The organism is Sphingobium subterraneum, from assembly GCF_014199435.1.
In the GTDB taxonomy this organism is placed as follows: Bacteria; Pseudomonadota; Alphaproteobacteria; order Sphingomonadales; family Sphingomonadaceae; genus Sphingobium; species Sphingobium subterraneum.
Genome location: NZ_JACIJP010000001.1, coordinates 55,085 through 169,450, shown reverse-complemented (window position 1 = coordinate 169,450; position 114,366 = coordinate 55,085). Strand labels below are relative to the sequence as shown.

The 114,366-nt window shown below is 62.1% G+C and carries 110 protein-coding genes, 1 tRNA gene and 1 pseudogene (2 of these 112 only partly in view); 49 read left to right on the top strand and 63 right to left on the bottom strand.

The window, feature by feature from the left end:
• Window positions 1-150, bottom strand: the 5' portion of a protein-coding gene (gene eno, locus FHS92_RS00860) for a phosphopyruvate hydratase (protein ID WP_184076634.1). Its footprint begins 1,125 nt before the window's first position; 150 of the gene's 1,275 nt are visible here — the first part of the coding sequence; it begins with the start codon at window positions 148-150; the stop codon falls past the left edge of the window.
• Window positions 151-398: 248 nt separating this feature from the next.
• Between eno and FHS92_RS00855 the strand changes: the two genes are divergently transcribed.
• The 5 genes from FHS92_RS00855 to FHS92_RS00835 all read left to right on the top strand — a co-directional run bounded on the left by FHS92_RS00855 (window position 399) and on the right by FHS92_RS00835 (window position 2,699).
• Window positions 399-935, top strand: a complete 537-nt coding sequence (locus FHS92_RS00855; RefSeq protein ID WP_184076632.1) for a hypothetical protein — start codon at window positions 399-401, stop codon at window positions 933-935.
• Window positions 936-962: 27 nt separating this feature from the next.
• Window positions 963-1,400, top strand: coding sequence for a phage holin family protein (locus FHS92_RS00850; RefSeq protein WP_184076630.1), 438 nt, complete (start codon window positions 963-965; stop codon window positions 1,398-1,400).
• Window positions 1,397-1,744, top strand: a complete 348-nt coding sequence (locus FHS92_RS00845) for a hypothetical protein (protein ID WP_184076628.1) — start codon at window positions 1,397-1,399, stop codon at window positions 1,742-1,744. Before FHS92_RS00850 ends, FHS92_RS00845 begins: the two co-directional genes overlap by 4 nt.
• A complete protein-coding gene (locus tag FHS92_RS00840) occupies window positions 1,731-2,342 on the top strand; it encodes a hypothetical protein (RefSeq protein WP_184076626.1) in 612 nt (203 codons plus the stop codon). Before FHS92_RS00845 ends, FHS92_RS00840 begins: the two co-directional genes overlap by 14 nt.
• A 141-nt stretch (window positions 2,343-2,483) precedes the next feature.
• A complete protein-coding gene (locus tag FHS92_RS00835) occupies window positions 2,484-2,699 on the top strand; it encodes a DUF4170 domain-containing protein (protein WP_184076624.1) in 216 nt (71 codons plus the stop codon).
• Between the two features lie 31 nt (window positions 2,700-2,730).
• Here FHS92_RS00835 and FHS92_RS00830 read toward each other — a convergent pair whose 3' ends face one another.
• From FHS92_RS00830 to carA, 4 genes are all read right to left on the bottom strand, one after another.
• The gene (locus FHS92_RS00830; RefSeq protein ID WP_184076622.1) at window positions 2,731-3,435 is read right to left on the bottom strand and encodes a rhomboid family intramembrane serine protease; all 705 of its coding nucleotides are present in this window, start codon (window positions 3,433-3,435) and stop codon (window positions 2,731-2,733) included.
• Window positions 3,436-3,472: 37 nt separating this feature from the next.
• Entirely contained in the window at window positions 3,473-3,949 is a 477-nt protein-coding gene (gene greA / locus FHS92_RS00825) for a transcription elongation factor GreA (protein ID WP_184076620.1), read from the bottom strand.
• Window positions 3,950-4,048: 99 nt separating this feature from the next.
• On the bottom strand, window positions 4,049-7,375 hold the full coding sequence (gene carB, locus FHS92_RS00820; RefSeq protein ID WP_184076618.1) for a carbamoyl-phosphate synthase large subunit: 3,327 nt from the start codon (window positions 7,373-7,375) through the stop codon (window positions 4,049-4,051).
• 217 nt (window positions 7,376-7,592) lie between these two features.
• The gene (carA, locus tag FHS92_RS00815) at window positions 7,593-8,750 is read right to left on the bottom strand and encodes a glutamine-hydrolyzing carbamoyl-phosphate synthase small subunit (protein ID WP_184076616.1); all 1,158 of its coding nucleotides are present in this window, start codon (window positions 8,748-8,750) and stop codon (window positions 7,593-7,595) included.
• A 160-nt stretch (window positions 8,751-8,910) separates the two neighbouring features.
• Between carA and FHS92_RS00810 the strand changes: the two genes are divergently transcribed.
• From FHS92_RS00810 to FHS92_RS00770, 9 genes are all read left to right on the top strand, one after another.
• The gene (locus FHS92_RS00810) at window positions 8,911-9,363 is read left to right on the top strand and encodes a GatB/YqeY domain-containing protein (RefSeq protein WP_184076613.1); all 453 of its coding nucleotides are present in this window, start codon (window positions 8,911-8,913) and stop codon (window positions 9,361-9,363) included.
• A gap of 45 nt (window positions 9,364-9,408) precedes the next feature.
• Window positions 9,409-9,807, top strand: a complete 399-nt coding sequence (locus tag FHS92_RS00805) for an endonuclease domain-containing protein (RefSeq protein ID WP_184076611.1) — start codon at window positions 9,409-9,411, stop codon at window positions 9,805-9,807.
• Between the two features lie 3 nt (window positions 9,808-9,810).
• Window positions 9,811-11,679 (top strand): DNA primase, encoded by a 1,869-nt coding sequence (gene dnaG / locus FHS92_RS00800; RefSeq protein WP_184076609.1) that lies wholly within the window; start codon window positions 9,811-9,813, stop codon window positions 11,677-11,679.
• Window positions 11,680-11,712: 33 nt separating this feature from the next.
• Window positions 11,713-13,758, top strand: a complete 2,046-nt coding sequence (rpoD, locus tag FHS92_RS00795; RefSeq protein WP_184076607.1) for an RNA polymerase sigma factor RpoD — start codon at window positions 11,713-11,715, stop codon at window positions 13,756-13,758.
• Window positions 13,759-14,025: 267 nt separating this feature from the next.
• The gene (locus FHS92_RS00790; RefSeq protein WP_184076605.1) at window positions 14,026-14,703 is read left to right on the top strand and encodes a DUF6975 family protein; all 678 of its coding nucleotides are present in this window, start codon (window positions 14,026-14,028) and stop codon (window positions 14,701-14,703) included.
• Window positions 14,704-14,774: 71 nt separating this feature from the next.
• Complete coding sequence (locus tag FHS92_RS00785; RefSeq protein ID WP_184076603.1) at window positions 14,775-15,617, top strand: AAA family ATPase; 843 nt, start codon at window positions 14,775-14,777, stop codon at window positions 15,615-15,617.
• Window positions 15,618-15,637: 20 nt separating this feature from the next.
• Complete coding sequence (locus FHS92_RS00780) at window positions 15,638-16,063, top strand: GFA family protein (protein ID WP_184076601.1); 426 nt, start codon at window positions 15,638-15,640, stop codon at window positions 16,061-16,063.
• A complete protein-coding gene (locus FHS92_RS00775) occupies window positions 16,063-17,238 on the top strand; it encodes a vWA domain-containing protein (protein WP_184076599.1) in 1,176 nt (391 codons plus the stop codon). The genes FHS92_RS00780 and FHS92_RS00775 overlap by 1 nt, the downstream gene beginning before the upstream one ends.
• Complete coding sequence (locus FHS92_RS00770) at window positions 17,235-17,927, top strand: immunity protein Imm33 domain-containing protein (RefSeq protein ID WP_184076597.1); 693 nt, start codon at window positions 17,235-17,237, stop codon at window positions 17,925-17,927. Before FHS92_RS00775 ends, FHS92_RS00770 begins: the two co-directional genes overlap by 4 nt.
• Here FHS92_RS00770 and FHS92_RS00765 read toward each other — a convergent pair.
• A complete protein-coding gene (locus FHS92_RS00765; RefSeq protein ID WP_184076595.1) occupies window positions 17,924-19,126 on the bottom strand; it encodes an exo-beta-N-acetylmuramidase NamZ family protein in 1,203 nt (400 codons plus the stop codon). The genes FHS92_RS00770 and FHS92_RS00765 overlap by 4 nt on opposite strands.
• Complete coding sequence (locus FHS92_RS00760) at window positions 19,123-19,638, bottom strand: DOMON-like domain-containing protein (RefSeq protein WP_184076593.1); 516 nt, start codon at window positions 19,636-19,638, stop codon at window positions 19,123-19,125. Before FHS92_RS00760 ends, FHS92_RS00765 begins: the two co-directional genes overlap by 4 nt.
• A gap of 29 nt (window positions 19,639-19,667) precedes the next feature.
• On the opposite strand from FHS92_RS00760, the gene tyrS reads away from it, so the two are divergent.
• Window positions 19,668-20,879, top strand: coding sequence for a tyrosine--tRNA ligase (gene tyrS / locus FHS92_RS00755; protein WP_184076591.1), 1,212 nt, complete (start codon window positions 19,668-19,670; stop codon window positions 20,877-20,879).
• Window positions 20,880-20,928: 49 nt separating this feature from the next.
• Here tyrS and recG read toward each other — a convergent pair whose 3' ends face one another.
• The gene (gene recG / locus FHS92_RS00750; RefSeq protein ID WP_184076589.1) at window positions 20,929-22,989 is read right to left on the bottom strand and encodes an ATP-dependent DNA helicase RecG; all 2,061 of its coding nucleotides are present in this window, start codon (window positions 22,987-22,989) and stop codon (window positions 20,929-20,931) included.
• 82 nt (window positions 22,990-23,071) lie between these two features.
• Here recG and FHS92_RS00745 point away from each other — a divergent pair, with 82 nt between their 5' ends.
• Both FHS92_RS00745 and mfd read left to right on the top strand, forming a co-directional pair.
• Entirely contained in the window at window positions 23,072-23,338 is a 267-nt protein-coding gene (locus tag FHS92_RS00745) for an FAD assembly factor SdhE (protein WP_184076587.1), read from the top strand.
• 21 nt (window positions 23,339-23,359) lie between these two features.
• Window positions 23,360-26,863 carry a transcription-repair coupling factor gene (gene mfd, locus FHS92_RS00740; RefSeq protein WP_184076585.1) on the top strand — a complete coding sequence of 1,168 codons (3,504 nt, stop codon included), beginning with the start codon at window positions 23,360-23,362 and terminating at the stop codon, window positions 26,861-26,863.
• A 102-nt stretch (window positions 26,864-26,965) separates the two neighbouring features.
• Here mfd and FHS92_RS00735 read toward each other — a convergent pair whose 3' ends face one another.
• Together FHS92_RS00735 and FHS92_RS00730 are read right to left on the bottom strand one after the other, a co-directional pair.
• Window positions 26,966-28,141: a glycosyltransferase family 4 protein gene (locus FHS92_RS00735; protein WP_184076583.1), complete on the bottom strand. Its 1,176-nt coding sequence runs from the start codon at window positions 28,139-28,141 to the stop codon at window positions 26,966-26,968.
• A 255-nt stretch (window positions 28,142-28,396) separates the two neighbouring features.
• Window positions 28,397-30,106, bottom strand: coding sequence for a putative bifunctional diguanylate cyclase/phosphodiesterase (locus FHS92_RS00730; protein ID WP_184076581.1), 1,710 nt, complete (start codon window positions 30,104-30,106; stop codon window positions 28,397-28,399).
• A gap of 135 nt (window positions 30,107-30,241) precedes the next feature.
• On the opposite strand from FHS92_RS00730, the gene moaA reads away from it, so the two are divergent.
• The 3 genes from moaA to FHS92_RS00715 all read left to right on the top strand — a co-directional run bounded on the left by moaA (window position 30,242) and on the right by FHS92_RS00715 (window position 32,179).
• Complete coding sequence (gene moaA / locus FHS92_RS00725; protein WP_184076579.1) at window positions 30,242-31,258, top strand: GTP 3',8-cyclase MoaA; 1,017 nt, start codon at window positions 30,242-30,244, stop codon at window positions 31,256-31,258.
• The gene (locus FHS92_RS00720; RefSeq protein WP_184076577.1) at window positions 31,255-32,031 is read left to right on the top strand and encodes an NAD kinase; all 777 of its coding nucleotides are present in this window, start codon (window positions 31,255-31,257) and stop codon (window positions 32,029-32,031) included. Before moaA ends, FHS92_RS00720 begins: the two co-directional genes overlap by 4 nt.
• Window positions 32,032-32,104: 73 nt before the next feature.
• Window positions 32,105-32,179, top strand: a tRNA-Asn gene (locus tag FHS92_RS00715).
• A 271-nt stretch (window positions 32,180-32,450) separates the two neighbouring features.
• Here the strand turns inward: FHS92_RS00715 and FHS92_RS00710 are convergent.
• The 8 genes from FHS92_RS00710 to FHS92_RS00675 form a co-directional block, all read right to left on the bottom strand.
• Window positions 32,451-32,909 (bottom strand): winged helix DNA-binding protein, encoded by a 459-nt coding sequence (locus FHS92_RS00710; protein ID WP_184076575.1) that lies wholly within the window; start codon window positions 32,907-32,909, stop codon window positions 32,451-32,453.
• Window positions 32,910-32,941: 32 nt separating this feature from the next.
• The gene (locus tag FHS92_RS00705; RefSeq protein WP_184076573.1) at window positions 32,942-33,346 is read right to left on the bottom strand and encodes a hypothetical protein; all 405 of its coding nucleotides are present in this window, start codon (window positions 33,344-33,346) and stop codon (window positions 32,942-32,944) included.
• Window positions 33,347-33,388: 42 nt separating this feature from the next.
• Window positions 33,389-33,664 carry a hypothetical protein gene (locus FHS92_RS00700; protein WP_184076571.1) on the bottom strand — a complete coding sequence of 92 codons (276 nt, stop codon included), beginning with the start codon at window positions 33,662-33,664 and terminating at the stop codon, window positions 33,389-33,391.
• 56 nt (window positions 33,665-33,720) lie between these two features.
• Window positions 33,721-34,185 (bottom strand): LuxR C-terminal-related transcriptional regulator, encoded by a 465-nt coding sequence (locus tag FHS92_RS00695; RefSeq protein WP_184076569.1) that lies wholly within the window; start codon window positions 34,183-34,185, stop codon window positions 33,721-33,723.
• A gap of 306 nt (window positions 34,186-34,491) precedes the next feature.
• Window positions 34,492-35,385: an acyl-CoA thioesterase gene (locus FHS92_RS00690; RefSeq protein ID WP_184076567.1), complete on the bottom strand. Its 894-nt coding sequence runs from the start codon at window positions 35,383-35,385 to the stop codon at window positions 34,492-34,494.
• Entirely contained in the window at window positions 35,382-36,614 is a 1,233-nt protein-coding gene (locus FHS92_RS00685; protein ID WP_184076565.1) for a serine hydrolase domain-containing protein, read from the bottom strand. The genes FHS92_RS00690 and FHS92_RS00685 overlap by 4 nt, the downstream gene beginning before the upstream one ends.
• Window positions 36,615-37,144: 530 nt before the next feature.
• A complete protein-coding gene (locus tag FHS92_RS00680; protein WP_184076563.1) occupies window positions 37,145-37,447 on the bottom strand; it encodes a hypothetical protein in 303 nt (100 codons plus the stop codon).
• 161 nt (window positions 37,448-37,608) lie between these two features.
• On the bottom strand, window positions 37,609-38,013 hold the full coding sequence (locus FHS92_RS00675; RefSeq protein WP_184076561.1) for an EVE domain-containing protein: 405 nt from the start codon (window positions 38,011-38,013) through the stop codon (window positions 37,609-37,611).
• A 108-nt stretch (window positions 38,014-38,121) separates the two neighbouring features.
• Between FHS92_RS00675 and FHS92_RS00670 the strand changes: the two genes are divergently transcribed.
• Window positions 38,122-39,069, top strand: a complete 948-nt coding sequence (locus tag FHS92_RS00670; protein WP_184076559.1) for an isopenicillin N synthase family dioxygenase — start codon at window positions 38,122-38,124, stop codon at window positions 39,067-39,069.
• Window positions 39,070-39,163: 94 nt separating this feature from the next.
• Here FHS92_RS00670 and alaS read toward each other — a convergent pair whose 3' ends face one another.
• The 8 genes from alaS to dapA form a co-directional block, all read right to left on the bottom strand.
• Window positions 39,164-41,812, bottom strand: a complete 2,649-nt coding sequence (gene alaS, locus FHS92_RS00665; RefSeq protein WP_184076557.1) for an alanine--tRNA ligase — start codon at window positions 41,810-41,812, stop codon at window positions 39,164-39,166.
• A 147-nt stretch (window positions 41,813-41,959) separates the two neighbouring features.
• A complete protein-coding gene (locus FHS92_RS00660) occupies window positions 41,960-42,322 on the bottom strand; it encodes a VOC family protein (protein ID WP_184076555.1) in 363 nt (120 codons plus the stop codon).
• 29 nt (window positions 42,323-42,351) lie between these two features.
• Window positions 42,352-43,446 (bottom strand): recombinase RecA, encoded by a 1,095-nt coding sequence (gene recA / locus FHS92_RS00655; protein ID WP_184076553.1) that lies wholly within the window; start codon window positions 43,444-43,446, stop codon window positions 42,352-42,354.
• Between the two features lie 122 nt (window positions 43,447-43,568).
• Window positions 43,569-43,928 carry a response regulator gene (locus FHS92_RS00650; RefSeq protein WP_184076551.1) on the bottom strand — a complete coding sequence of 120 codons (360 nt, stop codon included), beginning with the start codon at window positions 43,926-43,928 and terminating at the stop codon, window positions 43,569-43,571.
• Window positions 43,929-44,073: 145 nt separating this feature from the next.
• Window positions 44,074-46,383, bottom strand: a complete 2,310-nt coding sequence (locus FHS92_RS00645; RefSeq protein ID WP_246351788.1) for a response regulator — start codon at window positions 46,381-46,383, stop codon at window positions 44,074-44,076.
• Window positions 46,384-46,523: 140 nt separating this feature from the next.
• The gene (locus FHS92_RS00640; RefSeq protein ID WP_184078655.1) at window positions 46,524-47,114 is read right to left on the bottom strand and encodes a DUF2062 domain-containing protein; all 591 of its coding nucleotides are present in this window, start codon (window positions 47,112-47,114) and stop codon (window positions 46,524-46,526) included.
• Window positions 47,111-47,593 (bottom strand): SsrA-binding protein SmpB, encoded by a 483-nt coding sequence (gene smpB, locus FHS92_RS00635; RefSeq protein ID WP_184076547.1) that lies wholly within the window; start codon window positions 47,591-47,593, stop codon window positions 47,111-47,113. The genes FHS92_RS00640 and smpB overlap by 4 nt, the downstream gene beginning before the upstream one ends.
• Window positions 47,594-47,655: 62 nt before the next feature.
• The gene (dapA, locus tag FHS92_RS00630; protein WP_184076545.1) at window positions 47,656-48,534 is read right to left on the bottom strand and encodes a 4-hydroxy-tetrahydrodipicolinate synthase; all 879 of its coding nucleotides are present in this window, start codon (window positions 48,532-48,534) and stop codon (window positions 47,656-47,658) included.
• Between the two features lie 99 nt (window positions 48,535-48,633).
• Here dapA and FHS92_RS00625 point away from each other — a divergent pair, with 99 nt between their 5' ends.
• Window positions 48,634-50,688, top strand: a complete 2,055-nt coding sequence (locus FHS92_RS00625) for a lytic transglycosylase domain-containing protein (protein WP_184076543.1) — start codon at window positions 48,634-48,636, stop codon at window positions 50,686-50,688.
• Window positions 50,689-50,699: 11 nt separating this feature from the next.
• Entirely contained in the window at window positions 50,700-51,203 is a 504-nt protein-coding gene (gene greB / locus FHS92_RS00620; RefSeq protein ID WP_184076541.1) for a transcription elongation factor GreB, read from the top strand.
• Window positions 51,204-51,227: 24 nt separating this feature from the next.
• Here the strand turns inward: greB and FHS92_RS18195 are convergent, their stop codons facing one another.
• Window positions 51,228-52,007, bottom strand: coding sequence for a PEPxxWA-CTERM sorting domain-containing protein (locus tag FHS92_RS18195; protein WP_343056611.1), 780 nt, complete (start codon window positions 52,005-52,007; stop codon window positions 51,228-51,230).
• Between the two features lie 532 nt (window positions 52,008-52,539).
• Between FHS92_RS18195 and rplJ the strand changes: the two genes are divergently transcribed.
• On the top strand, window positions 52,540-53,055 hold the full coding sequence (gene rplJ / locus FHS92_RS00610; protein WP_184076539.1) for a 50S ribosomal protein L10: 516 nt from the start codon (window positions 52,540-52,542) through the stop codon (window positions 53,053-53,055).
• Window positions 53,056-53,124: 69 nt separating this feature from the next.
• Window positions 53,125-53,505 carry a 50S ribosomal protein L7/L12 gene (rplL, locus tag FHS92_RS00605; protein WP_184076537.1) on the top strand — a complete coding sequence of 127 codons (381 nt, stop codon included), beginning with the start codon at window positions 53,125-53,127 and terminating at the stop codon, window positions 53,503-53,505.
• 221 nt (window positions 53,506-53,726) lie between these two features.
• Here rplL and FHS92_RS00600 read toward each other — a convergent pair whose 3' ends face one another.
• Together FHS92_RS00600 and FHS92_RS00595 are read right to left on the bottom strand one after the other, a co-directional pair.
• The gene (locus FHS92_RS00600; RefSeq protein ID WP_184076535.1) at window positions 53,727-54,554 is read right to left on the bottom strand and encodes a class I mannose-6-phosphate isomerase; all 828 of its coding nucleotides are present in this window, start codon (window positions 54,552-54,554) and stop codon (window positions 53,727-53,729) included.
• Window positions 54,555-54,566: 12 nt separating this feature from the next.
• On the bottom strand, window positions 54,567-57,299 hold the full coding sequence (locus tag FHS92_RS00595) for a M1 family metallopeptidase (protein WP_425506210.1): 2,733 nt from the start codon (window positions 57,297-57,299) through the stop codon (window positions 54,567-54,569).
• A gap of 223 nt (window positions 57,300-57,522) precedes the next feature.
• On the opposite strand from FHS92_RS00595, the gene FHS92_RS00590 reads away from it, so the two are divergent.
• Window positions 57,523-57,780: a hypothetical protein gene (locus tag FHS92_RS00590; RefSeq protein ID WP_184076533.1), complete on the top strand. Its 258-nt coding sequence runs from the start codon at window positions 57,523-57,525 to the stop codon at window positions 57,778-57,780.
• A 31-nt stretch (window positions 57,781-57,811) separates the two neighbouring features.
• Here FHS92_RS00590 and FHS92_RS00585 read toward each other — a convergent pair.
• Both FHS92_RS00585 and FHS92_RS00580 read right to left on the bottom strand, forming a co-directional pair.
• Window positions 57,812-58,399 (bottom strand): annotated as a pseudogene (locus FHS92_RS00585) (L,D-transpeptidase family protein); the annotation flags it as partial.
• Window positions 58,400-58,411: 12 nt separating this feature from the next.
• Window positions 58,412-59,011, bottom strand: coding sequence for a L,D-transpeptidase scaffold domain-containing protein (locus FHS92_RS00580; protein ID WP_184076531.1), 600 nt, complete (start codon window positions 59,009-59,011; stop codon window positions 58,412-58,414).
• A 234-nt stretch (window positions 59,012-59,245) separates the two neighbouring features.
• Here FHS92_RS00580 and FHS92_RS00575 point away from each other — a divergent pair, with 234 nt between their 5' ends.
• Together FHS92_RS00575 and FHS92_RS00570 are read left to right on the top strand one after the other, a co-directional pair.
• A complete protein-coding gene (locus tag FHS92_RS00575; RefSeq protein ID WP_184078649.1) occupies window positions 59,246-60,004 on the top strand; it encodes an SDR family oxidoreductase in 759 nt (252 codons plus the stop codon).
• Window positions 60,001-61,146: a glycoside hydrolase family 130 protein gene (locus tag FHS92_RS00570; RefSeq protein ID WP_184076529.1), complete on the top strand. Its 1,146-nt coding sequence runs from the start codon at window positions 60,001-60,003 to the stop codon at window positions 61,144-61,146. Before FHS92_RS00575 ends, FHS92_RS00570 begins: the two co-directional genes overlap by 4 nt.
• A gap of 49 nt (window positions 61,147-61,195) precedes the next feature.
• Here FHS92_RS00570 and FHS92_RS00565 read toward each other — a convergent pair whose 3' ends face one another.
• From FHS92_RS00565 to zwf, 5 genes are all read right to left on the bottom strand, one after another.
• Entirely contained in the window at window positions 61,196-61,765 is a 570-nt protein-coding gene (locus tag FHS92_RS00565; protein ID WP_221230841.1) for a CC0125/CC1285 family lipoprotein, read from the bottom strand.
• Between the two features lie 130 nt (window positions 61,766-61,895).
• Window positions 61,896-62,510: a bifunctional 4-hydroxy-2-oxoglutarate aldolase/2-dehydro-3-deoxy-phosphogluconate aldolase gene (eda, locus tag FHS92_RS00560; RefSeq protein WP_184076527.1), complete on the bottom strand. Its 615-nt coding sequence runs from the start codon at window positions 62,508-62,510 to the stop codon at window positions 61,896-61,898.
• Window positions 62,507-63,478, bottom strand: a complete 972-nt coding sequence (locus tag FHS92_RS00555) for a glucokinase (protein WP_184076525.1) — start codon at window positions 63,476-63,478, stop codon at window positions 62,507-62,509. Before FHS92_RS00555 ends, eda begins: the two co-directional genes overlap by 4 nt.
• A complete protein-coding gene (gene edd, locus FHS92_RS00550; RefSeq protein ID WP_184076523.1) occupies window positions 63,478-65,310 on the bottom strand; it encodes a phosphogluconate dehydratase in 1,833 nt (610 codons plus the stop codon). The genes FHS92_RS00555 and edd overlap by 1 nt, the downstream gene beginning before the upstream one ends.
• The gene (zwf, locus tag FHS92_RS00545) at window positions 65,303-66,769 is read right to left on the bottom strand and encodes a glucose-6-phosphate dehydrogenase (protein WP_184076521.1); all 1,467 of its coding nucleotides are present in this window, start codon (window positions 66,767-66,769) and stop codon (window positions 65,303-65,305) included. The genes edd and zwf overlap by 8 nt, the downstream gene beginning before the upstream one ends.
• Before the next feature lie 259 nt (window positions 66,770-67,028).
• Here zwf and exbB point away from each other — a divergent pair, with 259 nt between their 5' ends.
• The 9 genes from exbB to FHS92_RS00500 all read left to right on the top strand — a co-directional run bounded on the left by exbB (window position 67,029) and on the right by FHS92_RS00500 (window position 75,208).
• Window positions 67,029-67,769, top strand: a complete 741-nt coding sequence (gene exbB, locus FHS92_RS00540) for a tonB-system energizer ExbB (RefSeq protein ID WP_221230840.1) — start codon at window positions 67,029-67,031, stop codon at window positions 67,767-67,769.
• A 3-nt stretch (window positions 67,770-67,772) separates the two neighbouring features.
• Entirely contained in the window at window positions 67,773-68,195 is a 423-nt protein-coding gene (exbD, locus tag FHS92_RS00535; RefSeq protein WP_184076517.1) for a TonB system transport protein ExbD, read from the top strand.
• Window positions 68,195-68,935 (top strand): energy transducer TonB, encoded by a 741-nt coding sequence (locus FHS92_RS00530; RefSeq protein WP_184076515.1) that lies wholly within the window; start codon window positions 68,195-68,197, stop codon window positions 68,933-68,935. Before exbD ends, FHS92_RS00530 begins: the two co-directional genes overlap by 1 nt.
• 17 nt (window positions 68,936-68,952) lie before the next feature.
• On the top strand, window positions 68,953-71,364 hold the full coding sequence (locus tag FHS92_RS00525) for a TonB-dependent receptor (protein ID WP_184076513.1): 2,412 nt from the start codon (window positions 68,953-68,955) through the stop codon (window positions 71,362-71,364).
• A 19-nt stretch (window positions 71,365-71,383) separates the two neighbouring features.
• Window positions 71,384-72,499: an alpha-hydroxy acid oxidase gene (locus FHS92_RS00520; RefSeq protein WP_184076511.1), complete on the top strand. Its 1,116-nt coding sequence runs from the start codon at window positions 71,384-71,386 to the stop codon at window positions 72,497-72,499.
• Entirely contained in the window at window positions 72,493-73,176 is a 684-nt protein-coding gene (locus tag FHS92_RS00515) for a Fe2+-dependent dioxygenase (protein ID WP_184076509.1), read from the top strand. Before FHS92_RS00520 ends, FHS92_RS00515 begins: the two co-directional genes overlap by 7 nt.
• 10 nt (window positions 73,177-73,186) lie before the next feature.
• Window positions 73,187-73,786 (top strand): ferric reductase-like transmembrane domain-containing protein, encoded by a 600-nt coding sequence (locus tag FHS92_RS00510; RefSeq protein ID WP_184076507.1) that lies wholly within the window; start codon window positions 73,187-73,189, stop codon window positions 73,784-73,786.
• A complete protein-coding gene (locus FHS92_RS00505) occupies window positions 73,783-74,109 on the top strand; it encodes a PepSY domain-containing protein (RefSeq protein WP_184076505.1) in 327 nt (108 codons plus the stop codon). The genes FHS92_RS00510 and FHS92_RS00505 overlap by 4 nt, the downstream gene beginning before the upstream one ends.
• Window positions 74,110-74,299: 190 nt before the next feature.
• Window positions 74,300-75,208 carry an iron-containing redox enzyme family protein gene (locus FHS92_RS00500; protein WP_184076503.1) on the top strand — a complete coding sequence of 303 codons (909 nt, stop codon included), beginning with the start codon at window positions 74,300-74,302 and terminating at the stop codon, window positions 75,206-75,208.
• Between the two features lie 38 nt (window positions 75,209-75,246).
• Here the strand turns inward: FHS92_RS00500 and FHS92_RS00495 are convergent, their stop codons facing one another.
• The 14 genes from FHS92_RS00495 to FHS92_RS00430 form a co-directional block, all read right to left on the bottom strand.
• Window positions 75,247-75,963 carry a dienelactone hydrolase family protein gene (locus tag FHS92_RS00495; RefSeq protein WP_184076501.1) on the bottom strand — a complete coding sequence of 239 codons (717 nt, stop codon included), beginning with the start codon at window positions 75,961-75,963 and terminating at the stop codon, window positions 75,247-75,249.
• A gap of 275 nt (window positions 75,964-76,238) precedes the next feature.
• Window positions 76,239-76,973 carry an SDR family oxidoreductase gene (locus tag FHS92_RS00490; RefSeq protein WP_184076499.1) on the bottom strand — a complete coding sequence of 245 codons (735 nt, stop codon included), beginning with the start codon at window positions 76,971-76,973 and terminating at the stop codon, window positions 76,239-76,241.
• Between the two features lie 40 nt (window positions 76,974-77,013).
• Window positions 77,014-78,462: an amidohydrolase family protein gene (locus FHS92_RS00485; RefSeq protein WP_184076497.1), complete on the bottom strand. Its 1,449-nt coding sequence runs from the start codon at window positions 78,460-78,462 to the stop codon at window positions 77,014-77,016.
• Between the two features lie 102 nt (window positions 78,463-78,564).
• Window positions 78,565-79,569 (bottom strand): NADP-dependent oxidoreductase, encoded by a 1,005-nt coding sequence (locus FHS92_RS00480; RefSeq protein ID WP_184076495.1) that lies wholly within the window; start codon window positions 79,567-79,569, stop codon window positions 78,565-78,567.
• Between the two features lie 67 nt (window positions 79,570-79,636).
• Complete coding sequence (gene kce, locus FHS92_RS00475; RefSeq protein WP_343056610.1) at window positions 79,637-80,596, bottom strand: 3,5-dioxohexanoate:acetyl-CoA acetone transferase; 960 nt, start codon at window positions 80,594-80,596, stop codon at window positions 79,637-79,639.
• Window positions 80,597-80,712: 116 nt separating this feature from the next.
• Entirely contained in the window at window positions 80,713-81,612 is a 900-nt protein-coding gene (locus FHS92_RS00470; protein WP_184076493.1) for a fumarylacetoacetate hydrolase family protein, read from the bottom strand.
• A 140-nt stretch (window positions 81,613-81,752) separates the two neighbouring features.
• Window positions 81,753-84,011, bottom strand: a complete 2,259-nt coding sequence (locus tag FHS92_RS00465) for a TonB-dependent receptor (RefSeq protein WP_184076491.1) — start codon at window positions 84,009-84,011, stop codon at window positions 81,753-81,755.
• Between the two features lie 241 nt (window positions 84,012-84,252).
• Complete coding sequence (locus FHS92_RS00460) at window positions 84,253-84,807, bottom strand: VOC family protein (RefSeq protein WP_184076489.1); 555 nt, start codon at window positions 84,805-84,807, stop codon at window positions 84,253-84,255.
• A 40-nt stretch (window positions 84,808-84,847) separates the two neighbouring features.
• On the bottom strand, window positions 84,848-85,855 hold the full coding sequence (locus FHS92_RS00455; protein WP_184076487.1) for an NADPH:quinone oxidoreductase family protein: 1,008 nt from the start codon (window positions 85,853-85,855) through the stop codon (window positions 84,848-84,850).
• Complete coding sequence (locus FHS92_RS00450; RefSeq protein ID WP_184076485.1) at window positions 85,855-86,040, bottom strand: hypothetical protein; 186 nt, start codon at window positions 86,038-86,040, stop codon at window positions 85,855-85,857. Before FHS92_RS00450 ends, FHS92_RS00455 begins: the two co-directional genes overlap by 1 nt.
• A 180-nt stretch (window positions 86,041-86,220) precedes the next feature.
• Window positions 86,221-87,498: a cytochrome P450 gene (locus tag FHS92_RS00445; protein WP_184076483.1), complete on the bottom strand. Its 1,278-nt coding sequence runs from the start codon at window positions 87,496-87,498 to the stop codon at window positions 86,221-86,223.
• A 36-nt stretch (window positions 87,499-87,534) separates the two neighbouring features.
• Window positions 87,535-88,539 (bottom strand): MBL fold metallo-hydrolase, encoded by a 1,005-nt coding sequence (locus FHS92_RS00440; protein WP_184076481.1) that lies wholly within the window; start codon window positions 88,537-88,539, stop codon window positions 87,535-87,537.
• Window positions 88,540-88,640: 101 nt separating this feature from the next.
• Window positions 88,641-89,300, bottom strand: coding sequence for a TetR/AcrR family transcriptional regulator (locus FHS92_RS00435; RefSeq protein ID WP_184076479.1), 660 nt, complete (start codon window positions 89,298-89,300; stop codon window positions 88,641-88,643).
• Between the two features lie 187 nt (window positions 89,301-89,487).
• Window positions 89,488-90,690: an acyltransferase family protein gene (locus FHS92_RS00430; RefSeq protein WP_184076477.1), complete on the bottom strand. Its 1,203-nt coding sequence runs from the start codon at window positions 90,688-90,690 to the stop codon at window positions 89,488-89,490.
• Between the two features lie 146 nt (window positions 90,691-90,836).
• Between FHS92_RS00430 and FHS92_RS00425 the strand changes: the two genes are divergently transcribed.
• Window positions 90,837-91,460, top strand: a complete 624-nt coding sequence (locus tag FHS92_RS00425; protein WP_184076475.1) for a flavodoxin family protein — start codon at window positions 90,837-90,839, stop codon at window positions 91,458-91,460.
• Here FHS92_RS00425 and egtB read toward each other — a convergent pair.
• Window positions 91,457-92,650, bottom strand: coding sequence for an ergothioneine biosynthesis protein EgtB (gene egtB, locus FHS92_RS00420; protein WP_343056608.1), 1,194 nt, complete (start codon window positions 92,648-92,650; stop codon window positions 91,457-91,459). The genes FHS92_RS00425 and egtB overlap by 4 nt on opposite strands.
• Window positions 92,651-92,652: 2 nt before the next feature.
• Window positions 92,653-93,612 carry an L-histidine N(alpha)-methyltransferase gene (egtD, locus tag FHS92_RS00415; protein WP_246351708.1) on the bottom strand — a complete coding sequence of 320 codons (960 nt, stop codon included), beginning with the start codon at window positions 93,610-93,612 and terminating at the stop codon, window positions 92,653-92,655.
• 122 nt (window positions 93,613-93,734) lie between these two features.
• Between egtD and FHS92_RS00410 the strand changes: the two genes are divergently transcribed.
• Window positions 93,735-93,974: a CBU_0592 family membrane protein gene (locus FHS92_RS00410; protein WP_184076471.1), complete on the top strand. Its 240-nt coding sequence runs from the start codon at window positions 93,735-93,737 to the stop codon at window positions 93,972-93,974.
• 6 nt (window positions 93,975-93,980) lie between these two features.
• Here FHS92_RS00410 and dnaJ read toward each other — a convergent pair whose 3' ends face one another.
• Together dnaJ and dnaK are read right to left on the bottom strand one after the other, a co-directional pair.
• Window positions 93,981-95,120 carry a molecular chaperone DnaJ gene (dnaJ, locus tag FHS92_RS00405; protein ID WP_184076469.1) on the bottom strand — a complete coding sequence of 380 codons (1,140 nt, stop codon included), beginning with the start codon at window positions 95,118-95,120 and terminating at the stop codon, window positions 93,981-93,983.
• A gap of 79 nt (window positions 95,121-95,199) precedes the next feature.
• Entirely contained in the window at window positions 95,200-97,104 is a 1,905-nt protein-coding gene (gene dnaK / locus FHS92_RS00400) for a molecular chaperone DnaK (protein ID WP_184076467.1), read from the bottom strand.
• A 174-nt stretch (window positions 97,105-97,278) separates the two neighbouring features.
• On the opposite strand from dnaK, the gene FHS92_RS00395 reads away from it, so the two are divergent.
• Together FHS92_RS00395 and FHS92_RS00390 are read left to right on the top strand one after the other, a co-directional pair.
• A complete protein-coding gene (locus tag FHS92_RS00395) occupies window positions 97,279-97,749 on the top strand; it encodes a copper chaperone PCu(A)C (RefSeq protein WP_184076465.1) in 471 nt (156 codons plus the stop codon).
• 1 nt (window position 97,750) lies between these two features.
• Window positions 97,751-98,215: a vgr related protein gene (locus tag FHS92_RS00390; protein WP_184078640.1), complete on the top strand. Its 465-nt coding sequence runs from the start codon at window positions 97,751-97,753 to the stop codon at window positions 98,213-98,215.
• A gap of 28 nt (window positions 98,216-98,243) precedes the next feature.
• Here the strand turns inward: FHS92_RS00390 and grpE are convergent, their stop codons facing one another.
• The 3 genes from grpE to FHS92_RS00375 form a co-directional block, all read right to left on the bottom strand.
• Window positions 98,244-98,810, bottom strand: a complete 567-nt coding sequence (gene grpE, locus FHS92_RS00385; RefSeq protein ID WP_184076463.1) for a nucleotide exchange factor GrpE — start codon at window positions 98,808-98,810, stop codon at window positions 98,244-98,246.
• Window positions 98,807-99,862 (bottom strand): heat-inducible transcriptional repressor HrcA, encoded by a 1,056-nt coding sequence (gene hrcA / locus FHS92_RS00380; RefSeq protein WP_184078638.1) that lies wholly within the window; start codon window positions 99,860-99,862, stop codon window positions 98,807-98,809. Before hrcA ends, grpE begins: the two co-directional genes overlap by 4 nt.
• 111 nt (window positions 99,863-99,973) lie before the next feature.
• The gene (locus tag FHS92_RS00375; protein ID WP_184076460.1) at window positions 99,974-101,053 is read right to left on the bottom strand and encodes an LPXTG cell wall anchor domain-containing protein; all 1,080 of its coding nucleotides are present in this window, start codon (window positions 101,051-101,053) and stop codon (window positions 99,974-99,976) included.
• 238 nt (window positions 101,054-101,291) lie between these two features.
• On the opposite strand from FHS92_RS00375, the gene rph reads away from it, so the two are divergent.
• Genes rph through FHS92_RS00355 form a run of 4 tightly spaced genes read left to right on the top strand, consistent with a single transcriptional unit; the run spans window position 101,292 to window position 104,698 of the window.
• Entirely contained in the window at window positions 101,292-102,008 is a 717-nt protein-coding gene (gene rph, locus FHS92_RS00370; RefSeq protein WP_184076458.1) for a ribonuclease PH, read from the top strand.
• Window positions 102,005-102,646 (top strand): RdgB/HAM1 family non-canonical purine NTP pyrophosphatase, encoded by a 642-nt coding sequence (rdgB, locus tag FHS92_RS00365; protein ID WP_184076456.1) that lies wholly within the window; start codon window positions 102,005-102,007, stop codon window positions 102,644-102,646. The genes rph and rdgB overlap by 4 nt, the downstream gene beginning before the upstream one ends.
• A 2-nt stretch (window positions 102,647-102,648) precedes the next feature.
• On the top strand, window positions 102,649-103,791 hold the full coding sequence (gene hemW / locus FHS92_RS00360; RefSeq protein ID WP_184076454.1) for a radical SAM family heme chaperone HemW: 1,143 nt from the start codon (window positions 102,649-102,651) through the stop codon (window positions 103,789-103,791).
• Between the two features lie 7 nt (window positions 103,792-103,798).
• Window positions 103,799-104,698 (top strand): tyrosine recombinase XerC, encoded by a 900-nt coding sequence (locus tag FHS92_RS00355; RefSeq protein WP_184076452.1) that lies wholly within the window; start codon window positions 103,799-103,801, stop codon window positions 104,696-104,698.
• Here FHS92_RS00355 and FHS92_RS00350 read toward each other — a convergent pair whose 3' ends face one another.
• From FHS92_RS00350 to rsmI, 5 genes are all read right to left on the bottom strand, one after another.
• Window positions 104,699-105,310, bottom strand: coding sequence for a DedA family protein (locus FHS92_RS00350; protein ID WP_184076450.1), 612 nt, complete (start codon window positions 105,308-105,310; stop codon window positions 104,699-104,701).
• Window positions 105,311-105,477: 167 nt separating this feature from the next.
• Window positions 105,478-106,245 carry a hypothetical protein gene (locus tag FHS92_RS00345; RefSeq protein WP_184076448.1) on the bottom strand — a complete coding sequence of 256 codons (768 nt, stop codon included), beginning with the start codon at window positions 106,243-106,245 and terminating at the stop codon, window positions 105,478-105,480.
• A gap of 64 nt (window positions 106,246-106,309) precedes the next feature.
• Window positions 106,310-107,257 carry a glutathione synthase gene (gshB, locus tag FHS92_RS00340; protein ID WP_184076446.1) on the bottom strand — a complete coding sequence of 316 codons (948 nt, stop codon included), beginning with the start codon at window positions 107,255-107,257 and terminating at the stop codon, window positions 106,310-106,312.
• 37 nt (window positions 107,258-107,294) lie between these two features.
• Window positions 107,295-107,657 (bottom strand): YraN family protein, encoded by a 363-nt coding sequence (locus tag FHS92_RS00335; protein ID WP_184076445.1) that lies wholly within the window; start codon window positions 107,655-107,657, stop codon window positions 107,295-107,297.
• A complete protein-coding gene (gene rsmI / locus FHS92_RS00330) occupies window positions 107,654-108,487 on the bottom strand; it encodes a 16S rRNA (cytidine(1402)-2'-O)-methyltransferase (RefSeq protein WP_184076443.1) in 834 nt (277 codons plus the stop codon). Before rsmI ends, FHS92_RS00335 begins: the two co-directional genes overlap by 4 nt.
• Window positions 108,488-108,498: 11 nt before the next feature.
• Here rsmI and FHS92_RS00325 point away from each other — a divergent pair, with 11 nt between their 5' ends.
• Window positions 108,499-109,698, top strand: a complete 1,200-nt coding sequence (locus FHS92_RS00325; protein ID WP_184076441.1) for a penicillin-binding protein activator — start codon at window positions 108,499-108,501, stop codon at window positions 109,696-109,698.
• A 3-nt stretch (window positions 109,699-109,701) separates the two neighbouring features.
• Here FHS92_RS00325 and FHS92_RS00320 read toward each other — a convergent pair whose 3' ends face one another.
• Entirely contained in the window at window positions 109,702-110,667 is a 966-nt protein-coding gene (locus FHS92_RS00320) for an Mrp/NBP35 family ATP-binding protein (RefSeq protein WP_184076439.1), read from the bottom strand.
• 72 nt (window positions 110,668-110,739) lie between these two features.
• Between FHS92_RS00320 and hflK the strand changes: the two genes are divergently transcribed.
• The 3 genes from hflK to FHS92_RS00305 form a co-directional block, all read left to right on the top strand.
• Window positions 110,740-111,936 (top strand): FtsH protease activity modulator HflK, encoded by a 1,197-nt coding sequence (gene hflK / locus FHS92_RS00315; protein ID WP_425506209.1) that lies wholly within the window; start codon window positions 110,740-110,742, stop codon window positions 111,934-111,936.
• Window position 111,937: 1 nt separating this feature from the next.
• Window positions 111,938-112,780 carry a protease modulator HflC gene (gene hflC, locus FHS92_RS00310; protein WP_184076437.1) on the top strand — a complete coding sequence of 281 codons (843 nt, stop codon included), beginning with the start codon at window positions 111,938-111,940 and terminating at the stop codon, window positions 112,778-112,780.
• Between the two features lie 132 nt (window positions 112,781-112,912).
• Window positions 112,913-114,366, top strand: the 5' portion of a protein-coding gene (locus tag FHS92_RS00305; protein WP_184076435.1) for a Do family serine endopeptidase. The gene runs 43 nt beyond the window's last position; 1,454 of the gene's 1,497 nt are visible here — the first part of the coding sequence; it begins with the start codon at window positions 112,913-112,915; its stop codon lies beyond the right edge, outside the window.

The window sequence follows — 114,366 nt, the reverse complement described above, 5'->3', positions numbered from 1 at the left end:
TTCGACCGCTTCATAGGCTCCTGTCGACGCGCCCGAGGGCACTGCCGCGCGGCCGAAGCTGCCGTCTTCCAGCATGACGTCCACTTCAACCGTGGGATTGCCCCGGCTATCAAGGATTTGGCGGGCGTGAATGTCGAGAATGGCGGTCATGAAAATCCCCTTGATCGGCAGGCGTTCGTGCCCGGATGAACACGGCGGCAGAGCGGCCGCGTCCGGCTTTTGCTGGGCGCCCGCTTAGCCAGCACGCGCCGTCTTGGCAATGCGTCGGTCTCGCTTGCCGACAAAAATCATGGTAAAAATCGCAGGAAAATTGCCAGCCATGATGTTAATCAAGCTCGGAACCCTTATTTGACGTTATGCATTCTAAAGACCACGCCCGTTTAACAGAGGAAGTCGCCATGGCCGAACCCGTCATCCCCACCGCCCGCAAGCCCCGCTCCGCCAAGTCCGCGCAGACGAGTGTGGACGGAACCGGCGCACCCAAGAAGAGCACCCGCGCAAAAATCTCCGCTGCAGCATCCGATGTCACCGAAAAGGTGACGGAGACCGTGAAGAGCGCGGCCGAGAAATCTGGTATCGACTGGAACAAGCAGGGCGAGCAAATCAAGTCGCAGGCTACCAAAACCGCCTACACTGTCGCCGATGTCGCCAAAGGCAAAACCGGCGCCGCGATGGAAGGCCTTGCCAAGCTTATCACGGATACCGCCGGGACTGTCGATGCCAAGCTCGGCCCGCAATATGGCGACTATGCCCGTCAGGCTGCCGAAGCGGTGGCGGGCGCCGCCAAGTCGCTCGACAGCAAGGACATCGACCAGTTGCTGGGGGAAGCGCGCGATTTCGTGCGCAAGAGCCCCGCGGTCGCAATCGGCGCTGCCGCGGTCGCAGGTTATGTGCTGATGCGCCTTGCCAAGGGTTCGGGCGACACCGACGCCTGATCTCCGGCGTACGAAAGGCTCGTTTCCATGACAGCGGACCCCCGCATCAGTGATGCCGATCCCGTGCCGGAGAGCAGCGGATGGTCGCCTGAGCGCGATATGAACGTCGATGCCCCACCGGGGCAGGACGGGTCTATTGTCGCGCTTATTCGACGCGCTGTCGCCGAGGGGAAGATCTACGCCAGCGCAGAAGCCAGCAGGCAAAAGCTGCGCGCCGCCCATTATGTGCGCATGGCGATCCGCATTGCGGTGCTCGGTATCGTGGCACTTGTACTGCTGATCGGTGCGCTGGTTGCGCTGCTTGTAGGGCTAATCGTCGCGCTGGCCCCGGTGGTGGGCGCGGGATGGGCGACGCTCCTTGTGATTGCCGGGACGTTTGTTGTCATCGCCATTCTGGGCCTCATCGCAAAGGCGCGGGTGCGGGCGCTGGTCGCCTCCATCGCGTCGGGGAAGACGGCGGCATGACGGATACCGATCCCCGCATCGCGGCTGCCGATGCCGAGGCGCACCAGCGCCGCATCGCCTTCCTTTCGACGGTTGCTCTCGCCAAGGACCGGCTCACGCCTGCGAGCCTGAAGGCCGAGGCCACCAACACCGTGCTCGACGCTGCGCTCGATGGCATCGAAGATGCCAAGCAGATCGCACGCGACAATCCGTTCAAGGTGTTAGCTTTTGTTGCCGCACTGGGAGCGATCGCCGCACGCCGCCCGCTTTGGGCGTTGACCCGCGATCTGTGGGCAAAGGGGCGTGAAACCTACCGCGAATATTCCGCCAAATTCACAGCCGAGGATGATCATGCCCAACAATGACAAAACCCTGTCCGCCCAGCCCAAGCTGGAGCGTGTACGCGAGATCGCAGGCGATACCGCCGATCAGGCAATCAAGACGGTGCGCAAGGGCGCCACGGCGGCCCGTAAGCAGACGCAGCGAGCGGCGGAAGGCCTGGATCATGCGCGTATCGAAGCAGGTAAGGCCGTTAACAACGCCAATCGCCTAATCACCGAGCATCCGCTTGCTGCGACCGCCGCGGCGGTCGCCGTTGGCGCGCTGTTCGCCTACGCGTTCCCCCGCAGTGCCCGCACTCTCCGCAATGCCGCGCCCCGGCTGCTCGACGCGGTCGCGACCCGCGCGAGGGAAGCACAAGATGCCGCCAAGTCCGCCCTTCCCATCGCCGAGGTTGCCTCGCTCGCCGAAGCGGCCGCTGACGCCGCGCGCAAGGCGCCCGCTGCGATCATCGAGGCCGTGAAAGACGGGGCAGACATCGCACGGGAAACCGCCAATGACGTCCTTGTCGGGCCAGCCGCCGAAGTGCGCGATCAGGCTTCGGAACTTGCCAGCAGGGCAAGCAAGGGCGCAGCAGGCGCCGTTACCCGCCTGCGCAAGGCCGCGAGCCGCGTCACTAAATAGCTAGCCAACCTGTCCAAGTCCGATGTGGCGGAAATTCACGTGTGCGCGGGCGTGGATTTCCGCATTTTATGATTAATTAGGCTCTAGGCGATAGGACATGCCTGATATAATTGCCACGCAGGCAATCAGCAGGAATAGTCGATGAGCAAGATGCATCTCGTGATGGGCGGTCGTGTTACCGATCCGCAGACGACCGATTTCGAAGACCTGTCGGCGATCGATATGGTTGGTATTTTCCCGGATTACGCCTCCGCAGAGAAGGCTTGGCGCGCCGCCGCGCAGCGCACCGTCGACGACGCCGAAATGAAATATGTCATCGTCCACCTGCACAAGCTGATGGAACCCGACCACCATTGACGATGAACTGCCCTGCCCCGGCACCAACACTCTAGTGGACCGAGCGCGGTCCGTTCCGGAAGCGCATCCGAAGAAGCGGCCGGGTCAGCACCATCCCCGCAAGGAACCCGCCGACATGCGCGCCCACCGCGATCTGGCTGAGGCTCGTGCTGCCGATACTCGCGCCCGCGCTGCTGCTCCCGGCGAGCGCCACCAGACACTGGATGAACACCCAGCCTGCCCCGAGCCACAGCATCCGTACGACGCTGGCGGAAAACGGACCCACCGCGCGTACCTGCTGATTGCTGTAGAGCAGGGCATAGGCGCCGATGAGCGCCGAAATCGCGCCGCTCGCGCCCACCATCGGTACAACTTCCTGCGGCCCGAGCGCCCATTGTCCCGCCGCCGCAGCATAGGCTCCAATGGCATAGAGTAGCAAAGTCAGGCGCGGGCCCAGCACCAGCTCAACCTGTCGCCCGCAGTAAATCAGTGTCAGCAGATTAAAGCCGATATGCATCCACCCACCATGCACCAGCGTTGCCGAAAGCGGCGTCAGCCAGGCCGGGATGGCGGGAAAGGGCAAGCCCGCGTGATCCATTAAGGCCGGATGGCCAACACGCGCGGGAATGAAGCCAGCAACATAAGCGGCCGCATCACTCCAGCCAAATACGTTCACGATCACGAACGCGGCAAACGTCATCACCGAGAGGAGCGTGATGACCCGGCCCTGCGCCAGCCGACCCTGCGACGAGCGCATCAGACTGTTCCGACGGTCAGCAAACCGGGCACGATCTTCAGATGAACTCGATCTTGTCGACGTGGTAAAATTTCTCACCGGACGGTACGGTCACTTCGACGTCTTCGCCGACCTTGCGGCCGATGAGCGCGCGGCCCAGCGGGCTGTTGTAGCTGATCATACCCTGCTTGGCGTCAGCTTCGGCCTGTCCGACGATCTGGTAACGCACCGGCTTATCGTCCTCGTCCAGCAACGTGACGGTCGCGCCAAACACAATCTTGTCGCCTGAGAGGGTCGTCGGATCGATCACCTGCGCGCGGGACAGCTTATCCTCGAGGTCCGAAATGGTCGCCTCGACCTGCCCCTGCCGTTCCTTCGCAGCATGATATTCCGCGTTTTCGGACAGATCGCCATGCGCGCGCGCTTCCTCGATCGCGTCGACGATCTGGGGCCGCTCCGCCTTCAGGGCGCGAAGCTGATCGGTGAGCATTTTATAGCCCGCATCCAGCATCGGCATTTTTTCGACGGTCGCCATTCGCTTGTCCCCAATCACATCATCAATAATCGTGCAAAGCCACCCGAAGGAGTGGCTGGACACGGTTCGCCATTTCTGTCCGGAAGTTCAGACGTGCGATCAGGAATAATAGGATTGCAACGCCCGTACTTCAAGTGCGCGCTGTCCCAGAGCCTCAATTGCGTCGACAACCGCAACGCTCGCCGCCGCCGTCGTGAAGCTCGGAATCTTCTGGCGCAGCGCGCTGGCGCGGATCGACTGGCTGTCTTTCAGCGACTGCCACCCCTCCGTCGTGTTGAAGATCATGTCGATCCCCCCGTCGGAAATCCGGTCTACGATGTGCGGGCGCCCCTGCGCGACCTTGTTGACCGTTTCGACGTTCAGCCCCTGCTCCACCAGATAGCGCGCGGTACCCCCCGTCGCCACGATGCGGAAGCCGAGCTGCTCGGCCTTGCGCGCGGCGGGGAGGATCACCGGCTTGTCGCTGTCCTTAACCGAGATGAAGATCGCGCCCGACCGCGGCAGCGCTGTACCCGCGCCGATCTGCGCCTTGGCGAAGGCGGTGGCGAAATCGATGTCGATCCCCATCACTTCGCCCGTCGACTTCATTTCCGGCGACAGGATCGGATCGACCCCGGGGAAGCGCGCGAAGGGGAAGACCGCTTCTTTGACTGCGACATGGTGGATCGCGTGGCGGTCGATGGTCGGCAGGTTGCGCAGCTTCTCGCCCGCCATCACCCGCGCGGCAATCTTGGCGATCGGGGCGCCAATGGCCTTCGCGACGAACGGCACGGTGCGCGATGCGCGCGGGTTGACCTCGATCAGGTATACCTCGCCCTCCTTCACCGCGAACTGGATGTTCATCAGCCCGCGCACTTCGAGGGCGCGTGCCAGCACTTCGGCCTGCCGGTCGATCTCGGCGATGATTTCTAGGCTGAGGCTATAGGGTGGCAGCGAACAGGCGCTGTCGCCCGAATGGACGCCCGCTTCCTCGATATGCTGGAGCACGCCCGCGACGACGACATCGTCGCCATCGCACAGCGCGTCGACGTCCACCTCAACCGCGTCGCGCAGATACTGGTCGATCAGCACGGGCGAATCGCCCGACACCTGCACCGCTGTTGTGATATATTCTTCCAGCTGCGCCTGTCCGTCGACGATCTCCATCGCGCGGCCGCCCAGCACATAGCTGGGGCGCATGAGCACCGGATAGCCGATGCGGTTGGCGACCGCGATCGCTTCCTCGCGCGAGCGGGCGATGCCGTTGGCGGGCTGCTTCAAACCGAGCTTGTCGATCAGCGCGGCAAACCGCTCGCGGTCCTCCGCCAGATCGATCGCGTCGGGCGATGTGCCAAGGATCGGAATGCCCGCATCCTCCAGCGCCTGCGCAAGCTTCAGCGGCGTTTGCCCCCCGAACTGCACGATCACACCGGCGAGCGTGCCGTTGCTCATCTCCGTGTGCAGGATTTCCAGCACATCCTCCGCCGTCAGCGGTTCGAAATAGAGGCGGTCGGACGTGTCATAGTCGGTGCTCACCGTTTCCGGGTTGCAGTTGATCATGATCGTCTCATAGCCCGCCTCATCCAGCGCGAAGCACGCGTGGCAGCAGCAATAGTCGAACTCGATCCCCTGCCCGATCCGGTTGGGACCGCCCCCGAGGATGACGACCTTCTTCCGGTCGGTCGGCGCGCTCTCGCACTCCGGCTCGCCGAAGCTGGGCGCTTCGTAAGTCGAGTACATATAGGGCGTCTTCGCCTCAAACTCCGCCGCGCAGGTGTCGATCCGCTTGAACACGGGACGCACGCCAAGCTTGTGGCGCAGCGCGCGCACCTCGTCCTCGGTCACGCCGCCGGTCATCGCGACCACGGCTTCGTGGATCAAACCCGACCCGCGCCGGATCGCGCTGTCCATGCCGGGCTTCAGATGCGCGGACTGCAGCGCGAGCCACGCAAGACGCTTGTCGGAAAAGCCCATGGACTTCAGGTGGCGCATCCCGTCCGCGTCTTGCGGCAGGCCGTTTTCCATGACGCCCGCTTCCGCCTCGACGATCTCCTTGATTCGCTCCAGAAACCACGGATCGAACTTGGCGATGGAATGGATGTCCGCGACCGACATGCCTTCCCGCAAGGCTTGCGCGGCAACCAGCAGGCGGTCGGGCGTCGGCTGGCCCAGAGCGGCAATGATCTCGTCCCGCGACGCGCCGACCAGATGATCGACCTGGTTGAAGCCGGACAGGCCGGTTTCGAGGCCGCGTAGCGCCTTCTGCATCGATTCGTGGATGTTGCGGCCGATCGCCATCACCTCGCCCACGGACTTCATCGCGGTGCCGAGCAGCGGCTCGGACCCCTTGAACTTCTCGAACGCGAAGCGCGGGATCTTGGTCACGACATAATCGATGGTCGGCTCGAAACTCGCCGGAGTCGCGCCGGTGATGTCGTTCTCGATCTCGTCGAGCGTATAGCCGATGGCGAGCTTCGCCGCGACCTTGGCGATCGGAAAGCCGGTCGCTTTCGACGCGAGCGCGGAGGAACGCGACACGCGCGGGTTCATTTCGATGACGATCAGGCGACCGTCCTTGGGATTCACGGCGAACTGCACGTTCGAACCGCCTGTTTCCACACCGATTTCCCGCAGACACGCGATCGACGCGTTCCGCATGATCTGATATTCCTTGTCGGTCAGCGTCAGCGCTGGCGCGACCGTGATGGAATCGCCGGTGTGCACGCCCATCGGGTCGATATTCTCGATCGAGCAGACGATGATGGCGTTGTCGTTCTTGTCGCGAACGACCTCCATCTCATATTCTTTCCAGCCGAGGAGCGATTCCTCGATCAACACCTCGGTCGTCGGGCTGGCGTCGAGGCCTGAGGTGACGATCCGCACGAACTCCTCGCGGTTGTACGCGATGCCGCCGCCGGTGCCGCCCATGGTGAAGCTCGGACGGATGATCGATGGCAGGCCGGTGCGCTCCAGCACGACCAGCGCTTCCTCTAGGCTGTGCGCGATGCCCGAGCGCGCGCTTTCCAGACCGATCTTGTCCATCGCGTCGCGGAATTTCAGGCGATCCTCGGCCTTGTCGATGGCCTCGGCATCCGCGCCGATCATCTGCACGCCGAACTTCTCCAGCGTGCCGTCATTGAACAGCGCGAGCGCGGTGTTGAGCGCCGTCTGCCCACCCATCGTGGGCAGCACCGCATCCGGGCGCTCCTTCTCGATGATCTTGGCGACGATTTCCGGCGTGATCGGCTCGATATAGGTCGCGTCGGCCATGTCCGGATCGGTCATGATGGTCGCGGGGTTCGAGTTCACGAGGATGATGCGATAGCCCTCCTCCCGCAGCGCCTTGCACGCCTGCGTCCCCGAATAATCAAACTCGCACGCCTGCCCGATGATGATCGGGCCTGCGCCGATGATGAGGATGGAGGAAATGTCAGTTCTTTTAGGCATTATTGGCAATCCGTCGGAATATTATGTTCTCGTGCGTATGCTTCGCACACATATTTGCGGTTACGTTCATCCGCACGGCTAACATTAGCGCTATCGCTTTCTGTCAATGACATGGCGTTAGTGGCGGGACCGAACGCCTCGTCGTTGCCTGTCGACGCATGGTGTGACGTTCCAGCAGCACAGCCCGCCAAAATCATGAAGGCCATGACCGCAATCCTCATCCCAATCCCCCCACAAACTTCTCGAACAGGTAGAAGCTGTCCTGCGGGCCGGGTGAGGCTTCGGGGTGGTATTGCACGCTGAACGCGTTGCGGTCGGTGATCTCGATGCCGCAGTTGCTGCCGTCGAACAGGGATATGTGCGTCGCACGGGCGTTGGCGGGCAGGCTGTCCATGTCGACCGCGAAGCCGTGGTTCATGGATGTGATCTCGACCGCGCCGTCGGACAGGCGCTTGACCGGGTGGTTGGCGCCGCGATGCCCCTGATGCATCTTGACCGTCTTGCCGCCGACCGCGAGCGCGAGGAGCTGATGCCCCAGGCAGATGCCGAAGATCGGCACATTGGCGTCGAGCAGCTTCGCGATCACCGGCACGGCATATGCGCCCGTCGCCGCCGGATCGCCGGGGCCGTTGGAAAGGAACACGCCATCGGGCTTGAGCGCCATGATCTCGTCATAGCTCGCTTGCGCGGGCAGCACGCTCACCCGCGCGCCAGCCTTCACCAGATTGCGGAAGATGTTGTGTTTCGCGCCATAATCGATCGCGACGACATGGGGTTTTCCACCTCCGTCCGCTGCGGCATATCCCTGCCCCAGCGTCCACGCCCCGCCCTGCCACTCCCGCTGCTGCCCGGTCACTGAGACGGCAAGATCCATGCCCTCCAGCCCCGGCCAGGCCTTCGCCTTGGCGAGCAGCGCGGGGATATCGAACGCGCCCGCCGGATCATGCGCAATCACGCCATTCGGTGCGCCGCTGGTGCGGATGCGGCGGGTCAGCGCGCGGGTGTCGACGCCGGAAATGCCGATGCGCCCCTGCGCCTTCATCCATTCGTCGAACGGCTGTACGTTACGGAAATTGCTCGGTTCCGTCACATTCTCGCGCACGATGCACCCCAAAGCGTGGGGCGCTTCCGCCTCCACATCGTCCGCGTTGGTGCCGACATTGCCGATATGGGGAAAGGTGAAGGTAACGATCTGCCCGGCGTAGCTCGGGTCGGTCATGATTTCCTGATAGCCGGTGATCGCGGTGTTGAAGCACACTTCGCCCACTGCATCGCCCACCGCGCCAAAGCCGTGGCCGAACACCACCGTCCCATCGGCCAATACCAATACCCCGGTTGCTCCTTTAGGCACGGTCGGGGATTTGGCGTCAGCCATGGTCAAACTATCCTTTGCTTTTGCTTTGGGTCAGGCCGCCGTTACGCAGGCTAAACGGCCGGTGAACTAGGCGCTCAACCCATCGCGGTCAATCCTGTTAAAAATCTCTTTTGCCGTTATAGCTGTTCGTTTCCGACAAAGCAGAGAGACGGGGACGAAGATGATTCGCGACGCACTGAAAGCCGCGCAGATTGAGGCGATGAAGGCCGGAAACAAGGAGCGCCTCGCCGCCGTCCGCCTGATCCTCGCGAAGCTGAAGGACCGCGACATCGAACTGCGCACCGCGTCCCAGGTGCCGGAGGATGACGCGATCGTGGTCGATGTGCTGCAAAAAATGGTCAAGCAGCGCCGCGAATCGATCAGCATGTACGAAGCGGGCGGCCGGGCGGAACTCGCCGCGAAGGAACAGGCCGAGCTCGACGTGATCGAGGGCTTCCTGCCGCAGCAGATGAGCGAGGACGACACCCGCGCCGCGATCGAGGGAATCAAGACGGAGATCGGCGCGGCCAGCCTCAAAGACATGGGCAAGGTAATGGCGGTGCTCAAGGAACGCCACGGCACCGTGATCGACATGAGCAAGGCGAGCGGATTGGTGAAAGCTGCGCTGGGGTGAACATAAAAGCCCCTCCCTTCCAAGGGAGGGGTTGGGGTGGGTCAAATGGCAAAGCGAATCGATTCAGATCTCGGCGCGCTTGCTCGCAACCTTCGCGGCAACCCCGGAGAACCCGAACGCCGCCTGTGGAATCGCCTTCGGGCTTCCCAAACCGGCCTTAAATTTCGACGGCAGGCTGTGATTGACCCCTTCATTGTTGACTTTCTCTGCCCGTTCAACGGGCTGATCGTTGAGCTGGATGGGGACGAACATGACGCCGAGCGGGACAGGAACAGGGATACCCACCTTACGGAAAATGGGTATACAGTGGTCAGGTTCGGCAATGCCGACGTGATGACCAACGTGGATGGTGTCGTGGATCATATCCTTTCGATAGCGGCTGTGATGCCGGAGCGGCGCAAGATCACCCACCCCACCCCCTCCCTTGGAAGGGAGGGGCTTTAAGAGGTGTCCCTCTCCCCGCAATTCCTGGATGAGCTGCGCGCGCGGACGCCGTTGTCGACGCTCATCGGCAAGAGCGTAAAGGTGACCAAGGCGGGGCGCGAGTATAAGGCATGCTGCCCCTTCCACAACGAGAAGACGCCCAGCTTCACAATCAACGACGAAAAGGGCTTCTACCACTGCTTTGGCTGCGGCGCGCATGGCGATGCGATCCGCTGGATGACCGAGCAGCGGGGCCTGCCGTTCATGGATGCGGTGAAGGAGCTGGCTCTGGCCGCCGGGCTGGACGTGCCCGCGCCCGATCCGCGCGCCGCGAAAAAGGCGGAGACTGCGCGTGGTCTGCACGACGCGATGGCCGCCGCGCAGAACTGGTTCGTGGAGCAGCTTGGGGGCATCGAAGGGGCGGAAGCGCGCGCCTATCTCGACAAGCGCGGCCTGTCCGAAGCGACCCGCAAGGCGTTCGGTATCGGCTTTGCACCTGATTCGCGCGGCAAGCTGCGCGGCGCGCTCAAGGAATTCGGCGATCCGATGCTGGTCGAAACCGGCATGCTGATCCAGCCGGAAGTCGATGGCGGCAAGGCACGCGATCCCTATGACCGCTTCCGGGGCCGGTTGATGATCCCGATCCGCGATGCGCGCGGGCGTGTGATCGCGTTTGGCGGGCGCATTCTGGGCGCCGGTGAGCCGAAATATCTCAACTCTCCTGACACGCCGCTCTTCGACAAGGGGCGCACCCTCTATAATATCGACAAGGCTTTGCCCGCCGCTCGGCAGGCCGGGCGCGTCATCGTGGTCGAGGGCTATATGGACGTGATCGCACTTGCGCAGGCGGGCATCCACGAATGCGTCGCCCCGCTCGGCACCGCGCTCACCGAGCACCAGATCGAGCGGCTGTGGAAGATGGTCGACGTGCCGATACTCTGTTTCGATGGCGACAGCGCCGGGATCCGCGCTGCCGACCGTGCTGCGCTCCGCGCGCTCCCGATGCTGCGTCCCGGCCACAGCCTGAGTTTCGTGACATTGCCGCAGGGGCAAGACCCGGACGACATGGTGCGCGGCAAGGGCGCAAAGGCGTTCGAGGCCTGCCTCAAGGGCGCCAAACCGCTGGTCGAACGCTTGTGGCAACATGAACGCGAGGCCGGGTCGATCGATACGCCCGAAGCCCGCGCCGGGCTGCAACAGCGCCTCAACGATCAGGTTGCGACCATTGCCGATCCCCTGGTGCGCAAGGAATATGGCAAGGCGGTGCAGGACCGCTTCTTCTTGGAGTTCGGGTGGGGCTGGCGCAAGAGCGAGCGGAATGCGGTGCGCGGCTTCATTGCGCGGTCGCTGGAGGAAGTCAGTCCGAAGCTCGCCACCATATCGCAGCGGGTGGAGCGGATGACGCACCGGGCCATCCTGCTTGGTCTGTCTCGTCTGCCCCAGATCCTCTATTCGCACCGGGAACAGATCGTCGCGCTGCATATGCCCACGGCGACCCTTACAGAGTGGAAAAACCTGCTCATTCGCGCGTCTTTTGAACGGCCTGCCCTTGAAGAAAACCTGCTCGACGCCATATTGGCAGATAGCTCGCTTGGCCCAATCGAACGTCGGAACATCCAGCACGATCTCGGCTTTTCCTTTTTCCGGCCCGGGGCGGACCCGACGATGGCGGAACAGGATCTTGTCGAAGTGATAGAGATACTCCGATTCGAACAGGAATTGACAGCGCAGCTTGCACGGCACGAAAGCGCGCTTTATGCGCAGGGCGACGAAAGCTGGATCAGTTCGGAAGACTGGGACCAACGACAGGCCCTTCTGGCGCAAAAACGCCAGAACGATGAACGGGTTATGGCGTTGAAGGCGAATATTGAAGAACAACTGCTGGCCGCTTAAGCCAGCACGGGACATGAGAGCTTAGGGCGATAGATGGCGAGCAAGGCAAATAAAGGCGCAGGTGAAGACATCGACAGCGGAGATGCTCCGCTGCTCGATCTCAACGAGGCGTCGGTCAAAAAGCTGATCGCGCGGGCGACCAAGCGCGGCTACATCACCTATGACGAACTGAATTCCGCCCTGCCGCAGGACCAGATGTCCTCCGAGCAGATCGAGGATGTTATGTCAGCCTTGAATGACATGGGTGTGAACATCGTCGAAAATGACGAAGCCGGCGAAGACGGCGAAGATACTCGCGAAGAGGAAGTCGATGCGGTCGACGCCGTCGATGATGACGGCACGGATACCGGCGAACGGCTGACGCAGGAAAAGAAGAAGGAAACGGTCGATCGCACCGACGATCCCGTGCGCATGTACCTGCGCGAAATGGGCGCGGTCGAGCTGCTGAGCCGCGAGGGCGAAATCGCCATCGCCAAGCGGATCGAGGCCGGTCGCGACACCATGATCCTGGGCCTGTGCGAAAGCCCCACGACCTTTAACGCCATCATCGAATGGTCGACCGCCCTCAACAATGGCGAGATGCAGCTGCGCGAGATCCTCGATCTGGATGCGATGCTGTCCAAGGACCCTGCCCCGGAGAGCCTGGAGGAAGGCGCCGAGGATGATGACGGCGAGATCAGCGAAAAAACCGCCGGTCCGAGCTTCAAGGAAGAGGAAGAACCGGAAGAAGCCGCCGCCGACGAGGACGAAGACGAGGAGTCGATGACGGAGCGCCGCGCGCCCCGTGTCGAGGAAGATGACGAGGAAGACAACACACTCTCCCTCGCCCAGATGGAAGAAACCCTCAAGCCGATGGCGCTGGAGAAATTCGCGACCATCACGCAGATTTTCTTCAACTTCTCCAAGGCACAGGAAGCGCGCCTTACCGCCATGGCCAATGGCGATGCGTTCAGCGAAAAAGCCGAAAACGACTATCAGCAGCTGCGCGAAGACCTGACCGCCGAGGTGGAGAGCGTGCAGTTCCACCAGCAGAAAATCGAATATCTGGTCGATCAGCTCTACAGCTACAACCGGCGCCTGACGACGCTGGGTGGTCAGATGCTGCGCCTCGCCGAACGGCACAAGGTGCCTCGCAAGGACTTCCTCGATCACTATGTGAACCACGAGCTTGATGAGGGCTGGTTGGAGCGTGTCGGTTCGATCGACAAGAAGTGGACGGCCTTCGCCACCAACGAAGCGCGCGCAGTCGACCGTATCCGCAACGAGGTCGCCGAAATCGCACAGGCCACCGGCATGTCGCTCAGCGAGTTCCGCCGCATTGTCAACATGGTGCAGAAGGGCGAGCGCGAGGCCCGCATCGCGAAGAAGGAAATGGTTGAGGCGAACCTGCGCCTTGTGATTTCCATTGCTAAAAAATATACGAACCGCGGCCTGCAATTCCTTGATCTTATTCAGGAAGGTAACATCGGCCTGATGAAGGCGGTCGACAAGTTCGAGTATCGCCGCGGCTACAAGTTCAGCACCTACGCGACCTGGTGGATCCGGCAGGCGATCACCCGCTCGATCGCCGATCAGGCCCGCACCATCCGTATTCCGGTGCATATGATTGAGACGATCAACAAGCTGGTGCGCACCTCCCGCCAGTTCCTGCACGAGCAGGGTCGCGAGCCGACGCCAGAAGAAATGGCCGAGCGTCTCTCCATGCCGCTCGAAAAGGTCCGCAAGGTGATGAAGATCGCCAAGGAGCCGATCTCGCTCGAAACGCCGATCGGCGACGAGGAGGATTCGCACCTCGGCGATTTCATCGAGGACAAGAACGCGATCATTCCTGTGGATGCGGCCATTCAGGCGAACCTCAAGGAAACCGTCACGCGCGTTCTTGCTTCCCTCACCCCGCGCGAGGAACGCGTGCTACGCATGCGCTTCGGCATCGGCATGAACACCGATCACACGCTGGAGGAAGTCGGGCAGCAGTTCAGCGTGACCCGCGAACGTATCCGTCAGATCGAGGCCAAGGCGCTCCGCAAACTGAAGCACCCCAGCCGCAGCCGCAAGATGCGCAGTTTCCTGGATCAGTAAGGCCTTCGCTCTTCACCGACGCCCGTTGGTGTCGAGCGCAGTCTAGTCGCGCATGCGCTGAGGCGCCGTGCCTTGACGCTCGACGCCAAAGATGGCCTGAGCGTTGCTCACGATTGCAGCCCCTATTCACGCCTATTCCGCTCCATTTCGGGACATATAAACCGTATAAATGCGGTGGAGCGAAGGCGCGAATAAACGTCGCGTTTACCCCGTACTGCTAGACCAGATCCGACAAAGCCCGTGTCGGCGGGCTGAAAGAGGTTCGATATGCAGCATTCGCCTACGCCCCACCGGGACGCAGACATCAGCCACATCATAGACGCGCTTATCGCGGTCGATGGTTCCGGAGCGCACGACCATGCTGTCGAACTGACGGCAGCGGCAACCAGCCCCGGCGCTCGCCCGCTTGCGAGCCTTGCGGACGCCGCACATTATCTTTGCCTGTTGCATGGACGTTTCCCCGGCGTCATCGACCACGCCGCCACGCGCACGACCGAAAATGCCGCACGCGACTGGCTGATCCAGACGACGGAAGCTTTTGCGGAGGAACGCGCCTACCTTACCCGCGTTGCGGTGGCCCTCGGGCCAATGCCGAGCACGCAGGGCCAGCACAATTGCGAAACAACCGTCGCTCAGCAACGTCACGCGCTGGAAATGCTCGCTCAGTCGGACCGGCGCGGCTGCGCCATGGGCGCCGCACTGACGCTGGCGCTCGATTGGGCCGCGGTCCGCCGCCTGCTCGACATGGCAGCAATCCGAGTGGGGCTGGAGCCTATGCGCTGCCGACTTCCGCTGCGCGACGCCACGCTCGAAATGGCCCGCGCCATCACCGCCGACGATCAGGCGTCCCGCGCGGTGCAGTTCGGCGCAAGGCAGTTGCTCGGCCAACATCGCGGCATGTGGGATCTCCTGCGCGCGCGCGCGGCCGTCCGCGCCGCTCAATAAACCGTCGACTTCCGGGCTTGCTTTTGCTCCGGTGACCGTTAACGCTGACCGTCCACAGTCAGGACGATCCTATGCGCTTTCAGGGTACTAGCGAATATATTGCCACCGATGACCTGAAGGTCGCCGTGAACGCAGCCACGCTGCTGCGCCGCCCGCTCCTCGTAAAGGGCGAACCGGGCACCGGCAAAACGGTTCTTGCACAACAGATCGCTGCCGCCTTCGACGCGCCGCTGATCGAGTGGAACATCAAATCCACGACCAAGGCGCATCAGGGCCTGTATGAATATGACGCGGTTGCCCGCCTGCGGGATGGCCAGCTCGGCGAGGAACGCGTCCACGACATCCGCAACTATATCCGCAAGGGCAAGCTGTGGGAGGCGTTCACCTCCCCTACTCTGCCCGTGCTGCTGATCGACGAGATCGACAAGGCGGATATCGAGTTTCCCAACGACCTGTTGCAGGAACTCGACCGGATGGAATTCCACGTCTACGAAACCGGCGAGACGGTGAAGGCGCAGGAGCGTCCGATCGTCGTCATCACGTCCAACAACGAGAAGGAACTGCCCGACGCGTTTCTGCGCCGCTGCTTTTTCCACTACATCAAGTTCCCCGACCGCGAGACGATGCAGTCGATTATCGACGTGCACTTCCCCGACATCCAGAAAATCCTCGTTAACCGCGCGCTCGACATCTTCTATGACCTGCGCGAAGTCCCTGGCCTCAAGAAAAAGCCGTCCACGTCCGAACTGCTCGACTGGCTCAAGCTGCTGCTCGCGGAGGACATGCCGCTCGATGTGCTGCAATCGCAGGACGCGCGCAAGGCGATCCCCCCGCTCCACGGCGCACTGCTCAAGAACGAGCAAGACGTGATGCTGTTCGAGCGGCTTGCGTTTATGTCGCGGCGGGGCGGGTAAGGTAAGAGAGGAGCGGGCCCATGCCCTATACCGGACGATGTGCCTGCGACGCGGTGACGATAAGAATAAGCGGCGCTGCGCGAGCTGTGCGGCAGTGCTGGTGCCGCCATTGCCAGCAACTCGCAGCGGGCGGTCCGACCCACAATGTCTTCTTCAAGGCTGAGGATGTGACCTTTGACGGCGAAGTCGTCTGGAACAGCCACTCGGCGGACAGCGGCAACACGCTGAACTGGGCGTTTTGCCCGAAATGCGGCACGCAACTGATGATGAACTCCTCGGCGCGCGCTTATATGCAGGGTGTGCGCCTCGGCGCGATCGACCTGCCCCACGACCTGCGTCCCACTGCCGCGATCTGGACGAGCGAGGCACCGGGATGGGCGGTGATCGACCCAGCGCTGGAAAACTTCGCCGCTCAGCCGCCCGCCATTCCGCCTTCGCAGAACTGATGTTCCTGAACTTCCTCGACGCCCTGCGCAGTGCGGGCATACCCGCCAGCGTCAAGGAGCATCTGATCCTGCTTGAGGCGCTCGATCGGGAGGCGATCGACCGTTCGCCAGAGCAGTTCTATTACCTAGCCCGTGCCATCTATGTGAAAGACGAAGGTCTTCTCGACCGCTTCGACCGCGTCTTCGCGCAGGTGTTCAAGGGCGTGCTGGAAAGCGGTGGCGACACGCCCGAGATCCCTGAGGAATGGCTGCGCGCCATTGCCGAAAAATTCCTGACGCCCGAAGAGATGGAAAAGATCAAATCGCTCGGTTCCTGGGACGAAATCATGGAGACGCTGAAGAAGCGCCTGGAGGAGCAACAGGGAAGGCATCAGGGCGGCAACAAGTGGATCGGCACCGGAGGCACCTCGCCCTTCGGCAATGGCGGCTATAATCCCGAAGGCGTGCGGATCGGCGGGGAAAGCAAGCACAAGCGGGCGATCAAGGTCTGGGAAAAGCGCGAGTTCGCCAATCTCGACAACACCAGGGAACTGGGCACCCGCAACATCAAGGTCGCGCTGCGCCGCCTGCGCCGCTTCGCGCGGACCGGCGCGGCCGACGAGCTGGATCTCGACGCCACGATCGACGGCACTGCGCGTCAAGGCTGGCTTGATGTGCATATGCGCGCCGAACGGCGCAATGCGGTCAAGTTGCTGCTGTTTCTCGACGTCGGTGGTTCCATGGACCCGTTCATCAAGCTCTGTGAGGAGCTGTTCAGCGCCGCGACGTCCGAATTCAAAAACATGGAATTCTTCTACTTCCACAACTGCCTGTATGAAGGCGTGTGGAAGGACAACCGCCGTCGCTTCAACGAGCGTATCCCGACCTGGGACATCCTCCACAAATATGGGCATGATTACAAAGTGATCTTCGTCGGCGATGCGGCGATGAGCCCCTATGAGATCACCCATCCCGGCGGGTCCGTCGAGCATATGAACGAGGAAGCGGGCGGTGTGTGGATCGAGCGGATCTGCCGCACCTATCCCGCGACAGTGTGGCTCAACCCGACCGCGAAGGACCACTGGAACTATAGCCAGTCGACGACGATCATGCGCCAGCTGATCGATGACCGCATGTACCCGCTGACGCTGGACGGGCTGGATCAGGCGATGCGGGAACTGGTGCGGAAGCGGTGAGCCTTTGGCGAAGGACAATCAGTTATACTTGGCGACGTATATTCGGGAGGTATGAAGTCCTGGATCCGCGTCCTGAAGCCGAAGTCGCCCCTTACACATATTTTCTGCCGTCGGAAAATGAACTCCTTGCGCTGGAACAGGGCGACCAAGTTAAAATCATTATTCGTTCCATTCCAGAAAGTTTGGTATGGGATGCCGAGCGAATGTGGTTCACAATCATTGCGGCGGATGGTGAAAGATTGGTTGGTGAACTGGACAACGAACCGTCCGACATTCCACAAATCCGCCCCGGCCTCGCAGTTTCTTTCAACCGAACGGATGTAATAGACATTCTTTGGAATCCGGAACGTAGGGCCTCCCCGCCTTCATCGCCGGGACGTCGGGAATATTGGGCCAGATGTTTAGTGGACGCCTGCCTTATCCAAGAACATCTTCCGGCTCATTTCTTGTATCGCGAAGAGCCAGAGTTGGCTCAAGGCGATGATAAATATCCGGACAGCGGGTGGAGAATACGCGCCGATTATCGTGGGTTAACCGACGAGGAAATTGATGCTCGGGAAATGCAATATGTTGCGCTCGGCGTCCCGCTAAATTGCGATGATAGCTGGCTGCATTTGATCGATGAACCTATAGGTTCTGCATATATTCGGGATTGGGAAACCGGCAAATTTATTGCGTATCAAGACTAATACAACAAATGTGGCCGCCGCTCCTCTACCCACGCACTCTCGTCCGGCACCGTCAGCGCATCGAGATCACCCGGCGCGGCTCCCGCATCGTCCACCCATGTGCGCAGCAGCGGTGATCCATTGATCACGTCGATAGGCAGCTTCCCCAGCTCATACTCATACGGAAAATCGCGCCACAGGTCGTAGTCGGGGTACAGTGTGCGGACCGCCTTGAACGCCAGCGCCTGCACCCGCCACGGCCGAAACGCCGCGTGATCATAGCGAGGCCCCTCGGCATGAATATGCACGCCGCTGCACAGCGTGCCGACATGCTTGTGAAACGTCGGCTCGAACCAGCAATCCCGTAACAGGCAACCCGCCAGCCAGTCGGGAGCAAGCCCGCGCATTGTCGCGATGACCGCACGCGCATCGATATCCGGCGCACCGAACAGCTCCAGCGGGCGGGTAGTCCCCCGCCCTTCGGAGAGCGTCGCGCCTTCCAGCATCACGGTGCCGGCATAAGCCCGCGCCATGTTGACGTTGGGCGCGTTGGGGCTGGGGTTGATCCAGATCCGCTCGTCGCCAGGCCAGCCATAGCCGCGCGCGTCCTCCGGACGCCACCCCTCCATCGTGACGACGCTATACTCCACATCCAGCCCATAATGCGCGATGAACCAGTGGCCGAGTTCGCCCAGCGTCATGCCGTGCCGCATCGGCATCGGCCCTGCGCCCACGAAACTTTCCCAGCCGGGTCGCAGGCTCAACCCCTCAACCGGTCGCCCGGCGGGATTGGGGCGATCAAGCACGACGACCGCCTTTTTATGATTCGCGGCGGCCTCAAGCACATAAAGCAGCGTCGTGATGAATGTGTAGATCCTGCAGCCGACATCCTGCAGGTCGATCAGGATAGTATCGAAGCTTGCCATCATCGCGTCGGTCGGTCGGCGCACTTCGCCGTAGAGGCTGAACACCGGAATGCCGTGGACGGGATCGAGGAAATCCGACGACTCGACCATATTGTCCTGCTTGTCGCCGCGCAGGCCATGCTGCGGACCGAAGGCCGCGCTCAAGGTGATGTCTGCGCACTCCGCCAACGCATCGAGACTATGGGTCAGGTCCGCCGTCACCGACGCCGGATGCGCGAGCAGCGCCACGCGTTTACCCGCCAAAGGCGCACGCAGCGCCGGTTCGCTCAAGAGCCTGTCGATCCCGAATTTCATGAATTATCCCCTGCCTCCACTTGCAGGGCAAAGCAATCGGGATGATGAAAATCCGGCTTGCCGGGCGGGTGGGCGAGCGCCCAACAGGATTTTGTGCCGTCAACTTCTTCAATCACGGCGGAGAGACCAAACCGCGCGCCATTCTCAACCGGAAAATCCAGCGTCACCCGTATCCCTTCCTCCATTGGTTCGACGCGGGGAGCAGAGAGGGGAAGGTCGTTCATCCCTTGCCGATATCCGGAAAAACGGTACGCCGCCCATTGCATGGACGGCGCGAAGTTGAACTCGCTGTAATCGCCCGTTCCGTCCTCGATGAACAGCTCGAAGCAGGTTGTCTGCCACAGCCCGTCTGTCCGCTGGGGCGCGGCTGGAGATGGCAACAAGGGACGCGCACCGGCAACCGCATAATCCAGCACCCACTGGCCTGCGGCGACACGAACCCGGGCCTCCACGCCTTCCACGCCCCGCGCAGGCGTATCCGGGTGGCAGATTAGGCGCACAACCTTGTCCAAACGCGCTTCTCCGTGCTAGGCGCGCGACCATGACCGAATACACATCCGACCTGCTGCGCCTTCTCGACAGCCGAGGCTATATCCATCAGATCACCGATGCGGAAGGGCTGGATGCGCTTGCCCGCAGCCAGGTCGTGCCCGGCTATATCGGCTTCGATGCGACCGCGCCCTCATTGCATGTCGGTTCGCTGGTGCAGATCATGATGCTGCGCCGCCTTCAGCAGGCAGGGCATAAGCCGATCGTCGTAATGGGCGGCGGCACGACCAAGGTCGGCGACCCATCCGGTAAGGACGAAAGCCGCAAGATGCTCACGCAAGAGGATATCAACGCCAATATCGCGTCGATCCGCCGCGTGTTCGAGCGCTTCCTGACCTTTGGCGAGGGGCCGTCCGACGCGATCATGGTCGACAACGCCGACTGGCTCGACACGCTCGAATATGTTCCGTTCCTGCGCGATTACGGCAAGCATTTCACGATCAACCGGATGATGACTTTCGATTCGGTCAAGCTGCGGCTGGAGCGGGAGCAGCCGCTGACATTCCTCGAATTCAACTACATGATCCTGCAGGCCTATGATTTTCTGGAATTGTCCCGCCGCGTCGGCTGCCGATTGCAGATGGGCGGATCGGACCAGTGGGGCAATATTGTCAACGGGATCGAGCTGTCCCGCCGCGTCGACGGCACGAGCGTGTTCGGCCTGACGACCCCGCTCATCACCACCGCGGACGGCGGCAAGATGGGGAAGACCGCCAAGGGCGCCGTGTGGCTCAATGAAGACGCCCTGCCCGCTTATGACTACTGGCAGTTCTGGCGAAACACTCAGGACGCCGATGTCGGGCGCTTCCTGCGTCTGTTCACCGACCTCCCGCTGGATGAGATCGCCAAGCTGGAAGCGTTGGAAGGCGCAGAGATCAACGAAGCGAAGAAGGCGCTGGCCGACGCCGCCACAGCCATGGCGCATGGCGCAGATGCCGCGAAGGCCGCTGCTGCGACAGCGACTGCGACGTTCAGCGGCGGGGCGGGTGCGGACTTACCCACGGTGGCGCTGGCCGACGCGCCGAACGTCGTCGCAGCGCTCGTTGCGCTCGGCTTTGCATCGTCGAACAAGGAAGCCCGCCGCAAGCTGGCCGAGGGCGCGGTCCGTGTGGACGGCATCGCCGTCAGCGACCCGGCTCTGGCGCTCGTAATGGGCCAAAAGCTCAGCCTCGGAGCGAAAAAACACGGGCTGGTAACCGGCTAATTCCATTCTCCGCTCAGGACGAACGGAAACGGGCCTTTTTCTTCGTCCCTTACCCGCCCCGCAATAACGCCACCGCCGCATCCCGCTCGAACAGATAGAGGCACGTCCGCGCTGCCTGCCCGCGCGGCGAGTCCAGACCGCCGTCGCGGTCGATCAAAAGCCGTGCATCGTCGCGGGCCATGTCGATCAGCGCACTGATGTCCTCGGGCTGCGCGAGGCGGAAGCGCGCATCGCCCGACTGGCGGGTGCCGAGCACCTCTCCCGCTCCGCGCAGGCGCAGGTCTTCCTCCGCCAGCCGGAACCCATCGTTGCTTTCCCGCATCAACGCGAGCCGTGAGCGCGCCGTTTCACTCAGGCCATTGGCGCGCAACAACAGGCACACCGAAGCCTTGTCCCCCCGCCCCACGCGTCCGCGCAGCTGGTGCAACTGGGCAAGGCCAAAACGGTCCGCACCCTCGATAATCATGAGCGTCGCATTGGGCACATCGACGCCGACCTCGATCACGGTGGTCGCCACCAGCACGCTCGCCCCGCCGCTGGCAAAGCGCGCCATGACGGCATCTTTCTCCGGCCCCTTCATCCGCCCATGGACGAGGGCGATCGCCTCACCGAAACGCATCTGCAGCGCCGCCGCGCGCGCTTCCGCCGCCGCCTGATCGCTCTTCTCGCTTTCCTCGACCAGCGGACACACCCAGTAAGCCTGCCCCCCGCCCGCGATATGCCGACCCAGCGCCTCGACGACCTCGTCAATCCGGTCGACAGAAAGAACGCTGGTCTTGATCGGCTGGCGGCCCGGCGGCATTTCGTCGAGCCGCGACACCTCCATGTCGCCATAATAAGTGAGGGTCAGCGTGCGCGGGATCGGCGTGGCGGTCATAACCAGCGTATGCGGGTTCAGCTCTGCCTTCGCTGCCAACATCATGCGCTGGACGACGCCGAAACGGTGCTGCTCGTCGATCACCACCAGCCCCAGCCGCCGATAATTCACCGTCTCCTGGAAGATGGCGTGCGTGCCGACCAGGATATCGATGCTGCCGTCCGCCAGCCCCATCAGCGTCGCCTCGCGCACCTTGCCCTTGTCCCGCCCGGTGAGGATCGCGATGTTGACGGGCACGCCAGATAGCATTTTCTGCAACGTCGCATAATGTTGCCGCGCGAGAATTTCCGTGGGGGCGAGCATCGCCCCCTGCATCCCCGCCTCCACAGCGCCGAGCAGCGCCATTAGCGCCACCCACGTCTTGCCGGACCCGACGTCTCCCTGCAACAGACGCAGCATCGGCGAGGATTGGGCAATGTCGCCATCGATCTCGGCCACAGCGCGCCGTTGCGCACCTGTCGGCGCAAAGGGAAGTCGCACGGCGTCGCGCAGCCGTCCATCCGGCGCAATCGGCACGGCCCGCCGCCGCCGCGACGCCGCGCGCACCAGCATCAGCGCGAGTTGCCCCGCAAAAATCTCGTCATAGGAGAGCCGTTTGCGCGCATCCTGCGCATCCGGGCTGTGGTGGGCGGAAACCAGCGCATTCCGCCAATCTTTCCACCCATGCCGCGCCAGCACGGACGGCTCGATCCATTCGGGCAGATCTGGCGCGCGCTCCAGCGCCTGCCCCACCAGATCGCGCATCCGCGCAGCGGTCAGCCCCTCCGACAGCGGATAGACCGGCTCACGCAGCAGGATGGCGCCTGCATCGCCCTCTTCCGCCACGTCCGGGTGGACGATCTGCAATTCCTGTCCGTACTGCTCCAGTTTTCCGGAAATGACCCGCGCCCCTCCCAGCGGGAGCAGCTTGCGGGGCCAGCCGCTGTTCTTGCCGAAGAAGGTCAGCGTCACGAAATTTCCCGCCGCATCGCTCGCCAGCACGCGGAACGGCGCGCGGATACTGCCTGATGCACGGTAATCGGTCGGCGTCACCGTCACGACAATCACCTGCCCGACATCGGCGGCATCGAGCGTGCTGACCCGCTTCCGCTCCACCCATCCCGTCGGCAGGTGGAACGCCAGATCGACCATCCGCGACAGCCCCAGGCGGTCGAGCGGCTTGCCCAGCGCATTCCCGACGCCTTTCAGCGCCGAAATTTCGGTAAACAGCGGATTGAGAAGTTCGGGTCGCATAGCTATTGCCGTCCCTATCTTATGGCACCGGACGGATCAAATATCCCTGTCCGGCGCTTCTGCATGGAAATGAGTAGACTTTATGGACGACAATCCCCGCCGCCGCCGCCTGCAATTCCGCGCGTGGCATCGCGGCACCAAGGAAGCGGACCTGATGATGGGCGGTTTCTTCGATCGCTATGGCGCCGGCTGGAGCGAGGACGAGATCGCGTGGTTCGAAGTCCTCCTCGAAGAACAGGATGTCGACATCATGGCGTGGGTGCTGGGCACCCAGAGCATTCCGGAGCGTTTCCAGGGACCGATGATGGACGCGTTCTGCAAGCTCGATTTCATCCCCATCGCCGAATGACGCCTGCCGGAACATAAATTAGTGACCGACCTTCCCCGCATCATCAAGGCACGCAATCCCCTTACCCTGTCGGGAGTACCGGCGGGGTTCCTGCCGTGGATGCTGGCTGACCTTGCACGCGCGGCCTTTGGCGGGGCAGGCAAAACGCGCGCCGTCTATATCGCGCCGGACGAGCTGGCGATGCTGGCCGTGGCGGATGCGGCGGATTGGTTCGCGCCGGAGATCGACATCATCCGGATACCGGGCTGGGACTGTCTGCCCTATGACCGCGCCTCTCCCTCGCTGCGCTCCGCCTCCGCGCGTCTGGCCGGGCTACACGCCATACAGGGTGCGCCCAAGACCGCGCAGCTTGTCGTCACCACCGTCAGCGCTGTCACCCAGCGGACCCTCACGCCCTTCCGGGTCCGACAACTGGTCGCGAAGCTTGCTCCGGGTGAACGCATTGCACTCGACCGCCTGATCACGCTCCTGCAGGCCAATGGCTATGTCCGCACCGACACCGTGCATGACGCGGGCGAATATGCCGTGCGCGGCGGCATCGTCGACCTGTTCCCCGGCGGCGCGGAACAGCCGTTGCGCCTCGATTTCTTTGGCGATGAGATCGAGACACTGCGTAGCTTCGACCCCGGCGACCAGCGCACGACCGGCAATGTCGAGAGCTTCACCCTGCTCCCCGCTTCGGAAGTGCTGCTCGACGAGGATAATATCAAGCGCTTCCGCGGCCGCTATCGCGAACTGTTCGGGGCGACCGCGACCGGGGATCCCCTTTATCAGGCGATCAGCGACGGCCGTCGCCTCTCCGGCATGGAGCATTGGCTGCCCCTGTTCGAGGAACGCCTCGTCCCCCTCTCCGAGCATTGGGGCGAAGATGCGGTCGTCGTGCGCGATGGCGGCGTGACCGGCGCGGCCGATGCGCGGCTCGACGCAATCACGGATTATCACGCCAACCGCGTCACCGCCAAGGGCACGGATCCCGGCTCCTACCGTCCGCTCGGACCGGACCAGCTTTATCTGACAAGGCCGGAATGGGATGGCATGATCGCCAGCCAGCCGATCCACATCACGTCCCCGTTCCATGAACCGGAAAGCGCTTCGGTCATCGACTTTGGCGTGGAAAACGCCCGGGATTTTGCGCCTGAGCGTGCGCAGAACGCCAATGTCTATGACGCGGTTGCGGTCCACATCGACAATCTGGCCAGAGCGGGCAAGAAGGTCGTCATTGCCAGCTACTCCAAAGGCGCGCGCGAGCGGCTTTCGGGGCTGCTGACAGACCACAAGGTCAAGCGCATCGCCAGCGCAGACAACTGGCAGGAAGCGCAAGGTGTCTCCGCCAAGGGGCCAGTCGCCCTTGTTGTCCTCCCGCTGGACCATGGCTTTACCGCGCCCGACATCGCGGTGCTGACCGAGCAGGACATGCTGGGCGACCGTCTCGTCCGCCGCGCCAAGCGCAAGAAGAGCGCCGACGCGTTCCTTGCCGAACTCGCGACGCTGACACCGGGCGATCTGGTCGTCCATATGGACCACGGCATCGGGCGCTATGAGGCCCTGACGTCGATCCCGGTCGGCAATGCCCCGCATGATTGCGTCGCGCTGGAATATGCCGGCGGCGACAAGCTTTACGTGCCGGTCGAAAATATCGACGTGCTGTCGCGCTACGGGTCGGAAAGCGAAGGCGTCGCGCTGGACCGGCTGGGCGGCGAAGCATGGCAGCGACGCAAGGCGAAGATGAAGGAGCGCATCCGCGAGATAGCGGGTGAATTGCTCAAGGTCGCCGCCGAACGCGCGCTGCGCCCCGCTCCTGTCGCGGAGCCCGATGCGGGCGGATATCCGGCGTTCGTCGACCGCTTCCCCTATCAGGAAACCGACGATCAGGACCGCGCCATTGCCGACGTGATCGAGGATCTGGGCGCAGGCAAGCCGATGGACCGGCTAGTGTGCGGCGATGTCGGCTTCGGCAAGACCGAGGTCGCCCTACGCGCGGCGTTCGTCGCGGCGATGGCGGGGATGCAGGTCGCGCTCATCTGCCCCACGACGCTGCTCGCCCGCCAGCACCATCGTAACTTCGTCGAACGCTTCGGCGGCTTCCCGATGAAGATCGGCCGCCTGTCCCGCCTTGTCCCGGCGGCGGAAGCCAAGGCGACCAAGGAAGGACTGGCGGACGGCACGCTCGACATTGTCGTCGGCACCCACGCGCTCCTCACCAAGGGGCTGGAGTTCAAGCGGCTGGGCCTTGTGATCGTCGACGAGGAACAGCGCTTTGGCGTCACCCACAAGGAACGGCTGAAGCAGCTCAAGACCGACGTCCACGTCCTCACCCTCACCGCAACCCCGATTCCGCGCACGCTGCAAATGGCCATGTCGGGGTTGCGCGAACTCTCGGTCATCCAGACACCGCCCGTCGACCGGCTCGCCGTGCGCACCTATGTCATGCCGTGGGACGGCGTCGTCATCCGCGAAGCGCTGCTGCGCGAGCATTATCGGGGCGGGCAGAGCTTCTTCGTCGTGCCGCGCATCGCGGACCTGCCCGAGATCGAGGAATATCTGCTGGGACAGGTGCCCGAAGTACGCGCCGTTGTCGCCCACGGCCAGATGAGTGCCACGGAAGTCGAGGAACGGATGGCATCCTTCTACGACAAGAAATATGATGTGCTGCTCTCCACAACCATCGTGGAAAGCGGCCTCGACATCCCCAGCGCCAACACCCTCATCATCCACCGTGCCGACCGCTTCGGTCTGGCCCAGTTGTATCAGCTGCGCGGGCGCGTCGGCCGGTCCAAGACGCGCGCTTACGCCTATATGACGACGCCTGCCGACCGGATCATCACGGAAACGGCGGAAAAACGCCTCAAGGTGCTGTCGGATCTCGATACGCTGGGTGCAGGGTTCCAGCTCGCCAGCCACGACCTCGACATTCGCGGCGCGGGCAATCTGGTGGGCGACGAGCAGTCCGGCCATATCCGCGAGGTCGGCTTCGAGCTCTATCAGTCCATGCTGGAGGACGCGATCCTGGAGGCGAAGGCCGGTGGCTCCACCAGCTTCACGCCGCGCGACGCGTTCTCGCCGCAGATTACCATCGACGCACCGATCATGATCCCGGAAGACTATGTACCGGACCTCGACCTGCGCATGGGCCTCTATCGCCGCCTCAACGACCTGGAAGACGCCCACGCCATCGAAGCATTCGCGGCCGAGATGATCGACCGCTTCGGTTCTCTACCCGAAGCGACGCAGAACCTGCTGACCCTCATCCAGATCAAACAAAATTGTGTGGCGGCGGGCATCTCCCGCCTCGACGTCGGTGGCAAGGGGGCGCTCGTCACCTTCCACAATGACAGTTTCGCTGACCCGATGGGCCTTATCGCCTATGTCCAGCGCCTGTCCGGCACGGCCAAGCTGCGGCCGGACAACAAACTGGTCATCACGCGCGCCTGGCCGCAACCCGCCGCGCGCCTGCATGCGGGGCTGCAACTGTCAAAGGGATTGGCGAAGGTGGCGGAGAATGGGCTGGCGGCCGTGTCGTCCTAGCGGCCGCCTCGTCGTCCGCTGACGGGGTGTAATGTCCCCTGGCGATGTTCGAACCTGTCCTGTCGGACGTGTTGCGCTCACCGTTGGCGGACAGCTTATGACCTATCCGAAACACTGCAAAAGAAACTCGGCGCGGTCCCGGTGCATGGCCTGGTGGGTGCGTCCCTGCGCGAAATCCAGAGCACGCGCCCCCATCTCAGCCAAGCTATCGCGAGCCGTCGTGATCTCGGTCAGCCGCTCGGCCAACTCGACCACGGAGCCAGGCGTAAAGAGAAGTGCGGTTTCATTCTCCCGCGTGACCTGGACAATACCGGCAGTGCGACTTGCAATACAGGGAAGGCCTTGGCTAAACCCGTCGTAGATGATCCGCGGCTGCTCTTGGGAGAGATTGGCGACAAGGAAGGCATCATACTGCCTCATTAAAGTGAATAACGGCGCGCCGTAAGGCACCTGTTCGATGAACGACATTTCTACATTTCGACCGGGATGTGCCGCAATGAAGGCGAGTATTTCGTCCTTCATCGGCCCGGCGCCGATGACATCGACGACGAGCGATGGCGTATGAGCGCCATCGCCAAGTTGCAGCTCAACAAGCGTAACCGCTTGAAGCAGCGTATCCAAGCCTTTCTCTTTAATCAGTCGAGTGGGCATGAGCACCCGGACAGGACCGGTTCGCGTTCTTTTTTGTGCGTGAAAAGCGACATCATCGAAGATATCGGCTTCGTCGACCCATACCGCTTCGTTAACCAACGTCCTGCTGCGCTCGTCTTGCAATATCTGCTGCCGATACCATTCGGAAGTAAACAGGCGTGCATCCGCGTTGCGCATACACTTACGAACAAGGAACAGAGTAATATGATGACGCAGGCGCTCTCTCAGGGATCCTCGCGCAGTCGCCGGTAACATCCAGAAGGACGACTCCATGTTGATTACCCATTGAAAGCGCAAAAATGTCCGAAGCGGCAGGATGTAATACGACAAGGGAAAGGGCCAGCCCGCAGCGTCGCTATGGACAATTTCGGTGCTTCGAACGGCCCGGTACACGGCCCAGAAATCCGGGAAAAAATTGGCAAATACTCGCGCCCATCCGCCTTTTCTGCCCAATCGATGAACCCGCGTTGCGTCCAGTCTCGACAAAAGTTGCCAATCTTCGGGCGGCACTTCACCGTTTTCCACCGGGCAACAAATATGAAAATCGCGAATATAGTCGAAATGCCGTTCGAGATCTTTCGCCCACAATCTTTCTACAAAGCATTGGCCAGATGCGTCGACAAACATCGGGATCCACGAAAATAGCGTGTACCGCATTTCAATGCATGGCGATGTCTCTCTACTGCTCCCTTTTTTCGAAGTCAGCACACATTCTTCCCCTGCCATCAACGCCCCCGCGATGTTATAATAAAAATAATCTGAACCCTAATAATGAAGTTCCATTATCTTTCAATCACAGTCCTTATCTGAAACGATGGTTGAAAATGCGTTGATAACAATGGATTTTCATTCATCACATTGGAACTTCCGTAAATATCAGGATCAACGAATGCTTGACACGAGCGCCACGAGCTCAGGACTCTCAACGCCGGCGGACCGCAGGAAGCCCTGATAGATATCGCACCCCTCGCGCGCCAAGAGCGCAAGTTCCTCTTCCCGCTCCACGCCTTCCGCCACGACGGTCAGCGCCAGCGACTTCGCCATCGCAATGATACCACGCACAATCAGCCGGTCGCGCGGCGCACCGGCAATGTCCCGCGTCAGTCCGCTGTCGATCTTCAAATAGTCCGGGTGTAGCGCCTTTAGATAAGCAAGGCTCGAATAACCTGTGCCGAAATCGTCGATCGCCACGCGCAGCCCCTCGCCCCGCAGCGACCGCAGCACGTCGCCCGCCAGCCGCAGGTTCTGGATCAATCCACTCTCGGTAATCTCGACCGTCAGGCGTTCGCGGGGAAAGCCGCTTTCCGCCACCATCGCCAACAGGCGCGGCAGGAAATCCTCCTGCGCGATATCGTTGGCCGTGACGTTGATCGAGAGCCGCAGACCATCCAATGCATCAGGCCATGCTCCCGCCTGCTGCAATGCCTCGCGCTGAATGTGACGGGACAGTGGCAGCAGATAGTCCGACCGCTCCGCCGCATCGAACAGCATCGCCGCGCCCAGCTGCCCCAACTGGCGATGGTTCCAGCGTGCCAGCGCCTCGACGCCGACGATGCGGTCGTCGCTGCTTGCATATTGCGGCTGAAACAGAATGCCGATCTCACCGCGCTCCAGCGCAAGCCGCAAATCAGCGTCCAGCCGGTCCGGATCCACCCCCCGCCCACGCCGGTCGGCTGAGCGGATGCAGATATCGCCTGCTCCGTTGCGCCGTGCGTCGGCGAGCGCGCCATTCGCCCGGCGGATCAGTCGTCCGGCGTCATCGCCAGCCAGCGCCTCCGCCACGCCGCACCGCGCCGTCAGACGGATCGTCTGTGCGCCGACGACGAACGGCCGCGCGACCGCTGCGTGGATCTGCCGCGCGAGCATCAGCGCGTGTTCCTGCCCGCTTGCATCCTCCCGAACCGGCAAGGCGACGAGATATTCCGCGCCGCCCATCCGCGCGACAAGCGCACCGTTCCAGCCAGCCGCCTGCACGATCCGGGTGATCCGCCCCGCAGCACGGGCAAGCAGGGCATCGCCCACCACCGGCCCATAGGCCGCATTGATGCTTTCGAACTGGCTGATACCGATCAGCAGGCACGTCGACACCGCGCGCGCCGCCAGTGCGTGATCAAGCCATGCCATGGCCGCCTGTCGATCGGTCAGGCCGGTGAGGAAGTCCATTCCGGACCGGTTTCCCCCGGCAACCGGTGCCACAGGCTGGGCGTCGCAGCGCAACCTCCGGGCCACTCCCTCCGCAAGATGCAGCACCGTCCCCAGCTCTTCATCGCTGAATGGCGCAACCAGCATATGCGTGACGCCCTCAGCCGCAAGGCGTACCGTCTTGTCCGCGTCTGCCGCGTCGACCAGGACGACGAGTGCGCTGTCGGTGACATCCACGGCGCGGGCCATGTCAGCGATCCAGCGAGAAGGAGTACGCACGCCGCGCAGGTCGACCAACGCCACATGGGCCTGACTGGTCATAAAGCGCTCGGCGGCACCAGCTTTCCGGCGCGCAGCGATCGCACGCCATCCGCACGCGGTCGCGCGTTCGCACAGTGCGTCACGATCCGACCGTGACAGAATAAACAGGCTGGGGGCCGCGCGATCCATTGCTCTTTCCCCTTCCTCCCGACCTGCAAAACCAGAGCCTTAGTGGCAAGATGTTACCGAGCCATTAGCCTGACGCAAAGGCTATTCGGCCAACGCGGCCTTGCACGGCGGTGCGTCCTGCCCTAGCTAGGATGCATGACGGCTCTCTCGCCCTCTCCCGCATCGTTGGTCGACGGCTTTGGCCGCCGCATAGACTATCTGCGTATCTCGGTTACGGATCGCTGCGACTTGCGCTGCCGCTATTGCATGGCGGAGAAGATGACCTTCCTGCCGCGCAAGGACGTGCTCACGCTCGAAGAAATTGCGATCATGGCCGACCGCTTCATTGCACGGGGCGTCCGTAAAATCCGGCTGACCGGCGGCGAGCCGCTGGTGCGGCGCGACTTCGGGGATCTTGCGCATCGCATCGGTCGCCATCTGTCCACCGGCGCGCTCGACGAACTGACGCTGACGACCAACGGCACTCGGCTGGCCGAACATACCGATATGCTGGTGCGTGCCGGCATTCGACGCATCAATGTCAGTCTCGATTCGCTCGATCCTGACATCTACCGCCATATCACTCGGGGGGGCGACCTTGCCGGGACGCTGGCGGCCATGGACGTTGCTCGGCGGGCGGGCCTCGCCATCAAGATCAACGCTGTCGCCCTGCGCGGCCTTAACGACCAGGGTTTTCTCGACATGCTCCGCTGGTGCGATGCGCAGGGCCATGATCTGACGCTCATTGAGACCATGCCGCTCGGCGCGATCGATGAGGACCGGTCGGACCGCTATCTTCCCTTGAGCAAAGCGGTCGAGCAGATCGAACAGGCTCACCCGCTGGCGCCATTGCCCTATCGCAGCGGCGGCCCGGCCCGTTATTTCCAGCCGCAAGGCATGGGCATCCGCCTCGGCCTCATCACGCCGCTCAGCAACAATTTCTGCGCAGGCTGCAACCGCATGCGCCTCACTTGCGAGGGCAAGATCTTCATGTGTCTGGGCCATGAGGATCACATCGACCTCAAAGCGGCGTTTCGCGAGGGCGGAGCCGACGCGATCGATGCGCTGCTCGACCGGGCGCTGATCCGCAAGCCGCTGGCGCATGAATTCGCCATCAGCGACGGCCAGACCGGCGGCCAAACCCAACGGCACATGAGCGTCACCGGCGGATGAGCGGAGACGTGCGTCGTGCGCTCGTCGCGTCCACCACCCCCGGCGCGCGCGCGGCAGAGGATCGGCTGCGCGGCGCATACGACTTCGTGCCGCTGGCCGACGCGGAAATGGTGATCGCGCTGGGCGGCGACGGCTTCATGCTGCAAACGCTGCACCACATGCTGGAAAACCGTTCGATAATGCCGATCTTCGGCATGAACCTGGGCACGGTCGGTTTTCTGATGAACGAATGGCGGCTGGAGCGGCTGGAACAGCGGATTGCTGCTGCCAAGCCGTTCAAGGTCAGCCCACTGCGCATGACCGTAACGACCATCGATGGCGAGGAACTCTCGCTTCCCGCCATCAACGAGGTGTCGCTGCTGCGCGAAACACGCCAGACCGCCAAGCTGGAAGTCGCCGTCAACGACCGCGTTGTGATTCCCGAACTGGTGTGCGATGGCGTCCTGGTGGCAACCCCGGCCGGATCGACCGCCTATAATCTGTCTGCGCAGGGTCCGATTCTGCCGCTGGGTTCCGGCCTCATTGCGTTGACGCCCATCAGCCCCTTCCGCCCCCGGCGCTGGCGCGGCGCGATCCTGCCGGAAAATACCCGCGTCACCTTCCGTGTCATCGATCCGCAAAAGCGGCCGGTCAGCGCCGTGGGTGACCAGCGCGAAGTGCGTGATGTATCGCATGTGGCCGTAAGCATCGATCGCACCACGCCGCTCACCCTGCTGTTTGACCCCGAACATACGCTCGACGACCGCATCGCCGCCGAACAATTTATTACCTGACCCGCTTGCCCCTCTTGCCATCGGGCAAAAGCCGCTGCTATAGGCGCGGCCTGCCCAGCGAGAGCCGGGCTGCTCCCTGATAGCTCAGCGGTAGAGCATTCGACTGTTAATCGAATGGCCGTAGGTTCGAATCCTACTCAGGGAGCCAACATCCTTTCCAGCACCGCTCCATAGCATCCAAGCAAAGCCGAGTTTTCTGCAGTATTTGGATGTTACCCCGTACAAGGGTGTCCAGCCGTGTCGCAAGGTAGCCGGAAAATTTGGGCCAGATTGGGGGCCATATCGGCGAGGACCCATCTGAATCAGGAAGATCGCGCCTATTGCGTTGACCGATGCCGCCTCCGTCAGCGCGTGGACCAAAGCGTGTACGATATTTTCTGACGCCGCTCTAATATCGTCCATTAGCACGCTTGTTTGCGTCAAATTCCGGATAGAAACACTTTCATCCGCACAAAGGCCTCAGGGGTCAAGTCGATGAAGACTCGACGACGATCTGCCGGATCGTCATCGCGGACCACAATCCCGCGCTCAGTAAGAAGAGAAATCCAGCGCAGTGCCGTAGTTGCAGGGACAGATGCGGCGACACACAGGCTCGAAACACTTATCCGTTCACCCCGCCCGCGAGCCGTGAAAAGATCGAGCATCATGTCCCAGGCCGGTTCGCCAAACAATTCCCTGCCGAACATCTCATCGCGACGGCGTCGAATTTGATACAGATCTCGCGCTGTTGCCGAAGGAAACGCAAACACAGCGTCGGTTATGTCGTCCCCGTGGCTTACGATGTCGGAAAGAAGGGACGGCCGCTGCCGAATTTCCTGAGCGAGATGGCCTACAGGCGAAGTCGGATCATCGCTGATCAAGTCCGGAATTTTGCTCATGGATATCTCGCTTATGTATTTCAACCGAAGCCCTAGGCAATGCCAGCACGGCGGTCCGCTGCAATGCCGATGGCCATGATGATCAGCTCAGGCAGGCTCCAAAACGACTGCATGGAAAAATAGAGATCGGGATCAAGATCTTTCACCCCGACGGTAGCAAAATGAGTAGCAATGCTGCCAATGTGCAAACCCACCATCCAAACAGGCCAGTAGAACTGCGTTTGGAGCGCCACCCGGGCGAGGCCAATCAACAACAGAACGTCGATCAGAAGCGCCCATACGTTGGTGTGGGTCCATTCCTGTGGGGAACCAGCTGGAATGCTCACCAGCCCGGCAAGAATAAACATTGCCGATACCGTCCGCCCATCCCGGCCGCCCTTGATTATCGAATATCCACAGCAGAACAGCACGAGGCCCGTGAAGAGAATATTTTTCATTCACTGATGTCTGCGGCGTAATATTCCACAGTCAACCCTTGGCTATTGTGCACCCAGACCAAGATCCTCGCGAAGGGCTTCCCAATTCCGATCCCCGACAGGATTTTCCTTGCTTCCCCGTATCCACCACCCCCTGGCAACGATATCGAGATTATTGTTTTTCTGAATGGCGAGAAGCTGGAGGTTGGCTTCCTGGAAGCCCTCCCGCACCGAAGCCCGGAGGCACGCGCTGCTTGTTGAAGCTTTGGCGGTATCGCAGAACGTTGTGACGGTGTCGCTGGCAATCACTTGGCCAGCTGTGTGCGTAATATGGATCATAGCTATCCTCTCGCGCCGTTGCACGGCACGTCCTCGCGTTCTGAAAATGGGCTGGTTTAGGCGAGCGCTTTGAGCGCCTGGCTCAAGAAAAGAACAAGGGCAATGAAGACTGTGACGCTCCAGAAGGCAATTTTGATTGCGGCAGTAATCCGCTGTCCGGTCGTCGTGTCATTGATCTTTCCTCCGAAACCTGGCGGCAATAACGTTCGCCATCCCTGCCCGCCATTTCGTGAAACAGACGGAGGACTGATCTCCGTCGGCCCATCGATTGCCCCGCTATCGGAGGGAATGACAAGGGGTTCCGATTGTGATCCCAAAAGCTGGGAGTGTTCAAACTGGAGAAAAATGCGGGCGGCGTCGCGCCGATTCTGCCCACTCAGTTTAGCGGTCGCGGATTTGAGATAGGTATCGACGGTGGCAGGAGAAAGGCGGAGTTTCTGCGCGATTTCCTTTGACGTCATGTTCTGCGCGACAAGGCGAAGACACGATTTTTCTGCTTCTTTCAGGTTATTAGGAATCACAGCATACGTCCCCCGACGTTATGCATAGCGCCTGCATATATCCGTTGTGGAGTCAGTTCTTCCGGAATCCGACACAATTCTTGCGGGTCGGGAGGACGCGGCAACGGCCTGTTCGGCTGAAGGCCTGGCGCCCCCATGGGAACGGCCATAGCGCAGACTCGAGCACCGTTTATCGCTCATGCCCGCACGGATAGCTGAAGTGTCGGTCGCGAATCTCTCCGGTACCCAAAACGGGAGGGCTTTTCTCTAGCCCTAGCTGTGGTCGGTCCACCGAGAGCCACATGTGCCGAGCCTCGGCACATCGCGTCATTCCTTGCGCTCGACGATCCGCATCATGCCCTCCTGGGCGCTCGACACGATCAGGCGGCCTTCCCGGTTGAAGATCATGCCGCGGCCCAGTCCACGCCCGCCGCCCGCCCGGGGGCTTTCCGTGGTGTAAAGCATCCACTCGTCGGCCCGCATGTCCTCATGAAACCACAGCGCGTGGTCGATGCTCGCATGTTGCATCGGAACGTCGCGATGGCGCATGCTGGCGGAGGAAAGCAGGGAGATATCGGTGACGAAGGACACGATCACCCGGTGCATCGCTTGCGAACAGTCGAGCGATGCGCGAGTCCTGAACCAGAAGCCCAACTGCTCCGTCAGGTTTCCTCCAGGCAATCGCACCGGGCGGATGTCAAACGCAGCGAGCACCCGTGCGGCAACGCGCGCCATATGCGTGGCTTCGGGGTCTCCTGCGATCTTCATGGTGTCGAGCGGCGCACCGAGTTCCGGAGGCTTTACATCCGGGATCGCATGCCAGTGCTCCGGACCCCGCTCCATTCGGTGAAACGAGGCCGCAAGATTGAAGATCGGCCGGTCCTGCTGAATCGCCACAACACGCCGGTTGGAGAAGCTGCGGCCATCAAAGTCCGCCTCCACCCGATATTCGATTTCATGATCCTCGCTGCCAGGTCGCAGAAAATAGGCATGAAGGGAATGAACCGAACGGTCCTCTGCGACTGTTTTCGCGGCAGCCATCAGCGCCTGGGCGATCACTTGCCCGCCAAAGACACGACCTATGCCACCAATCTTGCGCGCGCCGACAAAGCGCATCTTATCCACGTGACGCACGTCCAGCAGCGTCAGCAGGCTGTCCACCTTTTCGCGGTCGGTTCGGTCGTCCTGCACCGGCTGGCTATCGCCATATTCGGATGTCATGTCCGGCTCTCCACCAGTGCGCTGTAGAGCATCGTCTTCCATTCCCTTCTGATCGTAAAGGCGCTCGACGGCATGGCCTGCGTCATCAACACGGCGACGATCCGCTCGACCGGATCGACGAAGAACGCAGTTGAGAGAAGCCCGCCCCAATAATATTCTCCCGCACTGCCTGGCATCATGGCACGCGCAGGATCCATGGTCACGGCAACACCAAGGCCAAAACCGACACCGGAATTCGTGCTTTCACTGAACAGGGACGTCGATACGCTCGCCAGATCCCCGCCGCCCGGAAGATGATTTTGCGTCATCAGATCGATCGTCTTGGGCGCAAGAATACGGACATCATCCACCGCGCCGCCGTTCAGCAGCATGGCGCAAAAGCGGCCATAGTCGGCACAACTCGACACCAGTCCTCCGCCGCCGGAATAACTACTGGGTCGACTCCGCCAGCGGCTGTTCGCGCCCCGGTCATACAAGGAAAGCGTCCCGTCCGGCCCTGCTTGCCACGCGTCGGTCAGGCGTGAGAGCTTATCCGGCGGCACCACGAAAAAGCTGTCGTCCATACCGAGCGGCGTAAAGATCATATCGGCAAAAAACTGCTCCAGCGTCACTCCCGATACCCGCTCGACCACCAGCCCCAGAATGTCGGTAGCGATCGAATAATTCCAGCCTTCCCCCGGCGAAAACAGCAGCGGCAGTTCCGCAATCGCGGCAATATACTCTTCGGGCGTGCGTTTCTGGTGAAAGACATCAAGTTGTCGCTCAGCATAGAGGCGATCGACCGCTGTGCACTCCTGAAAACTATAGGTGAAGCCTGCCGTATGGCGCATCAGGTCGATCATCAGCATGGGACGGGCGGCCAGAGGTGGTCCAGAGCGTGCGGACGGATCCGGTGCCGAGACAACTTCAAGACCGGCGAATTCCGGGATCACCGTTTGAACAGGTGTATCCAGCGCCACCAGACCACGCTCGACCAGCATCATGAATGCAACGGATGTCACCGGCTTTGTCATGGAAGCAATGCGGTACAGGGCGTCGGCGCTCAGTGCGTCCCCCGCCTCGTTCGCTCTGCCCGCCACCCAATCCAGCGCCTTTTCACCGTCTGCCCAGACCGCCAGTTGCAGGTGCGGCAGGCGGCCCGATTGAAGGTAATGGGCGTCAAGGCGCCGGCACATATGTTCGAGCCGACGCCCGTCAAAGCGGGTTGAGTGGCCGATCTCGATATCCATTAGTGCTGCCTCCTGACCGCCCAAGGTGTCGCCTACTCAAAAGGCTTTATGCAAGGAGTGCTTCAGGAGCAATGATTGCAATTCCTGCAATCGTGATCGTGCGCTTTGCGTTTGTGATATGTTGCAGCGCACCATAAATGCGCCCTTGCAGGACGACACAATCCCGAAAACGAGATTGGCGCGCTGCACGCAGGGAAATGGAGCACTATCATGAAGTATGTTTCCGAGATCGGATTCACGATCATCGCAGGCCTTGTTGCCGCGGCAGCGCCGGGCATGGTCTATCTCAGCCTGTTTGCGTGAAACGGATGGTCGCGGATTAGCCGCGACCGTCTCAACCGCAAGGCATTTCGTTCCGCCCCGCCACCAGAGATGGTGCGGGGCGGAATGATTCTGGGCACAAGTGCACTCACCCGCACAGAAAAAGGCCGGTGACGATCACCGGCCTTTTATCATTTGCAACAGCTCCTGTGCGCGGTCTGGCTCAAACGTTCGGAATCAGCTGATCCCCGCACCTTCGAGCCACATTATCAGCGCATGGTCACTTGTGTTTCGGTTTTCTTCATCGCCTCAGCGGTATCTTTCACCAGGAAAGACACGGGGCGCCCTCCAACCACACCGGACACGCGATTGCCCTTGATCCGGAGCGAAAAGGGACGTTGGTCGGGGGAGATGCTTCCCTTTACAATCGTGGATTCGCCGACGGCCTTCGTGGAATAAACGTAGGTCACGCCATCATACGTGAAGCTCTTCGCAGCATCTTCAGCGTGGGCAACAGTGGAACATGCAGCAACAAAAGTCGCGGCGGCAATAAAACGAGACAGCATTCGCATAAGATTTCTCCTTGTGAATGCCTGTCAAACACCCTTGTTTGTTTTGTTTCTTGCCACCGGAATGCTGTAGCGCAGCAATTTGTGCAAACGCAAAAAATGAAGAAGCAGTTGCACGTCACGCACACGGCATGGCTGTTGCGTTGCGCGCGCTTATGAACCCGTTACTGCGACAACGCGATAATGTGACGAAACTCCGCGGCCGAAACCGGGGAAACGGACAAGCGCGACTGCCGGATCATTGCCATATCGGCAAGAGCGGGGTCGGCCTTGATCGTCTTCAACGTGACCGGATGGTTCAGTTTCCGCACCGGCGCGACATGAACCGCGATCCACTTGCCGGTCTCGTCCGTACTGTCCTGCGCAGCCTCCTCCATAATTTCCATGATGCCGACCACTTCCAGCCCGACGTTGCTGTGATAGAAAAAAGCTTGGTCACCCTTCTTCATGGCCTTCATGTGGTTCTGCGCAAGATGATTGCGGACGCCGTCCCATTCGGCATTTCCCTTGGCGACCAGATCGTCCCACGAGAAAACGTCCGGTTCCGATTTCATCAGCCAATAGTGCATACCCATACCCCAGAAAGTGATTCCCGCGCTGCCCTCTATGGCAGAGGAAGACCGAAGATTTAAGCGCAAGCCTTGGCCGGATCGCCTTTTCTCTTTACGGTGCGGACAATGGCGTCCTCGCATGTTCCTTTGCTCTCGCTCCGCGATCCGGACTCTCCCGCATTCGTGGACGCCCTCGGCGCCAGCTTTCGCCGGTTCGGTTTTGCGATGATCGGCGACCATGGCATCGATCCGGCGTTGATCGCACAGGGTTGGGCCTTATCGCGTGCCTTCTTCGCGCTGCCCGATGACGTGAAGCAGCGTTACATTGTGCAGGGAGGAGCAGGCCAGCGTGGCTATACGCCGTTCGCGACAGAAATCGCAAAGGGCGCGCAGGCCCATGACCTGAAGGAATTCTGGCATATCGGGAGAGATCTCGATCCGGCCAGCCCGCTGGCTTCGTCCATGCCGCCCAATATCTGGCCGCGCGAATGCGAAGGGTTTCGTACCTGCTTCACCTCATTGTTCGCGGCCTTTGATCGTGCCGGTGCGAACATCCTGCGCGCCATCGCTCGGCATCTGGGGTTGGCTCCGGACTGGTTCGAAGACCCTATCCGCAACGGCAACAGCATCCTACGCCTTCTCCATTATCCACCTTTGGACGGGGCTAGCAACGGCATGCGGGCGGGTGCGCACGAAGACATCAACCTCATCACCCTTCTCCTCGGCGCGGAAGAGGCGGGTTTGCAATTAAGGGAGCGCAACGGCGACTGGCTCGCTATTGATCCGCCGCTCGGAGCGCTGGTCGTCAACATCGGCGACATGCTGCAACGTCTGACCAATCATGTCCTGCCGTCCACCACCCACAGGGTCGTCAATCCCCCGGCGGAACGCTCTGGCATATCCCGCTACTCGATGCCCTTTTTTCTCCATCTGCGGCCCGATTTCGTGATCGAGCCTCTGGCACAGTGCGTCGATACGGCGCACCCGCCCCGGGATCCGGCCATACGTGCACAGGATTATCTGCACGAACGGCTGCGCGAGATCGGTCTGGTCGCACACGAGGGGGCAGCCTAAACGCTAGACCGAAGGAAGACGACCGGATCACCCGCACCCGCCATCCGCGCCGACTATCGCCGCGTCCTGCCCGCGTTTACCCCCTCCCCAGCGCCTATCCGGCGATGAGAGCCTTCACCGCGTCGAGCGCCGCCGTTGCCGCGCCGCCATTCGGCCCGCCGCCCTGCGCCATGTCGGGGCGTCCACCGCCACCTTTGCCGCCCAGTGCTTCCACCCCGGCGCGGACCAAGTCCACTGCGCTGAACCGCCCCAGCAAATCGTCGGTCACGCCAGCCGCGATCGATGCGCGTCCGTCGACAACCGCAATAACCGCTGACACACCCGAACCCAGCGTCGCCTTGTTCTGATCAACAATGCCGCGCAATTCCTTGGGATCGAGTCCATCGATCACCTGCCCGAGGAAGGCGACGGTGCCGATCGTCTCTGGTCCCGCAGCCGCGCCGCCCTTGGCTCCGCCCCCCAGAGCCAGCGCCTTCTTGGCGTCTGCCAACTCGCGCTCCAGTTTGCGCGCCTGCTCCACCAGTGCTGCGACGCGAGCGGGCACGTCGTCCGGCGCGGTCTTCAGGACGTTCGCAGCCGCCTTCAGCCGATCCTCGCGCTCGGACAGCCACAATCGCGCCGCCTCTCCCGTCAGGGCCTCGATACGCCGTATGCCGCTCGCGACCGCACTTTCGCTGACGATCTTGAACAGACCGATATCGCCGAGCGCCCGCACATGGGTGCCGCCACACAGCTCGACCGAATAGCTGCGCTCGTCACCGGCACCCATCGAAAGCACGCGGACTTCGTCGCCATATTTCTCGCCAAACAACGCCATCGCCCCGGCGGCGATCGCATCGTCGGGCGTCATCAGTCGGGTCGAAACGGCCCCGTTTTTGCGGATCTGCGCGTTCACATCCGCCTCGATCTGCGTGATCTGATCGGGTGAGAGCGCATCGGGATGCGAGAAGTCGAAGCGCAGCCGGTCGGCCGACACCATGCTGCCCTTTTGCGTTACATGCGCGCCCAACCGCGCGCGCAGCGACGCATGCAGAAGATGCGTGGCACTGTGGTTCGCGCGCACCTGATCGCGTCGATCGGCATCCACGGCCAGGTGTACCATATCGCCGACACGCACCGCACCCGACTCGATCACCATCTGGTGCGTATGCAGACGGCCGAGCGCCTTGCCCGTGTCCGTAATCTGCGCGACCAGATCCGTGTTGTCCGAAACCAAGCCGACGTCGCCGGTCTGACCACCACTCTCGCCATAAAACGGGGTCTGGTTGGTGATAAGAGTCACCGTGTCGCCAGCCTGCGCCGCGTCGATCCGCGCGCCGTCGCGTACGATCGCCACGACCTGCCCCTCACCCAGCGTCGCATCGTAACCGATAAACTCGGTCGCTCCAACGTCCTCGGCAATGTCGTACCAGATTTCCTCAGAGGCTTTTTCGCCGGACCCCTTCCACGCCGCGCGTGCCGCCGCCTTCTGTTCCGCCATCGCCGCATCGAAACCGGCGCGGTCGACGCCCAGTCCCTGAGCGCGCAGAGCATCTTCGGTCAGATCGTAGGGAAAGCCGAATGTGTCATAGAGGCGGAACGCCGTTGCTCCGGGCAGAACATCGCCCGACGTCATACCGCCGGTCGCCTCATCCAACAGCTTGAGGCCCTTGTCGAGAGTCTGGCGGAACCGCGTTTCCTCGCGCAGCAGGGTCTCCTCGATCAGCGGCTGGGCGCGGACCAGTTCGGGATAGGCGCCCCCCATTTCGCGGACCAGCACGTTCACGAGCCTGTGCATCAGCGGGTCTGCCGCGCCCAACAGATGCGCATGGCGCATAGCGCGCCGCATGATCCGGCGCAGCACATAGCCGCGGCCTTCATTGGCAGGCAGCACGCCATCGGCGATCAAAAAGCCCGACGAACGCAGATGATCCGCGATCACCCGGTGGCTCGCCTTGTGCTCGCCGTCGGTCGCGGTACGGGTGAACGCGCCCGACTCCGCAATCAGGCCGCGAAACGTGTCGGTGTCGTAATTGTCGTGCACGCCCTGCAGTACGGCGGCAATCCGCTCCAGTCCCATGCCGGTGTCGATGCTCGGCCGCGGCAAGGGAACACGGTCGCCCGGTGCGCGCTGGTCATACTGCATGAAGACCAGGTTCCAGATCTCCACGAACCGGTCGCCATCCTCATCGGGCGAGCCGGGGGGGCCACCAAAGATGTGATCGCCATGATCGTAGAAGATTTCCGAGCACGGTCCGCAGGGGCCGGTGTCGCCCATCGACCAGAAATTGTCCGACGTCGCGATGCGGATGATGCGCTCCTCCGGAAGACCCGCGATCGAACGCCAATAGCCAAACGCTTCGTCATCATCATGATAGACGGTAACGGTCAGCCGGTCGGCGGGAATACCCCATTCTTTGTGCACCAGCGTCCAGGCATGATGGATCGCCTGCTCCTTGAAATAGTCGCCGAAGCTAAAATTCCCCAGCATCTCAAAGAACGTATGGTGCCGGGCAGTGTAGCCGACATTGTCGAGATCGTTATGCTTGCCCCCGGCGCGCACGCACTTCTGCGCGGATGTCGCCGTCGTATAGGGACGGGATTCCAGCCCGGTGAACATATTCTTGAACGGCACCATCCCCGCGTTCACGAACATCAACGTCGGGTCGTTGTGCGGAACAAGCGGCGCCGAGGCGACCGGCATATGCCCCTGACTTTCGAAATACTCGAGGAAGGAGCGGCGGATATCGTTGGTCGATGTCATGATGCAAGCGACTTAGGCGACCGCAGGAACAGAGACAAGCCGCAATGCGCGTGCGACGAAACGAATGCGGGGCAGGTCCACCGTCCTGCAAGCCGAATCGCCCGATCCGTTCATTCGCGCATCGCGCTACCGAGCAACGCCCTTACCTCAGCCATGCGCGGCGTCGCCACGCTGCCACACCGCCAGTTCGTTGCCCGAAGGCTCGCGGAAATGAAAGCGGCGACCACCCGGAAAGGCGAAGATCGGCCGCGTCACGACGCCGCCTGCCTGCTCGACGGCATCACAAGCGGCTTCGATATCCTCCACCTCGATCACCGCAAGGGGCGCCGCGACCGAAGCATCCGATCCATCCAGACCGATATCGGTCGCAGGCGTCTTGGGCGTATCCGCCACGGTCGCCGCATATTCCGGACCGAAATCCGTCAAGGCCCAGCCGAAGGCACGCTCAAAAAATGCTTTGCTGGCCGCCAGATCGCGGACCGGAAGCTCGACATAATTAAGACGCGCCATGGCTGTTCCTTACCGGCAAAAACGCTCGTTTATTCCTCGCCGTCGTCGCCCTCGTCGGGACCGGCCATCATGCCCTCCGCCACCGCATCGGTACGGCCGCGGATCGCGCTTTCCAGCTTAGCGCACAGCTCCGGATTTTCCTTGAGGAACGTCTTGGCGTTTTCGCGTCCCTGGCCGATCCGCACCGAGTCATAGGAGAACCAGGCACCCGACTTTTCCACAATCCCGGCCTTGACGCCCAAATCGAGGATCTCGCCGATCTTAGAAATACCTTCGCCATACATGATGTCGAACTCGACCTGCTTGAACGGCGGGGCGACCTTGTTCTTGACGACTTTCACGCGGGTGGTGTTGCCGACGATATCGTCACGATCCTTGATCTGGCCGATCCGGCGAATATCGAGACGAACCGAGGCATAGAATTTGAGCGCGTTGCCGCCGGTCGTGGTTTCCGGATTGCCATACATCACGCCGATTTTCATGCGCACCTGGTTGATGAAGATCACGGTGCAGCGCGAGCGGGAGATCGAACCGGTGAGCTTCCGCAGAGCCTGGCTCATCAGGCGGGCCTGCAGACCGACATGGCTGTCGCCCATCTCGCCTTCGATTTCGGCGCGGGGGACAAGGGCGGCAACCGAATCGACCACCAGCACGTCCACGGCATTGGACCGCACCAGCGTATCGACAATCTCCAGCGCCTGCTCACCCGTATCAGGCTGTGACACGATGAGTTCGTCAATGTCGACGCCCAGCTTCTTGGCGTAAACCGGGTCCAGCGCATGCTCGGCGTCCACAAACGCCGCCGTGCCGCCGATCTTCTGCGCCTCCGCAATGGCATGCAGGGCCAGCGTCGTCTTGCCCGAGCTTTCCGGGCCGTAAATTTCGATGATGCGGCCGCGCGGAAGGCCACCAATGCCGAGCGCGATATCCAGCCCCAGCGAGCCGGTCGACACCGCCTCGATCTCCATCTTGTCGCGGCTGCCCAGCTTCATCGCGCTGCCCTTGCCGAACGCGCGATCAATCTGCGACAGGGCCGCTTCCAGTGCCTTCTGCCGGTCGAGTGCTGTTTTATCCATAGTCCCCGTCTTCTTGTCGGAATCGATGAGCTTAAGCGTAGCGGTCATGGCCTTGTCTCCTGCCCAGCGCAACTGCGCTTTGGATGCTTCACACCCGTACCCTTTTTGTTCTATGAGAACAAGAGGGGTACAAAATATTTGTTGGATGCGGAGAAAAGTCTGGCTGCGGCTCAATCAACCGTGGCGAGAAGCTCGGCGATGGTGTTGATCGTATAGGGCTTTTCCAGCATCGGCCCGCCCGCATATTCCGGAGGAATCTCGGTCAGACTCCCGCCGGAGCTGAGGATATAGGGGATCGAGCGTTCGACGAGAACATCGACCACCGGCCAGACCTGCTCCCCCGCAAGGTTGCAATCCAGAATGGCGAGATCGAAATCCCCCTCCTTGGCGAGGGCACATCCCTCCTCTACCGTTGCGGCAACGCCATGCAGGTGGTGCCCCAGGGATTCCACGAAATCTTCCAGCATCAATGCGATCATGGCCTCGTCTTCGACGATCATGATTGTTCTGGCTTTTGTCGGTGCGTTCATCGGAGGATAGCCAGTGCCCTAAAAGAAAACGGAAAAAGGCTGTGCCTCGCCGCAACAGCCTTCACGCTAGCCTTAGCGCCAGATGGCACAAGGGGCAATCACTCACTCCGTCGCGCGTGCAACACGCCTGAGCGGCCTACTGCCTTTATTCAGCGACCTCTGGCCCCGCCCCAGCCCGGACTGCCTCCGACAGCTGGGCGACCGAAAAGGGTTTTGGCAGAAACGAAACATTGGGAATATCAATCGACTTGCGCAGTTGCTCCTCGGCGTAGCCCGACATGAACACCACCGGAAGATCGGGATGCGTATGTCGCGCCTGCCGCACCATGGAAGGCCCATCCATATTGGGCATAACGACGTCGGACAACAGCAGGTCGATCTGCTGGCCCGAGTTCAGAACCTCCAGCCCTTGCTCCCCATCGCACGCCGTCAGGACCGTGTAGCCCTGCCGCGTCAGTGCCCGCTCGGCCACGGCGCGCACCATGTCCTCATCCTCCACCAGCAGGATGGTGCCGGTCCCCCAGCTTTCACGCCTGGGCGGGGGAGACTTGATCGCGGGTGGCTCCTGCTCTCCGGGCGCGGCGACGTAAACGGGCAGATAGAGCACGAAGCTCGCCCCGTTGCCGGGCTCCGATTCGGCGAAGATGAACCCGCCCGACTGCTTCACGATGCCGTACACGGTGGACAGGCCCAGTCCGGTACCCTTGCCGACTTCCTTGGTCGTAAAGAACGGCTCGAAAATCTTGGGCAGCAGGTCAGGCGGAATGCCCGTTCCCGTGTCGCTGATGCGCAGCGCGGTGTAGTCGGCGGGTGGCAGCACGGTGGAGCGCATCTCGCGCACCTGCGCAGTCGTGACGGCGTAGGTCTTGATCGACAACACGCCCCCCTCCGGCATGGCGTCACGGCCATTGACCGCCAGATTGACGATCACCTGCTCAAGCTGGCCGGGGTCGGCCCGCACCTGCCCCAAATTGCGGCCATGGCTCACTTCGAGTTTGACTGTTTCGCCCAGCAGGCGCTTCAACAGGTTGGAAACGTCGGCCACGATGTCGGGCAGTTGCAGCACTTGGGGTCGCAGCGTCTGCTGGCGGGAGAAGGCGAGCAGCTGGCGGGTCAGGCTCGCCGCGCGATTGCTGTTCGACTTGATCTGCTGGATGTCGTCATAATCGCTGTCGCCGGGCGTATGACGCATCATCATCAGGTCGCAATGACCAATGATGGCGGTCAGGATGTTGTTGAAATCATGCGCAACGCCGCCCGCGAGCTGTCCCACCGCCTGCATCTTGGTCGCTTGCGCCACCTGCCGCTTGAGCTTGCTTTCCTCGCTATTGTCCTTGAGGCCGAGCAATACCGCCGCCTCCCCCAGCCCGCGCACGCCCGCCAGGCTGAGCGCGACCGGTTCGTCGGGCTGAACGCGCAGGCGTACCGCGATATCGCCCGAAATCTGCGGCCCGATGGCATAGCGGCGCACGGCGGCAGCGAGCGCGGCCTGATCCTCGACGACCACCAGATCGCCGGGATAGGTCGGCTTCTGCCCATGCGACAGCCCCGCCGCACGCGAGAAACTGTTGTTGACGAACAGCAGCCGCCCGTCGCGGTCCGCCATCGCGAGGCCGAACGGGAGCAGTGCGATCACCGCCTCGACATAGGACAGCACCGAACCAGAGCCTCCCACGTCGCCTGGCTGGTCGATCATGATGATGAGCGCCGCGCCATCGGGCTGGTCCTGCCGCAATGCCACGCGGAATATGCCAATGGGGACAATGCTGCCCGCCTCTCGCACGAAGAAGATGCGGCCATCATCGTCGCGTCGGAAATAGGCGGCAAAGTCCCGCCCGGTAAGGTCCGTTTCCGCCCGCCCGGTCGCCCGGCCCACAAAGGCGGGGTTCGCCGCGCGTAGGCGACCTTCCGCGCCGATGATCGCGGCCATGACGCCGGCATCACCCAGCGCGGCGCCACTCTCGCCGTTCACGAGTCGGGCGAACTCGTCGATCATGCTCGACTGCTTGACCGGGGTGAAATGCCACAGGAGGAAATCCTCCGACCGCCCGGTCCGCGCCACCCGAAGGTCCAGCCGCAACGCGCCCCGCGCCAGATCGTCGACCTTCGCGTCGCCATCGCGCCACGCGGTCCGTCCCGCCTCAGCCAGCCGGTCCGCGCCGTTGCGATCGAGCGGCAGCACGGGCGGAGCCGGATAGCCGGGAAACCATTCGCCATAGAGGTCGCTGGCGCACATCAGCTTGCCCGTGCGGTCGGTGACGGCAATGGCCATGGCCGACGCATCGGCGGCGGCACGCGCAATCGTCCAGTCCGGCACAATGTCCTGCGCCGCATCGGGCAGGACGTTGCTGCGCCGGAACAGATGGGCCAGCCCCGCAAGTCCTACGACGGCGGCTGCAAAGCCGCTCGCCAGCGCCACATCGCCCACACCCCAGATGACGATGCCCGCACACATCGCTGCGGCCAGAACCAGCAACGGCAACGTATGGCGGTCCGTCCGCGCAGCCGTCAGCGCGACGATATCGTCCTTATGTGAAATGCCAGTCAGGCCCGCCATGAACATCCGCTACCAACAGGGCACCGCTTTGTTAAGATCTAAGCGGCGTGCTCGCCCATTGAACCGGAATCCCGATCATTGCCAATGGTCATTTTTCGTCCATGCCATTTCCGCCATAGATGGGCGCGCCACATCCACGTCGCGAGCAGATAGCCGACGGCTGCCGCGATCACGGAAATCACAGCCAGTCCGAACAGCAACGCAGGCGCCGCTTCCGAAAACAGCCATGCGCACCAGCGCATGAACCCGGCATGCTCATGGATCAGCGCCATGAACTGCGTCACTTCCGCCGTCCGTCCGAGCATCAGGTTACCAATATAGACCGACGCCCATAAAATGAGCGGTGTCGTGGCCGGGTTGCTGAGAAATGTCATCGCTGCCGCGACGGGAATATTGGCACGGAACGGCAACGCCAGCATCGCCGCTCCCGCAATCTGCAAGCCGGGAATCAGCAGGAATATGCCAACGAGCAAACCCAACGCGACGCCGCGCGGTACCGATCGCCGGGTAAAGCGCCAGAGTTCCGGCGCGAGCACACGATGCGCCACCGGAGCCAGCACGCGGCTGTTCTCGAACATCTCCCGCCGGGGAGCATGGACATGCCACCAGCGGGCGATGCGACTCATCAGCCGTGCTCCTTCATGAGACGCCCCTGCTCGCGCTTCCATTCGCGCTCCTTGGTCGTCTCGCGCTTGTCCTGCGCATTCTTGCCCTTGGCGAGTGCCAGTTCGACCTTCGCCCGCCCCTGCCCGTTGAAATAGATCGACAGCGGAACGAGCGTCATGCCCTTGCGCGCAACCGCGCCATGAAATTTTTCGATTTCCCGCCCGTGGAGCAGCAGCTTGCGCGGCCGCTTGGGTTCATGATTGAAGCGGTTGCCATGGCTGAATTCAGGGATGTTGCTGTTGATCAGCCACACCTGCTCGTCCCGCACCTCCGCATAGCTTTCGGTGATCGATCCCTCGCCAAAGCGCAACGATTTGACCTCAGTGCCCTGCAACGCAATCCCAGCCTCGAACACTTCGTCGATGGCATAGTCGAAGCGCGCGCGCCGGTTCTCGGCGACGGTCTTGACCTTGTCAAAGGCAGCGTGATGCGGGCGGGCCATGGTACCTGTTCACTCTTCATCCGGCGACATGCCGGACTTCTTATATGGATATCGCGGCGCCCCTATACGAGTCCCGCGATCTCCAGCGCCCGGTCGACCGCCGCCTGGCTCGATGCGCTCGGCCAGGTGATCGGCAGGCGAAGCTCGACGGGCATGTCGGGCCGCACGCGGGACAGGGCATATTTAACTGGGCCGGGTGAAGAATCGCTGAACAACGCATCGTGCAACGGATAAAGCCGGTCCTGAAGTTCCAGTGCGAGCGGCCAGTCGCCAGCAGCGCACGCGGCCTGAAACTGCGCGCACAGGCCCGGAGCAACATTGGCCGTAACGGAAATGCACCCCACCCCGCCCATCGCGTTAAACCCCAGAGCCGTTTCATCATTTCCCGAAAGCTGACAGAAATCCGTCCCGCAGGCGAGCCGCTGTGCGGTCACCCGCCCCAGATTTCCGGTGGCGTCCTTCACACCGACGATCGTCTGAAAGTCGTTGGCAAGGCGATGCATGACCGGAACACCAATATCGGTGATCGTCCGACTTGGAACATTATAGAGAATGATCGGCAGATCGCAGCGCTGCGCCAGATAGGCGAAATGCTGATACACCCCCTCCTGATTGGGCTTGTTGTAATAAGGGGCAACGACCAGAGCGGCATTCGCCCCGGCGGCCTGCGCGGCGAACATGTGCTCCAGCGCGATCTTGGTATCGTTTGACCCGCAGCCGGCGATCACCGGCACGCGCCCCGCCGCCTGCTCGACGCACAGGGCAACGACCCGGTTATGCTCTTCAATCGTCATCGTGGCGCTCTCGCCGGTCGTGCCGCAGGGCACCAGCGCGGTGCTTCCTTCCGCGATCTGCCAGTCGACAAACGAACGGAAAGCCTGCTCGTCGAGCGACCCGTCGCGAAAAGTCGTCACCAGAGCCGGAATCGATCCGGAAAACATGCGAAAAACTCCTTCAATCTCGCCGTTCATGCAGGCATAATCGGATCTATGCCATATTCCCCGCTTCAAAGCTCGCCTGATAGGGAACCTGTTACACCAATGTCCAGCTTGGTCTCGCGCGTCCGTGCATACCGACTGCTTTTTTTCACGCCGCTGCTTCTCGCGCCGATCGCCGACGCGCAGCAGCGGGAGATCGTCCAGCCGATCCCGCCTGGCGCATCTGCGGCCCTGCCGCAGGGAACCGGCGACTGGGCGGCGACCAGCGCGCAGATTGCCCACAATGCCGATGCGCCGATCCTCGCGGCCATCGCGCAATGGAAAGTCTTGCAGCAAAGCGACGCGATGGGCTTTTCGGCCTATTCCTCGTTTCTGGTGACTTACCCGGAGTGGCCGGGTGAAGACCGCCTACGCCGCCTGGCGGAAACGTCGATCAACCCCAACGCCTATGATCCCGCCGCCGTGATCGCCTATTTCGCGCGCTATCCGGCGCGGTCGGCCACCGGCCATGCGCGCAACGCCGTGGCCTTGCTCGCCGCTGGGCGGGTGGACGAGGCGCGGATTGCCGCCAAATCAGCGTGGCGTGGCGGCAATCTGACGCCGCAGGATGAGGCCCAGATCCTCGGCCTGTTCGGCGGCGCGCTGACCACCGACGATCATGATGCGCGGGCCGATCGCCTCTTGTGGGCAAAGAACAACGCCGCGGCCGAGCGGCTGCTGCCCTATCTGTCGTCCACCGCGCGCACCATCGCCGAGGCGCGCATCGCCATGCAGCGCGGCAGCGTCGACGCCGCGATGAAGGGACCCGCTGCCGAACCCTATGGACGGACCAACCCAGGCTATATCGCCGATCGCGCCAACTGGCTGCGGGATGAAGGCGATTTTCCGGCTTCGCGCGCCTATCTCGCGCAGCGCGCGACACTTTCCACGCGGCCCGCTGACGCGGAAAAATGGTTCGAGACGCTCCTTTCGATGGCCCGGGCAGCATCCAACGATGGCCAATCCGCCCTTGCCTATGCGATCGCGAGCAAGGTCGATGACGCGTACGGCTCCACCGTCGACATCCGTGACCGCCCCATCGGTGAACGCGACGATTACACCAGCCTGACCTGGCTTGCCGGGTCGACTGCCTTCTACAATCTCGGCCGTCCGCGCGACGCCGTGATGATGTTCGAACGCTATGCCGGTGCTGCCCGATCGCCGCAGACGATTTCGAAGGGCCATTACTGGGCAGGCCGCGCAGCGCTGGCGGCGGGCGACCCGACACAAGCCAACCGCTTCTTCACGCAGGCGGCCGAGTATCCGGACCAGTTCTACGGCCAGCTCGCGCTGGAACGGCTCGGCCGCCCCATCCCTGCTCCGCGCAGCTATGCGACGCCGGTGTCGGTGACCGACGCGGAACGCAGCGAATTTGCCAGCCGCTCCGTGGTGCGCGCTGCGAAGGCGTTGGGCGCGTCCGGGAATATGGTCGATCAGGGCGTGTTCCTGCGGGCCATCGCGGCAGCCGTCACCACGGATCGGGAGCGCGCGCTTGCCGCCGAACTCGCCAAGTCGCTCTACCGCCCGGATCTGGGCGTTATGGTTGGCCGCAAGGCGCTGGCCGACGGTCGGTCCGGCTATAACGAGGCGAGCTTCCCGAGCGTGGCGGTGCCGGACGGGCACCGGACCAACTGGACGATGATCCACGCGATTTCCCGGCAGGAAAGCCAGTTCGACCGCAACGCCGTGAGCCGTGCGGGGGCGCGCGGCCTGATGCAGTTGATGCCCGGCACGGCACGGGAAACGGCCGGGCGCGTAGGCCTTGCCTATATGCCCGGCTCGCTCAACAGCGATGTGTCCTACAATATCCAGCTGGGGAGCACCTACTTTCAGCAGATGCTGAATTATTATGGGGGCAGCTATCCGCTGGCGGTCGCCGCGTACAATGCCGGGCCGGGCAATGTGAACAAGTGGATCAAGGCCAATGGCGACCCCCGCCTGCCCGGCGCAGACATCCTCCGCTGGATCGAGAGCATCCCGATTTACGAAACGCGCAATTACGTGCAGCGTGTTCTCGAAAATGCGGTGGTCTATGACAGTATCAGCCCGGACACGGCGCGGTTCAAGGGCAGCCTGCGGCCGCTTTCGGCCTATCTTGGCAAGAACGACGCAGGATAAGCAGGCGGCCGATGGCGGGCGAACCCAATTACATCACGCCGCAAGGCTTCGCGGCCCTGCGTGCCGAATATGACAGGCTGTTCGGCGTCGAGCGCCCGGCGATTGTCGAGGTGGTAAGCTGGGCGGCCGGCAATGGCGACCGAAGCGAAAATGGCGACTATCTCTATGGCCGCAAGCGGATGCGGGAGATCGACGGGCAACTCCGACGCCTTTCCCGAAAGATGAAGGACGCCCGCGTCGTCGATCCCGCGCAGCAGCCGGACAAGAGCCGCGCCTTTTTCGGTGCGACCGTTACGATCGCGGACGAGGACGACAATCAGCGTACCGTGACCCTTGTCGGCAACGACGAGCAGGATGTCGCGGCGGGCCGCATCGGCTGGCATTCCCCGATCGCGCGAGCGCTGCGGGGCGCAGCGGTGGGCGACCTGCGCCGGGTCATGCTGCCGGGCGGCGAAAAGGAATATGAGGTGCTGAAAATAGACTATCCGGCGCAGGCTGTTCGCCCGGCCGGATAGTTTCCCCCAGGAAAGCGGCGAATGTCAGGCGATGGCAGCGCGAGCAGCCGCGTCATCCCGCCGACGGCGGCGCATAGCAGCACCCGCAAAGCCGAAGCCAACGATCATCATCGCCCAGGTACCTGGTTCCGGCACCGCGAGCACGGGAAGCGCGGTCAGCTTGTCGAGCTTGAAGGCGTCGATCTTGTAGTCCGCGCCCGAGCCCGTCCGCGCACTGATGATCCAGACGTTCCCGGCCGCGCCGTTCTTCGTAATGTTACGATCAAGCGACGATGTGGTCGACACGTCCGAATTGTAAGAATTCGGCGTGAGCAGGTTCATGGCAGCGATGTCTGCGCCGTCGGTGAACGGATCGCTGTTCCATACGCCCGGATTGGTGCCATAACGGATCGTCGCGTCCGTATCCTGGTAGTTCAGCCCGGTAATCTGATAGGCATTGAACACCGCCGAGGTGAGCTGCACGGCCCGGTCAAATTCCAGCACAATGAAGTCGACTCGGCCCTGATTGTCGACCGTGTGCAAATTGTTCGAACCGTTCGAGTCGCCAGCGGACGTTACGCCCAGCCCTGCATCCCAGATGCCAAGGTACGAGGTATTGATCGTGCTGCCGTTGATGCTCCAGCCCGTCGCCCGCAGGTTCAGCGTCTGACCACTGGATGTGGACGAGAAAGTCCGCGCGTTGCCATAGGTGCCGTTCGTCGACGAATTGCCGCTGAAGTCGAACGTGAACACCGGAGCCGCCTGAGCCGACCCCGCCGCCCCAAGGGCCAACAGTCCCGCTGCGATTTTCCACAATGAACGCACGAACAATTCCTTCCTGAAGAACCCTGCATGTTAACCATGCAAGGCCCGAATGCTTTTGCTGACACTCTTCATGCCGCAGAAATACGCGCAATTTCAACGGCGTTTACCCTCTTTCCCTGTTCCAGGATGAGACAAATCGATAATAAAAAGGGTTAACAGGCGTTTAAAAGACGCTTCTGTCTCACAATGAAACAGGTGAATAAAATGAGAAAGAACGTGACAGGCCTGCCCACCCCCGCTAAGGGACGCGCGCTCGCACTGCTCTTTGGTGGTGCGTGCATCCGTCCGAGACAGTTGGTGAAGGGAATATGCCCTTCTTAATGTCCAGCCTAGACGGGGAAACGTTCTTCATCGGCCGCTGCGCCTGTCGCTGCGTTCTGGGTCTGCCGCTGGTTCTCCCTTCCGGGTGACGGCAAAGGGCAGTCGATCCTTCCCCTTCGGACTTTCGTCGCCTGTCATGGCGCGCTTTGGCGTGTCATGCCGGGCTTAAGCCTGTCTGGCGGCTTGCCCGTCGGACAAAAAGGAGAATGGCATGGATCGTACCCAGAAGTCTGAGGTGGTGACCACGCTGCACGCTACTTTTGCCGAAATCGGGGTTGTCGTGGTGACGCGCAATCTCGGCCTGACCGTCGCGCAATCGACGGATCTGCGGCAGAAGATGCGCGAAGCGGGGGCCCAGTTCAAGGTTACGAAGAACCGCCTCGCCAATATCGCGCTAAAGGACACGCAATACGAACAGCTCGGCACTTTGCTGACCGGTCCGATTGCGCTGGCCACTTCGCACGATCCGGTCGCCGCCGCTCGGGTGGTGGTCGACTTCGCGAAGACCAACGACAAACTCGAAATCGTTGGTGGCGCGATGGGCGCAACCCTGCTCGATGCGAACGGCGTCAAGGCGCTGGCATCGATGCCGTCGCTCGACGAACTGCGTGGCAAGATTGTCGGCCTGCTTCAGGCCCCGGCAACCAAGGTCGCGACCGTTCTGCAGGCACCGGCTGCGCAGTTGGCACGGGTCTTCAACGCCTATGCGGAAAAAGAAGCCGCATAACGCTCAACCCTTTGTTTTCACTCTAAGATAAGGGGCCCAGCCCCGCCCAGAAATTGGAGATTAAAGAATATGGCAGACATTAACGCACTGGTCGATCAGCTTTCGGCCCTCACCGTCATCGAAGCAGCCGAGCTGTCCAAGGCTCTGGAAGAGAAGTGGGGCGTTTCGGCCGCCGCTGCTGTGGCTGTTGCTGGCCCCGCCGCTGGTGGCGCCGCCGCTGCTCCGGCTGCTGAAGAGCAGACCGAGTTCGACGTGATCCTCACCGGCGACGGTGGCAAGAAGATCAACGTCATCAAGGAAGTCCGCGCCCTCACCGGCCTGGGTCTGACCGAAGCCAAGGCGCTGGTGGAAGCCGCTCCGAAGGCCGTCAAGGAAGGCGTCAGCAAGGACGAGGCCGAGAAGGTCAAGAAGCAGCTGGAAGAAGCCGGCGCGACCGTCGAGCTCAAGTAAGCCGCTTCCGGGAAATCCCGGATCGAGCAGGAGGGGCGGTGCCACGCGGCGCCGCCCTTTTTGTTGGTTTCGTGTCTCTATCCCCGTTCGCCCTGAGCCTGTCGAAGGGCTGCCTTTCTTGTTCCAGTAGAAGAACGGTGCTTCGACAAGCTCAGCACGAACGGATTTGGGGGGCTACAGTGCCTCAACATCAACAGAGATAAGGACAATATCCCTGCAAGCTACGTCAGCCTCGGTGCAGCACCCACCAGCGCCGTCGTGCCCGGATCAGCGGTCAGCTCACCGTCCGGCTCGACATAGAGACATCCGCCCGGCGCCGCGGTTTCGCCGCAGCAGTGCACGGCCCCACTCAGGGGCACGATCCACAAAGCCCGACCGATGAAATGCTGGTGCGTCTGCACAACATCCTTGGAATAGACCACGGTGAAGCCCACGCAGTCGCTCAGCAACTGCTCTTCGCAGGCACCGCCGACCCGACGCGCCATGCCCATGGGATAAGGCTTGGCGACCGACACCGCGACACCATCATCCAGATGCAGTTCGCGCGGACGCCCATAGTCATACAGGCGATAAGTGACATCGACATTCTGCTGGATCTCGATCAGCGAGACACCCACGCCAATGGCGTGCACCGTCCCCGCCGGCACGAAGTAGAATTCACCCGGCTTGACGGCCTTCCAGTCCATCAGCTGCTCGATCGACCCGTCAAGCGCCGCCGCCCGCAACGCCTCACCGTCCAGCGGTTTCACCGTGCCCAACCCCAAGTTCGCACCCGGTTCTGCGTCGAGAATATACCAGCATTCGGTCTTGCCGCCCGGTAGGCCGCGTGCATGCCCCTGCGCATCGGTCGGGTGAACCTGCACTGACAATTTCTCGCTGGTGAAGATGTACTTGACCAAAAGCGGCAGCTGGGTCCCGTCCTCGGGCTCGAACCACACCTCGCCGATTGTCTTGCCACCAAGGCCCGCCTGCGCCGCGATGGCGTCAAAAGGAGCGGGCAACTGCGCCCGCCCCCATGGCTTTTCGACGAAATGTGTCTTCAGCTTCATCAAAAGCCCCGCTTAACCCTTCTTCTTCTTTGCTTTCGCAGTGGAGGAACTGCCCGCCGCCGCTCCGGTTCCCTGCGCCGACCCGCGGGCATCCAGCCAGGCCAAGATTTCCGGCTTCAGCCTCTGCCGGGTAGCGGCCCGCACCTTGATCGACGCTATAGCACGATCGACGACCTTGCGCGATTCCGCTGTGAGATATTGCGTGGCATAGGCATCCAGTTTGGTAGCCATCGCCGGATCGGCCGATCCGCCCCCCAGCCGCGCCAGCGCCTGTGAGCGGGCCGACACGTCAATCATCGCTTCATATTGCGCGCGATGGGCAAGCACATAATCGACAGCCAGCATGCTGTGCTCCCGCCCGACAGCAGAAATGATCGCGGCGCTGGTGGTCTTGCCCGGCTCGTCGGTCATGGCAAGATCAAGCGCCTGCTTGGCGAGCGCCTCGTCCCGGACACTGCCCAAAAGGCCGAACGTCTGGCTCTTTTCCAGCGCACTCGGCGCCTTGTTCGCCATGGCACGCAGGGCGTTCCAGGTCGGCTGATCGGCGTTTTTCGCGACGATCCCCAGCCACACGAATTTCAACGGGCCGTCGAGCGCCGCCGGATTGGTGGCGAGCGCCGCGAACCGGCGGCGCGCTTCGGCCAGCACGGTCGGTTCACCCATATCCCCCAGCGTCTCGATCAAGCTCTGCCGCAGCAGCGCGACCTGAGGCCCCTCGCCGTCCTTCGCGTCGAAGCCAATGCGGGACAGCACCGGCGTCAGCTTCGTGCTGGCATAAGCGAGCACGCGCAGCTGGTTCCGGTCATCGCCCTCGAACATCATGTGCGCGGCTTCCAGATAGTCGGGCACCGCACCGAGCACCACATCGCTCGCCGTGGCAGGCACCGCATCGATCAGGTCGAGCGGCCGCGCGATTGGCTGATACCCGCCCAGCCCAAGCTGCCAGTTGTCGGCGAGCAGGCCAAGCTGGTCGATCGACGAAAGCTTCGTGAAGTCCTTGGCCAGCGCCGCGACATTGCTGGCGGGATAGAGCGAGCGGTAATAGCCTGTCTGCCCGCTGTTGATGACATAGGCGCCACAGCCGGGCAGTTCGATCGTCCCCTTGCCCTGCAGGATCAGCGCGCGCGCCTCGCCGCCCAGCGCCTGAGCGCGGACCGGCACATGCCAGGACAGCACGGGGTCGCCCGCATCCTTGCGGTCGCGGCTGAAAGCGCCCTGGCTCAGCGACAGCCGTGTCATGCCGCCTTCGCACACGGCGCTGTCGACCGTTACAAGAGGAATGCCCGGTTGGGTCGTAAAGTCGTTGGCGATGGCAACCAACCCCTTGGCCCCGGCCTTTTCCACGGCGTCCCAAAGATCGCTGGTCTGCGTGTTTCCGTAGCTGTGCGCCTTCATGTAACTTTGGATGCCCGCTTTCCAGACATCCTCGCCGGCGAAGGCCTCCAGCATGGTGATAACCGCTTCACCCTTTTCGTAGGTGATCGCGTCGAACGCTTGGTTGACCTCTTCGACCGTCTTGATCTTCTGCACGACCGGGTGCGTCGTGAGGTAGGCATCGAGGCTCATTGCTTGCTCGCGGCCGTCAACGCGATTGAGCAAGGTCTCCCATTGCGGGTTCATTTGCGCGGTCACTTTGGTCGCCATCCAGCTGGCGAAACCCTCGTTCAGCCACAGGTCGTCCCACCACGCCATGGTCACGAGATCGCCGAACCATTGGTGCGCCATTTCATGCGCGACGATCTCGTAGACGCGGCGGCGCGATGTCTCCGACGTCAGCTTCGGATCGACCAGCAGTGCCCGTTCAAACGTGAAGATCGCACCCCAGTTCTCCATGGCGGAAAAGAACTGGCTCTGTCCCGGCCCGGCGACATTGTCGAGCTTGGGCAGCGGAAACGGCACGCCAAAATAATCATTGTAATAAGGCAGGATCTGCACGGCCGCGTCGAGCGCCAGCGTCGCCTTGCCCGTGTTGCCCTTGCCCGTCACGACGCCGATTTCGGTGGCTCCCGCCATCTTGGTGGCGCGATCAAGCTCGCCCATGCCCAGGAACAGCAGATAGGACGACATCTTGGGCGTTGTGCCGAACGTCACCAGCGTCGTGCCGTCCTTGCCCGCAACGCTCGTCTTCACGGGCATATTGCCGACCGCCATTTGCCCCTTGGGCACGACCACGGACAGATCGAACGTTGCCTTGTAGCTCGGCTCGTCGAAGCTCGGCACGAAACGGCGCGCGTCGGGTGCCTCGAACTGGGTAAAGAGCGCGCGTTTGGATGCGCCCGCTCCGTCCTGATAATCGAGCGCGAACAGTCCGTTCGCCTGCTGGCTGATGATACCCGCATAGCGCATCGTCAGCGCATATTTTCCGGGTTTCAACTCGCTGGGAAATGTAATCGTGGCCGTCTGGGCCGCCGTATCGAGCGCGATGGCTCCCTTGACCGCGCGCTTCGTCCCGGCCGACGCGATGCTTGCCGACGCGATGGTCAGGTCGGCGGCATTGAGCGTGATGGTGCGGGTCGGCTGGCTGACTGTGACGTCGATCGTCGCGTCCCCTGTGAACGTCAGCTTCGCTGCATCAGGCGCCACTCGGATCGTGTAGTGGCTCGGCGCAACACCGCGCGGCAATTGGGTTGTAACGCCGGTAGCCGGGCCGTAGCCGGTCTGCGCGAACAGGGCGCCGCCCGTGCACATCAGCGCCACGGGTGCGGCAGAACGGGCGAAGGTTTTCAGGAGAGATAAAGCGCGCATGGCAAACTCCGGATAAATGCGCGTCCGCGCAAAAACAGAAACTCCCGCAAATCCTGACAGAGGTCAATGGTGTGGGTTGCGGGATGAACGAAGGAACTTCCTGCACGTTCCCCTATGGTCGCCCACCTGTCTACCGGATGAATAAATCGTCGGTCCCACCGGACATATAACCACGCACGACGCGTTGCGCTTTTCCCTCCCCTTGTCTGGAAGATGACCACGCATGAACGGACCCCTCGAATGGTATGCCTCGATCTCTGGAATGATCGCTGCTTTCATGGTGGCGGGAGACTTCGGCCGCCGCGTAACGGGCTGGGGCTTCATCCTGTTCGTCACCGCATCGATCGCGTGGATCGTGTCGGGCATGCGTGCGGGCACGATGCCGCTCGCCGTTCAGAACGGAATCCTGCTGCTGATCAACATCTACGGTGCGTGGCAGTATTTGGTCGGCCGCAAATCCCGCCGCGCAGAAGCGGACTGACCGCAACCGTCTCCGCAACATTAATGGCCCGTCAGACCCCGCAGGGCTTGCCATCGTCCGGTGCAACCGCCGCCCTGTCCCGTTTGTAGATGTCCGGAAAAAAGCGCATGGCCCCGTCCTCATCCGGCTCGGCCGTGAAATAGGCGATGTAAACCGGGATCGGCTCGGCAAGCGTCACGGTCTGTGTCTCGCCGGACGCCACCGTTGCGTCGATCCTTTGCCGGTCCCATTGCCCGGTGGGCGCAAGCAGCGCGGTCACAAGGCCCAGCGCGTCTCCCACACGCACGCAGCCATGGCTGAACGCGCGCACATCGCGGTCGAACAGCGATTGGGAGGGCGTGTCGTGCAGATAAACCGTATGCGGGTTGGGCATCACCAGCTTCATCCGTCCCAGCGCGTTATTGGGGCCCGGCCGTTGCCGGTAACGCCCGTTTTCATACACATAACCCCGCTTCGCCGCAGCCGCAGGATTGGTCCTGACCATTGCTGCGACACTTTCCGCCGCGATCGAGGACGGGATTTCCCACCAGGGGTTGAGCACCACACCGGTGACCCGCGCCGCAAAGATCGGCGTCGGCGATTTCGTTTTTCCGACGATGACTTCCCAGCGCCCAACTAGCTTTCCGTCCTGCTACAGCATCGCCTCAAACGATGCGGTGTTGACCAGCAAATAGCGCCGACCCAGAGCACGCGGCATCCAGCGCCAGCGGTCCATATTCGCGGCCAGCGTAGCACGGCGGGCCGCATCGGCTTCCGCCGCATAGGCCCGGCGCATAGCGCGGTAGAACGGGTGGTGCGGCTCGGCATCGATGAACATCTGATCCAGCCGGTCCTGCGCCAGAGCCTCGACAACGCGCTGCCGGGGATCCCCAGTTGGCCGGTCGCCCGCGATCTGCCATCCCGTCTTGAGCGACGCGTCGCAGCATCCCGTATAAAAACCGGTGAGCAGCCGGACCGCCGCGTCGGTCGCAACTTCGTCGAGCCGTTCTTCGTTCTGTTCGCCCTGCATCTTGCGGATCTTCGGCACTTCGCTCACCGCCATAGTGAGCGCGTCATCCCGCGCATAATCGAGCCATTGAACGAGACGCTCCACTTGCGCCGGAGTCCAGTGCGGTGCGGCAGCGTACGCGACCCCGGGGGCGCCAAGAATAAGAGCCGTCCATAATCCCAAAAGGCGAAGCAGGGCGGAAAAACCCGGGCGCTTTCCTCCCGTCTCCCTATGCTTCGTCATTCCTGTTCTCCCGGCGCAAAACCCCGGAAGACCTTAACACAGGCGCATCATCTCGAACATATACCCGCCCTGCCCACCGTCATTCGTCGTGGAAAAGTCGCCCTTCCCCGCTTCGCCGTCAAAACGATGCACGGAGAACGGGTCACGCCGAAACACAAGGGCGACGACCGCGTTCCCTATTCTATGCCCGCCAACGGGCACATCACCATCATGGGCAGCGCCCACGGAGACATCATGACCCCACTTGCCGACGCCCATACCCACCAAACTCCGCTGGCCGGACGTCGGGCGATCATCACGGGAGGAACCACCGGCATCGGACGGGCCATCGCCGTGCTGCTGGCCAGCGAAGGCGTAAAAGTCTTCATCTGCGGACGGACACCCGAGCATCTTGACGACGCGCTGGACCGCATCCGCGAAGTGGGCGAGGGAGACGGCGTTGCACTCGATCTCGCCGACACCGACGGCGTACAGCGCTTCTTCGCCGCCGCGCGCACTTCGATTCCCGATGCCGACATCGTCGTTATCAACGCCGCCGTCCCGGCAACGGGTCTCGCCGACATGAGCGCGGAGGAACTTCGTTACGCGCTTGCCACGGACTTCACCGCCTATATTACTAGCGCGCATGCAGCGGTGGAGCTGTTGGCGGACAAGGGCGATATCGTGCTGATCGGTTCCATGAGTGCCCACACTCTCGGCCCAGGATCGACCGTCTATGCTGGCATGAAAGCCGGAATAGCGGGCTTTTCCGAGGCCCTGCGCAAGGAGCTCGGCAACAAGGGCATCAAGGTCGCGCTGGTGGAACCGGGAAAGACGGGTGCCGATTTCCAGTATCCCGATGTGCCGGCCGAAAAGCAGCGGGAACAGATCAAGGCGGAATTCATGCTGCGCGCCGAGGACATCGCCGTTGGCGTCCATTATCTGCTGACCCAACCTCGCCGTGCCGTCGTGCAGCAACTGACCATCGCCCCCCGGATGCAGGAGCAGGAATGAACACCCCCGCCGCCCCCTTTGCTGTCGACCAGCTGATTATCACCCCGGCTGATATCGATCTCCGCCGGTCTCCTCTCGCCGGTCATCTCGATCGGGAAACCTATGTGCTGGGCGCGTTCAACCCTGGCATGACGCGCCTGGCCAATGGCAACCTCCTTATCATGGTGCGCGTCGCCGAAGCGCTGCGCACGCCCATCTACAATGGGCATGTCCACGCCATCCGCTGGCAACAGCATGACGACAAAGGCCGCTACTTCCTTGACGCCTGGCCGCTGGAACATGTTGATACCGCCGACCCGCGCAAGTTCATGTTGCGCGGCGGCGGGTGGAAGATCATGGCGCTGACGTCGCTGTCCTGGCTGCTCCCGGTGGAGCTGTCGCCCGATGGGCTGAAGGTCGTCGCGATGCACTATGACCGCGCCATCGCGCCCACGCATGATTTCCAATGCTATGGGGTAGAAGACGCGCGCATCAGCCGCGTGGAAGGGCGCTATCTGATGACCACCTGCTCGGTCAGTCCAGAACGGCATTCGACAACGCTCTACAGCTCCGAAAACGGCCTCGACTGGACGTTCGAGGCGATTGTGCTCGATCACCAGAACAAGGACATGCTGATCTTTGAGGGGCTGATCGACGGCCATTACTGGGCGCAGACACGGCCGCTGGGCGATCTTTATTTCGCGTACCCACCAGGCAGCGAGTGGCGGGCCGGGCCGTCCATCAATCTCGCCCATTCCCCCGATGCACTCTTCTGGAAACCCTGGCCAGCCCCCGGCATCCGCCCCCATGCGCGAACCGTCGCAACCGCACGGATCGGGGGGGGCGCACCACCCATCCTGACCGATGACGGCTGGCTGACGCTGTGGCATGGCGTTGAGCCAAAAGAAATTGTGGGGATCTACCGGACCTACTGGTCATTGCTCGACAAGGACGACCCGAGTGTCATTCTCCGCACGCAGGACGCTCCACTGCTCGAGGCCAACAGCGCCCTCACCCAGCCGATCGACGATCTGATGTATGTGCATGACGTGGTGTTCACGACCGGCATCGCCGATGGCGGCGACCAGTATGTTGTGGCGTCGGGCGAAGCGGATCTCGCCTGCCGCATCACCCACATCCCCAAGTCGGTTTTCGCCGCCTGATCCGGACGGGAGGAGTGTGGAACCGGACGGTTCCACACTCCTAATGGTCTTACGAAGGTGCGATGATCCGCGGACCCAGATTGTCCATCACGTCCCGCGCGTTGAACGAACGGGGATCGTTGCGCGGCTTGGGTCCACGCCCCATCACGATCTCGGCCGTGGCTTCATAGCGATCGACCGTGCTCACGTCGACCTGCCGGTCCCAGAAGGGGTCACCCCAATAAGGGTCCCATCCGCGCCAGCCATAGCCCCGGCCCCAGTACCGCCAGCTTGGCCCCCAATAGCCATAGGGGCCAGAGTAAAAGGGCTGGTTCACCGTGGTTCGGGTGCGCCGCTCGGTATCGCGATCGGCCATGACGAACCAGTCATAGCCCTTTGCCATTGTCAACTCGGCTGCTCGATAGAGCAGATATGTCTCGACGGTTTCCCGTGACGTCATGGTGTTGCCTGCAAACGCCACCCGGTACCGGTTTTCCTCGATCCGCTGGTCACTATAGCCGCCACCCGTCCGCCCCTGGGCACCCAGCGGCTGATAGGGTGTCGGGGTCGCGCATCCCCCTAGGAGAAGGACGAGAGCCAATCCCGTCGCGCCGATCGTCTTGCCTATTGTCATTGTCATGGGTCTACCTTTCAGCCGGTTTCACCGGCTCTGACCCCTCCCATGACGTCAATGATGCGCCCCGCAATAGGTTCCCGTCCGAGTGCGCGCGCAAAGGTCGCAACCGCCCTTCAGGCCTGCATCGCCATCGTTACGCCAGCACCGCAGCCTCCCGCGCAAGGCGCTCGATTGTCGCGACCTCGATCGGGCCCTTGGGCACCACCCAGCTTCCCCCAACGCAATGGACGGCCGGTTCGGCCAACCACTGGGGGGCGCTTTGCGCCGTAATGCCGCCTGTGGGACAGAAACGCGCTTGGTGAAAAGGCGCGGCGAGCGCCTTCAGCGCAGGAAGCCCGCCGGACGTTTCCGCCGGAAAGAATTTGAACCGTGACAGTCCCATGTCCATCCCGCGCATGATGTCTGCCGCCGTGGCCGTGCCGGGAAGGAATGGGACTCCGCTCGCAATGGCCGCCTGACCCAGCGGCTCGGTCAAACCGGGGCTGACGATGAACCGCGCGCCCGCTTCCAGCGCCTCATCGAGCTGCGCCGGGTTCAACACCGTGCCCGCGCCGACAACGGCGCCCTCGACGGTCGACATGGCCCGGATCACGTCCAGCGCGGCGGGCGTCCGCAACGTCACTTCGAGCGCGAACAGCCCACCCTTCACCAGCGCTTGAGCGATCGGCACGGCGTCCTCTACGCGCTCGATCACCAGAACAGGGATCACGGGCGCGAGCGCCAAAATATCATCGACAGTTAGGGTCATAGCGATGCTCCAAAGGCGGCTGCCGCGCCGAACAGGCCGATTTCGTCATGCACGGCAAGGCGGACGGGAATATTCGTCATCATGGTTTCGTAGCGCCCCTTGGCGACGAAGCGGGGATGAAAATCACTGGTGAGGAGGATGTCCCGCATCCGCTGGGTCAGTCCTCCAGCCAAAACGACGGTTTGCGCACCATGGATCAGCGCCAGATCACCCGCAACGGATCCATAGGTCATGCACAGCCGATCCAGCGCACGTCGTGCGAGAGACCCGCTTTCGCCCTCCAGAGCGGCCCGCCACAAATCTGCGTCGTTCATCAGCCGGACAGGATGCCCACTGTCCTGCGCCAGCGCCTGATAAAAGGTGTTGAGGCCAGGACCAGAGACCAGCCGCTCCGTCGATACCCGGCGGAACTTTACGCGCAGCTGCGCCAGAATCCGGTCCTCGGTCGCGTCGAGCGGGGCAAAATCGCCATGGCCACCCTCGGTCGCGATGACATGCGGCACACCTTTGTCGAACAGGATGAGGGCAACGCCCAGCCCGGTTCCCACGCCCAGAACCGTCACCGACCCGGACTCGGGAAACCCGGCGTCGGGGCCAAACACCAGCGGCAGGTTGGCTGCGGGCAAATGCGCGACCGCATGGGCCACGGCCTCAAAATCATTGACCAGCACCAGCGACGTCACGCCCAGTTGCGCTGCCAGCTGATCGGGGTGGATAATCCAGTTGCTGTTGGTCAGCTTGATCGCACCGTCACGGATCGGCGCGGCAAAGCCGATCGCGGCGGCGTCCGGCAATGGCGTTCCCTCATCCTCCCCGAACCGCGCCCAGCAGGCGTCAAGGCTGGGAAAGTCGGCAACCTTATATTTACGCACCGTGCCGGTCAGGACGGGCGCACCCCTGGCCTGCACCTGTGCACGGGCGAAGCGCACATTGGTACCGCCGACATCGACGGCAATAATTTTCCGCATCACCCGATCTCCGCGTCCATCGCGGCAAGTATCGGCGATGCCCCCTCCTCCGCGAGGTCGCTGTGCTGGCGGAACAGGGCGAACAATTCTCGGCCCGTATCGTAGGGCGGCGGCGGTGCGGTAGCAGGGGTCCGTGCGTCCCATTCGGCCCTATCAACCAATACATCCACCTGTCCCATAGTGGCACAGACGCGTACGACGTCCCCGTCGCGCAGTCTGGCGATGGGTCCACCACCCAGCGCTTCAGGCGACAGATGGATGGCGGCGGGCACCTTGCCGCTTGCGCCCGACATCCGCCCGTCCGTCAGCAATGCGACCTTGAACCCCCGATCTTGCAACACGCCAAGCGCGGGGGTGAGCTTGTGCAGCTCGGGCATGCCATTGGCACAAGGGCCCTGAAACCGCACGACGACGACCACATCGCGCTCCAGGTCCCCAGCTTTGAACGCGCGCAGGACGTCGTCCTGGTCGTCGAACACGCGCGCGGGCGCCTCGATCGTCCAGCGTTCCGGGTCGACCGCGCTCACCTTCATGACGCAGCGGCCCAAATTCCCGGCGAGCAGCTTCATTCCGCCATCCGGGCTGAACGGGTTGCTGGCCGGGCGCACCATGTTCGGATCACGCGGCTCCGTCAGACGATCCGCCCAGACCAGCGCATCGTCCCGCAACACGGGTTCGCGGGCATAGTCGAGGAAATCGTTGCGCGCGACAGTCAGAATGTCGCGGTGCAGCAACCCGGCATCGATCAACTCGCCGATCACCCAGCCAACGCCGCCCGCCGCATGGAAATGGTTCACGTCGCCCGACCCGTTGGGATAGACCCGCGCGAGCAACGGAACGACGTCCGACAGTTCCGCCAGATCGGTCCAGTCCATATGGATTCCCGCCGCCCGGGCAATCGCGGGAAGATGGATCGCGTGGTTGGTCGATCCCCCTGTGGCGAGCAGGCCGATCGCCGCATTGACGATCGCCTTTTCATCGACGCAATGGCCAAGCGGCCGATAATCCTCCCCGTCCCATCCGATGCTCGCCAGCCGATGTACCGCGGCGCGCGTCAGTTCCTGCCGCAGTTTGGTGCCGGGATTGATGAAGGCAGCGCCCGGCATGTGCAGGCCCATCATCTCCATCATCATCTGGTTGCTGTTGGCCGTGCCATAGAAGGTGCAGGTGCCCGCACCATGATAGGACGCTGACTCCGCTTCCAACAGCTCCGCCTTGCCGACTTTCCCTTCCGCATAAAGCTGGCGGATGCGCACCTTTTCCTTGTTGGCAAGGCCCGAAGGCATCGGCCCGGCCGGGATCAGGATCGTCGGCAGATGTCCGAAACGCAACGCCCCGATGAGGAGCCCCGGCACGATCTTGTCGCAAATGCCGAGCAGCGCCGCGCCTTCGAACATCGCGTGGGACAGCGCCACCGCCGTCGAGAGCGCAATCGTGTCGCGCGAAAACAGCGACAGATCCATGCCCGCCTGCCCCTGCGTGACCCCGTCACACATCGCCGGGACACCGCCCGCAACCTGAGCCGTCGCGCCAACTTCCCGCGCGGCAATTTTGATCTGATCAGGATAGCGGCCATAGGGCTGATGCGCGGACAGCATGTCGTTGTACGCCGTAACAATGCCGATGTTCATCGCCTTGCCGGAACGGATGATGGGCTTGTCATCCTCAGACGCGGCGAAGCCGTGCGCCAGATTCCCGCACGACAGCTTGTCGCGGTTGGTGCCCGCGTCCCGGCCCCGCTCAATGAGGTCAAGATACTTGCGCCGACGCGGAGCGCTGCGCTCCACGATACGGGCGGTGACCTTCGCGATGACGGGATGCAGATCAGTCATGCCAGCTCGCCCCGTCCCGCTCTATCAGCGCGATCGCGGCCGAGGGGCCCCAATTGCCCGATGCATAAGGCGCGGCCTTCATGCCGGATTGTTTCCATCCATCGATGATCGAATCGATCCATTGCCATTGCGCTTCCACTTCGTCCCGCCGCACGAACAGGGTCGGGTCGCCCACCAGCAGGTCGAGCAGCAACCGTTCATAGGCGATCCGCCTCCGTTCCCCCGCGAAAGCGTGATCCAGCGCCACGTCCAGCCCGACCTCGCTCAGCTTGACCCCGTCCCGATCCAGCCCCGGTTGCTTCGCCATGATCAGCAACCGGATATTTTCCTCGGGTTGGAGACGGATAATGAGGGCATTGGGTTCCAGCCCGCTGGCCTGCCCGCGCGCGGAAAAGATGCTGTGTGAAACGGGCTTGAACTGGATCATGATTTCCGACTGGCGGCTCGGCATGCGCTTGCCCGTCCGCAGGTAAAACGGCACCCCGTGCCAGCGCCAGTTGTCGATATGGGCCTTCAGCGCCACAAAGGTTTCGGTGTCGGACGGCTTCCCCAGTTCGTCGGCATAGCCGGTGACGATCTGCCCCTGCACCGCGCCGGGCGTATACTGGCCGCGTACGCTCTGCGTCCGGACGGACTCGCCATCCATCGGGCGCAGCGAGCGCAGCACCTTTACCTTCTCGTCACGCACCGATGTAGCGTCAAACCGCGCGGGCGGTTCCATGGCAATGATCGAGAGGATCTGGAGGATATGGTTCTGGACCATATCCCGCAGCGCGCCCACCCCATCATAATAGGACACGCGCCCTTCCAGCCCGACCGTCTCGCCCACCGTGATCTGCACATGGTCGATGGCGTTGGCATTCCACAACGGCTCGAACAGCATGTTGCCGAAGCGCAGCGCCATCAGGTTTTGGACCGTTTCCTTGCCCAGATAATGATCGACCCGGAAAATCCGGTTTTCGTCCACAAGTTTGCCGATTGCGTCGTTGACCTCGACGGACGACGCAAAATCCTTGCCGATCGGCTTTTCCATCGCAATGCGCGTGGTGGGCGTCACCAGCCCCGCCTCTGCCAGGCTGATCGCCGTTGGCGCGAACAGCGATGGGGGCGTGGAGAGATAGACCGCTATCCCACGATCCACCCGGTCGGCGACCCGCGCGGCGATCTGTGCAAACTGATCGGCGTTTCCGGTTTCGACCGGCAGATACACGATCCGGCTGGTGAGCTTCGCAGCCGCTTCGCCGTCATACCGTTCGGTCCCGATGAATTTCTTCAGGCACGCGTCAACATCTGCGCGAAAGGCCTCATCATCCATCTTCGTGCGCCCCGATGCGACGATCAGGAAATCGTCGGGCAGCAGCCCGTCCCCCATGAGGTTGTAAAGCGAGGGAAACAGCATTCGGCGAGCCAGATCGCCGGTCGCGCCAAAGAGGATGAGCGTTGCGGACTGCGCGGTCATGCCGCCCTACTCTTATGTTGTGCCTTCACTCGACTATTGCTCCCGCTTGTGGCTCCCGACCTGTTGTGCGTCCGCCTCTCCCGTCCCGCAAGTGCAAAACGTGGCGTTTGAGCAGGATGCTTCCTCCGTAAAATGCATTATGTTGTTGCGAAGCATTTGCATTAAGGTCCGAACCATGGTTATAGACCTACATCGCTGCGAATGATTCGCAATATGGGTGCAGAGAGCGACTATGATGGGGACAATGCGGGCAATTCGGATGAACTCTGTGGCTGGAGCAATAGGTCTGGCCATTTCCTCGGCTCAAGCGGCCACACCTGCCGTTCCCGCCAACCTCAGCGTTGGCGGCATGTTCCTGCAGGCCGACTGGGTCGTAAAGTTCGTCATGATCGGACTGCTGATCGCGTCGCTCGTCACATGGACGGTGCTGGTCGCGAAGGTTTTGGAACTGCGGACCGCCACGGCCATCCAGCGGGAAGTGCACGACAGCGTCATTGCGTTGCGCTCGCTGGGTGATGCCAAGGCCACTCCCGCCCTCGCGGCGTCTCCGCTCATCGTTGAAGCGCGCACGGAACTGGAGCTTTCCGCCGACGCCCTTGCCGACGGGGAAGGAATAAAAGAGCGTGTCGTCTCCCGCCTCGAACGGCATGAAGCGGCCGAGGCCCGGCGGATGACGCGCGGCGTCAATGTCCTGGCGACCATCGGCTCCACCGCGCCGTTCGTCGGTCTGTTCGGCACAGTCTGGGGCATCATGAACAGCTTCATCGGCATCGCCGAAAAGCAGACGACCAACCTCGCTGTCGTCGCGCCGGGCATTGCCGAAGCGCTGCTTGCAACCGCGATGGGCCTTGTCGCAGCCATCCCCTCGGTCGTCATCTACAATCACTTCAGCCGCCGCATTGCCGCACACCGCGCGCTGGTCGCCGACACATCCGCCGCGATCCTGCGCCTTGTGTCCCGCGACCTCAGCCGGGGCACGCTTCCGGCAGGCAGGAGCTAAGCCATGGCGATCCATTTTTCCGACAATTCCGACGATCTCCCGGTAAACCACGAGATCAACGTGACGCCGTTTATCGACGTGATGCTGGTGCTGCTCATCATCTTCATGGTCGCGGCCCCGCTCGCCACCGTCGACGTCAAGGTCGACCTGCCGGTGTCGAACGCTGCCCCCGCGCCCAAGCCCGACAAGCCGGTTTTCCTCTCGATCCAGGCTGACGGCCGGATGCTTGTCAACGAGCGGGAAGTGACGGCCGCAGAGCTTGGTAGCGCAGTCGAGGCGGCTACGCGGTCGGATCGCGATCAGCGCGTGTTCCTGCGCGCCGACAAGACGATTACCTATGACAGCATCATGCAGGCGATGAATGCGCTGCGGTCCGCCGGTTATCTCCACGTCGCGCTGGTCGGCGCGGAAGGGACGGCCCAGTGATGGCCGCCGCGCTTACCCAGAGCGATCGCCGCACATGGGGCGGCGCTGCAGCTCTCGCCGCCACCGCGCACGCCGCGTTTGCCGCACTGGTGCTGCTTTGGTCGCGTCCGGCACAACCGCCGCTGCCCGAACCCGTCGTCCTGATCGAGCTGCCCCCCGAGGGCGCACCGGCCCCGGCCGTGTCTGCACAGAAGGCCGTTGTCGAACCCCGGTCGCAGCTTGTCCCGCCGCAGACCGTAACGCCGCCGGTCGACATTCCTCCGGTCCGCGCGCCGCTCCCGCGCGATCCCGTCACACTCCCCCCGCCTCTTCCGCCGCTGCCGACCCGGGTGGCGACCCCCGTCCAGGCTCCCGCTGTGGCGCAGAGCGCACCTGCCGCAACGGCGCCGACGGGAAGCACAACCAGCACAAGCACCACGCCTGGTTCGGATCCTAAGGCAAAGCGCGCGGAAGCCGACTATTTCTCGCTCATCAGCGCCCACCTCAACCGCCGCAAGACCTATCCGACCGAAGCCAAGAAAGCGCGGCAGGAAGGTGTGGTCACGGTACGATTTACGGTCGCCCGCGACGGCAGCGTCTCCAACATCTCACTCCGGCGCGGCAGTGGCCATGAGCTTCTCGATACCGCCACGCTTCAGCTTCTCCAGCGGGTCGCGCCACTTCCCCGGATGCCCGCATCCATGCAGCGGGACAGCATCACGCTCTCGCTGCCCATCGATTACTCGCTTCGCACCAATTAAACGAAAGGAAGGTTTAAATGACCACCGTAAAACAGGGGGTTTTGCGTCCCGTAAGCTTGCGCCAACGCGGTGCGGGATTGGCGATCGGCGTCACCGCCGTCCTGATGGCGACGCCCGCCACTGCGCAGACCACTCCTGCCGCACAGGCCGATGACGAAGTCCAGCTCGACACGCTGAAGATCGAGGATCGCACCGCCGACGTCAGCCCCTATTCGCAGAAGGGCGCTCCGTACAAGGCGCGGGTCTCCGGCGACGAACGCCACACCCGCCCGATCGCGGAAACGCCGCAGACTATCTCTGTTCTCACCCAGTCGCAGATTCTCGATTCCGGCAACTCCGACCTCAGGAGTATTCTTGCCGCGCAGCCCGGCATCACCATCGGCACGGGCGAAAACGGCAACGCCTTTGGCGATCGTTACATCATTCGCGGACAGGAAGCGAAGAGCGACGTGTTCGTCGACGGACTACGCGATCCGGGGATGACGATCCGCGAGAGCTTCGCAGTCGAACAGATCGAAATCTCCAAGGGTCCGAACTCGTCCTTTGCCGGGCGTGGCACTTCGGGCGGCGCGATCAACGCCATCACCAAGGCAGCCTCGACCGGCTATGACTTCGGCAAGGTCGGCGTCGGCGTCGGCACCGATCGCTATGTACGCACCACGGCCGACATCAACCTGCGCGCCAGCGACACCTTCGCGGTGCGTGGCAATGTCCTCTACGCGCACCAGAACGTCCCCGACCGCGCGCCCGCCGACCGCGAGCGCAAGGGGCTGGCTCTCTCCGCGCTTTACCAGCCCGATTCCAGGTTGAGCCTCACCCTTGATTATTATGGTCTGCGGGCGGACGACAATCCGGATCTTGGCGGCTATCTCATCACCAACGCCGCGACCGGCGTCCGTGCTCCCGCGCGGAACGTCCCGTCCTATGTCCAGAACGAAGACTTCCTGAAGTCAAAGGTCGACACCGTCACCGGCCGTATCCGCTACGAATTCACGCCCGATATCTTCCTGACGAACATCATTCGCTACGGCGCGTCGGACAACAGCTATGTGACGACGGGGGCATCGGGACGCACGACGTCAACCGGCAACCCCGCAGGAGTGTATGCGACCGCGACGCTCGATAATGGGCACCAAGGCTGGCAGGAAGTCCGCTACATCGCCAATCAGTTCAACCTCCACATCAACAGCGATCTGCTTGGTGGGCGCAACGAACTGATCCTCGGCGGCGAGTACACCAAGCACAAGGTCGACAGCGGCACTTATACGCGCGCCAGCCAGGCGGCGTTCAACTGCCGCACCGGGTCAGGCGCTGGAGCGCTCGACGCCTTCTGCATCACCGATGCCAACGGCAACGTCGTTCCAAACCTCAACGGCCTCACCCAACGCGTCTGGACCCGCAACCCCTTTGCCTCGCGCAAGTGGGAAGTGGAGACGATTTCCGCCACGGTCATGGATACCGTTGACCTGACGCCCAACCTGACGCTGTTCCTCGGCGGGCGCGTGGATCACTTCAAATATGATCTCAGCACATTCAATGCCGTAACAGGCGCTGCCGCGCCCTTTACTGGTTCGACCAACAACCACGCCGATTATTCCGATACCCTCTGGAATGGCCACGCTGGAATTACCTACAAATTCGGCCCCGGCATGGTCTACTTCTCTGCGGCTACTGCGGCGGACGTCAACGGCGGCGAATCCGACACCGGGACCAGCTCCGGCTATGGGGGGCTCGTCGTGTTCCAGGGCGATGCGGCAAGCGCCAAGCCGGAACGTTCGATCAACCTTGAACTGGGCAGCAAGTTCGAACTGTTCGACGACCGCCTGCTGCTCACAGCCGCCGCATTCCAGATCACCAAATCCGATGTGATGGAAGGCGCGGACTACGACACCATCGGCACATTCAACACCGGCAAGCTGCGCGTGCGCGGCGTGGAAGTCGAACTGGCGGGCAACATCACCGACAACTGGTCGGTGCAGGGCGGCTTTACCGTCATGAAGTCCAAGGTGCTCGAGTCCGCCAACGTCGGTCTCACCACCGCGCAACTGGCGCTCGGCGCGACGTACGTCGGCAAGCGGCTCGCGAACTTCGCCAATTTCCAGGCGCAGTTCCGGACCCGCTATCAGGTGACAGAGAAATTCGCGATGGGCACAGCCGTGAAGCACAAGAGCAAGATCTATGGGGGCCAGCCGGATACCGGAGCGGTCTTCACGCAGAGCGCCAGCGGCTTCACCTATAACCAGCCGGTCCCTGCCTACACCGTCGCCGATCTGTTCTTCGAATATAAGTTCAGCAACCGCATCGGCCTGCTGGTCAACGTGAACAACGTCACGAACGAGGACTACTACACCGCCGTATATCGCAGCGGCTCTTTCCTCTACAAGGGCGACGCGCGTCAGGTCTTCGGTACCCTGACCGTGAAGTTCTGACCGCAACCTCCGGGAAGCCATGAAACCCCATCTGGACTCGCTGCCGCCGGATATGATCTCGCTGGACGACTACGCCCGGTTGAGCCGGCAATTCATCGAGCCCGCAACATGGGAATGGCTGCAAGGTGGCAGCGGACAGCTGCAGGCGCTGAAGGCCAATGAGACGGCCTTCAGTCGCCACGCCATCTACAACCGCGTGCTGGTGGACATGAAACACGGCACGACCCGGAGCCACCTGGCGGGGCTGGATCTTGCCCACCCGATCGCGCTGGCCCCGGTCGGCTATCACCGGCTCGTCCACGATCAGGGGGAAGTCGCCACCGCGCGGGGCGCACTGGACACGCTGATGGTGGTCAGCACGATGGCCTCGGTGGCTATTGAGGAAATCGCCGCTGCCGCTGCTGGACCGCTCTGGTTTCAGCTCTATATGCAGCCGCATCGGGACGATACGCTGCACCTGCTTCGCCGTGCCGAAACGGCCGGATGCCAGGCCATCGTCGTGACTCTGGATACGCCGGTTCAACCCGCCAGCCACGCCGCGCACAAGGCAGGGTTTGTTCTCCCGCCCCACATTGACGCAGTGCATCTGAGGGAGAATGGACCACCACCGCCCGTCGCCCTATCGGCGCACGGCCGCGCGCTGTTTCAGGCGATGATGGCGCAGGCACCGACCCGCACCGATCTGGAGTGGCTGCGTGACGCCACGGCGCTGCCGCTGATCGCCAAGGGGATCAGCCATCCGGGGGATGCCGCAGAACTGCTCGCCATGGGTTATGATGGGATCGTGGTATCGAACCACGGCGGACGCGCGCTGGACAGCGCGCCCGCCCCGCTCACCATGCTCCCCGCCGTCCGCAGCGAGCTCGGCCCGGACGCCGTGATCCTGTTCGATGGCGGCGTGCGCACCGGCAGCGATGTGTTCAAGGCGATCGCGCTTGGAGCAAACGCGGTCCTGATCGGGCGCCCACAGCTTCATGCTCTGGCCGTCGCAGGCAGCCTCGGCGTTGCGCACATGCTCAAGCTGCTGCGCGAGGAGCTGGAGCTGGTCATGGCGCTTGCGGGCACACCAACAATCGCGGACATCACGCGCTCGACCCTGGTCGAAACCGATTATCCGGGAGGCTCGTCATGCTGATCGTCATCGATAACCTGCTCGATGAAGGCGAAGTTGCCCGGTTCCGCGAACAACTCGATCAGGCCAGCTGGATCGACGGTGCGGTCACGGCGGGCACCCGGTCCTTTACTGTGAAACAGAATCGGCAATTGGCCGAAGACGATCCACTGGCCGTGGCGCTCGGCAACCGGATCCTGCACCGGTTGGGCACGAACGCCCTGTTCCTGTCGGCGGCCCTCCCCGAAAAAATCTATCCCCCCAAGTTCAACCTGTATCAGGATGGCGGCCATTACGGCACGCATGTCGATTCCGCGATCATGCGCGTGGCGGCTGCCGACCTGACGCTGCGCACCGATCTCTCGGCAACCCTGTTCCTGTCCGACCCGGCGGATTATGACGGAGGCGAACTCCTCATCGAGGGCGCGTTCGGCGCGCAGGAAGTAAAACTCGCCGCCGGGGACATGGTTCTCTACCCGTCCAGCAGCCTGCACCGCGTCAATCCCGTCACGCGCGGGCAGCGGATCGCCTCGTTCTTCTGGATACAAAGCGCCGTTCCGGACGAAGCCGCGCGCGCGTTGTTGTTCGACCTCGACCAGTCGATCCAGAGTTTGTCGGCAGGCGCCTCTGCCTCCCATCCGGAGATAGAGCGGCTCACCCACATCTATCACAATCTGCTGCGCCGCTGGGCGCAGGTTTAGGCGTCGGCCCGTGACCGCCGACCGCAGCCGCCTTGGCCTTGGCAAATTGCTCCTGTGGCTCGTGCTTGCCGTTCCTGCCGCGGCCATGGTTGCGGGCTGGCTCAGCGGACGCGTAATCCTGATGGACTTGCTCGAACCAAGCGGCGAAATGGCCGTACGCCTGATGGTGCTCGCGCTTCTCCCCGGCCCGCTGGCGGAGTGCATCGGCGCCGGTCGATTCCTGCGGGCGTGGCTAGCGGTCCGACGCAATCTGGGCGTCGCCGCCTTCCTGTACGCGCTACTCCACCTTGCCTTCTACGCCATCGACATGAATGCGCTTTCCGCCATCCTTGAAGAGCTCGAGCTGCCGGGTATCTGGACGGGCTGGCTGGCGCTGGCGTTGTTCGTCCCCGCCGCCGCGACCAGCACGGACCGGGCCATGCGCATCCTGCGACGCCGCTGGAAGACAATACAGCGCGTTGTCTATGCCGCTGCGGCCGCATCGTTTCTTCACTGGCTGCTGCTCGACTGGAATTGGCAGAAAGCCGCCCTTCATGCTGCGCCGCTTATCCTCGTCTGGCTGCTGCGCGCCGTGCGTCGCCTGCCGTCCCATCAAAGGAGACCCACATGAAACAGTATAATACACCCTTCCTCGCTGTTCTCCTCGCCGCACCCGCTCTATTTCTCTCCACCCCCGCGCGGGCCGATGGCGACGTGCGCTGCAACTCCGGACCGCAGCAGAACTGGAAGCCGATGTCAGCGCTCAAGAAGCAGGCGTGGCTCGAAGGCTGGACCGTGCAAAAGGCGCAGATCGAGGGAGATTGTTACGAGGTCTACGCCCGCACAGAAAATGGCCAGGCGGTCGAGGCGTTCTTCCATCCCGTCACACTCCAGAAGTTGCTGGTGCTGCGTCGCGGACGTGAAATCTACCGCGCGCCCGGCTTTACCAACTGAACGAGGCGGGCCCCGTTCTTTGCGGAAATGCGTCGCATAGCGTCCCGCCCCCCTTTGTTATGATCGTTTGCCGTCGGGTGTCGCCGATGCTCGGTCCACCGCAGCTTTGGCATGATCCTGCCTAGGAGAGGAACATGCCCGCCCCTCCCGCCGTTCTGTTTACAACCCGGAATGACGACAAGGCAGGACCATGGCGACCCAATTTAACATCGATCCGTCGCTCCGACGATCGCAGTTCTTTACTGACAGTTTTCAGCGCGGCCTTGCCCATTGGAACAAGGAACGGCTGTCTCCCCAGTTTCCAACGGCGGAGTGGCAGAAGACCCTTGACCGGGATCAGCGCATGCTTCGGCTGGAGGGCGGATTTATCGAGGAGTTGCGACGCGACATCGCCGATCAGGCAGCCGATGCTCCGACCGACGCCGATGGCCTCATCGCTTGGTTCGAAGATCTCAAGGAAGTCGGCCCCGGTCAGGGCGACGACCTCTTCCCATGGCTTGCCGAGGAAGCCGACCGTGATCAACTGCGCTGGTTCTTCGAGCAGGAAGCGGCTGGCGAAGCAGGTTTCGACGATCTGGTCGCATACACCCAGGTCAAGCTGCCGACGTCAGCCAAGCTCGAACTGGCGCGCAATTACTGGGACGAAATGGGCCGTGGCAATGCCCGCGGCATGCATGGTCCGATGCTCGATCTGCTGGTGGAAATGCTTGGCGTAAACCCGCTGATCGAAACAACGGTGTGGGAAAGCCTGGCACTCGCCAACGCCATGACGGCCCTTGCGACAACGCGCCGCTATGCGTGGCATTCGGTTGGGGCACTCGGCGTAATCGAACTGACCGCACCGGGCCGCTCGGCGCTCGTCGCCCAGGGTCTGCGCCGCATCGGTCTCTCGGAAAAGGAGCGACGCTATTTCGACCTGCACGCCGTGCTCGATGTGAAGCACAGCGCGGACTGGAACCGCGAGGCCTTGCGTCCGCTGGTCGAGGAGGACCCACGCCGGGCCACCGCTATAGCCGAAGGTGCGCTCATCCGCTTATCGTGCGGGGCGCGCTGCTTCGAGCAGTATAGGGCCCATCTCTGGGCGGACCGCCCGGCCTGAAGAGCAAGCGGTCCGTTGTACCGATGTGCGGCGGGCTTCTAAGCGAAGACCTCCGCGAAAAAATCGACCATCGCTTTCCAGCTCCGCCGATTTGTGTCGGGCTGGAAGCCGAAAGTTTCCTCCGCATCGATCGGCATGGGATCGTTGGTGAAGGCGTGCCCCGTCTTGCTGTAAGCAATGAGCTGCCAGTCCACGCCCGCCTGCGTCAGTTCATGGCCGAGGGCGACCGTTGCATCCGGCGGGCACAGGGGATCGTTCCAGCCGTGCAAGATCAACAGCTTGCTCTTGATAGGCGCATTGGGAAAGGGCGGCGCGTCATAAACCCCGTGGAAGCTGACGCCCGCAACGATATCAGCGCCTCCGCGTGCTAGATCGAGCACACATTTTCCGCCCAGGCAGAAGCCGATCGCGCCGCAGCGCGCGGGATCAACCCCCGGCAGTTTGCGCAGTTCGGACAGCGCCTCGAGCAAACGGTCGCGCATGACCGCCCGGTCCGCGACCAGCTCGTTCATTAGAGCACCCGCCGTCTCCATCGACGTCCCGCGCTTGCCCTGGCCATAATAATCGACGACGAGCACCTTGTACCCGAGCGCAGCCAACTGCTCCGCCTTGGCGAAATCCCATTCCTTAGCGCCCATGAAATTCGGAAACAGCAGTATGCCGGGCTGCGTTCCGGCCGCCGGATCATAAACGGCTGTGGACTCGAACGGCCCACCGGGACCGTCATGAACAACGATATGGCGTTCCAATGGCATAATGTGTCTCCTAGCTCCTCGCGTGACGACCGTCCGCATGATGCTCGCCCAGCGTCCTCGCGCAGTCGCGCTTATGCCGACAGGGTGTTGCCTCACAACTGGCCTGAACGGCCGACATTCAGGGAATTTCTCCTCGAACGGTTGCGTCAATTCCGATCTGGCCTAGCCAAGATCGACCGAGTGTCAAGAGTGCCCTGATCCCCGGGTTGGGGTTGGATTATGCTTTCGGCGGCACGGGCGCCAATATCCGCTCATCTCGGGCTTAAGGGAGCGCCTTACGGTTTAACTCCGCCATTTGCGCTGATGGTTTCCGCGGTCACCCAACCGCCATCAGAACTGACCAGGAAGGCAACCAGCGCTGCGATCTCGTCAGATTTGCCCAAGCGGCCCATGGCGGTCATGCCGACCATTGTTGCTTTGAAATCGGCCGGGAGGCTTGCCAGCATGTCGGTTTCGGTAAAACCGGGGAGGACCGCGTTCACCGTGATACCTCTGGGTGCAACTTCATAAGCGAGCCCCTTGCAGAACTGCTCGATCGCCGTCTTGCTCGCGCAATAGGCGGGCGAGGACGACACACGGCGGGTACCAAGCGTCGAAATCGCAACGATCCGGCCATGATCGGCGATTATCTGACCCGCGCGCTGCATAGCAAAGAACGTCCCGCGAGTGATGTCGAACAAGGCGTCGTACATGTCTGGCCCAGTTTCAAGAAACGGTGCGGCGACGCTGACCCCGGCATTGCACACCAGTATGTCCAGCCCGCCCATCAGCTCCGCCGCCTGATCGACCGACGCCATGGACGCATGGAGATTAGCCGTATCGGCCTGCAAGGCATAGGCCACGCCCCCTGTTGACGCGATATCCGCGACCAGTTCGTCAGCAGCGGAGGAGTTGCTGTGATAGGTGATGGTGACGGTGCACCCGTCGCGCGCGAGGCGCCGGGCAATGGCCGCACCGATGCCCCGCGAACCGCCGGTAACCAGCGCGCGTCTTACAGGAAGATCTTGCACGGCATTCCTCCGATCTTCAAACAACAGCCCGACGCTGCCATCACCCCCAGAGAGGAGCCCAGGCTTTCCGCATGGCGTCCGAGTCAATTTTCGCGAACCGTTCATCGATCGCATCGCGCGACGCCTGAACACGGCGCTCGACCCCGCTCCATTCTGCGCCCAGCAAGCGGCCTCCCCGCTTGCGCGGAACGCCGTCGATCCACACGGAATCGATATCGTTCGCGTTGGCATAGAACATCAGGGCAGCAACAGGATCGCGGACCGGCGCGGTATTGATGGAATTCAGGCGTGTAAGGATAACGTCGGCCTTCTTGCCCGGCGTAAGGCTGCCGATTTCATCTTCCAGACCCATGCAGATCGCGCCTCCGAGCGTGGCATATTCCAGCATCTTTGCGGCAGGATAGCGCAAGCTGCCCGGCAGTTTGCGGCCGATGCTGCTGGGGTGCCTGCCCGCATTCTCCTGTTCGCCGTGCAGATACCGCATCGACTGCAGCATCAGCCGCATTTGCGCGAACATGTCACCGGAAAACCCCGACACAATGTCAATCCCGAGTGACGGGGCGCGGCCTGTCTGGGCCACCCGTTCCAGGATTGGGAAGCCTGGCCCCATCTGCAACTCGGTTTCCGGGGTGGTCGACACCCATCCTCCTTCGCTCGCCAGAAGCAACAGGTCATCGTCGGTCAGCTGGTTGCCATGGGAGAGCAACAGGTCATCCCCCAACGCTCCGGCCTTGGACAGCTGGGTAATGAGGCTGACACCCCCATGGCTCACGACGGTGGAATGGAACGTGATGCGGGCCGGTTCCAGTGTGCGGCTCCAGGCGAGTTCTTCCAGCACAGGGTCAATGCTCGGGAAGGTGAAAAATTCACTCGAAGCAATACCGAAGCGGAGCAGCGAGTCATTGGCGGGGAAAAACGTCTCCCGGACCCGTTGCGCATTTTGCTTTTGGAAATCTTCGATGGGACCAGCCGTGTCCATCAGAATTGCCGCGGAATCGATGGTTTCGCCCGGCTTATATTTGGGATTCCGGTACACGCCGTAGCAGAAAATGCCGCGTATTCCGGCGTCAATCAGTCCTTGTACCAGCCCATCGGAATGGTCCGCCGAAATCTGGAGATGGGAATGATCGACGACGGTCGTGATGCCCGCATTGATCATTTCAAGAGCGCCGACATAATTGCCGAGATAGGCATCGTCGGCTTCGTAACAGACCGAATACATCGTCCGAATTTCGGCGAGATACTGGAACAGGCTCCAGTCCGTCGCGACGCCCCGCAGCTGGGTTTGCCAAACGTGCCGATGCGTATCGACAAATCCGGGGCTTGCCACCATCCCCGTCGCATCGATGACCTCGGCGTCGTCAGCGGAAATGTGGGGCGCCACCTCGGCAATGCGATCGTCGACCAAAAGAATGTCACCGGTCTTGAGATCGCTCGTGGCGCGGTCCATCGTCAACAGCGTCGCATTCTTGATCAGGGTTTTCGCCATTCCATTTCCCTCTTCTATCAGTACCGCGACCAAGCGATCGTTTCGATGGGGATTAGCCCATGCCCGGACTATCGTAATCCATGCGCCGGGCGACCCGTCTGATTAGAGCGCCAGCAACTGCTTTCCCACGTTCTGCCCGCGATAAATCCTGTTCAGCGTCTCTGGCGCATTTTCCAGCCCGTGCTGCACATCCTCGATGGAGATAATTGCGCCATCATCCAGCCATGCTTTGAGTGCCGCGAACGCTTCGGCAAACCGGTCCTGATAATCATATACGAGAAAACCGGTCATGGTGGACCGCCGAAGCCCCAGCTGCATGTAATTGTTGATGGCAGCAGACGGAGCGTTCTCATCCGGCACGTAAGAGGAAATTCCGCCGCAAAGACAAACCCGCGCGCCAATCGCCAGGTTTGCCAGGGCCGCATCCAGCACCGCTCCGCCGACATTCTCGAAAACGACGTTGACGCCGTCGGGCGCGAGCTTCTGAAGCGCTTCGCCCACATCCTGCGTTTTGTAATCGATGCAGGCATCAAAGCCAGCGGTTTCGGTCACCAGACGGCTCTTCTCCTCGCCCCCGGCAATGCCGATGACCCGTGCGCCCCGTATCCGCGCGATCTGTCCGGCCACCGATCCGGTCGCGCCCGCTGCGCCTGACACGACGACAACGTCACCTTTTTCCGGCCGCGCAATTTCCGTCATGCCAAAATACGCGGTCAAACCGGTCAGTCCGAGCACATTGAGCGCGGTCAGTTCCGAATCCGCGCGCAGGGGAACAACATCATCGCCGTCCTTCAAGAGGCAGTAATCCTGCCATCCAAAACTGCCCTGAACCTTCAGCCCAACTGGAAATTTTTCGTTACGGGAATGGACAACTTCACCGGCGGCATAGGATTCCACGACATCGCCAATCGGAATAGCGGGCCGGTAGCTGTCGAAGGAAATCCAGTAGAGTTGCGTCGGCTCAAAGGCCAGATGGGTGACGCGGACAACGAACTCTCCGTCCGCCGGTACAGGCACAGCCCCTTCGACAAGCGAGAGATCACCGGGACGCAGCAACCCTTGCGGTCGCTTTGCCACAACCCATTGGCGGTTGGTGCTCTCACTCATAACTCACTCCATATCATATTGCGGCACAAGACCAGGCACACTTGTAGCCGTTATCGCACGTAATCCCTTAGAAACCGACGTTGTCGCCACCCTTGAGCGCCAACATCTCGCGGGCTTCGGCAGGGGTCGCAATCGCCATCGACAGCGGCTCCAGTATCGACCGGATGATCCGCACCTGTTCGGCGCTGGATGTGGCGAGACGCCCCTTACCTGCAAAGAGGGAGTCCTCCAGTCCCACCCGGACACTGGCCCCGTTAATGGCGCCCATCGTCAGGAATGGCATCTGATGCCGACCCGCAGCCATTACGGACCAGCGATACTGATCACCAAACAGACTGTCGGCGAGCCTCTTCATGTGAAGCAGGTTCTCCGTATCCGGCCCGGTACCACCCAAGATCCCAAAGATGGTCTGCACAAAAAGCGGTGGGGTGACGAGCTTGCGGTCGAGGAAATGCGCGAGGTTGTAGAGATGCCCGGTATCATAGCATTCGAACTCGAAACGCGTCCCGTGGCCTTTGCCGAGCTGCTCGAGGATTTTCTCGATGTCCGCAAATGTATTGCGGAAAATGGAGTCCCGCGACGCTTCCAGATACGGCGCTTCCCAATCGTGCTTGAATTCCTTGTACTTCCCGAGCAGCGGATAGAGACCGAAGTTCATCGAACCCATGTTGAGTGAGCACAGCTCCGGCGACGCACGCAGCGGTGCAGCCAGCCGCTCGTCGATCGTCATGACATGGCTACCGCCGGTCGTGATATTGACCACCGCATCGGTGCTCTGCTTGATGCGCGGAAGGAATTGCATGAAGACGTCCGGATCAGGAGTGGGTCGTCCTGTCTCCGGGTCACGGGCGTGCAAGTGAAGGATCGACGCGCCCGCTTCCGCCGCGCCAATGGCATCGGCCGCGATCTCGTCCGGCGTGCACGGCAAATAGGGCGACATCGTCGGTGTGTGGACGCTGCCGGTAACGGCGCAGCTGATGATGACCTTGTTCGAAATGAGAATTCTCCTCGCCTTATTCTGACCCACCTCGCGTCATGCGAACGGATGCTGCCAAAAAGTGATGGCCGCGAGAGCCATCACACGGACATGTCAGGGCAGTGCCAGGATAGCCGCCGAGGCGGCATTTCCTGGCGCGCCGTTGCCTACATATCTTCCTGAAGACGTGTCACGCGGTTGCTCAACACGCCGATCCCTTCAACCTCCAGGCGCACTTCATCGCCAACCGACAACTTACGATCGAGCTCAAAGCCGCAGCCATTGAGGACCGTCCCCGATCCGATAATCTCACCCGGCGTAAGCGGCGCAATCCGGCTGCTGTTGGAGATCGCGTCTTCAAACTTGTGGAACATGGTGCTGGTGGAGCCGCTGCTCCACAGTTCGCCGTTTACATGCGCCGACATCTTCAGCGCATAGGGGTCCTCGAATTCATCGACCGTCGCAATGCAGGGACCGATGCTGTTGCCGAAATCCTTGCCCGTTCCGGGGCCGGCACCGGTTTGAAGGAAGGTCGTTTGAAGATCGCGTGCGGACCAGTCGTTGAACACCGTGTAGCCGAAGATGTGGCTGCGGGCGTCCTCCGCCTTGACGGCCACTCCCCGCTTACCGATGACGCAGGCCCATTCCAGTTCATAGTCGATCCAGTCGGTATCGATCGGGAACGGCACATCGTCGCCCGGCCCAAATATATGGGCGGTGTCGCTGTTGACATAAATCGTCTGGCGCTTGAATTCGGGGTGCATATCGATCCCTAACTTGGCCAGCGCCACCTCCAGATGCTCCAGAAACAGCATGGAATCGCGCAAGCGAATGGGGCGAGGGAGCGGCGCCAGTAACCGGATGTCGTCCATGGAGCGCCGTGCCTCCGCAGGCGCCCGGGCCACCCACTGGCGTGCCTGGGACAGGGCGTCGTCACCCGCTTCAATCAGGTTCTGCATCGTGGTCGGAAATCCGGCTCCGATGCCTGCGAAATCGACAACAAAGCCGTCGGAATGGATAGCGCCGACACCATCGCCCGTGGGACCGCGAAATGTAACCAGCTTCATTGAAATCTCCGCTTATTTGAACCGTCTTGCCGGTACCGGGCGAGCTAGAGCCGGGCATGGCGCCATATGCGCTTCCGGGGATTTAAAGTCGGCGCCCGGACCGTTCCAGGCGCCGACGTATTCAGATTGCGCCGCTGGCCTCAGAAGCGCACGGTAACGTACGCGCCATAGGTGCGCGGCGGATCGTAATAGCTCAGCAGGCTGTTGCTCGCCAAAAAGCTGTTGGCGACAGCGGACGCCGTGGTGGTCTTGTCCGTAATGTTCTTCACATAGACGCCGACCTGCCACTTGTCGGACGCGCCGATATAATCGATCGAGCCGTCAAACTTGGTGTATTCCCCTTGCGAAATCGTGTCGATGTTGAACGGAGAGAAGTGGATCCGGGATGTGTAGTTTACGTCTCCCCGGAACCTCAGCGACGCGCCGTTCGCGAGATCGTAGGTATATTCCAGCCCCGCCTGTCCTTGCCATTTCGGCGACTGGGGAAGCGTGTTGCCGGCATATTGGTTGACTGGACCAGACTGCAGATCCGTATTGACGGTGCGGAAGTCCTTGAACTTCGCATTGAGATAGCTGCCATTCATATCGAGCCGGAGACCCGGAGCCAGGATGGCCTGAATTTCGCCTTCGAAACCGTAGGTCCGCGCCTTGGCAGCGTTCTTCGTATTGACGATATTGCCAACAATCACCGACACCTGAAGATTGCTGTAGTCATAGTAGAACGCCGCGAGGTTCGCCTGAACGCGTCCACCAAAGAGGCGGGTCTTGATGCCCCCTTCATAATCCCAGAGCTTTTCAGGATTGTAGGCGACAGCCTGCGTCGCACCGAGGTCGAAGCCGCCGCTCTTATATCCCTTGGCCACGGTAAAATAGACCGTGCTGTCCGGCGCGAACAAGTAGGACAGCGTCGCCTTCGGCGTGAAGGACTTTTCGGAATCCGACCGGGGCGCAGGAGTAAATAGCGCTGACGAAAGCGGGTTGGGCGTGGTCATGGCGGAGAAATCGAACTGAACCGAGTCTTTCACCTTGTGCCGTTCCCACGCATAGCGGACACCGCCCGTCAGCTCCAGTTCCGGCGTAATTTTCCAGGTAACCTGGCCATAGCCAGCCACAGTGTCGGTCTTGCCGATGCCACCAGCCCAATAGCCATGGACATAGCCGTTGGGCGACGCCGGAATGGGACCAAGCCCCAGCAGGTTGAGCAGATCCACGCCGAGCGGAATGTCGACATGCCCATTGATGCGTTCATGGAAATAATAGAGGCCGCCCACCCATTTGAACGTGTCGGAGTCGCCCGACAACTGCAGCTCTTGGCTGATCTGGTCCGATTTTTCCGCATTGGTCAGCGGCGTAGCGTCGCCGGTTCCGTCGGCATATTTGTCCGTGTAGTTTGAATGGCGGTACGCCGTGATGGATTTGACCGTGCCAAAGGACAGATCATGCGCGACTGTCAGGCTGGCGCCATAGAATGTGCGCCGGTTGCTGGGGTCGATGAGGGAATCATAGTCGCGCACCGTCGGCGGGATCGGGCCGCCCAATTGCGCACGCGTCAACAGCGTGGAGAGCATGACCGGAAACACAGCCGGATAAGCCTGCCCGCCATAATGGCCGCCGTAGTTCCGATCATTCTCATGATGATAGTCGAAAGCCGCCGTGATGGTGGTCTCGGCCGTGGGTTCAAACTTCAGCTTGGCGCGAATGCTCTGCGTTGCCGCGTTATCGACGTCGTTGCCGGTACCATAATTCTTGCCATAACCGTCGCGGTTGACAATCTTGACCGCCAGACGTGCGGATACCTTGTCCGACAACGGGCCGGAAATCGCACCTTCTTCGGTGAAGAGATTATAGTTGCCTACGGTCTGCGTAAAATAGCCCGACAGATCACTCGTCGGTTCGGCGGTGATGACATTGAGAGCACCGCCCGTTGCATTGCGGCCGTAGAGGGTACCCTGCGGACCGCGCAGGATCTCGACACGTGCAACATCATAGAAGCCGCTGAGAGCGGTCGCCGGGCGGCTGAAGTATATGCCGTCGGTATAATAGGCAACGCGCCCTTCCGCGCCCGCGTTGATCGAGTTGAAACCAACCCCGCGAATGGCAAGCCGAGCCGTGCCGCCATACATGCCAAAATTCATGCTGGGAACCGAGGCGGCTAGGGAAGCAGCATCCGTTATGTGATTTTTCGCCAGAGCATCGCCGGTCAGCGCCGTTACCGCGAGCGGCGCGCGCGAGAGCTTCTCTTCGGACTTCTGCGCCGTAACAATGATGTCGCCGATCGACGTATCATCGTCGGCAGCCTGCGCCGCTGCGTCCGTTTGCGCGTATAGCGAACTTGAACATCCCATCGCGATGGCGATGACTGCGCATGTGGCTGAGAAATACTTTGAAGACACTCTCATGCTTTTCCTCCCTCTGTTTACCGAATCTCGGTGGTTTGGCGGCCTTGAGACGACCTGCCTTAATTGCCCTCTTGTCTGTCGTACGAACGACCGACTGTCAAGATCAAATTGCTTCCGGCTTTCTCCACTTCCGATTTCCTGACCTTTGGCGCATCGCTCGCAGCCTTCCGTCTTGCACCAAACGAAGGGGCGGCAGCCGCGAACATTACCGCCTGTTAAAGCCTTGGATCGGCGGGAGCGATCATTGAAACAGCTCCTCGAACGGACGAACGGGCTGACTGCCGTTCCAATCAATCGAGCTCCTCCACATTTTGGTGAAGGCGGCATCAATGACGGGACCGGACGAGATTAACTCGACCAGCCGGTATCCATCCGGTCCTGACGCCTCCATGAAATAGACCTCATCCCCGCTTGGCATCCAGGCATGAAAAACGTTCGCATAGCCGAGAGCCTCATAGCGAGCGCGCTCCGCCTCGATATCGGTGCAGGCTTGCCCGAAATGGTGGAAACCATATCCGTAGGAGCGGATAGCATCACGTTGAATTCCCGGCTCATCATTGGCCAGCTCGATCAGCTCGATCTGCATCGAGCCAGCAAAGCCCAGCGCGGCGTTGATCAGCGCATCACAGGGCCTGCCCCGATAGACCGGATCGCCGCCCGAGAAATTCTCCACAAGATACCATGGTCCGGCGTTCATATGATCGGTCCAGTAGGCCATCGCCTTGCGAACATCCGGCACGGTATACGCCATCTGAATAAGCCCATCCTTGGGGCGACCAAAGCCAAAGTTCGACATAAGCAATCCTCGCTCACTCAGGGACGTCTGTTTATTGCGTTCAATCCGACGCGACCTTCACGACGACTTTTCCGATCGCCGATCGACTGGCCAGGCGTGTGATGGCCGCGCCACCGTCGGCCAGATCATAGACGCGGTCGATGCGTGGGCGGATTTGCCCCTCGCTCCACCAGGCGAGCAACTGATCGACATGCCGTCTGTGCCGTTCGGGTTCTCGCTCCATGAACGCCCCCCAAAACACCCCGCGCACGTCGCACGCCTTCAGCAACGTGAGATTGAGGGGAATTTTCGGAATGCCCGCGGGGAAACCGACGACCAGATACCGCCCTTCCCAGGCGATGCTCCGCAATGCGGGTTCCGCATAATCGCCACCGACAGGGTCGTAAATGACGTGGGCACCTTCGGGGCCAACCGCGTCCTTGAAGGCCTTCGCCAAAGCACGGGACGCATCCTTGTCAAAGGGAGCCCGGCCGTAAATCAGCGTGCGGTCGGCACCGGCCTCGCGCGCCGCAGCGGCCTTGTCCTCACTTGAAACCGCCGCGACGACGGTGGCGCCCAGAGCCTTGCCGATCTCAATGGCCGACAGGCCGATACCGCCAGCCGCACCCAGAATAAGCAGTGTTTCCCCTGCCTTGAGCTTGCCCCGATCCATCAGCGCATGGATGGTCGTGCCATAAGTGAAAATCAGGGCGGCACCCTCAACAGGGTCGGCATCCTTGGGCATCGGAATGGCTGCCTCGGCCGTGACAATGACCTGTTCCGCAAGCCCGCCATTGGGCACAATGACAGCGATCAGCCTATCCCCCACGGCCCAGCCGGTCACGCCCTCGCCGACCGCGTCGACCTCCCCAGAGATTTCGGCACCCGGGGCAAAGGGACGTTCCGGTTTGAACTGATATTTATCCTCGATGATCAGGACGTCGGGAAAGTTGAGGGCGCAGGCCAGCACCCGTACACGCAATTGGCCTTTGCCGGGCTCCGGCGTAGGAACCTCGGTCAGTTCGAGCGTCTCAGGCCCACCGGACTTCACGGACAGCAGCGCCTTCATCAAAAGCCTCCGCGGACCGCTGCCGGGCCATCAGCAAGGATCTTCTGGCCGGTGACATCGTGCGGTTTTCCGGTACGAGCGCGCGGGATCACACGCCGTGGTCCGGCTTCGGCAATCGGACGGCGGATGCCGCACGGTGACGCCGCCACGATTGCGGCTTTGCGAACAAGATCGAACACTTCCATAAATTCGTTCCTTGGTCCTTGGCGTCTGCTTCACCGGCTTCCATGTGCGCAGCATTGGCCGACGGCTTATTGCCCCAGAGACATTTCTGCGCGTTCGACCGCGTGATCGCCATCCGTCCGATGCCGCATGAGAGATACGCCGCGATCACACACTCCGTGACCGATGCGATGCTCGCTATGTCACAGACAGGAGAAATTTACCGGCAAACTCTTGATCGAGCAGAGGTTGGCCGAATGCGTTCGTGTCGGCGGCCCTGCCAGCTCCACCGAAGCCAAGCGCTTGAACAGCTCTTCATAAAAAATGCGCATCTCAAGATTGGCTATATTTCGGCCCAGACAAAGATGCGGGCCATGGCCGAAACCAAGGTGAACATTCAGGGGACGGTCGAGCGAAAACGTCTCGGGATCCTCGAATACATCCTCGTCCCGGTTTGCCGAAAGATAGGACATCATGACCCAGTCGCCCTTGCGGATGGTTTGGCCATGCAGCTCATAATCGACCGCAGCGGTACGCATGAAATTCAGCAGCGGACTGGCCCAGCGGACGCCTTCGTCGACCAAATGCGGAATGAGCGAACGATCAGCCCGAATACGGTCGACCAGGTCCGGCCTCTCCGCCAGTGCCCACATTGCGCCCGCTGTCGACGCCGAGGTCGTATCGTGCCCGGCTGTGGCCACGACGACCATCTGGCTCATGGCTTCCCAGTGCGAGAGCAGCTTTCCATCCACCATTCCGTTTGCGATCTTGGAACTGATGGAATTGTCCGGGTTTGCGCGCAGCCGATCGACCAGCGCATAGAAATAGTCCTTATAGTCTTCCAGCACGTTATGATCGAGTGCGACGCCTTCGTCCGCCGTACCATAATCTGGATCCTGCGGGCTTTGAAAGGCTTGCGTCAGACGCAGGATGTGATCCTCGTCCTCGCTCGGAAGGCCCAGCAATTTCAGGATGACGCGAAGCGGATAGCGTAACGCGGCGTCCTCGACAAAATCAGCCGATCCACCCTTCGCCAGAAATTCCTCGACCGACTGAACGGCAATGGCCCGGATCGACTCTTCCAGACCCTTGACGCCCTTGGGAGCGAAATCTGCAAAAGTAAGGCGCCGATTGGCCCAGTGCTCCGGTGGGTCCATGGTGATGAGCGCGCGCAGGAAAGGCGGGGCGCCGGGAGCGTCCATTTCCGCCAGCGCGGCCTTGCTGGACAAGATGCAACGATAACCGTTGGAGGGGAATATGTCAGGCTGATGGCTGACTTCCCGCACGTCGGCGTACCTGGTAACCACCCAAAACGGATCATAACCCTCGGGCGAGGCCATCGCCAATGGCAACTCACGCCGAAGATACGCAAAATCCGCGTTGATTCCGTTCCACTCCGCAAATGCGGCGGGACTGACAATACGCTCCGCTATTGCCGGGGGCATCAATGCCTTGTCGGATATTTCCGCCACGTCAGACATCGGTCTCTCTCCTTTTTTCTTTGAGAATATATTCTCCTAATGCGAATGTCCGCACGCCGAATGATCGGCAGCGGCGCGCTTCGCGCGCTTGTCCAGAAAGCGATCGAAAAGCCCGTAGATTTCCAGAAAATTGCCCGTCGCTTCCGGGCTGCCGTACCTACGGTAAAGGAAATTCACGGCGCCGATGATCCGTTCGGGCAGATCCCAGTCCGGAAGATCGGGAAGTTCGGATATTTCAAGGGCCGCATCCATGATGGACAGACCGGCATCGAACCGCGCTCGCGTTTCCGCCCGGAACCGAACCATGAAATCACGAAATTCCACGATGTTGGACTTCTCGGCAATGGGGCCATGGCCCGGCATCACCACGTCCACGTCGAGCGAGAGGATGTGATCGCATGCAGCGATCCACCCCTCGATAGACCCCTCCCAAAGCACGGGGAACGATTGGTTGAACAGCAAGTCACCTGTATAGACAACGCGGTCCTGGACCGAGTGGACGAGCACGTCACCGCTTGAATGGGCAGGTCCCACTGCCGTAAGGATGACGTCCTTGTCGCCAACCTTGAGGCGCTTTTCTTTCAGGAACGTTTCATGCGGCAAGGTGACGACCACGCCCGCAGCGTCCTCAACGGTCAACGCGCAATTCTCATGAATATAGTGGGCGCCTGCCCCCAACTCCTGCCAATTGCCAAATATCTTGCGATAGTCCTCCGGCGTCACATTCAGAAATTCATCGGCTGCCGCCTTGGATGCCAGGATATGCGCGCCCTTCACAAGCTGATTGCCGAAAATGTGATCCGCGTCGTTATGCGTATTTACAAGAATGTTGATATTTTGCGCGGCAGGAATGGCGTCCGCCATTGTTGCCAGCATTTCACCGGTCAGTTTCAGGCCGAACAGCGTGTCGACAAGTAAACTTTGATCGCCATCCGTGATAAGGCCGGCGTTGTTCCAACCCCAGGATCCGTCCGGCTGCAGATAAGCATATGCGCCAGGTCCAATCTCCTGAAGTCCCTTGTTATACGCCCACTTCGACATCCGCTCTACTCTCCCAATTTTGATTTCATGCAGTCTGTCGTACGATCGACCGACTGTCAACCTGCAATTGGTCTGGATAGGTCCACTATCCTGTCGCTCCGTCAGCGGGGAGGAATGTTGAGAACGGCCTTTGTTCCGGCAATAACGAAAGGAAGCAGCCGTTCGCTCACGGCCAAAAAATTCGCGGCGCTCGCGGCACCTGCCGAAATGCGGTTCAATCGGTCATTTTTGGCCTCGACAACGCTGTCCAGCATGCACCCGATCATAAACTGATAGGCATAGGCCAGGTTGGTATGTGTGGAAGGAGGACAAGCCGCCTTCAGCCAACCCAAGAGTTCGATACCGATCGGATCGAGCAACTGGGGAATGATCTTATTATGATCCTCAGTGGTCACGTACATCAGTCGGCAAAACAAACTGATATAATTTCGCCAGCCCGGTTCACCCTTCAGCGCCAATTTCATCATCGGCAAGACGATTGCGGTAATCGCCTCGTCCAGATCGGGGACCCCTCCCCCGCGCTTCATCAAGAAATCGTTGTACATTGCGCGGCGGAGTCCGTTCATCTCCTCAAAACGCCGCGTAAGCACCTCTCGAAGGAGGACGTCCTTCGTCTTGAAATGATAACTCAGCGTCCCAAGAGTGTCCCCGGAGAGGGCGGCGATCTGTCGCGTGGTGGCCGCGTCATATCCCTTTTCCGAGAAGACGTGCTCGGCGGCGTCCAAAAGCCTGTCCCAGCTTCCTCCCTTTGTCGCAGCCATACCATCTCCAGAGAAAAACGCTCTATTGCCGACCCGCTCCGGTTGGTCAAGTGTACGAGATGCGGGTTCCGTGTGGCGCCTACCCTGTTGCCTAGACGACGATCATGACCCGGCCGGGGCCCGGAACCGTGATTATCTTTGACGACGCCAACGTTCATCCTGACGGCCCATACTCGGATTTCGGCCATCAAAGGCCGGACGCGCTATGGGCGAGATCTGCATCGGAGCGCACGCTTTTCCTATCGATCTTTTTGCGCAGTCCCTTCACGGGCTTTTCCACCCAGTGCCAACTCAACACGCCGCACAGCAGCGCCAGCGGCAGGGTCGCACTCACCAATAGCCAAGCGTCCAAACCCGGATAGATCCAGCGCAACGTAATGCCGATCGGCCAACCATAGAGATAGACACCATAGCTGATATCCCAACGATCGTTGATACGCTGAAACCTGCCCAAATCCGCCTTCAGCGCCAACCAGAACAAGGGAAACCCGCCCAGCAGACCCACAGCGGTGTCTGCCAAGTGCGGGTGGAACATGCAGCCCAGCATGGCGACCGTCAAAAGGGCCGCAATCGGGGCCGTTAGATTCTTTTCCAGATCGTCACGGTACAGATAGGCGCTCGTACCGATCAGAAAGTGTGACATAAGGCGGATATTTTCCGGGATGCCGCCGAGTATCTGCCATCGATAGGGCAGCGGAAACGGCCATTGCATCCTGTCAGCCACCTCTGGATAGGTTGACGCGACATGCGCCCCCACCGCGAGTATAGTCAGTCCCAGCACCACCGCACGGCGCGACATTATTCCAATGGCCCAGAGCAGCGCGACCATCAGATAGCAGCGGAATTCATAGGCAATCGTCCACATCGACCAGTTGAGTTGGTTCGGTTCAGCGAGCCCCGGCATTTGCCCGGCGTAGACCGGAGGAGTGCCCAGCAGCACCAGTGTCAGGAACGTCTGCCGGAGCTGCCCTCCTATCTCCGCGCGCAGCGCCGGTGCGAGCACGAACACGCACAAGAGGAAACAGGCAATAAATCCGGGATAGATCCGTAATATTCGGTGGGCGAGATAGGTCGGCAGCGACGCGGTCTTCTCCATGCTCTGAGTAATGAGATAACCGCTCAGCAGAAAAAATCCGTCCACGCACAGGTCGCCGAGCGACATAGTGTGAAAGATGCTGTTCAGGATTTCGTGTGATCGGTTGCCATCGACCATCTCCGGCGAGTGACTGACAATCACCAAGCTGGCGAGCAGCAGGCGCAGCACACCTATGTTATTTTTCGAATGTTCCAACGGACCCCCCAGCACCGCAGATTCACATCCGAAATGGTCTAGTAATATGCGACGCGCTCTGCAACCGATTGCATTTGGCGATTTCCCGTTACGGAACATTCCCAATCAACGTCGCAATATATCCGAAATGGAGGCGGTTGCCCTTCGCCGGGTCCCGGTAGCGCCGATGCACCCCGCGGTACCGGCGCAACCAACAGCGTGCACGCTGGTTGAACCTGCGCCCTTCCCTACCGGAGAATCTTTTCATGGCGCTTACGTGCATCGCTCTTAATTGTAGCCTCAAACCGCGTTCCGGCGCGCCTTCGTCTACCGACACGATGATCGATCTGGTCGTGGGCGAATTGACACAACACGGGGTTGAAAATCTTGGCACGGTCCGTGTCGTGGAGGAGGATGTAAAGCCCGGCGTGACATCCGACGAGGGCGAAGGCGATGCATGGCCGGCCCTTCGACGCAGGATTCTCGAAGCGGACATCCTGATTCTCGCGACACCGGTCTGGCTCGGCCAAATGTCCAGCGTTGCCAAGCGGGTGCTCGAACGGATGGACGCTTTTCTGGGCGAGACGGATGGGCAAGGCCGCATGCCGAGCTTTGGGAAGGTCGCGGTTACGGCGATCGTCGGCAATGAGGATGGCGCGCACAGGATCAGCGCCGATCTCTATCAGGCGCTGAACGATGTCGGCTGGACAATTCCGGCAGGCGCAGTGTCCTACTGGGTCGGCGAGGCGATGGGCAGCACGGACTTCAACGAGTTGCCGCAAGTTCCGAAGATCGTGCGATCGACTGCGAGTATGCTGGCATCCAACGCCGTGCACCTTGCTACGATGCTCAAGGACCGTCCCTACCCAGGTGTGGACTCGCAAAATTAGCGCGCCAGTCGAATTCCGGAAAACATCCAGCGGGCATGCGGCGGGAAGAAATTGCGATAGGTGAGCCGCGCGTGTCCGGGAGGCGTGGCGAGGGAGCCGCCCCGCAGCACCATCTGGTTGCTCATAAACTTGCCATTATACTCTCCGACCGCGCCAGGCAGGGGGCGATAACCGGGATAACCGACATAAGGCGAAGCGGTCCATTGCCATGCGCTATCGTCCCGCTGGCGCAACCGGCCGGACCCGGCGGCAATTTCCCATTCCACCTCGGTGGGCAGGCGCGCTCCCGCCCATCGCGCATACGCATCTGCCTCGTAATGGCTTATGTGCAGTACCGGCTCATCGCTGTCGATTGCCATCCGCCCGCGCAGTGAAAAACGGGTCCAGCGCCCGTTTTCTTCCTGCCAGTATAGCGGCGCGGTCCAGCCTTCGGCTTGCACCCTGTCCCACCCGTCGGCGAGCCAATATTCCGGCCGCTGATAGCCGCCATCCGCCATGAACTGCAGATAGTCGCCGGCACAGACGAGCCGGTCGGCGATTTCGAACACCTCAATCCATGCCCGGTGGCGGGGACTTTCATTGTCAAACGCAAATCCGTCGCCACCATGCCCGATTTCCGCGAGGGCTGCGGGGAGGAATGTCAGCCATTCCGGATCGCCCTCCACCGGGTCGGCGCGCGGCCCATCGACACAATAGACTGGATCGGCGGGATTGCAGGAGAGAACATGCTGAATGTCCATCAGCATCAGTTCCTGATGCTGCTCCTCATGCTGCAAACCCAACTCAATGATTTCGCTATATTTCTCATCTCCACCGAGCAGGAATTGCGCCATGCTCCGGTCGACATGCTTCCGGTACTCTTTGACTGCCGACAGCGGAGGCCGGGTCAGCAGCCCCCGTTCAGCTCGCGGATAGGGGGTCCCGATGCCGTTATAGTAGGAATTGAACAGGCGCTCGAAATCCGGATCGAAGAGCGCATATCCCGGCAGATGCGGCCGCAACAGAAAGGTTTCGAAAAACCAGCTCGTATGCGCCAAATGCCATTTCGCCGGGCTGACATCCGGCATCGACTGCACCTGGCAATCTTCCGGCGAAAGTGGAGCCACCAGCGCCTCGGTCGCGCGGCGAACCGCGCGGTAGCGATCGATCCAGAACGACGGAAGGGTACGCGCCGCGCTGCGCGCGACCACGCTCAAGGATCCATCCGCCGGGGCGCGACCTGCCACACGTGCAATCCGAACAGGCCGTCCTCGTCGACCCACATCGCAAGCGGGTTCCATCCACCCGTGCGCGCCAGCAGTCGCGCTTCTTCCGCGGTGTATTTGTGACTGTTCTCGGTGTGGATGGTCTCCCCCTCGCCCATCGCGAAGAGTTTCCCTGCAACGCGGAACGACATGTCGCGTTGCGCCACCAGATGCATCTCCACCCGGCCTATGCCGTCATGCCACACCGCGCGATGCTCGAACGCGTCGACCGGGATGGAACCGTCAAGCTCACTGTTGAGCCGTTTTAGAATGTTCAGATTGAATGCTGCGGTTACGCCCGCTGCATCGTCATAAGCCGCTTCGAAGATCCGGGGGTTCTTCCGGCAATCCATGCCGATCACCATGAAAGCCCCTTCTCCCAGCGTTTCCGCCATGGATCGGAGCATGTCCACCGCAGCACTGTGCGTCAGGTTGCCGATGGTCGAGCCGGGGAAAAAGCCCAGCTTGCGCTGTCCCTCCACCGCAGGGGGCAACGCGAGCGGCCGGGTAAAATCGCCCGCCAGCGGTGCCACCGTCATGGTCGGATGGGCGCGCGCAAACGAACGTGCGGCTTCCCGGAGGAAATCACGCGAAATGTCGATCGGCACATAGACGGACGCATCTACCGCATCTGTCAGCAACGGCGTCTTGACGGACGATCCCGATCCAAACTCGATCACCGCTCCGCCGACGCCCACCAGCCGGGCGATGTCGTGTGCATGCGCCTTGAGCAGGCCGATTTCGGTGCGGGTCGGGTAATATTCGGGCAGGCATGTGATTTGCTCAAACAATTCCGACCCACGCCGATCATAAAGATAGCGCGCCGGGATAACCTTGGGCATCTGCGACAAGCCGGTAAGGACAGCCTCCAGAAAGTCGGATCGTGTTTCCGTAAGTATATCTGCCAATTCCCGCTCCTCTGCTGCCGAAGGAACGAGCAACCACGCATTTTGTTGCGCCAAATCTGTTGCGGGGGAGGAGCGCAGGTTCTAGCCGACGGAATGCCCCGCTCAGCCAAGGACCTGTCGCCATGAACTTCGCAATGGAAGCCATTGGCTGGATGGGCGCCGTGTTGGTTCTGGGTGCATACGCCCTGCTGTCAACCGGAAGGGTGCAAGGCGATTCGCGGCTTTACCAGTGGATGAATCTCATCGGATCGGCAGGCTTCATCGCCAATACCGCGTGGCACGGCGCAATACCCTCCGTCGTGCTGAACATCATCTGGTGCGGCATCGGGATCGCGACCTTGTGGAGAATCCGGCGCAGATAGCGCCGCCTATTCCGTCAGGTCTTCCCACATATCCTTGAGCTTGGCGAAGAACCCGCTCGATTGCGGACTCTCGTCACCTGTCTCGGTCGCCCGGAACGCTTCGAGCAGTTCCTTCTGCTTCGCGCTGAGCCGCGTGGGCGTTTCCACCTCGATCTGCACGACCATGTCGCCGCGCCCGCGCCCGTTCACAACCGGCATGCCCGCGCCGCGCTGGCGCAGTTGCTTGCCCGACTGAATGCCCGGTGGAATACGGATGTCGATCGTCTGGCGGTCGAGGCCCGGCACCTTGATCTCGCCACCCAGCGCCGCCGTCGTAAAGCTGACGGGCGCGCGGCAGAACAAAGTCGTCCCATCCCGCTCAAACACGGCGTGCCGCTTCACATGCAGGAAAATATAGAGATCGCCCGCTGGCGCGCCCCGCGCGCCGCACTCTCCCTCACCGCTCAGCCGGATGCGATTTCCGTCGTCGACCCCCGCTGGAATATTGACGGACAGCGTTTTGCGTTTGTCCACACGGCCTTCGCCCCGGCAGGACCGGCACGGCGTTTCGATCACCTGACCCGCTCCGTGGCAAGACGGACAGGTCCGTTCGACGACGAAAAAGCCCTGCTGCGCACGGACCTGGCCATGGCCGTTGCAGGTCGTGCAGGTCTTGACGCCCGTTCCCGGCGTCGCGCCCGATCCGTCGCATTCCTCACACGGCGCGGACACGTCGATGGTGATCGGCATGGTCTTGCCGTTAAAGGCTTCTTCCAACGTGATTTCGAGGTCGTAGCGCAGGTCTGCGCCACGGCGATTCGCCTTGCGACCGGCGGCACCGCCACCGCCGAAACCGCCGCCGAAAATCGTTTCGAAGATATCCCCGAGGTCCGAAAATCCGCCGGCGCCGCCGCCGAAACCGTTACCGGGACCGCCATTCTCAAACGCAGCATGGCCGAACCGGTCATAGGCGGCCCGCTTCTGATCGTCTTTCAAACAATCATAGGCGTGGCTGATCGCCTTGAACTTGTTTTCGCTGTCCGTGCAGCCCGGATTCTTGTCCGGGTGGAATTTCATAGCGAGCTTGCGATAAGCCGCCTTGATCGTGGCGGCGTCGGCGGTCCGTTCGACCTCCAGAAGCTCGTAAAAATCTACCTGAGTGCTCATCGCGCCCCCGCCCGTCGCATCACTTCCCCGCCGATACTGCATCAGCACCGGCGGGGACAGCGGAAACGGTCATTGTCCGTTAGGCCTTGTTGTCTTCGTCCACTTCGGAGAACTCGGCGTCGACGACATCGTCGTCCTTCTTCGCCGTCTCACCCGCGTCGGGAGAAGCGGCCGCGGCCTGCTCCTTCTCGTAGATCGCCTGGCCCAGTTTCATCGCCACCGTCGCGAGTTCCTGTGCCTTCGTCTTCATCGCCTCCGGATCACCACCCTCGACCGCAGACTTGGCTGCTGCGATCGCAGTTTCGATCTCGCTCTTGAGCGACGCATCGACCTTGTCCGCATGCTCTTCAAGCTGACGCTCGGTGGTGTGGATCAGGCTCTCTGCGTTGTTCTTCGCCTCGGCCGCCTCGCGACGCTTCCTGTCGTCCTCGGCAAACTGCTCGGCATCGCGGACCATCTGATCGATATCGGCATCGGACAAGCCACCCGAAGCCTGAATCTTGATCTGCTGTTCCTTGCCGGTTCCCTTGTCCTTGGCACTGACGTTGACGATGCCGTTCGCGTCGATATCGAACGTCACCTCGATCTGAGGCACGCCACGCGGTGCGGGCGGAATGCCGACGAGATCGAACTGACCCAGCAGCTTGTTGTCCGCCGCCATTTCACGCTCGCCTTGGAACACGCGGATCGTGACCGCCTGCTGGTTGTCGTCGGCGGTCGAATAGACCTGGCTCTTCTTCGCCGGGATTGTCGTGTTGCGGTCGATCATGCGGGTGAACACGCCACCCAGGGTCTCGATGCCCAGCGACAGCGGCGTCACGTCGAGCAACAGCACGTCCTTGACGTCACCCTGCAACACGCCCGCCTGAATGGCCGCACCCATGGCAACGACTTCATCAGGGTTGACGCCCGTGTGGGGCTCCTTGCCGAAGAACTCCTTCACCACTTCGCGCACGCGCGGCATGCGGGTCATGCCGCCGACAAGCACCACATCGCTGATATCGCTTGCCGAAACGCCGGCATCGGCCAGCGCCTTCTTGCACGGCTCCAGTGTCCGCTTGATAAGGTCGGCGACAAGGCGCTCCAGATCGGCGCGGCTGATCGTCTTGACGAGGTGCTTCGGCCCGTTCTGGTCGGCGGTAATGAAAGGCAGGTTGACTTCGGTCGTCGCCGCCGAGGACAGCTCGATCTTCGCCTTTTCCGCCGCTTCTTTCAGGCGCTGCAGGGCAAGCTTGTCACCGCGCAGGTCAATGCCTTCCGCCTTCTTGAACTCGTCGGCAAGATATTCGACAATCTTCGCGTCGAAATCTTCGCCGCCCAGGAAAGTGTCGCCATTGGTGGACTTCACCTCGAACACACCGTCGCCGATTTCCAGCACGGAGATATCGAACGTGCCGCCGCCAAGGTCATAGACCGCGATCGTCTTGCCGTCCTGTTTGTCGAGGCCATAGGCCAACGCCGCCGCCGTCGGTTCGTTGATGATACGCAGCACTTCGAGACCGGCGATGCGACCTGCATCCTTGGTCGCCTGACGCTGGGCGTCGTTGAAATAGGCGGGGACCGTAATGACGGCCTGCGTCACCGTCTCACCGAGATAGCTCTCGGCGGTTTCCTTCATCTTCTGCAGCGTGAAGGCGGAAATCTGCGACGGCGAATAATCTTCTCCACCGGCCTTCACCCAAGCGTCGCCGTTCGGGCCCTTGGAAATGGTATAGGACACCAGCTCCATGTCCTTCGCCGTCATCGGGTCATCGAAACGACGACCAATAAGGCGCTTCACGGCGGAAACGGTGTTATCCGGGTTGGTGACGGCCTGGCGCTTCGCGGGCTGACCGATCAGGCGCTCGCCATCCTTGGTGAACGCAACGATCGACGGCGTGGTGCGGGCGCCTTCCGAATTCTCGATAACCTTTGGCTTGCCGCCGTCCATCACCGCAACGCAGCTGTTCGTCGTCCCAAGGTCGATACCAATAACTTTAGCCATGTAGTTCCTCTTAACCCCAAAGTTTCAGCGGTTGACGGGCCGGAGCTGCCACACGGGGCCAGATCCAACGCCGGTTCGAGATGCGATATAGGCGCGCATTCGCTTGGCACAAGGATGTCGTGCGATTAGAGTGTCGTTCGCCCGGTTTTGATACAGACCAATATGGAGAGCCCCATGCATTTCCCCTCCCCGTTCCGGAGGTTTCTCGCGGCATTTTGCGCGCCCTTTGCCTTGGCGTCCTGTGCCGACCCAGATCCGCTTTATGTGGATCAGGCGTGGGTCGGCCTGAGCGCGCAGCCGAACAATCCGTCCAGTGGCTATTTCGTCATCCATGGTGGCCCGGAGGCCGTAACGCTGCGGAGCGTTACCGCAGATGGAGCGCAGCGGATTGAAATGCACGAAAGCATGATGGGCGAAGGCGGCATGATGCGCATGCAGCCTCTTGATTCGGTGGCTGTGCCCGCCAAGGGCAAAGTCGCCTTCGCGCCCGGCGGCAAGCATCTGATGATCTGGGCGATCAACCCCGCTATCGTCAAGGACGGCAAACTGCCGATGACGCTGTTCTTCTCCAACGGGGACCGCCTGATCGTCGATGCGGCAATCCGCAAGCCGGGTGACGCCGCCCCGTCGACGGACGAGCGCTGACCTGTCGTCGCGGGCTTTAACGGAGGGCGAACGTGCGCTTGCGGCAACCATGTTCGGCGACGCGATCGACTATGACGCGGTGCGTATCCATCGGCGCAAATATTGGCTGTTCCATCCGCCGCGTGTCACGATGGCACCCGATGGCCACCTGTGGTTCCATCCGCATGGCGACCTTTACTGCCCGGATTTCTGCGATAACAGCCTCACCATGCAGGGTCATTTCATCCACGAAATGACCCATGTGTGGCAGGCGCAAAGCAAGGGCCGCTGGTATCTGTCCCTGATGCGCCATCCCTGGTGCCGCTATGATTATGTGCTGGAACCCGGCAAGCCCTTCGCCCGCTACGGGATTGAACAGCAGGCGGAAATCGTCCGCCACGCCTTTCTGTGGCGGATGGGCGCCAGTCCGAAAAACGCGCCGCCCCTCGGGGATCTGGAAGCGACCTTGCCCTTTCGCACGCGATAAGGAACCGCTTCCGGAGTGACCGACGGCTTTAGTCGGGCTTCTTCGCGACCCCTACCAATGCAGGACGCAGCAGGCGCTCCTTGATCATGTAACCGGCCTGCATTTCCTGTACGATCGTGCCGGGTTCCTGGTCACTGGGCATTTCCACCATCGCCTGATGCTGGTTCGGGTCCAGAGGCATGCCGAGCGCCGCGATCCGTTCGATGCCGTTCTTGCGGAAAATGCTTTCCAACTCCCGGCCGGTCGCTTCCAACCCCACGACGAGCGACTTGAACTTCTCGTCTTCGCGCAGGTCGGCCGGAATGGAATCGAGCGCGCGCCCCAGATTGTCGGCGACCGACAGCATGTCGCGCGCAAACGCGGTCGACGCATAGGCGCGGGCGTCCGCGAGTTCCTTCTCCATCCGCCGCCGCACATTCTGTGTTTCGGCATGGGCGTAAAGCACATCCTGCTTCGCGGTCGCCAGCTCTTCCTGGATTGCGGTCAGTTGCTGCTCCAGCGGATGGATCGCATCCTCGACGCCCTGTTCTGCGGACGGTTCCTGCGCTTCATGTTCCATACCGGGAGTATCCATTTCTTTCTGGTCTTCGTTCATCGTATCAGTCTCGACAGGGTTTGAGCGGTGAAATCCACCATGGGAATTACCCGGGCATAGTTCAAGCGGGTTGGGCCGATGACCCCGACGACGCCGATCACCCGGCCATCCCCATTGCGGTACGGCGCGGCTATGACCGAAGAACCCGACAGGGAAAAGAGCTTGTTCTCCGATCCGATGAATATTTTCGTCGCCGATGCGACCAGCGCGCTTTCCATCAGCCGGGCGATCTCTTCCTTGCCCTCGAGTTCCTCGAGAAGTTGTCGGACCCGGTCGAGATCGGCCGAGGCATGCTCGTCGATGAGGTTCGCCTGCCCCCGGACGATCAGGATTGGCCGGTCCGACGCATCGGACGTCCATACCGCCAACCCCCGCTCGACCAGATCGCGCGCCACATCGTCCAGCGTGGCACGGTCCCGTACCAGCTCCTGTGCCAGCCGCTCCTGAGCCTGCCGCAGCGTCAGTCCGCCAAGCCGGGCCGAGAGATAGTTCCCCGCCTCAGTGAGCATGGAAGGTGTCACGCCGGGAGGGAGATCGATCACCCGGTTTTCGACCGATCCGTCCTCGCCCACCAGCACGGCGAGCGCTTGGGCACCTTGATCGGTCTGGCCCAGGGGGATGAAGCTGAACTGACGCAGCGTGGGTTCCCGCTTGGGGACAAGCACGATCCCGGCGCAGGATGACAAGCCCGACAGCGCCGTCGTCGCCGCCGCCAGCGCGTTTTCAATGGGCCCGCTCTGTGCGAGCTGCTGTTCGATCACGCGGCGATCTTCTTCCGAAGGTTCCGCCACCTGCATGATGCCGTCGACGAAAATACGCAGACCGGTTTCCGTCGGCATGCGCCCGGCCGAAATATGGGGGGACGAAAGCAGGCCCAGCTCCTCCAGATCCTGCATTACATTGCGGATCGAGGCGGAAGACAGGTTAAGGCCGGGAAGCTGGCTGATCGTCCGTGACGCCACCGGCGCTCCGGTGCCAAGATAATTTTCGACCACAAGTCGGAAAATATCGCGCGTACGCTCGCTCATTTCGCTGATTGGGGTCACTGACATGGCGTCAATGTAGGACAGGCGGAACCATTCCTCAATGCGCTGCACATCTGTCGTACACAGGAAGAGGCACCTTCCTTGCGAAAGGTGCCCCTTATGTTCAGTTCAGCATGATTACTGAAAGACCGGCTTCGGCCTGCCAAGCGGCGACGTGCCGCCCTTACCGCCATACGTATAGACCTGAGCACGATCGGGGGACGGTGCCGTAGCCGGGGTCGACATTGCACCCGCCGTGCTTCGGTCACCGTGGTTGTCCTGCCGAAGCAAGAAACCCGCGCGGCGAAGGCGATTCTTCCGGGTGAGGAACGGATTTTCGCGCGACGGCGGAGCCGCGATCATGTCTTCCAGACTCTGGTTGGCCAAAGCCGATGCAGGGAGAGGTTGGCGTTGTGGTTGGCGTTGTGGTTCGCGCTCCACCACAGCATCGGAAACGACCGGGGCGATTGTAGCCGCAGGAGCCGTCGGACTGAAGGCAAAACGCTCCTGAGGAGCCACGATCTCGCGTGGGCGCTCCACAACCGGTGACGTCGGCTCTGCCAAAGGCGTATCTGTCGCATCAATCCTGCTCACGCGATCCGGATCGATGATCGGTGCAGCAGACGTTGCAACGAACTCCGGTTCACGCTTGCGGCGACGCAGGGCGTAGACCGCACCGGCACCGGCGAGCAGCGCAATACCGCCGACCAGCGCCACAGTCGCGCCAGTGTCGGGGCTGTCGGCAGCGTCCGACTGAACCGCAGGCTCAGCAGCAACGGGAGCCGACGTAAGGTCAGTCTCGACAGGGGTCACCGCGGGAGATGTTGCCGGAGCGGATGCCAAAGGAGCCGCCGGAGCTGTATCGAGGGGCGAGGCTACGCGCTCTTCCGCAGGAGCACGCTCAACAACCGGGGTGCGCCTTGCGGGCGTCGTTGCGGCACGAGGAGCGGACCGTTCAACGGGAGCGGCAACGGCTTCCTGAACCGGAGCCGAGGGTGAAACCGTGGAAACAACCGGCGGCGCGGCCGCTGGCGCAACCACCGCCGGAGCGGGGGCGGGCGCCGAAGGCACCGTCGCAACGACCGGTGGCGGAGTGTCGGGCGCAGTCGGTTCAGACGGCGGCGGCACGGTCTGCGCCAGCAGCGGAGTGGAGGCAAGAACCAGAACAGCGGCGATCGCGGTCCGGGCGGGGCGAAGCGGGGGAGCTATGTTCATCATGCAGCGTCAACCCGGCATCAACCCAATTGGTTCGCCTCAATGAACCAGAAGCGCGGCCAATTGTTGGGTGGAGACGGTAAACTGCAAATTTGCCTCTCCCACACAATATTGCGCGGAATGCCGTTCCTTTCTGCCAGATGAACAACCCCGTTCCCTTGCCTTCCGCCCTTGCCGCGGCGTCGGTTGCAGAATAAGGCGCAACCGACCGGGCACTTCCCGCCCCTAGGAGAGACATCGCATGCGCCCATCTGGCCGTACCCCCGATCAAATGCGCACCATCACGATGGAGCCGGGTTTCACCGTTCACGCCGAAGGGAGCTGCCTCATCAGCTTCGGCGATACGCGGGTGCTCTGCACCGCCTCGGTCGAAGAGCGCGTACCGCCTTTCCTACGCGGCAAGGGCGAGGGTTGGGTGACGGCAGAGTATGGCATGCTTCCTCGCGCGACCCATACGCGCGGCAGCCGCGAAGCCGCCAAGGGCAAGCAATCCGGCCGTACGCAGGAAATTCAGCGTCTGATTGGCCGCTCGCTCCGCGCAGTGGTCGACATGAAAAAGCTTGGTGAGCGGCAGATCACCATCGACTGCGATGTCATCCAGGCCGACGGCGGCACCCGCACGGCGTCCATCTCCGGCGCATGGGTCGCCCTGCGCATCGCGATCGACAAGCTGCTCGCGAGCGGCGCGCTCAAGGAAGACCCGATCATCCAGCAGGTCGCGGCGATCAGCTGTGGCATCCATCAGGGTACTCCGGTGCTCGACCTCGATTATATCGAGGACAGTTCCGCCGAGGCCGACGCCAATTTCGTCCTGACCGGCGACAGCAAGATCGCCGAGGTGCAGGCGACAGCGGAAGGCGCGACCTTTGACGAGGAGGAACTGCTCAGGCTCCTGCGCCTCGCCCGCATCGGCTGCGGCCAGATTTTCGCGGCCCAGCGGCAGGCTACTGGCCGATGAGCGAGGATTTCGATCCCGAACATGTTGCGCCGCAGGCGATCCGCAAACTGACGCCCGGCAAGCTCGTGATTGCCAGCCACAATCAGGGCAAGGTGCGGGAAATCGCGGAGCTGCTGGGGCCACATGGGGTCGAGCCGATTTCGGCGGGCGCATTGGGCCTCCCCGAACCGGAGGAAACCGGCACCACCTTCATCGCCAATGCGGAACTCAAGGCGCTGGCCGCCGCTGACCTGTCCGGCCTCCCCGCCCTGTCCGACGACAGCGGCCTGTGCGTTGAGGCCTTGCGGGGCGAGCCAGGCATCTTCTCCGCCCGCTGGGCAGGATCGGACAAGGACTTCACCGTCGCCATGCGCCGCGTATGGGACCAGATCCTCGCACAAGGGCCAGGCGCCGGGCATGACGCCCATTTCGTCTGCGCCCTGGCACTCGCCTGGCCTGATGGCCATGTCGAGGCGTTCGAAGGACGTGTCGACGGCCGGATCGTCTGGCCACCGCGCGGCGACAAGGGCTTCGGCTACGATCCGATCTTTGTGCCTTATGGGCATGACGTCACGTTCGCCGAAATGGACCCCGCCGCGAAGCACGCGATGAGTCACCGGGCCGACGCGTTCCGGCAACTGGTGGCGGCGGTGTTCTGAACTTGGTCGCACCGCCCCTCGCGCTCTATATCCACTGGCCGTTCTGCGTCTCGAAATGCCCCTATTGCGATTTCAACAGTCATGTGCGCGAAGCCGTGGACGTCGCGCTGTGGCGCACGGCATTGCTCGCGGACATGACCTATGAAGCGGGTCAGACCCCCGGACGCACCCTCGGATCCATTTTTTTTGGCGGCGGCACGCCTTCGCTGATGCCGCCCGCGCTCGTCGCAGACCTGATTGAGGCGGCTGCGGGGCACTGGCGGTTTGCCGACAACATCGAGATCACGCTGGAGGCAAACCCCAATTCGGTCGAAGCCGCGCGCTTCGCCGACATCGGGCGGGCGGGCGTCAACCGTGTCTCGCTCGGCCTTCAGGCGCTCGACGACGCGGCTCTGGCATTTCTGGGTCGGGCGCATGGTGTGGACGAAGGTCTTGCAGCACTCGAGACCGCGCAGTCGGTTTTCCAGCGGGTGAGCTTCGACCTGATCTACGCCCGCCCCGATCAGACACCGGCTCAATGGGAAGCCGAATTGGCTCGCGCCCTTGCCTTTGGCACCGGGCATCTCTCGCTGTATCAACTGACGATCGAGCCGGGCACGCGCTTCGAAACGATGGTCCGGCGCGGCGATTTCAAGCCCACCGACGCGGACGAGGCCGCCGACCTCTTCGAACGGACGCAGGCGATGACACAGGCAGCGGGCATCCCTGCTTATGAAATCAGCAACCACGCCCGCGCGGGCCAGGAAAGCCGCCACAACCTGACCTACTGGCGCTACGGCGATTATGTCGGCGTCGGCCCCGGCGCGCATGGCCGCCGAGGCAACGCCGCAACACAGCGCCATCGCAAACCGGAAAACTGGCTGAGTGCAATCGCACGCAACGGCCATGGGTGCGAACGCGAAACGCTCCTGCCTCCCGACGAACGCGCCGCGGAAGCGCTGATGATGGGCCTGCGTCTGGCGGAGGGAATCGATCTGGAACGCATCGCCGCCCGAACGCGTGTTCCCGCTAAGGCGCTTGTCGACGACGTTGCCATCGCACGCCTTTCGGCGCTGGGCCTCCTGACCCGCTCCGCCGACCGTCTCACTGTGACGCCGGAAGGCATGCTGCTGCTGGATGCCATCCTGCCGGACATCGTGCTATAGCCATCCGATGGATGCGCAGAGCCTTACATGGATTGCCGGTTGGCGACGGCACCTCGCGCTCGAACGGCGGCGATCGGACCACACGGTACGGGCCTATGTCGCCGGTGCCGAAAGGCTGCTCGCGTTTCTTACCCAGCATCGCGGCGAGCCGCCCTGCCCTGCGCTGCTTGCCGATCTTCCCACAGCAGATCTTCGCGCCTTCCTCGCGCATCGCCGCAACGAGGGCATCGGCAATGCGTCGGCCGCGCGCGAATTGTCGGCAATCCGCGCCTTCCTGAAATTCGCCGGGGGTGAGGATGCCCGTTCGCCTGCTGTGCGAGGGCCGAAAATCAAGCGTGGTGTGCCCCGGCCGGTCGCTCCCGATGACGTCATGGCGCTGGCCGAAGACGTCGCGGAAGCGGCGGAAGAACCGTGGATCGCCGCGCGCGACTGGGCGGTGCTGCTGCTGCTCTACGGCGCTGGTCTGCGAATCAGTGAGGCGCTTTCGCTCACCGGAGCGACGCTTCCCTTGGGCGAAACGCTGCGCGTTACCGGCAAGCGCGGCAAGACCCGCATCGTCCCCCTGCTCCCGCAACTGCGCGAGGCGATCGATACTTATGTCGGTGCCTGCCCTTACGCGACATCGAACGCCACGCCCCTGTTCCGAGGCGCACGCGGCGGAGCGCTCTCTCCCGCCATCATCCGCCGCGCGGTGCGCGCTGCGCGGCGGCGGCTCCAGATGTCGGAGCGGACCACCCCCCACGCCCTGAGGCACAGCTTCGCGACGCATTTGCTGGGGCGCGGAGCGGATCTCCGCTCGCTTCAGGAACTGCTGGGCCACGCCAGCCTCTCATCGACCCAGATTTACACGCAGGTCGATGCCGCGCATCTGATGGACGTCTATCGCAACGCCCATCCGCGAGCATGATCAGTCCGCCGATTTTCCCGACGGCTTCCACGTCATCAATCGCCATACATAGGCAATGGCGATCACCACTACGGTAACCGTTGCCGCAGGGCCGACATAGTCGTCGATCTTCTTGAAATTCGCGCCCAGGTAATAACCCGCGCCCGCGAGTACAATGTTCCAGATCAGTGCGCCTGCCGCCGTCCAGAGCAGAAAGCGGATATGCCCCATGCGGAACAGCCCGGCGGGGAGCGATACCATCGTCCGGAAGGTCGGCATGAAGCGCAGCACGAACACGATCATCTGGCCATAGCGTTCGAACAAGCGGTTGATCGCCTCGACGTCGCTCCATTCGATCGTCGCCCAGCGCCCGTAGCGGTCGACTAGAGGGCGCAGACGGTGAACGCCGAGCTTCCACCCCACCATGAACCATGCATAGTTGCCGATGGTAGTCCCGATCGTACCGGAAATCAGCAGCGGGATCAGTTCCATCCGCCCCTGCCCCACGCGAATGCCTCCGACACCCATGATGAGCTCAGAGGGGATGGGGGGAAAGATATTCTCAAGCACCATCAGGGCGAAGATGCCCCAATAGCCCCCGGCATCGATCAGGTGGAGAACCCAGTCGGTCATGGCCGGATCGGGCGGGCCACCCGCTTTTGCCTGAAATAAGTCATGTCCGTCCAAAGCAGCGGTGAGTGGCGAAGTTCCATGGCCTGTCGCGATATCGCAGCCGCGCGTCAACGCCCCACATGCGCCGACCGGCACGAAACACGGCGATCAGGCGTAATGGGCGCTTGTCAGGCCGCTATGCCCGGCAGCAGCATCACAAACGGTTTCCACAGATCCGGCATCGCCATGCATGCTGTTTGCACGACCAGGATCGCCACCATGACCCCCGCGCCCAGCTTCGTTGCGGGATGCACATGCCCCAATGTGCTCTTGTCCCACCGAGCCAGCGGCACGAACAGCAGCAGACTCAGAAGACCGAGGCCGGCAAATCCCCAGAGCGTCGGCGGAAGGACCGGCAGCCGCCCCGTGGCGGGCTGGGTCAGCATGATCATCAGCCCGAGCATAATGCGCTTGTGCGAGGCGAGGTCACCCTTGCGCGCCGTCCACCCTCTCCACAGGATATAGGCGTAGAACGGGATCGGCGTAAGCGGCACTGCAGACCAGGTCAGAACGTCGGCAAAGGGCGGCGTGCTATTGCGCGCGATTTCATCCAGGGTCGTGACGTACATAATCGGGATCATCACGACGGCGAGGGCAAAACCGAACACGCCCAGAATCCGGTGCAGATCACGCCGTCCCGCAGAGACGAGCGCCGTCTGCGCAAAAAATACCGCGAGCCACAGGCTGAATACCGATCCGTGCACCAGCAGAAGTCCGTTCAGGTCCGGCTCGGGTCTCGGATAATGGACGATGTCCAGAGGCTTGAGGTAAAAGCTGGGTGCAAAGCCGATGAAGACTACCGCGACAATCAGCAAAGCCATGCGGAAATAAAACTGCCGCTCGCGCTGCTGCCGCGTGGCTGCGGACGATGCGCCGGTAACCGTTTCTGTGCTCATGGATCCCCCCATTCTGCCTTGGGGGATTAATAACCGATTCGCGCCTTTTCCGACAACGACTTCTTTAACGAAGCCTTTTTTCGATCGCGGCCCAGATCACGGCACCGGTGTCCGTGCCATTAAACGCGTCCATCGAGACAATGCCGGTGGGCGACGTTACGTTGATCTCGGTCAGCCATTCGCCGCCGATCACGTCGATCCCAACGAACAGCAGTCCCCGTTTCTTGAGTTCCGGACCCATCGCCGCGCAGATTTCCAGTTCCCGGTCGGTAAGTTCCGTCTTGGTCGCCGATCCGCCCGCAGCCAGGTTCGAGCGGATTTCGCCGCTGCCCGGAATGCGGTTGATGGCGCCCGCCACTTCGCCATCCACGAGCACGATGCGCTTGTCGCCTTTGCTGACCTGCGGAATGAACGCCTGCACCATGAAGGGCTCGACCCACGACGTGTTGAACAGCTCCACGAGCGCGGACAGGTTGCTGCCATCGCCACGAATATGGAACACGGCGTTGCCCGCATTGCCGTAGAGCGGCTTCACGACGATTTCGCCATGTTCGGCAAGGAAGCTGCGCACATCCGCGATGTTGCGGGTGATCATCGTCGGCGGCATGAAGCGGGCGTAATCCAGCACGAACAGCTTTTCAGGCGCATTGCGCACCGAAGCCGGGTTATTGATAACCAACGTCTCGTGCTCGATCCGCTCAAGCAAGTGCGTCGCCGTGATGTAGCTGAGGTCGAACGGCGGATCCTGCCGCATCAGCACGACGTCGACGTCGCGGCCCAGATCGATCAGCTGTTCATCGCCGAATGTAAAATGATCGCCGACCACGCGCTGCACCGTCACCGGATGCGCACGGGCGAGCAGACGCGCGTCGCGCCATGTCAGGTCTGGCGCGGTATAATGGTAGAGCGTATGGCCGCGTTCCTGCGCCGAAAGCATCACGGCGAAGGTCGAATCTCCGCCGATCTTGATCCCTTCCATCGGGTCCATCTGCACAGCGACGTTAAGGCTCATAAGCGTTTCCGGTTCTTCAAGGGACGCGCGGGTGCGATCAGCCCCCGTGCCAGACGTTGCTCAAATGGCGCGGCGGGCGCCCCGGCGCAAGCAGCATCACGTCAATTTGCATGTCGTCGCCCTCGCGCAGATAGCGGTGCGCCAGGCTTTCCGCCGCTGCAGCGACGCGTGCCAGCCGCCGCTCATCGATCGCGAGATCAAGTTCCGCTAAGGTGGCCCGCGCCTTCACCTCGACAAACGCGACCAGCCTGCCGCGGCGCGCGACGATGTCGATTTCGCCCGCTGGCGTGCGCACGCGTCGGTCGAGGATGCTCCATCCCTTGAGGCGCAACCACCACGCGCAGATGCGCTCCGCCTGCCGCCCGCGCTTTTCAGCCAGCAGCCGCGCGGGCGATTTCACCCTTTGAGTTCCACGGCGCGGTCGTACAGGGTTCGCCGGTCCAGCCCCAGCTTCTTTGCCACCTCGCCCGCCGCCTTGGCGACCGGCAGGCGGGTTAGCGCCTCCCGCAGCGCGGCATCGGCATCCTCTTCGCTGGCGGCGGGCGCCTCACCGGGCGGGCCGACAATGACCACAATTTCGCCCTTTGGTGCCGCGTCCACGTAAAGGCGTGCCAGTTCGACCAGCGTTGCGGTCCGCGTTTCCTCGAACTTCTTGCTGATCTCGCGGCAAACCGCCGCGTCGCGGTCGCCCAGCACATCAGCCATCGTCCCGAGACTAGCCGACAGTCGCGGGCCACTCTCATAGAACACCAGTGTCGCGCGCAGCCCCGCCACTTCCCGCAGAGCGTCCTCGCGCGCCTTCGCCTTGGCGGGCAAGAACCCCTGGAACAGGAACCGGTCGGTCGGCAATCCGGACAGCGTCAGCGCCGCGATCGCCGCGCACGGACCCGGCAGCGTGTAGATCGCCCGCCCTACGGCTCGCGCGTCGCGCACCAGCTTATACCCCGGATCGGAAATGAGCGGCGTCCCGGCATCGCTCAGCAGCGCCACCGCCTCCTGCCCCATCCGCTCGATCAGACGGACGCGCAGTCCTTCGTTGCTGTGATCATGATAGGGCACCATCGGTCGATCCGACCCGGCGTGCTGCAAGAGCCGGGCGCTGACCCGGCTATCCTCGACAGCCACCACGTCCGCGCGCCGCAATATGTCAGCTGCCCTGGGCGTGAGGTCAGACAAGTTGCCGATCGGCCCGGCAACGATATATAGACCCGGAGACAGAGCTTCCACCATAAGGATTCCCCATGGCAGAGACGGGTGCCGATCGGCAAGCGGACAGTTGGTCCGCCTTCAAGCGCGCGGGCCGCGCGATCACGCTGAGCGCGGCGCTTTTCTTGGCCGCATGTCAGACGATTGTCCCACGCGGGACCGGGCCGACCGCACCCCCGCCGCCAGTTCCAACAGGCCCTACACAGGTCGAACCCGGCCTGCCGACCGACACCCAGCGGCACCGAATCGCCCTGCTCGTCCCGACGACCGGCGGCAATGCGGGTGTAGGCCAGTCCATCGCCAACGCGACAACGCTGGCCTTGCTCGACACCAGCGCCAAGACCATTCGTGTCACCACCTATGACACCGGCAAGGGCGCGGCAGCGGCCGTCAACGCGGCCATTCGCGACGGCAACAAGCTGATCCTGGGGCCGCTGGTGGCGGATGATGTCCGCGTCGCCGCACCCATTGCGCGGGCCGCCAACGTGCCGATCATCAGCTTTTCCAACGACACCAGCGTCGCCGGGAACGGCGTGTTCCTGATGGGCTATACCCCGGTTCAGTCGGTGGCCCGCGTCGTCGATTATGCTCATTCGAAAGGCATCCAGAAATTCGCCGCGCTCGTACCCAAGGGCATGTATGGCGAGCGCGCGGGGACGGCTCTGCTGCGCGCCGTCGAGCAGGCGGGTGGCACGGTCGTCTCCATGCAGACCTTCGATCGCACCCCCGCATCCATGGCGCTTGCGGTCAAGAAACTGGGCGCGCCTGCCAGCTATGATGCGGTGCTGATCGCCGATGGCGGCAAGGTCGCCGTGCAGGCCGCGCCGCTGATCCGCAAGGCGGGCGGCCCGGACGTTCGGATGCTCGGCACAGAGCTGTGGAACACGGAAAGTTCGCTGGTGGCGGACCTCAACCTTCGCGGTGCGTGGTTCGCAAGCGTCTCGGACACCTATTACCGCCAGCTCGCCACCAAATATCGCACGCGCTTTGGCGCCGCACCCTACCGCCTGTCGTCGCTCGGCTATGACGCGGTGCTGCTCACGATTCGCATCGCGCAGGACTGGCGGGTCGGAACGCCCTTTCCTATCGCCCGCCTGACTGATGAAGGAGGCTTTGCCGGGATCGACGGAGCCTTCCGGTTCCGCCGCGACGGCATCGCCGAACGCGCGCTGGAGGTCCAGCAGGTGGACGCGGGGCGCTTCACGGTTATCAGCCCCGCGCCGGGCGGGTTTTGATCATTATCCCTGCGCGGCGAGCCAGTCCGCCACCTTGCGCGCAATAGCAAGGAAAGGCGCACCGTCCAGCCCGTCCTCCGCAGCGGGGGGCATGCCAGCGTCGGACGCGGTGCGGATGCCGATCGAGAGCGGAATGCGCCCCAGAAACGGCATCTCCATCTGGGAAGCAGCCGCTTGTGCGCCCCCGCTGCCGAACGGATCCGACACTTCGCCGCAATGCGGGCAGATATAACCCGCCATATTCTCCACCAGTCCAATCATGGGCACATGCGCCTGATCGAACAGGTTGACGGCGCGGGTCGCATCGATCAGCGCGAGATCCTGCGGTGTTGACACGATAATCACACCAGCCGGCTTGTGCTTTTGGATCATCGACAGCTGCACATCACCGGTGCCGGGCGGCATGTCGACGACCAGCACGTCGACCGCCCCCCATTTCGCGTCGACCAGCTGCCCGAGCGCGCTCGCCGCCATCGGCCCGCGCCATGCGATTGCCTGACCCGGCTCGACCAGATGCCCCATCGACAGCATCGGGATGCCCACCCCGCTCAGGATTGGCACGAGCTGCTTCTCCTCCGCCTGGGGCTTTGCGCCTTCCGTGGCCATCAGGCGTGGCTGAGATGGGCCATAGATATCCGCGTCGACCAGCCCGACCCGAACCCCCCGCCGGTGCAGTGCAATGGCAAGATTTGCGGACACGGTGGACTTGCCCACGCCCCCCTTCCCCGACGCTACTGCGATGATGCGCAGGCTGCGTTTTTCCGCGGTCTGCGCGATCCGCACATCCTCGATCTCCGGCTGACCCTTGAACTCCGCCGTGATCGCCGCCGCCAGAGCATCGCGCTCGGCCTGCCCCAGATCGGTGACGTCAAGCACCAGCGACAATACCCCGTCCCGCAGGCGTGGCGCGCTGGCGCGTCCGTTAGAAAGCGTGGAAAGGCGGTCGAAAATCACGGAAAGTTCGGTCATGGCCGCGCCCATAATCGATAAACATGGCAAAGGCACTGTTTTTCCGCCCCGACGCTTCCTATACAGTCAGGCATGACAATGAAGACTGGATGGCTGATGCGCGCCCGAATGGTGCGCCGAATATTCGCGATGGCCCAGGGCCCGTGGGGCGGTTCGCCCGGCGGTAATGGCGATGATGGCGGATCGGGCGACAAGGGCAAGGATTCCGGTGGCAGTGGCTCGGGCAACGGAGACGCGGGCAACGGGCCGCGCAACCCATGGACCCAGCCGCGGGGGGGCAATCGCCCCGGCGGCCAACCAAGTGGCTCCCGCCCGTCCATGGTCGACGATCTCATCCGGCGCAGCCGTGAGGGCTTCAGCAGCTTCGGTGGCCCCGGCGGCGGAATGCCGGGCACACCGGAGGTCAAGGCGCTTTGGCCGATTGCCATCGCCATCGTCGTCCTGTTGTGGATCGCGCTGTCGAGCTTCCACCGCATTGGTCCCCAGGAACGCGGCGTTGTCACGGTACTGGGCAAGTACAGCCGCACCTTGACGCCTGGTATCGGCCTCACGCTCCCCGCACCATTCGAAATGGTCGAAACCGTCGATGTCGAAGAAATCCGCACGATCGACATTGGCTCGGTTCGCTCTGAGGCGGAAAACCTGATGCTGACCGGCGATCAGAATATGATCGACCTTGCTTATTCGGTCCGCTGGAACATCCGCAGCCCCGAGCTCTATAAATTCCAGCTGTCCGATCCCGATTCGACGGTGCGCGAAGTGGCCGAAACGGCGATGCGCTCGGTTGTCGCAACCATTTCCCTCAATCAGGCCCTGGGTTCGGGCCGGACGTTGGTCGAACAACAGGTCGAGCAGCGCATGCAGGAAATTCTCGACAATTATCGCTCGGGCATCCGCGTGCAGGGCATCGCGATCAAGCAGGCCGATCCGCCCAGCGCAGTGAATGATGCGTTCAAGGATGTGTCTGCGGCCCAACAGGCAGCGCAGACTTACATCAACGAAGCGCGCGCTTATTCCCAGCAGCTGACCGCCCGCGCACAAGGTGAGGCTGCCGCCTTCGACAAGGTTTACGAGCAGTACCGCCTTTCCCCGGAAGTGACCCGCCGCCGCATGTATTATGAAACGATGGAAGCCGTGCTTGCCAATGTAGACAAGACCGTGGTCGAAACGGGCAATGTCACGCCCTATCTCCCCCTCCCTGGCATAACGCGCAAGGCTCCCCTGGCCGATCCGCCCTCGGCCTCAGCGCCGTCGCAGGGAGGACGCTGATATGGGCATTGCGCGCAACCCCGTAATGCTGGTGCTCGTCGCCATTGCGTTCCTCATCCTGTTGGGCAGCACGGTCGCGATCGTGCCGGAAACCAAACAGGCGGTCATCGTCCGCTTCGGCGAGCCGGTCCGCATCGTCAACCGCTACAAGACCAACGAAGCGTTCGGCAGCACCGGCGCGGGCATCGTCCTGCGCTTCCCGTTCGCCGAACAGATCGTGTGGATCGACAAGCGCGTCCAGTCGGTCGAAATGGAGAGGCAGCAGGTTCTGTCCACAGATCAGTTGCGCCTGCAGGTCAGCGCCTATGCGCGCTATCGGATCGTCAATCCGCTGCGCATGTACATCGCTGCGGGCAGTGAGGAGCGCGTCGCCGATGCCCTGCGCCCGATCCTCGGCTCGGCGCTGCGCAACGAACTCGGCAAGCGCCCCTTTGTCGCGCTGCTCAGCCCGGAGCGGGGGCAGGTGATGAACAATATCGAGGCAGGTCTTAACCGGGTTGCGCGTCAGTACGGCGCGGAAGTCGTTGATGTGCGCATCAAGCGCGCCGACCTGCCCGATGGTGCGCCGCTGCAAAGCGCGTTTCAGCGTATGCGCACCGCACGCGAGCAGGAGGCGCTCACCATCCGTGCTCAAGGTGAGCAGCAGGCGCAGATCATCCGTGCGACGGCCGATGCTCAGGCGGCGCAGGTCTATGCCGCCAGCTTCGGCAAGGATCCGCAGTTCTATGATTTCTACCGCGCCATGCAGGCCTATCGCCGGACCTTCTCGCCTCAGGCGAGCGGGCAGACCAGCATTATTCTGTCGCCCGACAACGACTTCCTGCGGGAGTTCCGGGGGCGCTGATAGCGGCATGATACGGTAAGGAACGTGGCCCACGGCCACCATTCAAACTATGTTCAGGCATGCTACGGCATGGCCGCAGACACTGAACCGGGGCAGTAATCCGCCCTTTGGGACATGAGAGGAATTTGAAGAGTGCGTTACGCTTATGCTCTTACCGCAGCGCTGCTGTTGGGCGGCACAGCCATCACCGTCACGTCAAATCAGCCACTGGGCGCCCAAACCGCGCAAAATGAAGGCATGCAGGCTGCGGCGCCACGCGGCGCGCCCGCGAGCCTCGCCGACATGGTCGAGCGTCTGCAACCCGCTGTGGTCAACATCTCCACGCGCCAGCGCGTACAGGTCGAAAACCCCTTCGCAGGAACGCCCTTTGGCGACATGTTCGGCGGCGGACGCCCCCAGACGCGGCAGGCTCAGTCGCTCGGCTCCGGCTTCCTAATCTCGGCCGACGGTTACATCGTCACCAATAACCATGTCGTCTCTGCCGGTGCGGCGGGCGCTTCGGTGGACAGTATCACGGTGACGCTGACCAACCGCGAGGAATATTCGGCGACACTGGTGGGTCGCGACCCGGCGACCGATCTTGCCGTCCTCAAAATCGATGCGAAGAAGCCGCTCCCATTCGTCAAATTCGGGGATAGCACGCACGCTCGTGTCGGGGACTGGGTCGTCGCCATCGGCAACCCCTATGCGTTGTCCGGAACCGTGACGGCTGGCATTATCTCGGCCGTGCATCGCAGCACTGGTGGCACCTATGACCGCTTCATCCAGACCGACGCGTCGATCAACCAGGGCAATTCCGGTGGTCCGATGTTCGACATGAACGGCAACGTCATCGGTATCAATTCGCAGATCCTCTCGCCTTCGGGCGGCAATGTCGGCATTGGCTTCGCCATTCCCGCGGAACAGGCGATTCCGATCATCGACACGCTGCGCAAAGGTCAGGCGATCAAGCGCGGCTATCTCGGCGTGCAGATCAGCCCGCTGGGTGATGACATGGCCGAATCCCTTGGCCTCGCCCGCAACCGGGGCGAATTCGTGCAGGGCGTCGAGCCAGGCCAGGGCGCAGACAAGGCAGGCATCAAGGCCGGCGACGTGATCGTGCGCGTCAACAACCGCGACGTGACGCCGGACGAAACCCTGTCGTTCATCGTTAGCACCTTGCCCATCGGATCGCGCGTTCCGATTGAGTTGATCCGCAACGGCAAGCGCACGACGGTCACCGCCGTTGTGGGCCAGCGCCCACCGGAGGATCAACTCGCGTTCAGCCGCGACGATCAGGATGATTTCTCGCAGCAGGACGACAAGCAGAGCAGCGCACAGGCGGGACAGCAGGCCCTTGGCCTTGCGGTCCTTCCGCTCACGCCCACAATTCTGCGCCAGCTTGGGCTGGAACAGACCGTGCGCGGTGTGGTGATCTCAGCCGTGGATGACGACAGCGACGCTGCCGCCAAGGGCCTGCGCCGGGGCGATGTCATCCTGTCGGCCAACAACGCTCCCGTCACGACGGAAGCGCAGCTCAACGCGGTGATCAAGAGCGCGACCGACTCCGGCCGCAACGCGTTGCTCCTCCAGGTCCTGCGCCGTGG

Bases quoted from the DNA above. Each gene is read 5' to 3' on its own strand.
- FHS92_RS00600 (WP_184076535.1), bottom strand. From the start codon at position 54,554: ATGAAGCTGAAGACACATTTCGTCGAAAAGCCATGGGGGCGGGCGCAG.
- FHS92_RS00435 (WP_184076479.1), bottom strand. From the start codon at position 89,300: ATGGCTGCGACAAAGGGAGGAAGCTGGGACAGGCTTTTGGACGCCGCC.
- FHS92_RS00525 (WP_184076513.1), top strand. From the start codon at position 68,953: ATGACCACCGTAAAACAGGGGGTTTTGCGTCCCGTAAGCTTGCGCCAA.
- FHS92_RS00520 (WP_184076511.1), top strand. From the start codon at position 71,384: ATGAAACCCCATCTGGACTCGCTGCCGCCGGATATGATCTCGCTGGAC.
- FHS92_RS00765 (WP_184076595.1), bottom strand. From the start codon at position 19,126: ATGAAATTCGGGATCGACAGGCTCTTGAGCGAACCGGCGCTGCGTGCG.
- FHS92_RS00790 (WP_184076605.1), top strand. From the start codon at position 14,026: ATGCAGCATTCGCCTACGCCCCACCGGGACGCAGACATCAGCCACATC.
- FHS92_RS00515 (WP_184076509.1), top strand. From the start codon at position 72,493: ATGCTGATCGTCATCGATAACCTGCTCGATGAAGGCGAAGTTGCCCGG.
- smpB (WP_184076547.1), bottom strand. From the start codon at position 47,593: ATGGCCCGCCCGCATCACGCTGCCTTTGACAAGGTCAAGACCGTCGCC.
- FHS92_RS00455 (WP_184076487.1), bottom strand. From the start codon at position 85,855: ATGAAGGCGCTGCTGTCCGTGAAGTCCGGTGGGCCTGAGACGCTCGAA.
- FHS92_RS00460 (WP_184076489.1), bottom strand. From the start codon at position 84,807: ATGTCGAACTTTGGCTTTGGTCGCCCCAAGGATGGGCTTATTCAGATG.
- FHS92_RS00705 (WP_184076573.1), bottom strand. From the start codon at position 33,346: ATGAAAAATATTCTCTTCACGGGCCTCGTGCTGTTCTGCTGTGGATAT.
- FHS92_RS00835 (WP_184076624.1), top strand. From the start codon at position 2,484: ATGAGCAAGATGCATCTCGTGATGGGCGGTCGTGTTACCGATCCGCAG.
- FHS92_RS00350 (WP_184076450.1), bottom strand. From the start codon at position 105,310: ATGACCGACTGGGTTCTCCACCTGATCGATGCCGGGGGCTATTGGGGC.
- FHS92_RS00690 (WP_184076567.1), bottom strand. From the start codon at position 35,385: ATGACATCCGAATATGGCGATAGCCAGCCGGTGCAGGACGACCGAACC.
- exbB (WP_221230840.1), top strand. From the start codon at position 67,029: ATGAACTCTGTGGCTGGAGCAATAGGTCTGGCCATTTCCTCGGCTCAA.
- FHS92_RS00730 (WP_184076581.1), bottom strand. From the start codon at position 30,106: ATGGATCGCGCGGCCCCCAGCCTGTTTATTCTGTCACGGTCGGATCGT.
- FHS92_RS00565 (WP_221230841.1), bottom strand. From the start codon at position 61,765: ATGACAATGACAATAGGCAAGACGATCGGCGCGACGGGATTGGCTCTC.
- FHS92_RS00425 (WP_184076475.1), top strand. From the start codon at position 90,837: ATGGCGCTTACGTGCATCGCTCTTAATTGTAGCCTCAAACCGCGTTCC.
- FHS92_RS00845 (WP_184076628.1), top strand. From the start codon at position 1,397: ATGACGGATACCGATCCCCGCATCGCGGCTGCCGATGCCGAGGCGCAC.
- FHS92_RS00355 (WP_184076452.1), top strand. From the start codon at position 103,799: ATGGATGCGCAGAGCCTTACATGGATTGCCGGTTGGCGACGGCACCTC.
- FHS92_RS00320 (WP_184076439.1), bottom strand. From the start codon at position 110,667: ATGACCGAACTTTCCGTGATTTTCGACCGCCTTTCCACGCTTTCTAAC.
- FHS92_RS00775 (WP_184076599.1), top strand. From the start codon at position 16,063: ATGTTCCTGAACTTCCTCGACGCCCTGCGCAGTGCGGGCATACCCGCC.
- grpE (WP_184076463.1), bottom strand. From the start codon at position 98,810: ATGAACGAAGACCAGAAAGAAATGGATACTCCCGGTATGGAACATGAA.
- FHS92_RS00745 (WP_184076587.1), top strand. From the start codon at position 23,072: ATGGACGACAATCCCCGCCGCCGCCGCCTGCAATTCCGCGCGTGGCAT.
- carB (WP_184076618.1), bottom strand. From the start codon at position 7,375: ATGCCTAAAAGAACTGACATTTCCTCCATCCTCATCATCGGCGCAGGC.
- FHS92_RS00555 (WP_184076525.1), bottom strand. From the start codon at position 63,478: ATGCGGAAAATTATTGCCGTCGATGTCGGCGGTACCAATGTGCGCTTC.
- FHS92_RS00625 (WP_184076543.1), top strand. From the start codon at position 48,634: ATGTCCAGCTTGGTCTCGCGCGTCCGTGCATACCGACTGCTTTTTTTC.
- FHS92_RS00410 (WP_184076471.1), top strand. From the start codon at position 93,735: ATGAACTTCGCAATGGAAGCCATTGGCTGGATGGGCGCCGTGTTGGTT.
- FHS92_RS00780 (WP_184076601.1), top strand. From the start codon at position 15,638: ATGCCCTATACCGGACGATGTGCCTGCGACGCGGTGACGATAAGAATA.
- FHS92_RS00470 (WP_184076493.1), bottom strand. From the start codon at position 81,612: ATGAAGCTGGTTACATTTCGCGGTCCCACGGGCGATGGTGTCGGCGCT.
- hrcA (WP_184078638.1), bottom strand. From the start codon at position 99,862: ATGTCAGTGACCCCAATCAGCGAAATGAGCGAGCGTACGCGCGATATT.
- FHS92_RS00465 (WP_184076491.1), bottom strand. From the start codon at position 84,011: ATGAGAGTGTCTTCAAAGTATTTCTCAGCCACATGCGCAGTCATCGCC.
- FHS92_RS00570 (WP_184076529.1), top strand. From the start codon at position 60,001: ATGAACACCCCCGCCGCCCCCTTTGCTGTCGACCAGCTGATTATCACC.
- FHS92_RS00430 (WP_184076477.1), bottom strand. From the start codon at position 90,690: ATGTTCCGTAACGGGAAATCGCCAAATGCAATCGGTTGCAGAGCGCGT.
- FHS92_RS00830 (WP_184076622.1), bottom strand. From the start codon at position 3,435: ATGCGCTCGTCGCAGGGTCGGCTGGCGCAGGGCCGGGTCATCACGCTC.
- FHS92_RS00720 (WP_184076577.1), top strand. From the start codon at position 31,255: ATGAGCGGAGACGTGCGTCGTGCGCTCGTCGCGTCCACCACCCCCGGC.
- dapA (WP_184076545.1), bottom strand. From the start codon at position 48,534: ATGTTTTCCGGATCGATTCCGGCTCTGGTGACGACTTTTCGCGACGGG.
- FHS92_RS00700 (WP_184076571.1), bottom strand. From the start codon at position 33,664: ATGATCCATATTACGCACACAGCTGGCCAAGTGATTGCCAGCGACACC.
- dnaK (WP_184076467.1), bottom strand. From the start codon at position 97,104: ATGGCTAAAGTTATTGGTATCGACCTTGGGACGACGAACAGCTGCGTT.
- alaS (WP_184076557.1), bottom strand. From the start codon at position 41,812: ATGACATCGACCAACGATATCCGCCGCTCCTTCCTCGAGTATTTCGAA.
- rpoD (WP_184076607.1), top strand. From the start codon at position 11,713: ATGGCGAGCAAGGCAAATAAAGGCGCAGGTGAAGACATCGACAGCGGA.
- FHS92_RS00840 (WP_184076626.1), top strand. From the start codon at position 1,731: ATGCCCAACAATGACAAAACCCTGTCCGCCCAGCCCAAGCTGGAGCGT.
- zwf (WP_184076521.1), bottom strand. From the start codon at position 66,769: ATGACCGCGCAGTCCGCAACGCTCATCCTCTTTGGCGCGACCGGCGAT.
- FHS92_RS00580 (WP_184076531.1), bottom strand. From the start codon at position 59,011: ATGACGAAGCATAGGGAGACGGGAGGAAAGCGCCCGGGTTTTTCCGCC.
- FHS92_RS00575 (WP_184078649.1), top strand. From the start codon at position 59,246: ATGACCCCACTTGCCGACGCCCATACCCACCAAACTCCGCTGGCCGGA.
- FHS92_RS00850 (WP_184076630.1), top strand. From the start codon at position 963: ATGACAGCGGACCCCCGCATCAGTGATGCCGATCCCGTGCCGGAGAGC.
- recG (WP_184076589.1), bottom strand. From the start codon at position 22,989: ATGCGACCCGAACTTCTCAATCCGCTGTTTACCGAAATTTCGGCGCTG.
- FHS92_RS00680 (WP_184076563.1), bottom strand. From the start codon at position 37,447: ATGCGAATGCTGTCTCGTTTTATTGCCGCCGCGACTTTTGTTGCTGCA.
- gshB (WP_184076446.1), bottom strand. From the start codon at position 107,257: ATGAGCCTTAACGTCGCTGTGCAGATGGACCCGATGGAAGGGATCAAG.
- exbD (WP_184076517.1), top strand. From the start codon at position 67,773: ATGGCGATCCATTTTTCCGACAATTCCGACGATCTCCCGGTAAACCAC.
- FHS92_RS00595 (WP_425506210.1), bottom strand. From the start codon at position 57,299: ATGCGCGCTTTATCTCTCCTGAAAACCTTCGCCCGTTCTGCCGCACCC.
- FHS92_RS00855 (WP_184076632.1), top strand. From the start codon at position 399: ATGGCCGAACCCGTCATCCCCACCGCCCGCAAGCCCCGCTCCGCCAAG.
- FHS92_RS00485 (WP_184076497.1), bottom strand. From the start codon at position 78,462: ATGGCGAAAACCCTGATCAAGAATGCGACGCTGTTGACGATGGACCGC.
- carA (WP_184076616.1), bottom strand. From the start codon at position 8,750: ATGGCTGACGCCAAATCCCCGACCGTGCCTAAAGGAGCAACCGGGGTA.
- FHS92_RS00685 (WP_184076565.1), bottom strand. From the start codon at position 36,614: ATGGATATCGAGATCGGCCACTCAACCCGCTTTGACGGGCGTCGGCTC.
- rph (WP_184076458.1), top strand. From the start codon at position 101,292: ATGCGCCCATCTGGCCGTACCCCCGATCAAATGCGCACCATCACGATG.
- FHS92_RS00450 (WP_184076485.1), bottom strand. From the start codon at position 86,040: ATGGAAGTGTTCGATCTTGTTCGCAAAGCCGCAATCGTGGCGGCGTCA.
- FHS92_RS00325 (WP_184076441.1), top strand. From the start codon at position 108,499: ATGGCAGAGACGGGTGCCGATCGGCAAGCGGACAGTTGGTCCGCCTTC.
- greB (WP_184076541.1), top strand. From the start codon at position 50,700: ATGGCGGGCGAACCCAATTACATCACGCCGCAAGGCTTCGCGGCCCTG.
- tyrS (WP_184076591.1), top strand. From the start codon at position 19,668: ATGACCGAATACACATCCGACCTGCTGCGCCTTCTCGACAGCCGAGGC.
- FHS92_RS00375 (WP_184076460.1), bottom strand. From the start codon at position 101,053: ATGATGAACATAGCTCCCCCGCTTCGCCCCGCCCGGACCGCGATCGCC.
- hflC (WP_184076437.1), top strand. From the start codon at position 111,938: ATGGGCATTGCGCGCAACCCCGTAATGCTGGTGCTCGTCGCCATTGCG.
- FHS92_RS00345 (WP_184076448.1), bottom strand. From the start codon at position 106,245: ATGAGCACAGAAACGGTTACCGGCGCATCGTCCGCAGCCACGCGGCAG.
- FHS92_RS00440 (WP_184076481.1), bottom strand. From the start codon at position 88,539: ATGTCGAAGTGGGCGTATAACAAGGGACTTCAGGAGATTGGACCTGGC.
- FHS92_RS00805 (WP_184076611.1), top strand. From the start codon at position 9,409: ATGGCAAAGCGAATCGATTCAGATCTCGGCGCGCTTGCTCGCAACCTT.
- rplL (WP_184076537.1), top strand. From the start codon at position 53,125: ATGGCAGACATTAACGCACTGGTCGATCAGCTTTCGGCCCTCACCGTC.
- rsmI (WP_184076443.1), bottom strand. From the start codon at position 108,487: ATGGTGGAAGCTCTGTCTCCGGGTCTATATATCGTTGCCGGGCCGATC.
- FHS92_RS00670 (WP_184076559.1), top strand. From the start codon at position 38,122: ATGGCGTCCTCGCATGTTCCTTTGCTCTCGCTCCGCGATCCGGACTCT.
- FHS92_RS00675 (WP_184076561.1), bottom strand. From the start codon at position 38,013: ATGCACTATTGGCTGATGAAATCGGAACCGGACGTTTTCTCGTGGGAC.
- FHS92_RS00645 (WP_246351788.1), bottom strand. From the start codon at position 46,383: ATGTGTGCGGGCATCGTCATCTGGGGTGTGGGCGATGTGGCGCTGGCG.
- FHS92_RS00505 (WP_184076505.1), top strand. From the start codon at position 73,783: ATGAAACAGTATAATACACCCTTCCTCGCTGTTCTCCTCGCCGCACCC.
- dnaJ (WP_184076469.1), bottom strand. From the start codon at position 95,120: ATGAGCACTCAGGTAGATTTTTACGAGCTTCTGGAGGTCGAACGGACC.
- FHS92_RS00480 (WP_184076495.1), bottom strand. From the start codon at position 79,569: ATGAGTGAGAGCACCAACCGCCAATGGGTTGTGGCAAAGCGACCGCAA.
- recA (WP_184076553.1), bottom strand. From the start codon at position 43,446: ATGACCGCTACGCTTAAGCTCATCGATTCCGACAAGAAGACGGGGACT.
- rplJ (WP_184076539.1), top strand. From the start codon at position 52,540: ATGGATCGTACCCAGAAGTCTGAGGTGGTGACCACGCTGCACGCTACT.
- FHS92_RS00785 (WP_184076603.1), top strand. From the start codon at position 14,775: ATGCGCTTTCAGGGTACTAGCGAATATATTGCCACCGATGACCTGAAG.
- FHS92_RS00445 (WP_184076483.1), bottom strand. From the start codon at position 87,498: ATGTCTGACGTGGCGGAAATATCCGACAAGGCATTGATGCCCCCGGCA.
- FHS92_RS00735 (WP_184076583.1), bottom strand. From the start codon at position 28,141: ATGTTTGTCGACGCATCTGGCCAATGCTTTGTAGAAAGATTGTGGGCG.
- greA (WP_184076620.1), bottom strand. From the start codon at position 3,949: ATGGCGACCGTCGAAAAAATGCCGATGCTGGATGCGGGCTATAAAATG.
- FHS92_RS00395 (WP_184076465.1), top strand. From the start codon at position 97,279: ATGCATTTCCCCTCCCCGTTCCGGAGGTTTCTCGCGGCATTTTGCGCG.
- FHS92_RS00500 (WP_184076503.1), top strand. From the start codon at position 74,300: ATGGCGACCCAATTTAACATCGATCCGTCGCTCCGACGATCGCAGTTC.
- edd (WP_184076523.1), bottom strand. From the start codon at position 65,310: ATGACTGATCTGCATCCCGTCATCGCGAAGGTCACCGCCCGTATCGTG.
- FHS92_RS00710 (WP_184076575.1), bottom strand. From the start codon at position 32,909: ATGAGCAAAATTCCGGACTTGATCAGCGATGATCCGACTTCGCCTGTA.
- FHS92_RS00650 (WP_184076551.1), bottom strand. From the start codon at position 43,928: ATGAACGCACCGACAAAAGCCAGAACAATCATGATCGTCGAAGACGAG.
- FHS92_RS00590 (WP_184076533.1), top strand. From the start codon at position 57,523: ATGAACGGACCCCTCGAATGGTATGCCTCGATCTCTGGAATGATCGCT.
- FHS92_RS00530 (WP_184076515.1), top strand. From the start codon at position 68,195: ATGGCCGCCGCGCTTACCCAGAGCGATCGCCGCACATGGGGCGGCGCT.
- rdgB (WP_184076456.1), top strand. From the start codon at position 102,005: ATGAGCGAGGATTTCGATCCCGAACATGTTGCGCCGCAGGCGATCCGC.
- FHS92_RS00660 (WP_184076555.1), bottom strand. From the start codon at position 42,322: ATGGCGCGTCTTAATTATGTCGAGCTTCCGGTCCGCGATCTGGCGGCC.
- moaA (WP_184076579.1), top strand. From the start codon at position 30,242: ATGACGGCTCTCTCGCCCTCTCCCGCATCGTTGGTCGACGGCTTTGGC.
- eda (WP_184076527.1), bottom strand. From the start codon at position 62,510: ATGACCCTAACTGTCGATGATATTTTGGCGCTCGCGCCCGTGATCCCT.
- hflK (WP_425506209.1), top strand. From the start codon at position 110,740: ATGACAATGAAGACTGGATGGCTGATGCGCGCCCGAATGGTGCGCCGA.
- FHS92_RS00495 (WP_184076501.1), bottom strand. From the start codon at position 75,963: ATGCCATTGGAACGCCATATCGTTGTTCATGACGGTCCCGGTGGGCCG.
- FHS92_RS00810 (WP_184076613.1), top strand. From the start codon at position 8,911: ATGATTCGCGACGCACTGAAAGCCGCGCAGATTGAGGCGATGAAGGCC.